This is a genomic window from Phytobacter cepae (genome assembly GCF_054165735.1).
The window spans coordinates 2,759,272-2,872,258 of the sequence record NZ_CM135107.1 but is presented as its reverse complement, the minus strand read 5'-3'; the positions used below and the strand labels follow the sequence as shown (position 1 = coordinate 2,872,258).

Here is a 112,987-nt window from a genome sequence, read left to right as displayed (position 1 = left end):
CACTTTACCTCCATTCTCTTCGGATATCAGCGCAATCAGCGGCGTGGGGCAGGCGTACTGCACCTGCTTTTGCGAACCTGAATACCAGACCCGCGCAATGGGCTGCACTTTCACCGGACGCTTGATTTTCAGACGCGTATGCTGCGGCAGTGCCGCAATATCCTGATACTCCTGTTCAAGGCGAGCTTGCCACTGCTCTCGGCTCCAGGGGGCGACGGCACGCGGTGATTTGCGGCTTTTATCGAGCAGCGCGAGTACCTCGTCACGAGTGAAGTTCTTGATGATATGTTTGTTGGCCCAGCCAAAACGCAATGTTGCCGGATCGCGGAGCGTGGTCAGCGTCCGATAGGCATTCAGCGTAATAAGCCCAGGCAGATGGCGATGGACCCATTCGAAACGGGCGGTTGGGGGAAGGCCAGAGTCGACGGTGACAATCCGCTCGAAGGTCATTTTCAGCGCATTGATTGTGCTGACTGCTGCTTCCAACCTGGCGCGGGCTTCAGCATCGACCTGATAACAGATAACGCCGGGCAAACGCACCGCGGCCTTGCTGCTGCGGTTTTCAGACTGCTGCTGAATAAACAGATGTGCGTAATGTTTATGCGCCAGTGCAGCGGCCTCGTTACCAATATGTTGTTTCACCTGGATAGCGGGCAGCGGGTCGTGCTCCGCACCCTTTTCCACATCCGGAAGTGAAAATACCCGGCCCGCCAGCAACCGGCACTGGGCGAGATCGGCATTAAAGGCCGCCAACGTTTGTTCTAGCTGGCGGAAGGTCGTATTAAGGCGTTCGATCAGGTCATAGCTTGCCATGGAACTGTCCATTTAGTTACAACATACTTAATATATACCATAGCGCCGCTCACCTGACCAGTGGAGCTATGCCGCTGCTCAGGGCAGATCAACCAAATGGTAAACTGGCCAGCGAAAACTAAACTGTGCGCCACCCAAAGCGCTTTCACCGCAGGTTACGTCACCGCCCATCGCCTGAGCAATAGAATGCACTATGGCCAGACCCAGGCCGCATCCCCCCGTGGCGCGATCCCGGCTGGGATCAAGGCGCACGAAGGGTTCGAAAACGCGCTGACGATCCTCAGATGCGATTCCCTGGCCATCATCTTCCACGCTAAGGATGGCCGTTGTGCCTTCGCGCGTCAGGTTGACCCTCACGGTGGTTTCGCAATAGCGCAGGGCGTTGTTGACCAGGTTATCGAGTACGCGTTCCATCAGACGCATGTCCAGTGCGCCATACTCCGCACTGTCATGATTAAGAAGCAGCGTACGGCCAGGGTTAACAATTCGAGCATCATCGATGTAACTCTGGATCCAGGCGGCAAAATCCGGGGTGGTCAGTTTCAGCTCGTTTTGCGGTCGGTCGAGACGGGCATAGGTCAGGAGTTCCTCAATCAGCGCTTCGAGCTGACCAATATCCCGGTTTAAGGCCGCGCGTTCGCTGTCGCTCAGGTTATCACTCATTTCGAGACGATAACGAAGCCTGACCAGCGGGGTACGGAGTTCATGCGCGATGCCGTCAATTAACTGTTTTTTGCTGGCAATCAGGGCATTGATGTTATCCGCCATTTGGTTAAAGGCGATGCCCAGCCGCTCAAAACTGGAGGTGCTGTCAAAATGGATACGCTCTTCCAGGTGCCCGTCACCGAAGCGTTGCGCCGCGGACTCCAGCCGAAGCATCTCCTGCCAGTGAGGTCGCATCCAGATGAACACCGGGAAGGCCAGCGAAATAGCAATAAATACCATCAGCGTGATATCAAGAATGCGCATTTCATGCATATAAAACAGGTAGGGGACCGGTCCTACGGCCAGCACATAATGGCTGCGGGGAATTCGCTGGATAAAGGTATATTCTGAATCCAGCGCGACAATATCCCCTTCACGCATCCGTTGATCGGCGGGGGGATCCAGCCTGTACTTACTCATCGGCTCAATTCGCAGATTGAACGAGAGATTCAAATCCAGATCTTTAAGCGTCTTGTTCCACTGATGAGGCGGGATCTCACGCAGTTCACTGCGCATCAGATAGAGCGAGCTTTTCATCAAATCGTCCAGCGACTGTCTGCCTGCCCGCTCGGCGGTGAACTTGTACACCAGCCCGACCAGCATGGTCATCACCAGGAAGCAGACAAACAGCAGAAGATAAAACTGGACGAAAAGTTTTTTCATAAAGGCACCCGCGAATAAAGCCGGACTCAGTTATCCCAGGCGTGTGGGGCGAAAAGATAGCCTTTATTGCGCACAGTTTTGATGCGATAGGGCTCAGTCGCGTTATCGAGCAATTTTTTACGCAGACGAGAGATAGCCACATCCACGCTGCGATCCATACCGTCATAGGTGACGCCACGCAGATTTTTGAGTAAGGCATCCCGATCCATGATTTGCCCGGCGTGGGTGGCAAGCTCCCACAACAGATCAAAATCAGCCGTTGAGAGTATCACCTGTTCGCCGCTCAGCGTTACCTGACGGTTTACCGGGTCGATAGCTAAGCTGCCGAAACGCAGTGCCTTGTGCTGTTTCAGGGCTGCCGTGGGCTCCTGTTGACTGACCTCGGCACGCTGACGTAAATGCAGACGTAAACGGGCGAGCAGGACGGCGGGAGGGGTGGTTTTAAGAATGTAATCGTTCGCGCCCATTTCAAGCGAGAGGATATGGTTCATGTCACTGTCGAGCGAGGTGAGCAGCACGATAGGACCCGTCCACTGCTGGCGTAAATCCCGGCACAGCGTCATGCCGTCTTTACCTGGCAGCATAATGTCCAACAGGACCAAATCTGGATTTTCGCGCGCAATCACCTCTTCGGCGCGATCGCCGCGCGGTTCAACAATGACATCCATATCGTGTTTGCCCAGATAAGCGGCAATCAACGCGCCCACTTCCGGGTCGTCTTCTACAAAAACGATCTTATTCATATGCCATCGTGATAAGTCGAAAAGGCAAACATACACTGCCTCGCAGCAACCTTCCATTAATCTTTTCTAAACGAGGAGGGTTCCGTTATGCTGTAGGTTATTGTTGTTACTGAATTATAGGGCAAAACATGGGGTTGGTGATTAAAGCGGCTATTGGCGCGCTGGTGGTGGTGCTGATTGGCATTCTGGCCAAAACAAAGAATTATTATATTGCCGGGCTGATTCCTTTATTCCCGACCTTTGCGCTGATTGCCCATTATATTGTCGCCACCGAGCGTGGCATCGAAGCACTGAGAGCGACTATCGTTTTCGGCATGTGGTCAATTATCCCCTATTTTATTTATCTGCTGTCGCTCTGGTATTTCACTGGCATTATGCGGGTCGGTCCGGCGCTGGGTGGGGCGGTGCTCTGCTGGTGCCTCAGCGCCTGGATACTGATTTTTTGCTGGAGCCGTTTTCACTAACGTAAGGGACGCCCGCCATCCACGGCAAAACTGCGCCCGGTGACGTAACAGCTTGTGAGCAGATAATCCACCAGCTCGATTATCTCTTTCTCACCCGCTACGATTTTCATCAACGATTTATTCAGCGCCTGCTGGCGATACTGCGCATCGTCGGTCTCGTTAAACAGAATCATTGCGGGGGCAATGGCGTTGACTTTGACCTCGGGTGCCAGTTTTTTTGCAAATGAGCGTGTCATATTATCCAGCGCCGCTTTACTGGCCGCATAGGCAATATGCTTATCGCTGCCCCGCTCAACAACATAGTCGGTGAAATGGATGATATCGCTGGCCGCATGGCCAGCGCCGCGCAATAAACCTTCCAGTGCATGGTTGAGCAGATACGGGGCGTGGACATGGATCTGCAGCATCCGTGTGAGCACATCACTGAGGGCGATATTCCGCGTTTCAGCCTGCCAGTCGCTGGCGTTATGAAGCACTGCCCTGAGGCCTGCGGTCTGAGATTTGACGGTTTCAGCAAATGAGAGAATGCCCTGGTCAGTACTGAAATCCGCCTGAATGCAAACGGCCCCTGCGCTTTCAAGCTGGTCAATTGCCGGATAACGGGTGCGGAAGCTAACGATAACGGCCTGCTGATGATGCAGGAAATGGTGGGCGAGGGCGAGGCCAATACGACGGCCTCCACCGGTAATCAAAATCGGGCGTTCAGGTTTTTTCCCCATCGGATATCTCCAGTGATGATGGGGAAACGTTGTTAACCCATCAACATCCACGTGGCCGGAACGGCGGCAATCAGCAACAAGCCAATCAGAACGCACTCCCGGCGTGAAAGCAGGCTATCAATGTTATGTGTACGGCGGGCATACATAAAGACCAGCAGGCCGGGCGCATACAGCACAACGGATAACAGCAAATGCATAGGACCGGATGCGTACAGTAGCCACAATCCGTAGATACAGGCACCGACAGCGACCGTTTTGTGCAACGTTTTTTGCGCAATTTTGAACAGAAATGCCCCTACCAGGAAATAAGGGACCAGAATCATTTCTGATGCAATAGTCAACAGCGTGTTGTAATCCGAACCTGTGAGCCAGATCAGCACCAGACAGACCTGAACGCTGATATTGGTCAGCCATAGCGACGCTGCCGGTGCGTTATTTTTATTTTGTCTGGCAAAGATGCGCGGAAACGCTTTATGAGTGGCCGCCAGCAACGGCACTTCTGCCGCCATAATCGTCCAGCTCAGGTAGGCCCCGCACACGGAAACGATAAGTCCGGCGGCAATGACCACATCGCCCCAGCTCCCCATCAGCTTGACCATCAGACCTGCCATCGACGGGTTACGCATGGCCGCCAGCTCAGGGCGGGAAATCACCCCGACAGAGAGCAAGGTAACCAGCAAATAGACAGAGAGCGCTGCCAGCACCGCCATGAGGGTGGCACGACCTACGTCTCGTTTATTGCGCGCACGTGCAGAGACGACAACGGCGCCTTCGACGCCAATAAACACCCACAGCGTTATTAGCATGGTGTTTTTAACCTGTTCCCATACCGGTACGCCCAATGCGAAACCAGAGAAATCGAGGCGGAAGGTGTCAAAGTGGAATGCCACTGCGGCGAGCACAATAAACAGGCCGAGCGGGACTAATTTAGCGAGCGTCGCAGCAAGATTGATGCTGGCCGCAGTCTGTACCCCACGCAAGATTAGGGCATGAACAATCCACAGCAAAACAGAGGCCCCGACGATGGACTGCCAGGTGTTACCGTCGCCAAACAGCCGTAATTCAGGCGTATCAGTAAAGAAACTCAGCGCGGAAAAGACAATAACCAGATAAGAGACGTTGGCGATCACTGCACACAGCCAGTATCCCCAGGCGGAACAAAAACCGATGAGTTCGCCAAATCCTTCACGTGCATAGGTGAAAATTCCGCCGTCAAGATCGGGGCGGACGCGGGTTAAGATCAGCATGGCAAAGGCGAGCAGGAGAATCCCGACACCGGTAATGGCCCAGCCAATCAAAAGTGCAGCAGGGCTTGCGACTTCGGCCATATTTTGTGGAAGGCTGAAGACGCCTGCGCCAAGCATTGAGCTAAGAACCAGCGCAGTCAAAGCGCTCAGGCCAAGTTTCTTTTCCATGGGTATCCTGTCAAAAAAGAACTCAATCCAGAATAATTATTTTGCATGAGCGCATAAAAATGGTGGATATCACTAAGGCGCGGGATTTTACGGAGAGTCGGAATAGCATGCAATGCAGGAGTGCATAAATTTGCAGAAAAAGTGAAAAAAGGCGGCATTTGCCGCCTTTCAAAGGAGGAGTTACTTGTAGAGATCGGCACTGATGGTGATGTTACTACCGTTCTCCTGCCACTGGCGGGTGATGTGGTAGTACTTGGCACCTTTCTTCGCTGCGCGTTTGGCAACCTGATAGGAAATCTCAGTCATGTTACCGTAGTTGCCGGTGAACTTGATGCTGTCAAAGGGCACCATTTGCGCAGCGGTAATTTTGTTCACTTCTTCGATTTTGGTGCCGTCAGGCAGGTTAACCGTATAACGGCCTGCTTTAGAGGTTTGGGTTTCGAAGAAACGTCCTACTTCGTAGCTCGGCGTGGCGCTGGTGGCAACGCCAGGAATTTCGACTTTTTTCGCCTCTTCACCGCCTTTCGCCAGTGCGGCACGGCCCGCCTCAGAATCGCGAGGAATCGCGTCCGGGCTCTGCAGTACACGTTTTTTCGCGTCGGCTTTATAGAGGTAAGCCGTAATCAACTGATTACCGCCCTGGTTGGCATCGACCTGACGAACAATATAGAAGGAAGAGGCGCCCTTGGCTTTAGCGGCTTTGGTGATCGCATCGTTCACTTCAGGCTGGCTACGGTAAAAACCCTGTACGGTTACGGTATCAAAAGGTTCCAGCTCGATAGCTTTATCTTTAGGTAACTCGGTCAAACCGTTTATCACACGGAATTTAACGGGATCGGCTTTAGGGGCATCTGCTTTATAGAGGTCGGCGCTGACGCGCTGATTGCCGCTATTGCCAAAGTCCGACATCTCTACAACGTAAAATGAAGCCGCGCCTACTTTATCTGCACGGTTCGACACAGCGTTGACGGCATCGCCAATGGAATTATAACGACCATTAACAACAATACGATCGTAGGGTTTTAACGCTGCCGCTTGCTCCGGCGTTAACTCGGTCGCGGCATGAGCTGACAGAGTAGTAACGGTAAGAAATGCTGACGCCAGGAGGGTAAACTTATGCTTCATAAAAATAATCCTTCGCCTTGCGCAAACCAGATGCTGGTGTGGTTGTTATCAAAAAACGTCGCTGATTATTGCATTTAAACAAGGCGGCTGTCTGCGTCATTTTTCACTGTGCGTGCTACCCGTAAGACGTTTTACGATAACGATTAATGATATGTTGAAAAAATACGCGCTTGACCAGCAAAAGTAATAAAGCATACGCATTTTTCAGGTTAATACATTGTTAAAAGCATGTTTCTTGTTGGAGATTAATCGTGTTTTGCCGCTCCGCTTGAGCGGAATATCGGCCTGTACTGACGAAATAAAGGGAAATAACTATGTCTTATAGCGTTCTTGCCCGGTTTTGACCGATAAAAAAAGAATTTCTGAATTCTCGCGCTAGATCACAAGCGTGAATTTCAGTAGGTTATAGAAAGTTTGTTACTGTTTTATTTTCCGGGGCGTCGTTGGTCGCTGAATATCGCGTTGTACGATCCCGGACATTACTGACAAACCATCTCTCACATTGATGGAAGGGAAAACTATGCGTATTGGTGTACCAAAAGAACGGTTGGCCAATGAAACCCGCGTTGCAGCGACGTCGAAAACGGTCGAGCAACTGCTTAAATTGGGTTTCACCGTCGCGATTGAAAGCGGCGCCGGTAAACTGGCCAGTTTCGATGACCTCGCATTTACCGAGGCAGGTGCGGCTATTGTGGACGCGAATGATGTCTGGCAGTCAGATATCATTCTCAAGGTTAACGCGCCGGGCGATGACGAAATCACACTGCTCAATCCTGGCACGACCTTAGTCAGTTTTATCTGGCCGGCGCAAAATGCCGAACTGATGGAAAAACTGGCGGCGCGCGACGTCACCGTAATGGCAATGGATTCGGTGCCGCGTATCTCCCGTGCACAATCGCTGGATGCCTTGAGCTCCATGGCCAACATTGCCGGTTATCGTGCAATTGTGGAAGCCGCCCATGAATTTGGTCGCTTCTTTACGGGGCAAATCACCGCCGCCGGAAAAGTCCCCCCTGCAAAAGTCATGGTGATTGGTGCGGGCGTTGCCGGGCTTGCTGCTATTGGTGCGGCTAACAGCCTGGGCGCGATTGTTCGCGCTTTCGATACCCGTCCTGAAGTGAAGGAACAGGTCCAGAGCATGGGCGCTGAATTCCTTGAGCTGGATTTCAAAGAAGAAGCCGGTAGCGGCGATGGTTACGCGAAGGTGATGTCAGAAGCCTTCATTAAAGCCGAAATGGCACTCTTTGCCGCACAGGCGAAAGAGGTCGACATCATCGTCACCACGGCGTTGATTCCAGGCAAACCGGCGCCAAAACTGATCACTCGTGAAATGGTTGACTCCATGAAGTCAGGCAGCGTGGTGGTGGATTTGGCGGCTCAAAATGGCGGTAACTGTGAATACACCATCGCTAATGAAGTGGTCACCACAGCGAACGGCGTGAAAATTATCGGTTACACCGATTTACCAGGGCGTCTGGCAGCGCAGTCTTCGCAGCTTTACGGTACTAACCTGGTGAACCTGCTAAAACTCCTCTGCAAAGAGAAAGACGGAAATGTGAGCGTCGATTTCGAGGATGTCGTTGTCCGTGGCGTAACCGTGATTCGTGAGGGTGAAGTGACCTGGCCGGCGCCTGCCATTCAGGTTTCCGCACAGCCTCAGGCGGCAGCCAAAGCAGCGCCGGTCGCAAAAGCAGAAACCAAACCGACTTCGCCGTGGGTGAAGTACGGCATCATGGCGTTGGTCATCGTGCTGTTCGGTTGGCTGGCAGATGTAGCGCCTAAAGAGTTTCTGGGGCACTTTACCGTGTTCGCCCTGGCCTGTGTTGTCGGGTATTACGTGGTCTGGAATGTGTCGCATGCGTTACATACGCCGTTGATGTCGGTGACTAACGCCATTTCCGGCATCATTGTAGTCGGTGCGCTTTTACAGATCGGTCACGGTGGGTGGGTCAGCTTCTTGAGTTTTATCGCAGTGCTGATCGCCAGTATTAATATTTTTGGTGGTTTCACCGTCACTCAGCGCATGCTGAAAATGTTCCGGAAGAACTAAGGGGTAGCAAATGTCTGGAGGATTAGTTACTGCTGCATACATTGTTGCTGCGATCCTGTTTATTTTCAGCCTGGCGGGCCTTTCAAAACATGAAACATCCCAGCAGGGTAACCGTTTCGGCGTAGCGGGGATGGCGATTGCGCTGATTGCCACCATCTTCGGCCCTGACACCGGTAATGTGGCCTGGATTTTGGTGGCAATGATTATTGGTGGCGCTATTGGCATTCGTCTGGCACGTAAAGTCGAAATGACGGAAATGCCGGAGTTGGTCGCTATTCTGCACAGCTTTGTCGGGCTGGCCGCGGTACTGGTAGGTTTTAACAGCTATCTGTACCACGAACCGGGCCTGGAACCCATTCTGGTCAATATTCATCTGACGGAAGTGTTCCTCGGCATCTTCATTGGTGCGGTCACCTTTACGGGTTCCGTTGTTGCCTTTGGTAAACTCTGCGGCAAAATTTCATCTAAACCGCTGATGTTGCCTAATCGCCACAAACTGAATCTGGCCGCGCTGGTTGTCTCTTTCCTGTTGCTGGTGGTGTTCGTCCGTACCGAAAGCGTTGGCTTGCAGGTTCTGGCGCTGTTGGTGATGACCGCGATTGCGCTGGTGTTCGGCTGGCATCTGGTGGCGTCCATTGGTGGTGCGGACATGCCGGTTGTGGTCTCTATGCTGAACTCCTACTCCGGTTGGGCGGCGGCGGCGGCGGGCTTCATGCTGAGCAATGACCTGCTGATTGTGACCGGTGCGCTGGTCGGCTCTTCAGGGGCGATTCTCTCTTACATCATGTGTAAGGCGATGAACCGTTCGTTCTTTAGCGTCATTGCCGGTGGTTTCGGTACCGATGGATCCTCTTCGGGCGCTTCTGAAGAGGTCGGTGAGCACCGCGAAATCAACGCAGAAGAGACAGCTGAAATGCTGAAAAACTCCCACTCGGTGATCATCACCCCAGGCTATGGCATGGCGGTGGCACAGGCGCAGTATCCGGTTGCTGAGATCACTGAGAAACTGCGTGCTCGTGGGATCAAAGTTCGCTTCGGTATTCACCCGGTTGCAGGGCGCTTGCCAGGCCACATGAACGTGCTATTGGCAGAAGCCAAGGTGCCGTATGACATCGTGCTGGAAATGGATGAGATCAACGATGATTTCTCTGATACCGATACGGTACTGGTTATTGGCGCGAACGATACGGTCAACCCGGCGGCGCAGGATGACCCGAGCAGCCCTATTGCCGGTATGCCTGTTCTTGAGGTCTGGAAAGCGCAGAACGTAATTGTGTTCAAGCGCTCTATGAACACCGGTTACGCAGGGGTTCAGAATCCGCTGTTCTTTAAAGAGAATACGCAGATGCTGTTTGGCGATGCCAAGGCAACGGTTGATGCGATTTTGAAAGCGTTGTAATCAGAGAATGATGATAAAAGCCGCCTGTAATGGGCGGTTTTTTTTGCCCGGAACAGTAGCGACTCGCCCTTCGGGTCGTTGCCTGCGGCAACGCTTTCTCGCTTTGCTCGAATCGAACCTTGGTCGAAGCTTCTCATCCTTCCCCGCATGGGCAGAATATAGGGTAAAGGAATTTGATTTTTGCTGAGGTACTGCAAAGAAGTGATGGTGGTGGGGGAAGGGTGACTCGTCGCGTAGCGACTCGCCCTTCGGGTCGTTGCCTGCGGCAACGCTTTCTCGCTTTGCTCGAATCGAACCTTGGTCGAAGCTTCTCATCCTTCCCCGCATGGGCAGAATATGGGGTAAACGAATTTGATTTTTGCTGAGGTAGTGCAAAGAAGTGATGGTGGTGGGGGAAGGATGACTCGTCGCGTAGCGACTCGCCCTTCGGGTCGTTGCCTGCGGCAACGCTTTCTCGCTTCGCTCGAATCGAACCTTGGTCGAAGCTTCTCATCCTTCCCCGCATGGGCAGAATATGAGGTAAAGGAATTTGATTTTTGCTGAGGTACTGCAAAGAAGTGATGGTGGTGGGGGAAGGATTCGAACCTTCGAAGTCGATGACGGCAGATTTACAGTCTGCTCCCTTTGGCCGCTCGGGAACCCCACCAGGGGTAATTCAAATTGTCTGAGGCAAGATGGTGGTGGGGGAAGGATTATTCGTCGCTTTGCTCCTCACCCTTCGGGCCGTTGCCTTTAGCAACGTTCTCGCTTTCGCTCGAGTCGAACCTTATTCGAAGGTTCTTACCCTTCCCAGTGAGTGCAAGCTTCTGCCTTACTCATTGGGTTTACTACATTGCTGTAGTGAATAATGGTGGTGGGGGAAGGATTCGAACCTTCGAAGTCGATGACGGCAGATTTACAGTCTGCTCCCTTTGGCCGCTCGGGAACCCCACCACGGGGTAATGCATGGTATTACTGGCCTGCTTCCGTATCAGGAAGCGGGGCGCATCATATCAAATGACGCGCCACTGTAAAGCATTCGTTTCGTAGAAATGAACCGTTTGCGTACTTTTCAGCCGTAACGTACTAAACCTAATCAATTCATTTCATTGGCGATTAAAGAATGATCGTTCTGTTACCGTAAACAAAGACGCGCTGCGCGAGTACCTGGTAAAGGGCACGACTTAAGACATTTTTTTCAACGTCACGTCCTGCACGCATCATATCTTCAGCCGTGTAAGTGTGATCAACGTGAATCACGTCCTGCATGATGATCGGACCTTCATCCAGATTATCATTCACATAGTGAGCCGTGGCGCCAATAATTTTTACGCCGCGCTCATAGGCCTGGTGGTAAGGGCGGGCACCAATAAAGGCAGGCAGGAAGGAGTGGTGAATGTTGATGATTTTGTTCGGGAAGCGAGACACGAAGCCAGGCGTCAGTACACGCATGTATTTGGCCAGGACTACATAGTCAGGCTGATGGGCCTCAATGGCTTGTGCCATCTGATTATCGTGCTCTTCGCGCGTTAAACCTTCATGGCTAACCAGCTCAAAGGGAATATCGAAACGCTCTACCAGGGTACGCAGCGTCTCATGGTTGCCGATGACGGCGGCGATGTCGATATCGAGGCCGCCATAGTTGGCCTTCATCAACAGGTCACCCAAACAATGAGCTTCTTTCGTTACCAGGATTACGACGCGGCGTTGGCCCGCAGGATTCAACTCGCGTACTGAACCTTCCGGTAACGCGCTATCGAGGTCGGCCAGTAATGTCGCATCATTAAAAATGCCCTCCAGCTCGGTACGCATGAAGAACCGCCCGGTGCGGTGATCCACAAACTCATTGTTCTGCACAATGTTCAGCTCGTGTTTGTAACAGATGTTGGTAATTCGCGCGATAAGACCTTTTTGGTCAGGGCAAATAGTGCGCAGTATTTTACGTTGTAATGAATGCATTGCCGGGTAAATCCTGTTGATTATGTTTGCTATGGGGTGACGCTGGGCTTACTGCCCGCAGCACTTCTTAAATTTCTTGTGCGATCCACACGGGCAGGGATCGTTGCGGCCAAACTCAGGCCGCTTGCCGTCAACATAGTACCATCGACCGTTCTTTTTTAAGAATCGGGAGCGTTCAATAATTGCACCTGATTTATTTTGCTCATTGAAACGCGCAACGAAACTGACGTAACCTTCATTCTCGTTTTTTCCAGGCGCTGTCTCGAAGAGGGTCAAACCCTGCCATTGCGTGTGTGCGAAACCTGATTCAATATCCGCGCGAAACGTAGCGGCCTCGCAGTCAGGATGCCAGGTATTAATCAGATAGTCTGCCTGCTTTAAGACAAAGGCTGTATAGCGAGAACGCATAAGATGTGATGGATCTGGCGCAACCTGTGTACCAGACAGATAAGGCTGACAACATAGGCTATACTCCACTGCGCTACCGCAGGGACAGAGTTGAGACACAATCGACTTCCTGAATAAAGAAAATGGCATCATAAGCCTGGGTAGCAATATGTTAACTGAGCTGTGGCGTTGTGGCTATGCCAGTCGCTCCGGGGGATAGAAATCCAGGTAATGAGAAGCATAAAAATTGGGCTGGCTTTAGGCGCAGGTTCTGCCAGAGGCTGGTCGCATATTGGTGTGATAAATGCGCTTCAACGTGCGGGTATAAAAATTGATATCGTGGCAGGGTGCTCCATTGGTTCACTGGTCGGCGCAGCGTATGCGTGTGGTAAATTACCAGAACTGGAGAAATGGGTTCGTTCGTTCAGCTACTGGGACGTGCTGAAGCTCATGGACGTATCCTGGCGACGCGGTGGTTTACTGCGTGGCGAGCGCGTTTTCAATCACTATCGACAAATACTTTCTGAATCCTCATTCACTGACTGTCAACTGAAATTTGGTGCGGTGGCAACTAACCTCAGTACCGGGCGCGAGCTCTGGTTTACGGAAGGGGATTTGCATCTCGCCATACGAGCCTCATGCAGCATGCCTGGCCTCATGGCCCCCGTAACACACAATGGCTACTGGTTGGTGGACGGTGCGGTCGTTAACCCGGTCCCTGTCTCTCTGACGCGTGCACTCGGTGCAGATATTGTTATTGCGGTTGATTTACAACATGATGCCCATCTTATGCAACAGGACCTGCTGTCTGTTAATCCGGCCGAAAATGAAGAGGATAGCGGTGAAAAGAACACTGCGCGTTTACAATGGCACGAACGTTTACGTGAACGCATCAGTACAATGACGACGCGTCGTACCGTTGTCGCACCGACAGCGATGGAAATCATGACAACGTCTATTCAGGTGCTTGAGAATCGTCTTAAACGTAATCGTATGGCTGGCGATCCTCCGGATATCCTCATCCAACCATTATGCCCGCAAATCTCAACGCTGGATTTTCATCGTGCAGAAGCAGCCATCAACGCCGGGCAATTGGCCGTTGAGAAAAAAATTGATGAGTTGTTACCACTCGTAAAGACGATGGTGTGAATATCCTCGTTTTATGTGACTTAAGTTTAATCTGACAGGCGATTATCGATAGAACATGCCACTATTTATTTATCGTTAGTCAGGGGAGAAAAGATGACGCAGCCGTTAGCAGGAAAACAGGTAATGATCGTAGAAGACGAGCCCGTCTTCCGTTCTCTGCTGGATTCCTGGCTTTCATCTCTGGGCGCGAATACGTTACTGGCAGAGGATGGGGTCGAGGCGCTGGAAATACTGAAAAGTGCTTCCCCGGATCTGATGATATGCGATATTGCGATGCCACGAATGAATGGTCTTAAGCTGGTTGAGCAAATGCGCAACCAGGGGCTCCAGTTGCCGATTTTGGTTATTTCCGCGACCGATAACATGGCGGATATTGCCAAGGCACTACGCCTTGGTGTGCAGGATGTATTGCTCAAACCGGTTAGAGATTTCAACCGCCTGAAAGAGACGGTCTTCGCCTGTATCTACCCCAACATGTTCAATTCTCGGGTTGAGGAAGAAGAACGCCTGTTTCAGGATTGGGACGCCCTTGTCGAAAATCCACAAGCCGCGGCCAAACTTCTACAAGAGTTACAACCACCGGTGCAGCAACAGATGTCAGGGTGCCGGGTAAATTATCGCCAGCTTGTTTCCGCTGACAAACCCGGGCTGGTTCTTGATATTGCCCCTATCTCTTCCAACGATCTGGCGTTTTATTGTCTGGATGTTACCCGTGCCGGAAATAATGGCGTTCTTGCCGCGTTATTACTTCGCGCATTGTTCAATGGACTGTTACAGGAACAATTGTCACATCAGCACCAGCGATTACCGGAAATGGGCAGCCTGCTTAAGCAGGTCAATCAGTTACTGCGCCAGGCCAATTTGCCCGGTCAGTTCCCCTTACTGGTTGGTTATTATCATAGCGAATTAAAAAACCTGATTTTAGTTTCGGCAGGACTTAATGCCACATTAAATACCAGTGAACACCAGATTCAGGTCAGTAGCGGTGTGCCATTAGGGACATTAGGCAATACTTATCTCAATCAATTAAGCCAGCATTGTGATGCATGGCAATGTCAGGTATGGGGTTCCGGCGGACGGTTACGCTTAATGTTGTCTGCGGAATGAGCAATCGAAACGTATTTTCCAGATACCTTTATCCCGGTGTTTCGGTGAGTGGTACTATCGCCACAGTTTTGCGTATTAGTCCTAATTAAACGCGACCGAGCCCTTTTCAGACCAGTGAGTCGTTGAGGTGCTGATATACTCAGTCGCGTGTAAATTCATGAACATGCTTAACGCGTGAACAGACCAGGAGATTTTCAATGGCTGCCTTAAATTCAAAAGTAACAAAAGCAGTTATCCCCGTCGCGGGATTGGGAACCAGGATGCTGCCAGCAACAAAAGCTATTCCGAAAGAAATGTTGCCGTTAGTTGATAAGCCATTAATTCAGTATGTCGTGAATGAGTGCATTGCAGCGGGTATTACCGAAATTGTGCTGGTTACCCACTCCTCAAAAAACTCCATCGAAAACCACTTCGATACCAGTTTTGAACTGGAAGCGATGCTTGAAAAACGTGTAAAACGTCAGCTTCTGGAAGAGGTTCAGTCAATCTGCCCTCCGCACGTAACCATTATGCAGGTACGCCAGGGGCTGGCTAAAGGCCTTGGCCATGCGGTTCTCTGCGCGCATCCGGTTGTGGGTAACGAGCCTGTCGCGGTTATCCTCCCGGACGTAATTCTGGACGAGTTTGAATCCGACCTCTCCCAGGACAACCTTGCCGAGATGATTAAGCGTTTTGATGAGACCGGAGCCAGCCAGATCATGGTTGAACCTGTCGCCGATGTGACGGCGTATGGTGTGGTTGACTGTAAAGGCGCGGAACTTAATCCTGGCGACAGCGTGCCAATGGTCGGTGTTGTTGAGAAGCCGAAGGCTGATGTTGCACCGTCTAACCTGGCCGTCGTAGGGCGTTATGTCTTAAGCGAAAATATCTGGCCACTGCTGGCAAAAACCCCTCCGGGAGCGGGTGATGAGATCCAGTTAACAGATGGTATTGATATGCTTATCGAGAAAGAGACCGTTGAAGCCTACCATATGAAAGGTAAGAGCCATGACTGCGGTAATAAACTCGGTTATATGCAGGCATTTGTAGAATACGGAATCCGCCATAATACGCTGGGCGAAGAATTCAAAACCTGGCTGGAAGGGCAGGTGGGCGTAACTAAAGCCTGAACGATGTAGTATCTGGAAAAGCCGGGTGTCAAACCCGGCTTTTTTATTGTCTTTATCCAGCCGGAACAATGTGATTCCACTCGCGGCGGATTTATCTTACTACGCCAATACGTACGGCCTTGCCAGTTTGAGCGAATTACATCACGCATGCATGATTATCATCAGGCATTGCAGATAATCACCGGGCTTAAGACAAAAAAAATCCCGCCAGAAGCGGGATTTTATAATGAATGCTATTACTCTTTGATCAGGAAGTCGTCCAGCTGTTTGCCGTTCTCATCCATGGCTTTTTTAATCACTGCCGGAGTACGGCCTTGGCCGGTCCAGGTTTTAGTTTCGCCATTCTCATCAACATAGCTATATTTAGCCGGGCGCGCAGCACGTTTTGCTTTAGTGCCGGTCTTAGCGGTAACCATGCTATTCAGCAATTCATTTGGGTCAATACCGTCAGCAATCAGCATTTCGCGGTATTGTTGCAGTTTACGGGTACGTTCTTCGATTTCAGCAGCTGCAGCGCTTTCTTCTTCACGACGTTCGTTAACGACAACTTCTAATTTTTCCAGCATTTCTTCGAGCGTTTCAAGGGTACATTCTCTTGCCTGTGCACGAAGAGTACGGATGTTGTTCAGAATTTTAAGTGCTTCGCTCATTTTTGTAATCTCAAACTTATATTGGGGTGGTTTGTTGGGCTAATAATAGAGCGTTAATTTGTCCAGTGCAATAGCTCGGAATGTAAGGAAATCAATTTTCCTCTTTATTTATCTCACTTCGAAAAAGCGCTAACTTAAATTTTTTGCCGGTTGTTGCACAAAACTTGCTTATACCAGCGGCATTAAGCCAGAGCCAGAAAGCGCATTTTATGGGTATCTTCAATGATTAATCTTATGCGAATTATTGTGGTGGTGGATAAATATCAACCTCGTTAATATGCCGCAAATAGCGGCTCTTGATATGTAAAACGTTAATAATTTCCGAAGCCTGGCGTAAAAATCTACGCCATAAAATAGCCTCACGTTACCCTTACTGACTTATTGAATGTTTCTTTGGCAGCAACAGGCGTGAGCAGGAAATAAGCCTCGCTTGTATTGCACGAAGCAACACGATCTGTTGTAACCCTCATGGCGTAAGGCCTTCGAAGTAGAAAGTTAAATTATGATACAATCCTTGCCAGGAATATCACACTTTGATTGAGGGTTGGCGGGCAATGGCGCAACTTTATTTCTATTACTCAGCAATGAATGCAGGGAAATCTACAGCGTTGCTGCAGTCTTCCTATAATTACCAGGAACGAGGCATGCGTACCCTCGTCTATACAGCAGAGATAGACGATCGATTTGGTGCGGGAAAGGTGAGCTCGCGAATCGGGTTATCTTCTCCGGCGAAGTTGTTTAATCAGGGTACTGACCTCAGAAAAGAGATTGGTGCTGAGCATTTGCGTGAGCCGATTCACTGCGTACTTATTGATGAAAGCCAGTTTCTGACACGTGAACAGGTTTACGCGCTCTCTGATGTCGTCGACGATCTCGATATTCCGGTCCTGTGTTATGGCCTGCGAACAGACTTCCGGGGAGAGCTTTTTACGGGCAGTCAGTATCTTCTCGCGCTGTCGGACAAATTGGTTGAGTTGAAAACAATCTGTTTTTGTGGACGTAAAGCAAGCATGGTTCTGCGCCTTGATCAGCAGGGACGTCCTTATAATGAAGGTGAACAGGTGGTCATCGGCGGTAATGAACGCTATGTTTCTGTCTGCCGTAAGCATTATAAAGAAGCCCTAACGGTAGGCTCATTGGCTGAAATCCAGGCTCGGGTGAGAGGGTGACGGTGCGGTGTTCGTAACCATTCAAAAGCAGTTTGCTTAGCAACAAAAAAACCCGCCATAAAGGCGGGTTTTATATTATCAATATACCTTAAACGGTTTTCTTCGCTTTTTTATCAGCTTTAACCACGTCGACTTTCACTTCTGCAACTTCACCTTCTTTGAACTCGCGTCCATAGAACGTATCCAGCAGGATTTGTTTCAGTTCAGAAATCAGCGGATAGCGTGGGTTAGCACCGGTACACTGGTCATCGAAAGCATCTTCAGAAAGTTTGTCGACATGTGCCAGGAAATCGGCTTCCTGCACGCCTGCCTCACGAATTGACTTAGGAATACCCAGCTCAGCTTTAATGCTGTCCAGCCACGCCAGCAGTTTCTCAATTTTCGCGGCAGTACGGTCACCAGGCGCTGTCAGCCCCAGATGGTCGGCAATCTCTGCATAGCGACGACGAGCCTGCGGACGGTCATACTGGCTGAATGCAGTCTGTTTAGTCGGGTTGTCATTCGCGTTATAGCGGATAACGTTACCAATCAGCAGGGCGTTAGCCAGACCGTGCGGAATGTGGAACTGAGAACCCAGTTTGTGGGCCATGGAGTGACACACACCCAGGAAGGCGTTAGCAAACGCGATACCGGCGATAGTAGCAGCACTGTGCACACGCTCACGAGCTACCGGGTTTTTAGAACCTTCATGGTAAGACGCTGGCAGGTTTTCTTTCAGCAGTTTCAGTGCCTGCAGAGCCTGACCGTCGGAGAACTCAGACGCCAGAACAGAGACATAAGCTTCCAGGGCGTGGGTTACCGCATCCAGGCCACCAAAGGCGCACAGGGATTTCGGCATATCCATGACCAGGTTAGCGTCGACAACTGCCATATCCGGGGTCAGCGCGTAGTCGGCCAACGGGTATTTCTGGCCCGTTGCATCGTCGGTCACCACGGCAAACGGTGTGACTTCTGAACCGGTACCGGAAGTGGTAGTGATTGCCACCATTTTGGCTTTCACACCCATTTTCGGGAACTTGTAGATACGTTTACGGATGTCCATAAAGCGCAGCGCCAGTTCCTCGAAGTGCGTTTCCGGGTGTTCGTACATCACCCACATAATTTTTGCTGCGTCCATCGGGGAACCGCCGCCCAGCGCGATGATCACGTCTGGTTTAAAGGAGTTGGCAAGCTCAGCACCTTTACGCACGACAGTCAGTGTCGGGTCCGCTTCGACTTCAAAGAAGACTTCAGTTTCAACGCCAGACGCTTTCAACACTGACGTAATTTGATCAGCATAACCATTGTTGAACAGGAAGCGGTCAGTCACGATCAGCGCGCGTTTGTGACCATCAGTAATCACTTCATCCAGCGCGATGGGCAGAGAGCCACGGCGGAAGTAGATAGATTTCGGAAGTTTATGCCACAACATGTTTTCAGCTCGCTTAGCAACGGTTTTCTTGTTGATCAGGTGCTTAGGACCAACGTTTTCAGAGATGGAGTTACCACCCCAGGAACCACAACCCAGAGTCAGGGAAGGTGCGAGTTTGAAGTTATAAAGGTCACCGATACCACCCTGCGACGCTGGGGTGTTAATCAGGATACGCGCGGTTTTCATCTCTGCGCCGAATTTCTGAACACGCGCTGGCTGGTTATCCTGGTCGGTATACAGACAGGAAGTGTGGCCGATACCGCCCATGGCAACCAGTTTTTCAGCTTTAACGACCGCGTCATCAAAATCTTTTGCACGATACATGGCGAGCGTCGGAGACAGTTTTTCGTGAGCAAACGGTTCGCTCTCATCTACGACGGTTACTTCGCCAATCAGAATCTTGGTAGAAGCAGGAACCGTAAAGCCTGCCAGTTCAGCGATTTTATACGCTGGCTGACCAACGATAGCGGCGTTCAGCGCGCCATTTTTCAGAATGATATCCTGAACAGCTTTCAGCTCTTTACCTTGTAACAGGTAGCCGCCATGGCTGGCGAAACGCTCGCGAACGGCGTCATAAACAGAATCAACAACGACGACAGACTGCTCGGATGCACAAATTACGCCGTTATCAAAGGTTTTTGACATCAGGACAGAGGCGACAGCACGTTTAATATCCGCTGTTTCATCAATCACTACCGGGGTATTACCAGCACCTACACCGATAGCGGGTTTACCGGAGCTATAAGCGGCTTTAACCATGCCTGGACCACCGGTCGCAAGGATCAGGTTGATGTCAGGGTGGTGCATCAGCGCGTTAGACAGCTCAACAGACGGTTGGTCAATCCAGCCAATCAAATCTTTAGGGGCACCTGCTGCGATGGCCGCTTGCAGAACGATATCTGCAGCTTTGTTGGTTGCATCTTTAGCACGCGGGTGTGGAGAGAAAATAATGGCATTGCGCGTTTTCAGACTGATCAGAGATTTGAAGATAGCCGTCGAGGTTGGGTTAGTTGTCGGAACAATACCGCAAATAATACCGATAGGTTCAGCGATGGTGATAGTACCAAAGGTGTCATCTTCGTCGAGGACGCCGCAGGTCTTCTCATCTTTGTAAGCGTTATAGATATATTCGGAAGCGAAGTGGTTTTTGATCACTTTATCTTCGACGATACCCATGCCGGATTCGGCAACGGCCATTTTGGCGAGAGGGATACGGGCATCGGCAGCAGCCAGGGCGGCGGCGCGGAAGATCTTGTCAACTTGTTCTTGAGTAAAGTTGGCATATTCACGCTGGGCTTTTTTAACGCGCTCTACGAGTGCGTTCAGTTCAGCGACATTAGTAACAGCCATAATGCTCTCCTGATAATGTTAAACTTTTCTAGTAAACCAGCTGATCGATACGACAGTATAGACAGGCTGGTTGCAGGTTGCGTAAATTACAGAAAAACAACAAGTTAACGCCTTTCCTGCCCCACTGATTTACTGGAAGAGTCTAAACAAAACATCGTTGATGCTGATGATTAGAGGACCCTGACGACGTAACCAAGAGTACTCACTTCTGAGTAGCGATTACGTGATCTAAATCAAGTTTCAGCGAAGCTGACACCTTTCAGCAGGCTGTTTTTGGGCATTTGTATCAAATGTTAATGATAAAAGGACGACGTCAGCTAAGATTATCATAATTAATACAAATGCATAACATACGCAAAAGTCTTGAGAGAAACGCTATTTATGGTGAGCTATGCTGGGATTAAGCGTATATTCAGCATGGTTTTTCTGTTGGAATTTTTGGCTAAAGGCCTTGCTATATTGCGGAGCACCATGTGATTCACACCGTTTTTGATTTTCCTACCTGGTCTAAATTCTTCATCGGTCTTTTTGCATTAGTTAATCCTATAGGGATCATCCCGGTTTTTATCAGCATGACCAGCTATCAAACGGCGGCTGCAAGAAATAAAACTAACCTGACAGCCAACCTCTCCGTGGCCATCATATTATGGACGTCGCTGTTTCTCGGTGATTCAATTCTGCAACTTTTCGGCATTTCAATTGACTCCTTCCGCATCGCTGGGGGCATCCTCGTGGTGACTATTGCCATGTCGATGATCAGCGGCAAGCTGGGTGAGGATAAGCAAAACAAGCAGGAAAAATCAGAATCGGCGATCAGAGAGAGTATCGGTGTAGTTCCCCTCGCACTCCCTCTCATGGCAGGGCCAGGGGCGATCAGTTCCACTATTGTCTGGGGAACGCGCTTCCACACAGCAGAATATTTAGCAGGGTTTACCGTCGCTATAGCTCTTTTTGCCGCCTGTTCGTGGGGTCTGTTTCGCATTGCTCCCTGGCTGGTTCGCCTTTTGGGTCAAACCGGCATCAACGTGATTACCCGAATCATGGGCTTGTTGCTGATGGCGTTGGGTATCGAATTTATTGTGGCTGGGGTCAAGGCCATTTTCCCTGGATTGTTACAGTGAAATAATTTCATCCGTAAATCATATCCATTCGCTGCGTTTCATCTGCCGCATTATTAGGAAATCGTATAAATATTGCCGAAAAAAAACGTAAATATAATAAATCGGACTGATATTAATAGGTTCTTAAATATCAATAGATTACATTTTGTTGCATGCCTTTCTGGCGATAAATTCATCCCTTTCTCATGTTATTTTCCTCACATGATACTCTGGGGGTTGCTGTCGCATAATCGAAATGATATTAGTAATTTCCGCGTCGAAACAGATAAATGTGCTAGATAATAATCAATTGTTGATTTTTTGTGTAAAAAACAACCAGCGCGATGCAGTCAACATGTTTTGCGTTGATAAATTCTTAATTTATTGATTTTTATGTTTATTTTAGGATTTTGACGAATGGGCGCGAGTGGATTCAGCCCAGACGGGAAGAAATAAAAGAGAATTAGTTAACAAATTTGCAAATTGTATTGGCGGCGAATAATCGCATTTGGTACTTTCCGGCCTTATATTTTGTGAAGAATAAACGCGGATGAGAATTATTTTCAAATGTAATTCTTGTCGCAAAGAACCTAAAAGTGCATCGCGACAGGGTGATGCATGCGATATCGACGAAAGGGTGCCGTTCGAGTGCCTCGTAATAAAGCGAAGTCGGTGATAGCAAGCAGTAAACGATGCCTGGCAGTTGCTCAAGCTCCTGCGCTGACTGGGTGCCCCGTAAGGGAACGAAACAGCTGGTATTAATGCCAGTAATTATAATGAGTGGAGTATCAACACAATGTCCATCATCACAAAAAAAAGTCTAATAGCGGCAGGCATTTTTACTGCGCTAATGGCGGGTAACGTAGCCATGGCGGCTGACGTACCGGCAGATGTAAAACTTGCTGACACGCAAACACTGGTCCGCAATAACGGTTCTGAAGTGCAGTCTCTGGACCCGCATAAAATCGAAGGGGTGCCTGAGTCCAACGTGAGTCGCGATCTTTTTGAAGGCTTGCTGATCTCTGACGTGCAAGGTCATCCAAGCGCGGGCGTGGCTGAAAAATGGGACAATAAAGATTTTAAAGTCTGGACATTCCATCTGCGCAAAGATGCGAAATGGTCCGACGGCAGCCCGGTAACGGCGCAAGATTTCGTTTATAGCTGGCAACGTCTGGCGGATCCGAAAACGGCTTCCCCTTATGCCAGTTATCTGCAGTATGGTCATATTGCCAATATCGATGAAATCATCGAAGGTAAAAAACCAGTGACCGACTTGGGCGTGAAAGCGATCGATGAAAATACTTTCGAAGTGACGCTCAGCGAACCAGTCCCTTATTTCTACAAACTGTTGGTACACCCATCCGTTTCCCCTGTTCCAAAAGCCGTTGTTGAAAAATTCGGTGACAAATGGACCCAGCCGGCAAATATCGTAACCAACGGCGCATACAAGCTGAAAAACTGGGTTGTTAACGAACGTATCGTGCTGGAACGTAATACCAATTATTGGGACAACGCGAAGACGGTCATCAATCAGGTGACTTATCTGCCAATCTCTTCTGAAGTCACAGACGTCAACCGCTACCGCAGCGGTGAAATCGACATGACCTATAACAACATGCCGATTGAACTGTTCCAGAAACTGAAAAAAGAGATCCCGACCGAAGTTCACGTCGATCCGTATCTCTGCACCTATTACTATGAAATCAACAACCAGAAAGCCCCGTTCACCGATGTACGTGTACGTACCGCGCTGAAACTGGCACTGGATCGTGACATCATCGTTAACAAAGTGAAAAATCAGGGCGATCTGCCGGCATACAGCTACACGCCGCCGTACACCGATGGTGCAAAACTGGTTGAGCCAGAGTGGTTCAAACTGTCTCAGGAAAAACGTAACGAAGAGGCGAAGAAACTGCTGGCTGAAGCCGGTTATACCGCCGACAAACCGTTAACGTTCAGCCTGCTTTACAACACATCCGATCTGCATAAAAAGCTGGCTATCGCCGTGGCTTCTATCTGGAAGAAAAATCTGGGTGTGAACGTGAAGCTGGAAAACCAGGAGTGGAAAACCTTCCTCGACAGCCGCCATCAGGGTACCTTCGATGTGGCACGTGCTGGCTGGTGTGCGGACTACAACGAGCCGACGTCCTTCCTGAACACCATGTTGTCTGACAGTTCAAACAACACCGCACATTATAAGAGTGCTGAGTTCGATAAATTGGTTGGCGACACGCTGAAAGCCACCAGCGATGAGCAACGCACTGAGCTTTACACCAAAGCAGAACAACAGCTCGATAAAGATTCTGCCATTGTTCCGGTCTATTACTACGTTAACGCTCGCCTGGTGAAACCTTGGGTCGGCGGTTATACCGGTAAAGATCCGATGGATAATATCTACGTTAAGAATCTTTATATTATCAAGCATTAATGGCAATGAGTGGGGCAGGGTATTCCTGCCCCACGGTGTCTTATTTCATCGCACTATAAAGGCACAGGCCAGAAGGTACGGGCAATGTTGAAATTTATCCTACGTCGCTGCTTAGAAGCGATTCCAACACTCTTTATTCTTATAACTATTTCCTTCTTTATGATGCGTCTTGCACCCGGTAGCCCCTTTACCGGCGAACGCACGCTGCCGCCGGAAGTGATGGCAAATATCGAAGCGAAATATCATCTTAACGACCCCATCCTGACGCAATACACCAGCTACCTGAAACAGCTGGCGCATGGCGATTTTGGTCCCTCGTTTAAATACAAAGATTACACGGTGAACGATCTGGTTGCGGCCAGCTTCCCGGTATCTGCAAAATTAGGGGCAGCGGCGTTTCTAATGGCGGTTATTTTTGGTGTCGGTGCCGGGGTTATTGCCGCGCTTAATCAAAATACCAAATGGGACTACTCCGTGATGGGGCTGGCAATGACGGGGGTGGTGATACCCAGCTTCGTGGTTGCGCCATTGTTGGTCATGATCTTCGCCATTACCCTTAAATGGTTACCCGCAGGCGGATGGAACGGCGGGGCGCCGAAATTCATTATTCTGCCCATGGTAGCGCTCTCTCTGGCTTACATCGCCAGCATTGCGCGTATTACTCGTGGCTCAATGATTGAAATTCTGCACTCGAACTTTATTCGTACCGCCCGGGCAAAAGGGTTACCGATGCGGCGGATTATTTTCCGTCATGCGCTGAAACCTGCGTTGTTACCGGTTCTCTCTTATATGGGCCCGGCCTTCGTTGGCATCATTACCGGCTCAATGGTCATCGAGACCATTTATGGTCTGCCAGGTATCGGGCAACTCTTTGTCAACGGCGCACTCAACCGTGATTACTCCCTGGTATTAAGTTTGACCATACTGGTAGGAGCACTCACTATTTTATTCAATGCGGTTGTTGATGTGCTGTATGCCGTTATCGATCCAAAAATTCGTTATTAACACTGGAGTTCGCCATGATGTTAAGTAAGAAAAACAGCGAGGCGCTGGAAAACTTCAGTGAAAAACTGGAAGTAGAAGGTCGTAGCCTCTGGCAGGATGCGCGGCGTCGCTTCATGCATAACCGCGCTGCGGTTGCGAGCCTGTTCGTGCTCTTGCTGATTGCCCTGTTCGTTACGCTCGCCCCAATGCTGTCGCAGTTCGCCTATTTCGACACGGACTGGGGAATGATGTCGAGTGCGCCGGATACCGAGTCTGGTCACTATTTTGGTACTGACTCATCCGGTCGCGATCTGTTGGTGCGCGTTGCCATCGGTGGTCGAATCTCGTTGATGGTGGGTATTGCTGCGGCGCTGGTTGCGGTTATTTTGGGGACGCTTTACGGATCGCTTTCAGGCTACCTCGGCGGCAAAATTGACTCCGTGATGATGCGTATCCTCGAGATCCTCAACTCCTTCCCGTTTATGTTCTTCGTCATCCTGTTAGTCACCTTCTTTGGGCAAAATATCCTGCTCATCTTTGTGGCGATCGGCATGGTCTCCTGGCTTGATATGGCGCGTATTGTTCGCGGCCAGACGTTGAGCCTGAAACGCAAAGAGTTCATTGAAGCCGCCCAGGTCGGTGGCGTCTCAACGGGTAACATCGTGATTCGTCATATCGTGCCAAACGTATTAGGCGTGGTGGTGGTCTATGCCTCGCTGCTGGTACCCAGCATGATCCTCTTCGAATCCTTCCTGAGCTTCCTGGGTCTTGGTACGCAAGAGCCATTGAGCAGTTGGGGCGCGCTGTTGAGTGACGGGGCGAACTCCATGGAAGTTTCTCCCTGGCTTCTGATGTTCCCGGCGGCATTCCTGGTGGTGACACTGTTCTGTTTCAACTTTATCGGCGATGGCCTGCGTGATGCCCTCGACCCGAAAGATCGTTAAGGAGTGCTGGTATGAGCATGCATGAAATCTCATCTGCGCCAAAGGCGCAGCAGCAATCGGACATTCTGTTGGATGTTAACGATCTGCGTGTGACCTTTACGACCCCTGACGGTGACGTCACGGCGGTGAATGACCTGAACTTCAACCTGCGCGCCGGCGAAACGCTGGGTATTGTGGGTGAGTCAGGTTCCGGTAAATCGCAAACCGCCTTTGCCTTAATGGGGCTGCTCGCTTCAAACGGTATTATTGGCGGTTCCGCGAAATTTAACGGGAAAGAGATCCTGAATCTGCCGGAAAAAGCGCTCAACAAACTGCGTGCCGAGCAGATTTCGATGATTTTCCAGGACCCCATGACCTCGCTCAATCCCTACATGCGGGTGGGCGAGCAGTTGATGGAAGTCCTGATGCTGCACAAAGGCATGAATAAAGCGGAAGCCTTTGAAGAGTCCGTCAGAATGCTGGATGCGGTTAAAATGCCCGAGGCCCGTAAACGTATGCGGATGTACCCGCATGAGTTTTCAGGCGGTATGCGCCAGCGTGTAATGATCGCGATGGCGCTGCTGTGCCGTCCAAAACTGCTGATTGCCGATGAACCCACGACGGCACTGGACGTAACGGTTCAGGCGCAAATCATGACGTTGCTGAACGAACTGAAAAGTGAGTTCAACACGGCGATCATCATGATTACCCACGATCTGGGGGTGGTCGCAGGCATCTGCGACAAGGTGCTGGTGATGTACGCCGGTCGTACCATGGAGTACGGTAAAGCGCGGGATGTGTTTTATCAACCCGCCCATCCTTACTCCATTGGGCTGCTTAACGCGGTGCCACGCCTGGATGCTGAAGGGGAGGCGCTGCTGACCATCCCTGGCAACCCGCCGAACCTGCTGCGGTTGCCAAAAGGGTGCCCGTTCCAGCCTCGCTGTCCGCACGCAATGGACATCTGTATGAATGCTCCCCCGTTGGCGGAGTTTGCCCCGGGCCGCCTGCGTGCCTGCTTTAAGCCGGTGGAGGAGTTGGTATGAGCACTGTAGCTGACGAAAGAAAAGTGCTGCTCGAAATTGCCGACCTGAAAGTGCATTTCGACATCAAAGACGGTAAGCAGTGGTTCTGGCAACCGTCCAAAACCCTTAAAGCCGTTGATGGCGTGACGCTGCGTCTGTATGAAGGGGAAACCCTTGGTGTGGTGGGTGAATCCGGTTGCGGTAAATCGACCTTTGCGCGCGCCATTATCGGCCTGGTCAAAGCGACGGACGGCAAAGTTGCCTGGCTGGGTAAAGACCTGCTGGGAATGAAACAGGACGAATGGCGGCAGGTACGCAGCGACATTCAGATGATTTTCCAGGATCCACTGGCGTCACTGAATCCGCGTATGACCATCGGTGAAATCATTGCCGAACCTCTGCGCACGTATCATCCTAAAATGTCGCGCCAGGATGTGCGCGATCGCGTTAAAGCGATGATGCTTAAGGTGGGCTTACTGCCGAACCTGATCAACCGCTATCCGCATGAATTTTCGGGCGGGCAGTGTCAGCGTATCGGTATTGCTCGCGCACTGATCCTTGAGCCTAAGCTGATAATCTGTGATGAACCGGTCTCAGCACTCGACGTGTCGATTCAGGCGCAGGTTGTCAACCTGCTGCAAAAACTGCAGCGGGAAATGGGATTGTCGTTAATCTTCATTGCCCACGATTTGGCGGTGGTTAAACACATTTCCGACAGGGTGCTGGTGATGTATCTGGGCCATGCGGTGGAGCTGGGCACCTATGATGAGGTGTATCACAACCCGCAGCATCCTTATACTAAAGCGCTGATGTCTGCGGTGCCCATCCCCGATCCGGATCTTGAGAAGAATAAGACAATTCAGTTACTGGAAGGCGAGTTACCTTCGCCGATTAATCCGCCGTCCGGTTGCGTGTTCCGCACTCGCTGCCCGATCGCCGGACCAGAATGTGCGAAGACGCGTCCGCTGCTGGAAGGCAGTTTCCGCCATGCGGTCTCCTGTCTCAAGGTCGACCCGCTCTAACCGGTGAAAACAAAAAAGGCTGACAATGTCAGCCTTTTTTATTATTCACGCCAGAGTATATGACAGAGCTTGTGATCTTTTTCCCGGCAGAGCAGTACGCGGGCAAAGATATCATTGATTTCGCCACCGTCGGTCTCGGCCAGTCCAATCACGACCTCAGCGAAGAAGTCCGGATTCAGGTCGAAATCCACATGCTCATGCCAGTCTTCACTGGGATCGAACAGTTCTGCGCCGCCACGCTCTTCGAATTGCAGGTTGAAGAGGATCACGTCTGCCGGGTCAAGATTATCAACCGCCAGTTCGAGAAAAATGTCGTAAGCCTGTTCCAGCGTCTCATCTTCGGTCAGGCGATTGTTCAGATCCATTTCCATAATAACTACCTGTGTAACGTCAATTGGGCACGTTTTACAGCAACGGGCTGAAGAAGTAAAACAGTCGTTCAGCGATTCGATGCCAGAACGGGCGTTTTACCCATAACCGGGCATCCAACAGACGAGAGCGTGAGATATAGTCGTCCTGCACTGCGGCCAGATCGCCGCCAAAACCCGCGTCATCAATCACCAGGGTGATTTCAAAATTAAGCCACAGGCTGCGCATATCCAGATTTACCGTTCCCACCAGACTGAGCTCTCCATCGACCAGCACACTCTTGGTGTGCAGAAGCCCGCCTTCGAACTGGTAAATCTTCACTCCCGCTGCCAGCAGTTCGGTGAAGAAGGCCCGGCTGGCCCAGCCCACCAGAACCGAATCGTTATGACGCGGCAAAATAATGCTGACATCCACCCCGCGCTGCGCGGCAGTGCAGATAGCATGCAACAAATCATCGCTCGGAACCAGATAGGGGGTGGTCATGATCAAATACTCACGCGAGGCATACACCGCAGTGAGCAAGGCCTGATGTATCAAATCTTCAGGAAAACCGGGGCCGGAAGCGATGGTGTGAATGGTATGCCCGCTCGCCTGTTCGAACGGCATAACATTGGCATCCGGCGGCGGCGGTAAGATGCGCTTACCTGTTTCGATCTCCCAGTCGCAGGAATAGACAACGCCCATTGCCGTTGCGACCGGGCCTTCCATTCGGGCCATTAAATCCACCCACTGACCGACGCCTGCATCCTGTTTAAAATAGCGCGGATCGACCATGTTCATGCTGCCGGTATAGGCGATGTAATTATCAATCAGCACCATTTTGCGATGTTGGCGCAGATCCATGCGGCGCAAGAAAACACGCATTAAATTTACTTTTAAGGCTTCCACCACCTCGATACCGGCATTGCGCATCATATCGGCCCAGGGGCTGCGGAAAAACGTCACGCTCCCGGCAGAGTCTAAAAGCAAACGACAGTGGACCCCACGGCGTGCGGCAGCCATCAAGGATTCAGCTACCTGGTCGGCCATACCACCGGGATGCCAGATATAAAACACCATCTCAATATTATGACGCGCAAGCTGGATGTCACGGATTAGCGCCTGCATCACATCATCAGAGGTTGTCAGCAACTGAAGCTGATTGCCTTTGACACCGGCAATACCCTGGCGATGCTCGCAGAGTTTGAAGAGAGAAGAGGCGACGCTGCTGTTTTCGGTCGCAAATATATGGCGATGTGATTTGAGATCCTTCAGCCACTTTGCCGTGGACGGCCACATTGCTCTGGCGCGCTCGGCCCGGCGTTTGCCCAAGTGAAGTTCACCAAACGACAGGTAGGCAATGATTCCGACCAGGGGGAGAATATAGATGATCAGTAGCCAGGCCATGGCAGAAGGAACCGCACGGCGTTTCATGAGAATACGTAACGTCACCCCCGCGATAAGCAGCCAGTAGCCTAAAATGACCAGCCAACTCACGACGGTGTAGAAGGTTGTCATAAAAAATCCTTTTCAAAATCGTCTATCACGAGTTTACGCATAAGGATGCATCTGGCAAATAAAAACGGTTCACAAAAGCGCTGGTAAGGCAGCGGCTTGGGTCTATAATGGCGCGTCAGTATTGGAAAAGAGTTGTCATAATGAAGCGTAGTAGAACCGAAGTGGGACGCTGGCGCATGGCTCGGCAGACCAGCCGCCGCAAGGCTCGCTGGCTGGAAGGGCAGTCGCGCCGCAATATGCGTATCCACTCGATAAGAAAGTGCATTCTTAATCGGCATCGTAACGCGTTAGTTTTTGATTTTTACGTGTTTTGATGACCCGGGCACCGTACGGGTGCCCACTGTTATACCGACACCGCTTCCCTGTTCAGTCATATAAGCATCACAGTGCTGCTTTAGGTTATACCCATTTTATCGCTGTAGAACGTCTGCACTTTCCCACTGGAATCTCATGAATAAAGAAGCGTTAATCTTTTTGGCCGTGGCGATTATTGCCGAAGTTATTGCGACCACCGCCTTGAAATCTTCCGACAGTTTCACCCGTTTACTGCCAAGTGTTATCAGTATTGCAGGATATTGTATCGCGTTCTGGTGTTTAACTATTCCCATGCGTTCTATTCCGACCGGCATCATTTATGCTATCTGGTCAGGTGCGGGTATTGTGCTTATCGGTGCGGTGGGGTGGTTGGTACACGGGCAGAAACTCGATGTTCCGGCCTTGCTCGGCATGGGCTTAATTATTGCCGGGGTGATAACCATCAATCTCTTTTCAAAAAGCGTTGCGCATTAACTTCCCTCGCATCGTTAAGGGCCAGACTTAAAGCATCTACTGGCCCTGTCCTCATGGCGAACGATTAAAAAACTTTCTTGAAGGGTTTGACGGTTACCTTCTGGTAAACACCTGCGGCAACGTAGGGGTCAGCCTCTGCCCACGCCTTTGCGGCTTCCAGCGATTCAAATTCGGCGATGACGGTTGAACCCGTAAATCCTGCAACGCCCGGATCGTTACTGTCAACCGCGGGCATAGGGCCGGCGGTGAGCAAACGGCCTTCGTCACGCAACAACTGCAAACGAGCAAGATGGGCAGGGCGAACGGATAAACGTTTCTCGAGGGAGTCGGCGATATCTTCAGCAAAAATAACATACAGCACGGTGATAGCTCCATTGGATCAGAAAACAGCTACGGTATGCGAATCATAGTCCAGCTGCAATGCAAACACAGGTCGCTCACGACAAACTGGATTTTAACGCACTGTTTTTAGCCGCTTAGGGATCGAAATCAATGATAGATGAGATGTCTAGTTGAATATGATTGCTATTTGCATTTAAAATCATGGTTTGTTTTTTCAACTGAAACGATTATGACTTCAATGACCCTTGATTTACCTCGCCGCGTTCCCTGGGCAGCGATACTGTCTGTCGGCATTCATGGTGCCGCCGTTGCAGGTCTGCTGTATATGTCGGTACATCAGGTTATTGAATTGCCAGCGCCTGCACAGCCTATCTCGGTCACCATGGTGTCACCGGCTGAACTTGAGCCGCCTCAGGTCGTACAGCCAGCGCCCGAACCCGAACCGGTGGTTGAGCCGGAACCTGAACCTGAGCTGGTGCCGGAACCGCCGAAAGAAGCGCCTGTGGTTATTCAAAAACCTGAACCGAAGCCAAAGCCGAAACCTAAACCGAAGCCTAAGCCCGAGAAAAAGGTCGAGCAGCCAAAGCGCGAAGTAAAACCGGTTGAGCCGCGGAGTACTGCTCCGGTGGAAAATAATGCTCCGGCTCGCCCACTGACCAATACGCAACCTACGGTTGCCAGCAAACCAACGCCGTCAGTGCCTGCGGGCCCACGTGCGCTGAGCCGTGCACAACCGACTTACCCAGCGCGTGCGCAAGCGTTACGCATTGAAGGGCGTGTGCGGGTGAAATTTGACGTTATGCCTGACGGACGTATCGATAATGTCCAAATCCTGTCAGCGCAACCGGCTAATATGTTTGAGCGCGAAGTGAAAGCGGCGATGCGTAGATGGCGCTACGAGGCCGGAAAGCCTGGCAACGGGATTATCGTCAACATTGTGTTCAACATGAAGGGCGGCGCTACCATGGAATAATAAAAAAGCCTCCAGTTGGATAACACCGATCGGTTAAGCAAAATGATCGGTTGAACGATCCGGCGGGTAGACGACAATAGCCTCATCAATTCTCTGATGGGGCTTTTTAATGCTTTCGACCTGGCTTGACGATACGCAGACCTGGGCTGAACCCGCTTCACTTTCCTGTTTCCAGCGTGCCATTCCCCTTGAGTGGATTTCTCAGGTACTTGAGTCCACGAATAAAGCCAGTATCCGTAAACGTAAGCTCCCTGCAGAACTCGTGGTCTGGCTGATTGTGGGCATGGGATTGTACCGCGACCGTTCCATCACGGATGTGGTGACAAAACTCGACCTCGTCCTGAGTTCGCAGGAGGGGGATACACTCGCCGCCAGTTCCATTGCCCAGGCCCGACAACGGCTCAGCGAAGAACCGCTTCGCGAACTCTTCACGCTGACGGCCGGGCACTGGACCCAACAGGAAGACAAGGATGACCTCTGGCACGGATTACGCCTGTTCGCCGTTGATGGCACGCTTTTCCGCACACCCGATACACCTGAACTTGCAGACCATTTTGAGTACATAAAGCATCGCCCGGACAGACACACTGAGTACCCGATGGTCAGGCTGTGCGCGCTGATGTCCCTGCGCAGTCGGTTGATCCACGATGTGAAATTTGGGCCGGCAAACACCGGTGAAGTCAGTTACGCGAAGCAGTTATCGCCTCAGGTGCAGAGCCTGACGCTGTTTGACCGCTGTTACTTGTCCGCAGAATTACTGATTAACTGGCAACACAGGCAACAGGACGCGCACTGGCTGGTTCCCCTGAAAGGCAATACAAAATACCGGATAGTTGAAACCTTCGGTGAGGGAGACCATCTGGTGGAGATGCAGGTCTCACCGCATGCGCGAAAACAGGACAGCTCGCTGCCTGAAAACTGGCAGGCCCGGCTAATAGAATGTGAGGGTGAATCAGGTGATTACAAAGGTTTTATTACCTCTCTGACAGAGCCGGAGCAGTATCCGGCAGAGGCGCTGCGTTATGTGTATCAGGAGCGATGGAGTATAGAAAACGGCTACGGAGAGCTGAAACAGTTCCAGCTGAGTACAGCGACTCTGCTGCGCAGTCAGAAGGTGAGCGGAATATATCAGGAAATCTGGGGCCTGCTGACAGGCTATAATCTGATACGGATGGAGATGAGTCAGATAGCCCGGGAAGCAAAAGTGGCGCCGCTGCGAATAAGCTTCGTGATGGCGATGAGGCTGATCCAGGATGAACTCATCTGGTGTTCACTGAGTAAACCCGGGACGATCCCGACGAAGCTGAAGAAAATGCGGGAGAATGTGAAGCAATTTATCCTGCCAGAAAAGAGAAAACGGCCCAAAAAGAGGACCGTTCGAATCTCTAAAACCCAGTATCCCGTTCGCTCAAAACATCTTAAGTGAACGGTGTTATCCAGTTGGAGGCTTTTTTTATGCCTGCAGAGGAAGCTGTCGCGGTTTCCCTTCATTATCCACGGCAACATAGATAAACAACGCTTCAGTAGCCTTGTAGCGTTGACCAATAGGTTCAGACGCCACTTTTTTAATCCACACCTCAACGTTAATGGTTATCGACGTATTGCCACGTTTCACACAACGGGCGTAACAGCAGACCACATCGCCCACCGCGACCGGGCGCAGAAAAGTCATCCCGTCAACGCGAACGGTCACCACGCGGCCATGGGCAATCTCTTTGGCCTGGATCGCGCCGCCCATATCCATCTGCGACATCAGCCAGCCGCCAAAAATATCGCCATTCGCATTGGTGTCAGCAGGCATGGCCAGCGTGCGCAGAACCAGTTCGCCCTGCGGCGCATCTTGGGTATTTGTCATTGTTATCTCAGTACTGAATCAGGGGTTTCTGGCGGGATGCTACTATGGATTTATTGCAGGCGACAACGAGATAACGCAGCGGGAAGAAAAAAAGCCAGGCGAACCTGGCTTCTGGCTGTCAGGACTTATCATCCTGCGGGATGTGGCGATAGATGTAGACGCCGCTGAGGACGGTAAAAAGCAGCGTCAGGGCTGTCAGGCCGAAGACTTTGAAGTTGACCCAGATGTTCTGGGGTAACCAGAAGGCAATATAGATATTTGCCAGTCCGCAAGCGATGAAAAACAGGGCCCAGGCCAGGTTAAGGCGTGACCATACCGATTCCGGTAACGTCAACTCTTTGCCCAGCATCCGCTGAATCAACGGCTTTTTCATCACCCACTGGCTGAACAGTAGCGCCCCGGCAAACAGTCCGTAAATGACGGTCACTTTCCATTTAATAAATTCATCGTTATGGAAGAAAATCGTCAGACCACCAAAAACGGCCACCAGTACAAAGGTGATAAGCGCCATCTTTTCGACTTTACGATAACGCACCCAGCTGTAAATCAGGACAACAGCGGTTGCAATAATCAGCGCCGTGGTCGCGGCGTAAATATCATAAAGCTTGTAAAAGACGAAAAAGACAACCAGCGGGAGAAAATCAAGAAACTGCTTCATTCTACGATTCCGTTACGGATTATTGCCTGCGAGAAAACCGCGCAGGCAGGAAAAGTTACTGACGAATCAGCATGTACAGGCGGAACAGATAAATGAGCAGTGCTACAGTTATCATGTTGCTCACCGTGTTGGCGATGATAGCGCCGACTTCAGGCGTCAGAAACGCCAGGTTATGTGCGAACATCATCAATATTATCTTCGCCAGCAGCCAGCCAATGACTGCCGGTGCGACCACCCGCATATTGGCCCAGCTCAGGCGCAGACTATTACGCATCGCCGTGAACACACCCACTCTGTCCTGTACCACCATGATGGGAGCCAGGGAAAAAAGAATCGCCACCATAATGCCCGGTACGATAACCAACATAATGCCGAATTGCGTCATAAACATCATCAGCATCAACAGGATGAACAGTGCCGGCAGAACAGGCGCACTGGCACCGATTGCCCGTAGTGCGCTGACTCTGTGTCCTGCTGAAATCAACTGAATCAAGGCCAGTGTGCCGCCCACCAATAACGTATTGCCGATCAGGGCTGAAAAGGTTGAGGCGGCAGAGGCCCGTAACAGCACCTGTTGCTGCTCAGGCGTCATGTTCTGCACAAGATCAAACAACCCCGTACTGCCCGCCAGGTTATCACCTTCGCTCATAATGGCGAGTTGCGCATCGCTGGGCATAAATACGCGACCCAGAAGTACAGTAACTAACGCACACAACAGTGTAATCAGCAAAATAGTAACAAACTGATTACGAAAAAAATTCCCCGTGTCACGGTAAACGGATTTCGCCGTGATAGACATGCACTCTCCTTGAGTTCTGCAATGTTAAATTCAGCGCAATTGTACCCTGGATGACCCGCCGGTGGCAGCATCAGCACACGTATGGAAAAGCATATCTTTGTAAAGCAGTGGTAATGAAAAACGATCGCAGTGGTTAATTTGCATATAATTTCGCCAGTAAATTGATGTAATTACAAGAATGCACCCGTGTAGGGAATTGGAGAAAATTAATGTAGATCAATAAAGGTTAAATTCGCGGATGGAATGTGATCTTAGTTGGATCACTTTATACCTAATAGTGGTTATATTCACGGCGCCTATAAAACCACATACATGGAGTGGATATGAAAAAAGTAGCCGTGGCAGCATTGATCCTGAGCAGTATTTCTACAGGCGCGTTGGCACATGACGCAGGAGAGTTTTTTATTCGGGCCGGTTCGGCGACGGTAAGACCGAATGAAGGGTCGGATAACGTGTTAGGCAGTCTGGGCGGTTTCAACGTCAGTAATAACACCCAACTTGGCTTGACCATGACCTATATGGCAACCGAAAACGTGGGCATTGAGTTGCTGGCGGCTTCGCCGTTTCGTCACAAAGTCGGCACGGGCCCGACAGGCACCATTGCCACCGTTCATCATCTTCCTCCTTCTCTTGTTGCGCAGTGGTATTTCGGCGATGCGGGCAGCAAATTCCGCCCGTATGTCGGCGCAGGGATCAATTACACGATGTTCTTCAATGAGAAATTTAACGACACCGGCAAAGACGCAGGGCTGTCGGACCTGAGTCTGAAAAATTCCTGGGGTGCAGCGGGTGTGGCAGGGCTGGATTACTTGATCAATCGTGACTGGCTGATTAATGCCTCGGTCTGGTATATGGACATTGATACCGACGTCAGATTCAAAGCGGGGGGCGTCCAGCAAAGCGTCAGCACAAGACTGGATCCATGGGTATTTATGTTTTCGGCGGGCTATCGCTTCTAATGCTTGTCGCCCAGGCTGGCCGCACTGCGGCCAGTTGTCGCACCGCTACACCAGTTTGCGTAATTCGGGATAACATCCCCAGTTAATGATCATGGCAGCCAACGCGCCCATAAGCCACGGAATGCGGGAATCGCCAAAAAACAGATGGCCGATGAAGATGCCTAGGGTGAAACAGGTAAATATCGTGGCGACGGTAAACCAGCCTCTGATTAATGCGGCCTTGCTGAACATACGGACATCCTTACCCTGGTTGATATCTCATTGAATGAATGCCTGAGACAGGTCACTGCTTTCCGGCACGCATTACCCTTACTTCCCGTGGCATTATTGGGCGAAATATAATCGATAGCAATGACAAGTTAGGGGTATCCCTGACGGGAAAAGGGGTTAACGAGGTGGAGACTAACTTGCCGCCAGACAAAGGCGTCTGACGGCAGATATCAGCGGGAAATTACTGACGCGTTGCCGCCTTCATTGCACGAACAAAGGTGCTCAGTTCTTCAAGCATTACGCCAGGCTTATCAAGATTATTTTCGATAATTTTAACAATCGCCGAGCCGGAAATTGCACCCGCAGCACCCGCGCCGATGGCTGCAGTGACTTGATCCGGCGCAGAAATACCAAACCCTTGCAACGGAGGCGCTGCGTGGTATTCCGTTAATTTTTCAATCAAATGGTGCAAAGGCAGCGCCGCACGATTTTCCGCACCGGTGACACCTGCGCGTGAGAGCAGATAGGTGTAGCCGCGACCGTAAGAGGCTATCTGACGTAAAAGCTCATCATCTGCGTTAGGGGGGCAGATAAAGATAGGCGCAACGTTATGACGCAATGCAGCCTGACGGAACGGGGCTGATTCCTCCACCGGCACGTCAGCAATCAGCACCGAATCGACGCCGGCTTTGGCGCACTGCGCGTAAAACTCGTCAACGCCACGGCTGAAGACCAAATTGGCGTACATCAATAGCCCAATCGGAATTGTTGGGTGTTTCTGACGAATCGCCGCCAGCATTTCAAAACACTGGCCTGGGGTGACGCCAGAAGCGAAAGCACGAAGCGCCGCGTTCTGGATAGTCGGGCCGTCAGCCAGCGGGTCAGAGAAAGGAATGCCAAGTTCCAGCGCATCCGCGCCTGCTGCAATCAGGGTATCAACTATCTTCAGCGACTGCTCAGGTGACGGATCGCCCAGGGTGACAAAGGGAACAAAGGCGCCTTCCTTGCGTTCATCTAACTGCTTAAAGAGTTGCTCATAGCGTTCCATCAGATTTCCCCTCGTGCTTTCAGAATGTCATGTACCGTGAAGATGTCTTTGTCTCCGCGACCAGAGAGATTGACCACCAGTAACTGCTCTTTCTCCGGATTCTCTTTGGCCATTTTCAGGGCATGGGCCAGGGCATGAGAGGATTCCAGCGCCGGGATAATCCCTTCGCTACGGCATAAGGCCTTGAAAGCGTCCAGGGCTTCGTCATCGGTAATGGAGACGTAATCCGCCCGTCCAATGCTGTTCAGATAGGCATGTTGCGGACCCACTGATGGGAAATCGAGCCCCGCAGAAAGCGAGTAGGACTCTTCAATTTGCCCTTCATCGGTCTGCATCATCGGTGATTTCATACCGAAATAGATACCAACACGGCCGTGCTTCAGTGGGGCACCATGCTCGCCGGTTTCAATGCCGTGTCCCGCTGGCTCAACGCCAATCAGGCCAACGCCAGTCTCATCGATAAAGTCAGCGAACATGCCGATAGCGTTTGAACCACCGCCCACGCAAGCGATAACCGCATCCGGCAAACGCCCCTCTTTTTCGAGGATCTGTGCTTTGGTCTCTTCGCCGATCATCCGCTGGAATTCACGCACGATGGTCGGGAAAGGGTGCGGACCAGCGGCGGTGCCTAACATGTAATGCGCCGTGTCGTAGCTGCCAGACCAGTCGCGCAGCGCTTCGTTACAGGCATCTTTCAACGTAGAAGAACCGCTATGTACCGGAATAACCTCCGCCCCCATCAGGCGCATACGGAAGACGTTCGGTGACTGGCGCTCAACGTCTTTTGCACCCATATAAATACGACATTTCAGGCCGAGCAGGGCACTGGCCAGCGCCGATGCCACACCGTGCTGACCCGCACCGGTCTCGGCAATAATTTCAGTTTTACCCATGCGTTTAGCCAGTAACGCCTGACCCAACACCTGGTTGGTTTTGTGCGCACCGCCGTGCAGCAGATCTTCGCGCTTGAGATAAAGGGTCGTTTTGGTGCCAGCCGTGAGGTTCTGGCATTTCGTTAAAGCGGTCGGGCGACCGGCATAGTTTTTCAACAGGTCGGTAAACTGGGCCTGAAACTCAGGATCTTTTTGTGCGCTGACAAAGGCCTCTTCAAGCTGGCGCAATGCAGGCATCAGGATCTGCGGCACATACATACCGCCAAACTCACCAAAATAGGGATTTAATAAAGTCGTCATCGTTTGTTTCCTTAATAGGCTCGCAGAGTACGGAATACCGAGGCCAGCTTAGTGGCATCTTTTTTTCCCGGTTCAGACTCTACGCCTGAATTGAAATCGAGGCCGGAACATCCGGCTTTGGCCGCGTCGACGCAGTTATCGGCGCCAAGACCGCCAGCCAGCAGAACGTTATCCAACGCCTGGCCCGCCAGTAGCGACCAGTCAAAACGCTGACCCGTCCCCCCCTGACCGTTATCAAATACGTATTTGTCGACGTGCTGTAAGTCACGCGCTGGCAATGTCTCTTTCACGCTCAGCGCCTTCCAGATTTTTACATCGTCTGGCAATTGGCGACGTAACGCATCGATGTAATCCTGGTCTTCGCTGCCATGCAGTTGTACCGCAGCCAGACTCAGTTGTTTGACGATATCGACGACGTTATCAACCGGGCTATCGCGGAATACACCCACATACTGTAACGGGGCGGCGGCGATAACGGTTTTAGCCTGCGCCACCTCAACGGCACGTGGCGAGGCGGGCACAAAAATCAACCCGCCGTAGATAGCCCCGGCGTCATGCGCGGCCTGCGCATCCTGCGGGCGAGTTAAACCACAGACTTTATTTTCGCCCAGTAACACGCGCTTCACGGCAGCATCAAGGTCACCGTGCGACATCATCGCTGAGCCAATTAAAAACCCGTTAGCGAAATGGCTAAGTTCACGCACCTGCGCGTAGGTGTTTATGCCGGATTCACTGATCACGGTAACGCCAGCCCCCAGGCGTGGGGCCAACTGGCGTGTACGATTCAAATCGATAGATAAATCGCGCAGATCACGATTGTTAATGCCGACGACTCTGGCGTTCAGCGCGATGGCGCGTTCCAGCTCTTCTTCGTTACTGACTTCAGTCAATACGCCCATATTCAGGCTATGCGCCACGGCAGAAAGCTGACGATACTGTTCGTCATCAAGAACGGACAGCATCAGCAGACAGGCATCGGCCTGGTAAAAACGGGCCAGGTAAATCTGGTAAGGGTCAATAATAAAATCCTTACACAGAATCGGCTGGTGGGCGATACCGCTCACGATGGGCAGGAAATCGAAGCTGCCCTGAAAGTATTTTTCATCGGTCAGAACGGAGATCGCCGAGGCATGATGCTTATAGACTTCCGCAATCCTCGCCGGGTCAAAATCATCACGAATCACGCCTTTTGATGGGGAGGCTTTTTTACATTCAAGAATAAATGCAGTGTGAGTTCCCTGCAGAGCATCGTAAAAACGGCGTTGAGTGGGCACCACGTCGTTCTGAAAACTGGCCAGCGGTTGTTGCTCCTTACGGGCGGCTACCCAAATCGCCTTATCTGCGACGATTTTCGCTAAAACGGTCTGCATTTTTTATCCTCTTGCCGCAAGTTGGGCGACTTTGTCATACGCGGTACCGCTATGGAGTACATCCAGTACCTTCTGCGCGTTGGCCTGCAAATCTTCTTCACCGTGTAAACGCATCAACATGGCAACGTTTGCCGCGACGGCGGCCTCATGGGCGGCGTCACCTTTACCTTGTAATAAGCGGGTCAGAATGTCACGGTTTTCTTCCGGCGTGCCACCGGCCAGCGCCTCCTGATGATAGGGTGTTAACCCAAAGTCAGTGGCGGTCAGTTGATAGCTTTTAATTTCACCTTCGCGCAGTTCGGCTACCACGGTTGGCGCATGCAGGGAAACTTCGTCCATTCCTCCGCTGTGCACGACGGCAGCGCGCTGATAACCCAGTACCCGCAGCGTCTCGGCAATGGGCAGCACCAGTTCAGGGCTGTATACCCCAATCAAGGCCAGAGGGGGATGCGCCGGGTTAATCAACGGGCCAAGCACATTAAACAGCGTACGGGTCTTCAACTGCTGGCGCACCGGCATGGCGTGGCGGAATCCGGTGTGATACTTCGGGGCAAACAGGAAGCAGACACCCAGTTCATCAAGCGCATTACGCGACTTGTCGGCATTCATGTCCAGATTGATACCAAACGCCGCCAGCAGATCGGACGACCCGGAACGGCTGGATACGCTGCGATTACCGTGTTTTGCCACTTTCAGGCCACAGGCTGCGGCAACGAATGCACTGGCCGTAGAAATGTTGATGCTGTTGCTGCCGTCGCCACCGGTGCCCACGATATCGGCAAACGCGTAATCCGGACGCGGGAAGGGGGCCGCATTTTCCAGCAGAGCCGTTGCCGCGCCAGCGATTTCGTTCGGGTGTTCTCCTCGCACTTTCATGCTGACCAGCGCCGCCGCTAACTGCTCCGGCTTGAGCTCTCCGCGTACCACCGCTGAAAACAGCTGGTGGCTCTCCTGCTGGCTCAGGGTCTGCGCCTGATACAGTTTCTCCAGAATCGGTTGCAGCGTGTTGGTCTGCTCCAGTTTCTGCAACGCCCATGCCAGCGTCTGTTCTAACAGACGCGCGCCCTGAGCGGTCAGAATGGATTCCGGATGGAACTGGAATCCGCAGACGCGATCCGCGTCGTGACGAACCGCCATCACCATGCCGTTGAAATGGGCATTAATGGTCAGTCCAGCCGGAATGTTACTGCCCACCAGCGAGTGGTAGCGCGCGACCGGTAAGGGGTTGGGCAGCCCGGCAAACATCGCCTGATTATCGTGCTCAATGCTGGAGGCTTTTCCATGCAGAATTTCCCCCGCCTGGCCAACATAACCGCCATACGCTTCAACAATCGCCTGATGCCCGAGGCAAATACCAATAATCGGCAGTTTGCCACGCATACGGGTCAGTAGTTCCGGCATGCAACCGGCTTCCGAGGGGGCCCCTGGCCCCGGCGACAGCATCAGGACCGGGTTTTTCATCGTGCCCAGGCGGTCAATCAAGGTTTGTGCAGGAACATGGTTGCGGTAAATCACCACATTGTGCCCGCTCGCACGCAGTTGATCGGCGAGGTTGTAAGTAAAGGAATCGATGTTATCGAGCAGCAGAATGTCGGCCATCAGAATGTCTCCTCGGCGTGATGCGCTTTAGCAATGGCGCGCAAAACAGCGCGGGCTTTATTACGGGTTTCATCGGCTTCAGACTGCGGGACGGAATCAAGTACCACACCGGCACCGGCCTGGACGGTAGCAATACCGTCCTCAACCCAGGCGGAACGAATGACGATACAGGTATCCAGATCGCCATGGGCGGTGAAGTAGCCCACCGCACCGCCATAGCTCCCACGACGTGAACCTTCGGCGTCGGCAATTAACTGCATGGCGCGTACTTTTGGCGCGCCGCTCAGGGTGCCCATATTCATACAGGCGCGATAGGCGTGCAGCACATCCAGGTCGTGGCGTAATTCACCCACCACGCGGGAGACGAGGTGCATGACGAAGGAGTAGCGGTCGACTTTTGTCAGGTCGGCAACGTAACGGCTGCCCGGGGTGCAGATGCGCGCCAGGTCATTACGGGCTAAATCCACCAGCATCAGGTGTTCAGACAGCTCTTTATGGTCGGTTCGCATGTCCAGTTCAATGCGGCTATCCAGGTCGCGATCCAGAGTGCCGTCGGCATGGCGCCCACGAGGACGGGTACCGGCAATAGGGTAGATCTCAATCTGACGTGAAGCGGCATCGTACTTCAGCGAGCTTTCCGGCGAGGCACCGAACAGGGCAAAATCGGCATCCTGCATAAAGAACATGTACGGGCTGGGGTTACTCTTTTTCAGCACTTCATATGCTGCCAGTGGAGAAGGGCACGGCAGGGTGAAGCGGCGGGACGGCACCACCTGGAAAATCTCACCTGCACGAATGGCTTTCTGCATCTGACGCACCACCGCACCGTATTCTTCATCGCTCTGATTACATGCAACACGCATGTTGGCAATGTTCTCGACAGGCAACGGCACCGGCGGCTCATTCAATTGCTGGCGCAACGTTTCAACACGCCGGGCAAGGCGCGCTTTCTCTTCCGGGTTCTCTGAGAAGACGCTGACCTGAATGCGGGTTTGCTGTTTCTGATGATCGATAACCAGTAAGCTTTCCGCCAGGTAGAAGCAGTAGTCCGGGCAGCGTCTGTCATGATTCAGCGCCGGTAAATCTTCGAAACCTGCTACCAGGTCATAGGCAAACAAACCGCCAAAGAACATGGCCTCGCGTTCATCTTCCGGCACATTGACCAGACCCTGGAGCAGACGGAAGGCATCAAAAACAGAAAGGGAACACAGGCGCGCATCTTCGTCTAACAGCGCACTCACTGGCGGGAAACGCAGCTCGCGGCCCGTTGGCTTGATGGTATTTTCCACACCGGCAGGGAGCGCAGCATCCAGCAGAGGCAGCAGTGACGCGCCATTGGCGCTCATTGCCTCGATGGTGACAGTGTCACCAAGCGCGGTGATGCGCAGCGCACTATCTACCAGCAGCAGGCTTTTGAGATCGTTTTTACTGTCGATGTCAGCCGATTCCAGCAGCAAGGTGGCGGGACGAGCGCCGCACAGTTGATGAAATAAGGCGGTCGGGTTCTCCCGATACAGGGCGTTGCTGGTCAGTAATTCGAGTGTCGGTTTGTGCGTTTGCATCATCGCTCTCATTTTTTTGTGTTCCATAAAAAAGCCCGCTCAAATGGCGGGCCAGGTATCGGTGTGCTGAATACGCACTGAGACACAGCCCGGATCAGGGAGTGCGCCACCAGCGGTTGTTGAGCAGAAAAGGCGTATTCATTAGCGATACCTCGTTGAGTGAACTTGCGTACTAGTTAACTGGTTCGTGAAGGGAATGTCAACCCTGATTTCAGAAAATCATCATGTAACGTTATGATAGCGTGAAAATTCAGATTCACCCTGTACTGGAGCCGTTTTTGAGCGACACGAATTACGCTATTATTCACGACCTGCACAGCCACACGCTCGCTTCGGATGGCCTGTTAAGCCCTGAGGCTTTGGTACACCGCGCCGTTGAAATGCGCGTTGGCACCCTGGCCATTACCGATCATGACACCACGGACGGCATTCCCGCAGCACAGGCAGAAATTGCCCGCGCCGGTTTGAACCTGCGTTTAATACCTGGCGTTGAGATTTCGACCGTTTGGGAGAATCACGAAATTCACATCGTGGGTCTGAACGTCGATATTACCCACCCGGTACTGCGCGAATTTCTTGCACAGCAGCATGAACTCCGCCAGTTACGCGCGCAGCTCATCGCTGAGCGCCTGGAAAAAGCGCACATCCCCGGTGCCTGGGAAGGCGCGCAACGCCTGGCTAAAGGCGCGGCGATAACTCGCGGCCACTACGCTCGCTTTCTGGTGGAAAGGGGCAAAGCCAACTCGGTGGCGGATGTCTTTAAAAAATATCTGGCACGTGGGAAAACCGGCTACGTTCCTCCGCAGTGGTGTACAATAGAACATGCTATTGAAGTTATTCATCATTCTGGCGGGACGGCGGTCCTGGCACATCCGGGCCGCTATGATTTATCCGCGAAATGGTTGAAAAGATTGCTGGCGCATTTTGCCCAAAGCGGCGGTGAGGCGATGGAAGTCGCCCAATGCCAGCAAGCTCCTAACGAACGTAAGCAGCTTGGCGAGTACGCCCGACAGTTCGGTCTTTTGGGTTCACAAGGGTCAGATTTTCACCAACCCTGCCCGTGGATTGAACTGGGACGCAAGCTCTGGCTTCCAGCGGAAGTGGAGGGCGTCTGGCTTAAATGGGAGCAGCCGCAACACGCTACAGAGAGGGAAGTATGAGTCAGTTTTTTTATATTCATCCGGATAACCCCCAGCCACGGTTGATTAACCAGGCGGTGGAGATTGTTCGTAAAGGTGGGGTCATCGTTTACCCGACCGACTCCGGCTATGCGCTGGGATGTAAAATTGAAGATAAAGGGGCGATGGAGCGTATTTGTCGCATCCGCCAGTTACCGGATGGGCACAATTTCACCCTGATGTGCCGCGACCTGTCCGAACTGTCTACCTATGCGTTTGTCGACAACGTGGCTTTCCGCCTGATCAAAAATAACACGCCGGGAAATTACACCTTTATTCTCAAAGGTACTAAGGAAGTCCCGCGTCGGTTATTACAAGATAAACGTAAGACGATCGGTCTGCGCGTGCCGTCGAACCCGATTGCGGTGGATTTACTTGAAGCACTGGGAGAGCCGATGTTGTCGACCTCGCTCATGCTGCCTGGCAGTGAATTTACCGAATCCGACCCGGACGAAATTAAAGATCGCCTGGAGAAAGTTGTCGAATTGATTATTCACGGCGGCTACCTCGGGCAGCAACCGACCACGGTAGTGGATCTGACAGACGATTCACCGGTGGTGATTCGTGAAGGCGTCGGCGACGTTAAGCCTTTCTTATAATCCTGCGAGTCGGTATACTACGCGGCCATTTCACAGGCGCTGCCGCGACCTGATGACCTTATTCGACGCCTGTGAAGGCGACACCCGAGGAAAGCTCTATGAGCGAGAAGTTACAGAAAGTGCTGGCGCGAGCTGGCCACGGCTCCCGCCGTGAAATCGAAACTATTATTGAAGCGGGCCGCGTGAGTGTTGACGGCAAAATTGCCACGCTTGGCGACCGCGTTGAAGTGACCCCGGCCCTGAAAATTCGTATCGACGGCCATCTTATTTCCGTGAAGGAATCCGTTGAGCAGATCTGCCGCGTGCTGGCGTACTACAAACCGGAAGGTGAACTCTGCACTCGCAACGATCCGGAAGGTCGCCCGACCGTGTTCGATCGTCTGCCAAAACTGCGCGGTGCGCGCTGGATTGCCGTTGGGCGTCTGGACGTGAACACCTGTGGCCTGTTGCTGTTCACCACCGACGGTGAGCTGGCTAACCGCCTGATGCACCCAAGCCGTGAAGTTGAGCGCGAATACGCGGTGCGCGTGTTTGGTCAGATTGATGAAGCGAAACTGCGCGATTTGGGTCGTGGCGTTCAGCTCGAAGATGGCCCGGCGGCGTTTAAAACCATCAAGTTCAGCGGTGGGGAAGGGATTAACCAGTGGTATAACGTCACCCTGACCGAAGGGCGTAACCGTGAGGTTCGTCGTCTGTGGGAAGCCGTTGGCGTGCAGGTAAGTCGCCTGATTCGCGTGCGCTACGGTGATATTCCACTGCCAAAAGGCCTGCCTCGTGGCGGCTACACTGAGCTGGATCTGGCACAAACCAACTATCTGCGTGAGCTGGTTGGACTGACGCCGGAAACCGCGTCGAAAGTGGCGGTTGAAAAAGATCGCCGCCGCATGAAGGCGAACCAGATTCGCCGTGCGGTGAAACGCCACACTCAGGTCACCAGTAGCCGTCAGGCACCTGGTGGTCGCCGTTCAAGCAGTCGCAATAACGGCAACGGACAATAAAAAAAGGGCGCAAGCCCTTTTTTTGTCTCTGACATCCGGTGAGATTCAGTAATCAATACCGATCTGCGCTTTAATACCCGCCTCAAACGCGTGTTTCACCGGGCGCAACTCGCTGACCGTATCGGCCAGTTCCAGAATATCCCGGTGGCAACCACGGCCGGTAATAATCACGGTTTGCGTTGACGGGCGATTTTCCAGAGCTTCAATTACCGACTCCAGCGGCAGATAATCGTACGCCACCATATAAGTCAGCTCATCCAGCAGTACCATATCCAGTGACGGATCGGCCAACATGCGCTTCGCGTGTTCCCAGACCGCCAGACAGGCTGCGGTGTCGCTCTCCTTATTTTGCGTTTCCCAGGTGAAACCGGTTGCCATCACCTGGAATTCAACCCCTAACGGTTCCAGCAGATTACGCTCACCGTTTGGCCATGTTCCTTTGATGAACTGTATAACGCCGACTTTTTTATTGTGTCCGACTGCGCGGGTGGCGGTACCAAACGCAGCAGTGGTTTTCCCCTTACCGTTGCCGGTAAAAACAATAATAATGCCGCGTTCATCCTGGGCGGCGGCGACGCGTGCATCCACCCTGTCTTTGACCCGTTGCTGGCGCTGTTGGTAACGTTCTTCACTCATTGCGATATCCCCGGTTTTCGCCCTGGTTGGGCGTCAAAGGTCATGCCTGTTTTACGGCGGCTGTCATCACCCATCAGCCACAAATATAACGGCATGATATCAGCCGGTGTTTTCAGTTTCTGCGGGTCTTCCGATGGAAACGCGTTTGCACGCATCCCCGTGCGCGTACCGCCAGGATTAATGCAATTGACCCGCAGCCGGTTTTGATACTCTTCCGCGAGAACCTGCATCATGCCTTCGGTAGCAAACTTTGAGGCTGCATAAGCACCCCAGTTTGCTCGTCCCTGACGGCCGACGCTGGATGAGGTAAAGACCAGTGAACCGCTTTCTGCCTTCAGTAATAAAGGAAGGAGGGCCTGGGTAAGATAAAAAGTGGCATTGACGTTCACCTGCATAACGGCATCCCAGACGTCAGGTTTTTGCGCGTCCATGGGACAAACGTCGCCTAGCATTCCTGCGTTGTGCAACACGCCGTCCAGGCGGGGATACTGGGCAGCAAGGCGCTCAGCAAGGGTATGGCAATCCTGCGGCGTACAGGTTGCAAGGTCGAGAAGATGCACGGCGGCTGACTGGCCACCCTCCCTGACAATCTGGTCTGCGACCAGGCGAAGTTTTTGCTCATTACGTCCAATCAAAATGAGACGGGCACCGTGACCGGCGTAGGTCAGCGCGGCCTCTTTACCGATGCCGTCACTGGCACCGGTGACCAGAATAATGTGGTTGCGTAGCAGGTCGCGTTGTGGCTGGTAATGCACAAGGACTCCTTGGTCTGCGCGGGGTTGGCTGATGTTGGGTTTATGCCTTAAACCGCCGCGTATTTCAATCAGTCTGGCGGAGGGTCCTTGCCAGAACAAAGTAAATGTTTTGAAAATATGCAGTTATCTGCGCTTAAGAAGGATCTGCAATGCAAGACGCGCTGAAAAGCCTCATGTACACTGGGAACGAACGTTAAGTGGCTGAACCAAGGTGGAAGCGTGGAATTACTGTCTGAATATGGTTTATTTTTGGCCAAAATTGCGACCATTGTCGTCGCGATAGCCGTTATTGCTATTCTCATTGTCAATCTGACACAGCGTAAACGTCAGCGGGGTGAATTACGCGTTACCCGGCTGAGCGAACAATATAAAGAAATGCAGGAAGAGATGTCTGTTGCGTTACTCGACGAGCAGCAGCAAAAACTCTGGCATAAAGCACAAAAGAAAAAAACCAGGCTTGAGGCAAAAGAAGCCAAAGCCCGGGCAAAACGCGGCGAGGTCACTCCCCTTACCAAACCTCGTGTCTTTGTGCTCGATTTCAAAGGCAGCATGGATGCCCATGAAGTGGGCGGATTGCGTGAAGAGATTACCGCCGTACTGACGCTCGCGAAAGCGGAGGACAGGGTGGTCGTGCGGCTGGAAAGTCCGGGCGGCGTCGTGCATGGTTATGGCCTGGCGGCCTCGCAACTGCAGCGTCTGCGTGACAGACAAATCCCGCTGACCGTTGCCGTAGACAAAGTAGCCGCCAGCGGCGGCTATATGATGGCCTGCGTTGCAGACACCATCGTGGCTGCACCGTTCGCCATTATTGGTTCAATCGGGGTGGTGGCGCAGATCCCGAACTTCAATCGTTTCCTGAAAAGCAAAGAGATTGATGTTGAACTGCATACTGCCGGGCAGTACAAGCGCACGTTAACCCTGCTTGGTGAAAACACCGAAGAAGGCCGGCAGAAATTCCGTGAGAGCCTGAATGAAACCCACGATTTGTTCAAAGGGTTTGTTCATCAGATGCGTCCGCAGCTTGATATTGAACAGGTCGCGACGGGTGAGCACTGGTACGGTACCCAGGCGCTGGAGAAAGGGCTAGTGGATGAGGTGGGTACCAGTGATGAACTGCTGCTGGCCCTATTCGAAAAGCATGAAGTGATTGGTCTGCGCTATCAACAGCGCAAAAAACTGCTGGACAGATTTACCGGCAGTGCGACAGAGAGTGTCGATAAGCTATTGATGCGCTGGTGGCAGCGCGGGCAAAAACCGCAGCTATAAACAAAAACGCGAGGTGAGAGCCTCGCGTTTTTTCTTAATCGATGAGCCGATACTTTTCAGACAGCTCATGGGCCAGATACTTGAACATGTTAAAGACAGCGGTGCTCTTTCCTGTTGGCAGCCCCTGCTCATCAAGATAATACTCGCCGCTAAAAACCAGAATTCCGTTGCGCTGTGTGACGCCCGTTGCCTCAATGCCCGACAGGGTATCTTCATGATCGCGAATCATTTGATTAGCCAGTTTCAGTAAAGACTGACGATCGATAGGTTGCGCTGAGTCTTGCATTTCGCTCCTCCTGAAAAATTTAACAAGTTTACGCCCCACACCGCGTGTGGGCAAATTTTCCCTGTCTGGGCAAGGAGTTTGAGGCAACGGTGAGGGTGGCGTGATTTGAAAATGCGTGCTAATAAAGTTGCTTAACAAATTTTATCAGGTACAGTGTGACGCTTTCGTCAATCTGGCAACAGAATTGCTTGACATTCGACCGCGAAATTGTCGTGCTGTATCGCAGGTTAGATAAAAAGCCTGCCGACTCAATCACCTGATAGCGATATGTTTTGCTTATGGTTGTAAAAACGGTTGATATCCATTGTCGCCGCCACTATATATTTGGCTCGTCGCCAGTGGAAGGTGAAGCAACGTGCGACGAATTCCTGGAAGAATTTTATTAGGTAAAGGTGAATATGGGTAAAGCTCTCGTCATCGTTGAGTCCCCGGCAAAAGCCAAAACGATCAATAAGTATCTGGGTAATGACTTCGTGGTGAAATCCAGCGTCGGTCATATCCGTGATTTGCCGACCAGTGGCTCAGCACCTAAAAAGAGCGCGGACTCAACCTCCGCCAAACCGGCTAAAAAGCCCAAAAAAGATGAGCGCGGTGCGCTTGTTAACCGCATGGGCATCGACCCATGGCACGGTTGGGATGCCCATTACGAAGTGCTCCCTGGCAAAGAGAAAGTGGTCTCTGAGCTGAAATCCTTAGCTGAAAAAGCTGACCATATCTATCTCGCAACCGACCTTGACCGCGAAGGGGAAGCCATCGCATGGCACCTGCGGGAAGTGATCGGCGGTGATGAATCACGCTACAGCCGCGTGGTGTTTAACGAAATTACCAAAAACGCCATTCGTCAGGCCTTTGAAAAGCCGGGCGAATTGAACATCGATCGTGTTAACGCTCAACAGGCGCGCCGTTTTATGGACCGCGTTGTGGGCTACATGGTCTCGCCACTGCTGTGGAAAAAAATTGCTCGCGGTCTTTCCGCCGGCCGCGTGCAGTCCGTTGCCGTGCGTCTGGTGGTGGAACGTGAACGTGAAATTAAAGCGTTTGTACCGGAAGAGTACTGGGAAGTCGATGCCAGTGCTACCACGCCGGGTGGCGATACGCTGCCGCTTGCGGTGACGCACGAAGGGGATAAACCCTTCCGTCCGGTTAATCGCGAGCAGACCATGGCGGCGGTCAGCCTGCTGGAAAAAGCGCGTTTCACGGTTGTGGATCGTGAAGATAAGCCAACCAGCAGCAAACCCGGTGCGCCTTTCATTACGTCCACACTGCAGCAGGCGGCAAGTACCCGTCTTGGCTTCGGCGTGAAGAAAACCATGATGATGGCTCAGCGACTGTACGAAGCGGGTTACATCACCTACATGCGTACCGACTCTACCAACCTGAGTCAGGACGCAGTCAGCATGGTGCGCGAGTACATCGGCGACAAATTCGGTAAAAAATACCTGCCGGAGAAGGCCAACCAGTACGCCAGCAAAGAGAACTCTCAGGAAGCGCACGAAGCGATTCGTCCTTCCGACGTGGCTGTTGAAGCTGACACGCTGAAAGATATGGAAACGGATGCGCAGAAACTGTACCAGCTTATCTGGCGTCAGTTTGTTGCCTGCCAGATGACCCCGGCACAGTATGACTCCACGACGATTACGGTGGGTGCTGGCGACTATCGTCTGAAAGCGCGTGGCCGTATTTTGCGCTTCGACGGCTGGACCAAAGTCATGCCAGCGCTGCGTAAAGGCGATGAAGATCGTACGTTACCGGCGGTCAATACCGGAGACGTGCTTTCGCTTATCGAGCTCACCCCGGCTCAGCACTTTACCAAACCGCCTGCGCGTTTTAGCGAAGCGTCACTGGTTAAAGAGCTGGAAAAACGTGGAATCGGGCGGCCGTCTACCTACGCGTCTATTATCTCGACCATTCAGGACCGCGGTTATGTGCGCGTTGAAAACCGTCGTTTCTATGCGGAAAAAATGGGTGAAATCGTCACCGACCGTTTGGAAGACAATTTCCGCGAGTTGATGAACTACGACTTTACCGCCCAGATGGAAGATCGCCTCGACCAGGTGGCCAACCATGAAGCGGAATGGAAAAAGGTGCTCGATAGCTTCTTTGGTGATTTTTCCCGCCAGCTCGACCAGGCGGAAAAAGATCCGGAAGAAGGCGGTATGCGTCCGAATCAGATGGTGCTGACCAGCATCGATTGCCCGACCTGTGGTCGCAAGATGGGTATTCGAACTGCCAGCACTGGCGTATTCCTGGGTTGCTCGGGTTATGCACTGTCGCCAAAAGAGCGCTGCAAAACCACCATTAACCTGGTGCCGGAAAATGAAGTGCTGAACGTCCTTGAAGGTGACGATGCCGAAACCAACGCCCTGCGTGCAAAACGCCGTTGTGGTAAGTGTGGTACGGCGATGGACAGCTATCTCATCGATCCTAAGCGTAAACTGCACGTCTGCGGTAATAACCCGACCTGTGATGGCTATGAAATCGAAGAGGGTGAGTTCCGCATCAAAGGGTACGATGGCCCTATCGTTGAATGTGAGAAATGTGGCTCTGAGATGCACCTGAGAATGGGGCGTTTTGGTAAGTACATGGCTTGTACCAACGACGACTGCAAGAACACACGCAAGATTCTGCGTAATGGGGAAGTGGCTCCGCCGAAAGAAGACCCGGTACCGTTGCCGGAACTGCCATGCGAGAAATCGGATGCGTATTTCGTCTTGCGTGACGGTGCTGCAGGGGTTTTCCTGGCGGCGAATACCTTCCCGAAATCGCGTGAAACGCGTGCGCCACTGGTGGAAGAGTTATATCGCTTCCGCGATCGTTTGCCAGAAAAGCTGCGCTATCTGGCCGATGCGCCACAGCAGGATGCAGACGGCAATAAAACCACTGTCCGCTTTAGCCGTAAAACCAAGCAGCAATATGTTGCTTCGGAAAAAGAGGGCAAAGCGACGGGCTGGTCGGCCTTCTTTATTGATGGCAAATGGACTGAAGCAAAAAAATAACGCCTGAAATTAACAGGTTAAATAAAGGGTCGGCTTGCCGGCCCTTTTTTATTTCGGTGTTATTATTTTTTATTCAAATCTATACATAGAAGATATAAATGTTATAGTGGTTATAGTAAAACCACTTTTTATTATGAAATCGTCTTAAGCGATTGTCTGTTTGCGCGAATTCGGATGGTCTTTCATGAAACTACAGCAACTCCGTTATATTGTTGAGGTGGTCAATCACAACCTCAATGTCTCCTCCACCGCCGAGGGCCTGTATACCTCGCAGCCGGGCATCAGTAAACAAGTGCGCATGCTGGAGGACGAGCTGGGTATTCAGATCTTCGCTCGCAGCGGCAAGCATTTGACGCAAGTTACCCCTGCCGGGCAGGAAATTATTCGTATCGCCCGCGAAGTGTTGTCCAAAGTGGATGCCATTAAATCCGTTGCTGGTGAGCATACCTGGCCGGATAAAGGCTCCCTCTACGTTGCCACCACCCACACCCAGGCGCGTTATGCACTGCCTAATGTGATCAAAGGCTTTATTGAGCGTTACCCGCGCGTCTCTTTGCATATGCATCAGGGCTCGCCGACGCAAATTGCCGAGGCCGTTTCCAAGGGAAATGCCGATTTCGCGATTGCCACTGAAGCCCTGCATCTGTATGACGATCTGGTGATGCTGCCATGCTATCACTGGAACCGCTCGATAGTCGTCACCCCGGATCATCCGCTGGCATCAAAGCAGTCAGTATCGATTGAAGAGTTAGCCCAGTACCCGCTGGTGACCTACACCTTTGGCTTCACCGGCCGTTCAGAACTCGATACCGCCTTTAACCGCGCCGGCCTTTCGCCACGCATCGTCTTTACCGCGACCGATGCCGACGTCATCAAAACCTACGTACGTCTGGGTCTGGGCGTTGGGGTGATAGCGAGCATGGCGGTTGACCCTGTCTCCGATCCTGACCTGGTTAAACTCGACGCGCAGGGTGTTTTCAGCCACAGCACAACCAAGATCGGTTTTCGTCGCAGCACGTTCCTGCGCAGTTATATGTATGATTTCATTCAGCGCTTTGCGCCTCACTTAACCCGCGATGTGGTTGATGCTGCGGTGGCCCTGCGCTCGAATGAAGATATTGAAGCGATGTTCAAAGATATTAAGCTTCCCGAGAAATAATCGCTTTTGGGGTATCTGTCCTCTGGAACAGATACCCATTACCCTTCCTTAAGTACAATTATCATTATCATTCACTTATTCCCATTCATACTTTCCCGCGATTGACTCCTCTGCAAAATGCATAATCAACCTAAAATTTGCGACAAACATAGAAACTAAAATGTCGCTTCGCAAATTTCATACTTCAATAATTTATTTCAGGTCAAAAGATTAAATTTTTCGTTAAAAAGAGTACGTAAATTCACTGGCTTTTCGGCTAAAGTTTCTTTAGGATTTGTCTCATCTCATGATTAATTGTACCTATTGTTGGTGCCGAAATGATAAGTGATGTCGATTGTACGAGGTTAGCAATGCCATCAGGAAGTGAAGAACCGCAAAGGGATCCGGCATTAAAGCGTAAGGCCTGGCTGGCGGTGTTTCTGGGCTCAGCCCTTTTCTGGGTTGTGGTGGCTTTCGTAATCTGGAAATTCTGGGGTTAAAATGGCGGTAACAGCTCAGACAGGCTCCGTTAAGCCACTGTGTCAGCGACATGACAAACCGCAAAACGCAAAACCACAATCAGAAAGCCCGGTTCCGGCGTCCTGGAAACTTACGCCGCAGCAGAAAGCGTTTATTGATAGCTTCGCAGAAGACGACGCATCGAAACAATAAATCATTATGAGAATAACCAGGAGAAACGCTCGGGTTATTCAGCTCTGTACTTATGTACTGTTAAATAAATACACCACAGCAAATAATGAGCTGCGTTATTACGCGGCGATGATGAATACTTTTTTGGTGTGAAATGATGAATAATCGCTGCTCTGTCAAATACTGGTCGTGGATGAGTGTCTTTTCTGTCTCCGTGTTGCTCTGGGGGCAACTTATCTGGGTCCTGTTACGCTAAATTTGAAAACCTCGCTGCGGCGGGGTTTTTTGTTTCTGTCTTCCGCCATCCTGCCACCCTCACGCGGTTTTGCCTCTTTTAGCGATTCGGGTTGTTATCAAAACGTTACGACATGTTTGTGTTATCTTTAATACAGACCCTGATAACAATCAGGGTTTCGCAATCCCTGAAATTAAGGAGGAGCTTATGTCGTTTACCCTACGCGAAGCCAGTAAGGACACGTTGCAGGCAGAGAATAAAACGTATCACTACTACAGCTTGCCACTGGCCGCAAAGGAACTTGGGGATATTGCGCGTCTACCCAAGTCACTTAAAGTTTTACTGGAAAACCTCCTGCGCTGGCAGGATGAAGAGTCAGTGACCGAAGAGGACATCCGGGCATTGGCCGGTTGGCTGAAATCCGCCCATGCGGACCGGGAAATTGCCTACCGTCCTGCGCGAGTCTTGATGCAAGACTTTACCGGTGTTCCTGCCGTGGTCGACCTTGCCGCCATGCGTGAGGCGGTAAAACGCCTCGGGGGTGACACCGCTAAAGTCAATCCTCTCTCTCCTGTCGACCTGGTCATTGACCACTCCGTTACCGTCGATCACTTTGGCGATGACGACGCGTTTGAAGAAAACGTGCGTCTGGAGATGGAACGTAATCATGAGCGCTACCTTTTCCTGAAATGGGGTCAGCAAGCGTTCAGTCGTTTTAGCGTGGTTCCACCTGGCACCGGCATCTGTCACCAGGTGAATCTGGAGTACCTGGGCAAAGCGGTGTGGAGCGAACTGCAGGATAAAGAGTGGGTAGCCTATCCGGACACGTTGGTCGGCACGGACTCGCACACCACCATGATTAACGGCCTTGGCGTACTGGGCTGGGGGGTAGGGGGGATCGAAGCGGAAGCCGCAATGTTGGGTCAACCGGTATCGATGCTCATCCCGGATGTCGTCGGTTTCAAGTTGAGCGGGAAATTACAGGAAGGGATCACTGCAACCGACCTGGTTTTAACCGTCACGCAGATGCTGCGTAAGCATGGGGTGGTGGGCAAATTTGTTGAGTTCTATGGCGACGGGCTGGATTCGCTGCCGCTTGCCGACAGGGCCACCATTGCAAACATGGCGCCGGAATACGGGGCAACCTGTGGATTTTTCCCCATCGACGGCGTCACGCTTGAGTATATGCGTCTTAGCGGGCGCAGCGAAGAGCAGGTCGCGTTAGTTGAAGCCTACGCGAAAGCGCAGGGCATGTGGCGTAATGCGGGCGATGAGCCGGTCTTCACCAGCACCCTTGAACTCAACATGAATGATGTAGAAGCGAGTCTTGCCGGGCCAAAACGTCCCCAGGACCGTGTCGCATTAGGTGAAGTCCCCCGCGCATTTGCTGCCAGTTCAGAACTTGAACTTAACACTGCCCAAAAGGATCGCAAGCCCGTTGAGTACACCTATAAAGGCCAAAAACACCAGCTACCTGATGGCGCAGTCGTTATTTCTGCCATTACTTCCTGTACCAATACATCAAACCCCAGTGTGTTAATGGCTGCGGGCCTGCTGGCGAAAAATGCGGTAAAAGCCGGTCTTAAACGTCAGCCCTGGGTGAAAGCGTCCCTCGCGCCTGGCTCGAAAGTCGTATCGGATTATCTTGCGCAGGCACGTTTAACACCGTATCTCGATGAGCTGGGCTTCAACCTGGTGGGCTACGGTTGTACGACCTGTATCGGTAACTCCGGTCCGCTCCCTGAACCTATAGAGCAGGCTATCAAACAAGGCGATTTGACCGTCGGCGCAGTGCTTTCCGGCAACCGTAACTTTGAAGGCCGTATCCATCCTCTGGTGAAAACCAATTGGCTTGCTTCACCGCCGCTGGTGGTGGCGTATGCCCTGGCCGGGAATATGAACATCAATCTGGCGACGGATCCACTGGGTCATGACCGTAAAGGCGATCCTGTGTATCTGAAAGATATCTGGCCTTCAAGCCGGGATATCGCCCGTGCGGTTGAGCAGGTTTCGACCGAGATGTTCCGCAAAGAATACGCGGAAGTGTTCGAAGGAACGGAGGAGTGGAAATCTATTCAGGTTGACCGCTCGGACACTTACGGTTGGCAGGATGACTCCACCTACATTCGTCTCTCGCCGTTCTTTGACGACATGATGGCGACGCCGAAGCCGGTGGAGGATATCCATGGTGCACGTATTCTCGCCATGCTCGGGGATTCTGTCACCACTGACCATATCTCGCCTGCGGGGAGTATTAAAGCCGACAGTCCGGCCGGTCGCTATCTGCAAAGCCATGGCGTGGAACGCGGTGATTTCAACTCCTACGGTTCACGTCGCGGTAATCATGAAGTGATGATGCGCGGAACCTTCGCCAACATCCGTATCCGCAATGAGATGGTGCCTGGTGTAGAAGGGGGCATGACGCGTCAGCTGCCAGGAGACGATGTGGTGTCGATTTATGATGCCGCCATGCGCTACCAGCAGCAGGGTACGCCACTCGCGGTCATTGCTGGCAAAGAGTACGGGTCGGGCTCCAGTCGTGACTGGGCGGCGAAAGGGCCGCGCCTGTTGGGTGTTCGGGTGGTTATCGCCGAGTCGTTTGAACGTATCCACCGCTCGAATCTGATTGGGATGGGGATCCTCCCCCTGGAATTCCCACAGGGTGTGACGCGGAAAACCTTAGGTTTAAGCGGAGAGGAGAAGCTGGACATTGCCAACCTCAATCAGCTTAAACCCGGCGCGACCATTCCGGTGACGCTGACGCGCGCAGACGGCACGCAGGAGGTCGTCGATTGCCGTTGCCGTATTGATACCTCAACGGAACTGACCTACTTCCAGAACGACGGTATCCTGCATTATGTAATTCGTAATATGTTGCATTAAGACCGTACTGGCCGTGGGAAATTACTCACGGCCAGCTTCGTCTTATTCGCTCAGTAAATGGCCCATCTTCGCCGCTTTGGTATCGAGGTAGTGCGCATTTTTCGGATTACGTCCAACAATTAATGGAACGCGCTCAATGATGTTGATGCCTGCTTCGGTCAGAATTTCAACTTTCTTGGGGTTATTGGTCAGCAGGCGCACCTCATCTACCCCAAGCAGTTTGAACATATCGGCACACAAGGTGAAGTCGCGCTCATCGGCGGCAAAGCCGAGCTGGTGATTCGCTTCGACGGTGTCATAACCCTGATCCTGCAGCGCATAAGCACGAATTTTGTTCAGTAAGCCGATATTTCGACCTTCCTGACGATGATAAAGCAGCACCCCGCGACCTTCTTCCGCAATATGGGTCAATGCCGCTTCGAGCTGGAATCCGCAATCACAGCGCAGACTAAAGAGCGCATCGCCCGTCAGACATTCAGAATGGACACGCGCCAGTACCGGCGTCTGCCCGGAAATATCCCCAAAAACCAGCGCAACGTGATCCTGCCCGGTTGCCAGTTCTTCAAAACCCACCATCAGGAAATCGCCCCACGGGGTCGGCAGTTTGGCTTCTGCCACGCGTTTAAGCTGCATGTGATTCTCCAGATTATATTGGCCGTTATTGGCAGCCTTATGTATTCCGCTATTTTGCCACAATGCGCTTTACATCACTAACCACCTGCTGACACATCGCTGATTAAACGCACAAATACGGCAGTTTAAACAGAAATGTTATTTTTCGGTTATTATTGTGGCTCGAACGAAAGGAGAGATCATGCGGGCGATTGCAAAACGTACCACGGCGGGTGCGGGAATATTAATGATCATGCCCATCGTGGTATGGGTTTCTGGTTGGCGCTGGCAGCCAGGCGCGAACACTGAATTCTTACGCGCCGCATACTGGATAACTGAAACGGTGACGCAGCCCTGGGGCATCATCACGCATGTTGCCCTGTTTGGCTGGTTCCTGTGGTGTCTGCGTTTTCGCCTGAAGGCGGCACTGGTGCTATTTGTGATTCTCGGTTGCGCTATTTTGGCCGGGCAGGGGGTCAAATCCTGGGTGAAAGATCGCGTGCAGGAGCCCCGTCCTTTTGTGCTGTGGCTGGAAAAGGCACACGATGTGAAAGCGGACGATTTTTATAGCCTCAAACGCAAGGATCGCGGCCACCTGGTGAAAGAACAACTCACCGATCAACAGAACGTTCCGCATTTTCTACGTAAACATTGGCAAAAAGAGACCGGTTTTGCGTTTCCCTCCGGCCACACCATGTTTGCAGCCAGTTGGGCACTGTTAGGCGTGGGATTATTGTGGCCCCGCCGACGCACATGGACAATCGCTCTGTTGCTGGCCTGGGCGACAGGGGTAATGGGTAGTCGTCTTGTGCTGGGCATGCACTGGCCACGCGATTTGGTGGTCGCCACGCTCATCTCCGCAATACTGGTCATTATTGCAACCTGGCTTGCGGAAAAGCTATGTGGACCTCTTACTCCGCCAACCGCAGAGAAACATGAAATAGCAGAAAGGGAGCAGGAGAGTTGAAATCTGTCATAATGCCCCTAAATCACTATGATGCATCACGCATTTCCGTTTCGCACCAGGCGCTAAAATGGTAGTTTATAAGGCTGGATGCAGTCGGTTGAATATAATTTACTCGCTCACAACCACATAACGGGAAGTAATGTGAAATATTTACTCATTTTCTTACTGGTCCTGGCGATTTTTGTCGTTTCCGTCACGCTGGGTGCCCAAAACGATCAACAGGTGACGTTCAACTATCTGCTCGCTCAGGGTGAATATCGGATCTCCACATTACTGGCAGTGCTCTTCGCAGCAGGCTTTGCCATTGGCTGGCTGATTTGTGGGCTGTTCTGGCTGCGCGTACGCGTCTCGCTGGCGCGTGCGGAGCGCAAGATTAAGCGTCTTGAGCAGAAGCTTGCCCCGGCTGCCGATGTCCAGGTACATACCGGTACCGCTGTGGTGAAGGAATAACCGTCTATGTTGGAGCTGTTGTTTCTGCTGCTACCCGTTGCCGCGGCCTATGGCTGGTACATGGGGCGCAGAAATGCTCAACAAAACAAGCAAGATGAGGCCAACCGGCTTTCACGTGATTACGTGGCCGGGGTAAACCTGCTGCTCAGTAACCAACAGGATAAAGCCGTCGACCTGTTCCTTGAGATGTTAAAAGAGGATACCGGCACCGTTGAAGCGCATCTGACACTCGGCAACCTCTTCCGCTCCAGAGGGGAGGTCGACAGAGCGATTCGTATCCATCAAACCTTGATGGAGAGCGCTTCCCTTTCCTATGACCAGCGTCTTCTCGCCGTACAGCAACTGGGCCGTGACTACATGGCAGCAGGGATGTATGACCGCGCGGAGGATATGTTCAACCAGTTGGTGGACGAAACCGATTTTCGTATCGGCGCCTTGCAACAGCTGTTGCAAATTTATCAGGCCACCAGTGAATGGCAAAAAGCCATTGATGTGGCGGAAAAGCTCGTCAAACTTGGCAAAGACAAACAGCGCGGTGAAATTGCCCATTTTTACTGTGAGCTGGCATTGCAGCAAATGGGCAATGATGAGCTTGATCGCGCCATGGCGTTGCTGAAAAAAGGCGCTGCCGCAGACAGAGACAGTCCGCGCGTGTCGATTATGATGGGACGCGTGCATATGGCCAAAGGGGAGTATGCCAAAGCGGAAGAGTGCCTGTTACGGGTAATTGACCAGGACAAAGAACTGGTCAGCGAAACGCTGGAAATGCTTCAGGTGTGCTATCAACATCTCGGCAAACATGACGAATGGGCGGCATTCCTCCAGCGTTGTGTGGAGGAGAATACCGGGGCTACGGCCGATTTGATGCTGGCCGAAATCATGGAGCAACGCGAAGGCCAGGACTCTGCGCAGGGCTATGTAACGCGTCAGCTACAGCGGCATCCAACGATGCGTGTGTTTCATAAGCTGATGGATTATCACCTTAATGAAGCGGAAGAAGGGCGCGCAAAAGAGAGCCTGATGGTGCTGCGTGAAATGGTCGGGGAGCAGATCCGTAGCAAGCCTCGCTACCGCTGCCATAAATGCGGATTTACCGCCTATACCATGTACTGGCATTGCCCGTCGTGTCGCGCATGGTCCACCGTTAAGCCCATCCGAGGTTTAGACGGCCAGTGATTTTTTAAAAACACTCATTTTAGTTACAACATACTGTCTGTTGTTCAAGGTTTTCCCCCACCTCCCTGCGCGCATCGTTAAGCAGGGTGTAATGGAACCTGTCATTTCGGTCTCCTCGCAGGTAGAATGCACGCCGTTTATTCATTGCGCCTGAGCGGGTGCCCTTATCTCAGAAGGTCTCACCATGACGACTACAGCTCCATCTGTTTCCCGCGCTAAAACGACCTCTCCGGTTGTTGTTGCCCTTGATTACGATAACCGCGACAACGCTCTCGCTTTTGTTGACCGCATCGATCCGCGCGATTGCCGCCTGAAAGTGGGCAAAGAGATGTTCACGCTTTTTGGCCCCAATCTGGTGCGCGACCTGCAACAACGCGGGTTTGATGTTTTCCTCGACCTGAAATTTCATGATATTCCTAATACCGCGGCCCATGCGGTAAAAGCGGCCGCCGATCTCGGGGTCTGGATGGTCAATGTGCACGCCTCCGGTGGCGCACGCATGATGACCGCGGCTAAAGAAGCCCTGGTGCCGTTTGGTAAAGATGCCCCCTTGCTGATTGCGGTCACCGTGTTAACCAGTATGGAAGCCAGCGATCTCGCCGGGCTGGGCATTACGGCCTCGCCGGCAGAGCATGCCGAGCGTCTGGCCTCATTAACCCAACAATGTGGCCTTGATGGCGTTGTGTGTTCAGCGCAAGAAGCAGTGCGCTTTAAAGATGCATTCGGCAAGTCATTCAAACTGGTGACCCCTGGCATCCGCCCGGCAGGCAGCGCGGCAGGCGATCAGCGTCGTATCATGACGCCCGAACAGGCGCTGGCGGCCGGTGTCGACTATATGGTTATCGGCCGTCCTGTCACCCAGTCCACCGAGCCGGCGCAGACTTTACGTGACATTAACGCCTCACTGGTGCGGAGCGCATAATGAGCGACAATAACAGCCGACTGGTTTACTCCACTGAATCCGGTCGCATCGCAGAAGAAAAAAAACCGACTGAACGTCCGAAAGGGGATGGCGTGGTGCGTATCCAGCGTCAGACCAGTGGTCGTAAAGGGAAAGGTGTTTGCCTGATAACCGGCATTGATGCTGATGATGCGACCCTTACGGCACTTGCCGCAGAGTTGAAAAAGAAGTGTGGCTGCGGTGGTGCGCTGAAAGAGGGTGTGATCGAAATTCAGGGTGACAAACGTGATTTACTGAAAACCTTGCTGGAAGCAAAAGGGATGAAGGTAAAACTGGCAGGCGGATAAACGCTGCGTTTGGGCAATAAAAAAAGGGCGACGTATATAACGTTACCCTTTTTTATTCATTGCTCAGACCTGTAACAAAAAAATTGTTATAAAAGTGTAGATGCCGTTCTGAATGAATTACTTACCAACCTGGTGACCAACAATACCACCAACGGCTGCACCACCTAATGTACCCAGCGTGCTACCGTCTGTTAAGACAGCACCGCCCAGTGCACCAGCGCCAGCGCCGATCGCCGTATTTCGATCACGTTTAGACCAGTGTCCGCACGCGCTCAGAGACATAGCGAGAGTAATTGCCAGCATAGCTGTAGCGACTTTTTTACTTGATAACATCATCATACTTTCTCCTGAATGAGTGATTCACGGAAAAGTGTTCTCTTTGAGTATAGCCGTTGTGGCGCCACCGAAAGACTTTCCGTCAAACCTTTGTTGCGCAGGTGTTGCTAATATCACGTGTGTGACTGTCACTTCCTGTTATATCGCTACAAATAATTTTACGTTTGAACCCACGAAGCGGCAGGGTAAAAAGTCTTAATTAAAAGGTCGGAATAATCTCAGATATGAAAGGGATAGCCCGCCGGGGCGAGCGTTGTCACTTAAGCAGAAACGGGGCACTCAACGAGATTGACCACCAGACCTGATTGTTGCAGTTGTGTATGCGCTTCGGCAGGCAGACGCGCATCGGTAATCACGCGATTGAAAGGGTTACCAGCACCGAGCGTATAGGGATGCACCGCACCGAATTTTGAGCTGTCGGTCAACACAATTGCCTCACAGCCCTTTTCCAGCACCGCGTTCACCACATCCGTGCGCATCATGTCACGCCCGGTAAATCCGGTTTCCTGCTGCCAGCCGTCAATACCAATGAAGGCCTTGCTGAAGTGCACTTGCTGGACGAACTGCCGGGTCAGCGGACCGACCATACTCTCGCTCTTCTTCTGAAAAATCCCGCCCAGAAGAATCACCTCACAAAGCGCATCCTTCAGCAGATGGGCGATATAGCTGCTGACGGTGATAATGGTTATATCCCGTTGTTCGCCGAGGCGGCGTGCGAGCAGGGCATTACAACTGCCGTTTTCGATAAAGACCGTTTCGCCTTCGCTGACCAGGGATGCGGCAAAATCAGCCAGTTCACGCTTCACGGTGTAGTTGTTCATCATTCGCGTTTCGACATCATCGCTGTCCAGTGGGACGGCATAACCATGTGTACGTCGCAGATAACTCTCTTTTTCGAGCGTATTGAGATCCTGGCGGATGGTGACTTCGGACACGCCGGTCATTTTTGCCAGATCTGAAACGCTCATCCGTCCTTTATCAATGACCGTCTGAAGAATACGTTGTTGTCGGGAATTCATAGGCACAACTTATAGCGTTAGTAGAATCAGGATTGAGGTCAGTCATATCAGTGAACCGCTACGAACACGCGATGATGAAAGAAGCGTAATTATACTTCCCAGGGAGTTTTAGGCGCTCCTGGAATGCCTTCCTGCCCGGCGCTTTCAACTTGCTGTAATTCCGCCTTGAGGATCTCCAGGTTACGAATGGCGGATGAGTAGTCACCGGCAACCAGAATATCCAGCACGGTATCGATCCGCCCGGTCAGCTGCTTTACGTCAATGTCGGCCATAGCTTCACCTTTATGTTTGAAAATTAACAAAATGAATGATGCAGAAAACAGTGTAAAAAGAGAAGCGGAAAAACGAAATCTCAAAATATTCTAAGCACCCATTATATATTCGCTAACTTACATTCTGCCCGGTTTGCGACTGGATTAGTCTTGCATTGCGCACTACGCGCTTTTATTTCCGGAGGATCCAGTCTATGACAGTTATCAACCAGGCTACGTGCAAAATTTTTACCGACACTGAACGTTTTACGCAACTTTCCTGCTATTACGAAGAAGAGCGCCGCACTGTATGGATGATGTTGCGAGCGCAGCCCCGACCCTGTTTTAGCCACGTGTTAATTGAAGAGATCATGAATGCCTCCTGGCTCGTTCGTCAGGCAGGATTCGCGGTCGATTTCTGGGTTACGGGTTCACTGGTCCCCGGAATGTACAATACCGGCGGGGATTTAGGTTTTTTCGTTGAGTGCATCCAGAATGGACGACGTGAAGCCCTGCGCGCCTATGCACGTGCGTGCGTGGATTGCGTTCATGCCGCCTCACGCGGGTTTGATACCGGCGCCATTTCCCTGGCGATGGTCGAGGGAAGCGCGCTCGGTGGTGGATTTGAAGCGGCGCTGGCGCATCATTTTGTTCTGGCACAACGCGATGCCCGTCTCGGCTTCCCTGAAATAGCGTTTAATCTCTTTCCTGGCATGGGTGGTTATTCGCTGGTGGCCCGTCGCTCGGGAATGAAACTGGCTGAAGAACTTATCTATAAAGGTGAGTCGCATACGGCCGAATGGTATGAGCAACATGGGCTGGTGGATCAACTGTTTGAGCCAGGCCAGGGTTATCTGGCGGTTCGCACGTTCATTGATACGTTGCAGCCCAGGCTCAACGGCATACGCGCTATGTTGCGTGCACGCCAGCGTGTTATGCAACTGCCGCGCAGTGAATTAATGGACATCACCGAAGATTGGGTGGATGCCGCATTCTGTCTTGAGCCTAAAGACATTGCCTATATGGAACGTCTGGTTCAGTTACAGAACCGGCATGCCGCGACCAGTATGAGCAAAGCCAGTTGATTTATTTGCGTGACAGATAGCGTTTATACCATCGCTCGAAAACGGCAGCGGGCATGGGCTTAGCAAAAAGAAATCCTTGTCGTTCATTGACGCCGTTCTTGGTGAGAAAGGCGTCTTCTTTCGCGCTTTCAACCCCTTCGGCAATCACCTGTAAATTTAGCGCCTGTGCGACCGCAACAATCGCACGCACCAGCGACTGCGATACCGACTGTTTATGGATGTCTTTGACGAATGACTGGTCGAGTTTGATGGCGTCAATCGGGAAACGGGCCAGTTGCGAAAGTGAAGAGTAGCCGGTGCCAAAATCATCAAGGTGCACTTGTGAACCCAGTTTGCTGAACTGTTGGATGACGGACAACGCTAAATCTTCGTTCTCAATCAGGCAGCTTTCCGTTAATTCAACATCAATCGGGCAGTATTCAAAATTGAGATCGCTTAAGGCCTGCTTAAGGTCGCTGAAAATAGTCTGGTCGGCTAACTGGCGGGCTGAGACGTTGACCGCCACACGCAGATTGATGCCTTTGTCGCGCCACTTCGCCACCTGTCTGACCACATCCAGCATGACCCAACGCCCGAGTGGGACGATAAGACCGGATTCTTCCGCATAAGCAATAAAATCAAGGGGAGGAATTAAGCCTCGCTCGGGGGATTGCCAGCGCACCAGCGCTTCCAGGCTACGTACTTCGCCGCGCCAGGTCACTTTAGGCTGATAGTGAATCACCAGTTGGTCCTTTTCGAGTGCCTTGCGCAGGTTGGTATCCAGCCACAAATATTCGAAGACGCGCTGATTCATTTCCGGCGTGAAGACACAAAACTTACCACGGCCATTCTCTTTAGCGATATACATGGCGGTATCGGCATTACGAATAAGGCTTTCGCGATCGTTTCCATGCTGAGGGGCAAGGGAGATCCCCAGCGAACAGCCAGAGTAGACCTCAATCAGGCCGATGCGGAATGGTTGACGCAGGCGCGTAATAATCCGCGAGGCCATCGCCTCTAACGCGCTCTGAGACGAATTCGTCGCCAGGACGAGAAACTCATCACCGCCCAGTCTTGCCAGCACCTGACCTTCATCCAGACAGCTTAAAATGGCCAGTGCCACCGCCTGCAAAAGCTGATCGCCAAACATATGACCATAGGCATCATTCACCTTTTTAAAATTATCCAGATCAAGGTAGACGATACCTATTTGCGTATCGCCACGATTCTCAATGGCATTGCTGATTAATTCGTGAATAGCATTGCGATTGGGAAGACCGGTAATCGTGTCGGTATTAGCTAAAACACGCAGACGTTCCTGCGCCCGTCTTTCTTCCGTAATATCGGTACCCGAACAAATGAGAAAAATTTCATTTTTCCCACTGCCGCTATGTACGAATTTATTGCGAAACAAAAAAAGGCGTTGCCCTTTTCGGGTTTTAATCCAGCGCTCAACTTCATAAGACGCGCCGTTGCGAAAGAATTCAGAGATATTCTGCCGCGATGCTGCGGCCTCTTGCTGACTCATAAAAAGTGTGAAGACATTTTGTCCGATGACTTCATGCTCTTTCAGCCCCGTATATTCTTCACATAAACGGTTAAAGCGTTGAATTCTGCCATTACGATCAACAATAACGATGACCGAGTTCGCTTCGGAAACCACCTGTTCAGCAAAAGAGAGCCCTTGCACCAGATCGCGGGCAACAGAAGTGGTATCGTTCCAGGCAGAGGCAGTGCCTGCCCATTCCTGTTTATTGATTTTTCGCCCGACGAGATGCACGGGGACATCATCACCAAACAAAGACAGATGCATCGTCAGGCTTGAGGTAATCACCGTCAGCTGGCGCAGTAGTGACGCTTGATCATCACTGAGCGTAACCACCTGACTGACATCCGAATCTTCATCAGGGGCAAAGTGCAGGGCGTTACTGTCTGCACTCAGGCGCCAGAAGGGGCTGTAAGAGCCCAAATAACGAAACAGTAAGTTCTGTTCCTGCGAGTCTTTCATGCTATCTCCCAACCCACCAAAAAGCGCAACGGATACGTATCAAGGACGGAACAATCATCAGTACATAAGGGGGAACCAGGGGAAAACGTATTTTTGCTTACTGTCTGATAATAAAACGACTTCTGTTTAAAAATATAGCGGGTGCGTAAAATTTGCATAGCAAATCACTGACGTCGCGCGCAGTTATTTTTAAGTGTGGCGGGTTTACACAATTTGTGGGGGAATAAAAGAGGAAATGCTCGTGGAATCGCATCCATAAATTACGCCCCCCCAGAATCCAGGGGGGCGAATCAGATAATAATCAAACGGCAGGACGAGCAATAACGCTACGTGTTTCCATTCGCACTTCGGCAATGGTCACATCAATAACGTCAGTCACTTTATAAACGGCTTCACCTTTGATCTGTACGGTGCCTGTTTCCTGACTGCACACCAGTTCATCACGCACGGCATGAATGAAAGGAGCGGGAATAAACGCCACGGCGCCATTATCAACCAAACGCACACGCATTCCACCACGACTAATGTCGATGATTTCCGCGGCGAAGCGGGCATCTGTACCGGCTTTATCCTGCAGATAACGTGCGTACAGCCAGTCACCGACATCACGCTCCGCCATACGGTTCAGACGACGACGCTCGGTCATCTGCACCGTGGTATCCGCCTGCGGACGCGCAATGGATTCACCCTTGATGATGGCTTTCAACAACCGATGGTTGATCATGTCGCCATACTTACGAATCGGCGAGGTCCAGGTGGCATAGGCTTCGAGGCCAAGGCCAAAGTGCGGGCCGGGATCAATGCTGATTTCTGCGAACGACTGGAAACGACGAATACGACTATCGAGGAAACCAGAAGGCTGCGCATCCAGCTCACGGCGAAGCTTGCAGAAGCCTGCCAGAGTCAGCACCTCTTCGGCATCAACATGCATGCCATGGGTTTTCAACAACGCAGCCAGCTGTTCGCTGCTGGCGGGGTCGAAGCCCATATGAACGTTGTAAACACCGAAACCGAGTGTGTCACGCAGAACACGTGCCGCGCAGATGTTTGCCGCGATCATTGACTCTTCGACGATACGGTTAGCAATGCGGCGGGGTTCCGCCACAATATCCAGCACTTCGCCTTTTTCGCCGAGAATGAAGCGGTAATCAGGGCGGTCTTTAAACACCAGTGCGTGAGTTTGACGCCACTGCGCGCGAGCCAGACAAACACGCTGCAGCAGGCGAATCTGTTGAGCGATGGCATCGCTCGGCGGCTGCCAGGCGCCGTTATTTTCCAGCCAGTCAGACACATCGTCGTAAGCCAGTTTGGCTTTCGATGTGATGGTTGCGGCAAAGAAGGTGATGTCGTCTTCAATGCTGCCTTCGTTGTCGATGGTCATGCGGCAGGCCAGGACCGGGCGGACTTCGTTCGCCCGCAGGGAACAGAGATCATCAGACAACTCACGCGGCAACATCGGAATGTTGAAGCCTGGGAGATAGTTGGTGAAGGCCCGAATTTTAGCATGGTTGTCGATGTCGCTGCCTTCAGCAATCCAGGCTGTCGGGTCCGCGATAGCGACGGTCAGTTGCAGTTTGCCGTCGGCACGCTCTTCAACATAAAGCGCATCATCCATATCTTCGGTGCTGGCACTGTCGATGGTCACAAAATCCAGTGCGGTAAGATCGGTGCGTTGCAGACCTTCATCTAACAACTGCGTGGCGACGCCATTCGGTGCTTCTTTTTCAAGGTTGTGACGCGCCAGGGTCACCCACCAGGGAACAAAATGATCGTCGCCGAAGGTAATGAATTGGGTCAGTTCTGCGTAGAACGTCCGATCGCCCTTCAGCGGATGACGACGCATTTCAGCCACGGCCCAGTCACCCTCTTTAAAATCATGGGTAACACTACGGTCTGCGCGGCAAGGAATGACGTCTTTAATCAGCGGATGATCGGGAACGATAGTAAGGCGGTCATCTTTACGCTGAATTCTGCCGACGAAACGCGACAGGAAGGGTTCAACCAGCTCTTCCGGCTCTGCGGATTCCCGGTCTTTTTCAGTATGAATAACGGCGATAATACGATCGCCATGCATCACTTTTTTCATTTGCGGCGGTGGAATGAAATAGCTTTTTTGCCCATCGACTTCGAGGAAACCAAAGCCTTTTTCCGTGGCTTTCACGACACCTTCCGCACGAGGTGTTTGGGAATGAAGTTGCTGTTTTAGCTGCGCGAGCAGCGGGTTATCCTGAAACATAGTTTTCTATTTTCGTGGCTGAAAGAGCGGCTGACAGTTTTACGCGAATCCGGGGGTGGCAGCAAGCGCTCTTTGGGCAAAATACCCTGCGAACGCTATGCTTTTAGCCACCGGCTTTGAGAAACCGTCAGGCCACATCCCCCAGCGCAATTTTAAGGCGATTAAGCCAACCACATAAGGCACACCAGGCCACCAGACCGATCGCCCCAGGCGCGGCAAAGCCCAGTGCCAGAAGAGACGAAAATTGCGTGGTGCTAAAGCGATCGGGCGCACAAGTCAGGACCTGCACAATCTCCGCCAGGGTTCCTTCTTTAGCTCGGGTTTGCCCAAGTCTTTTTAGCACGCGCTCGCCATTACGCACGGCTTCGGCCAGTTCATCGGAGCCGATCCACTGCTGCCAGCTTTCATTGAAGCAGTGCACACTGCCATTAATTCTCGCACTATAAAGCGCAATCAGCCCGGCCACCTCGTCATCGAGGATTTCTGCGCGCGCGCCGCTGTAGATTTCTCCCAAGGCATCAAGCACGGGAGACTCGTGAGCCAGCACCGGCGCGAGCAGACGAAATGCTTTAAGGGGTTGCCAGGCGGCAAGCGACTCAAGCTGGCGCGTGCTGGCAATACGCTGGTCGACGCCCTCAATCCCGGCAGTCCACTGGCCTTGAGGTTCGGAAAATTTAGGCGCTGCGGCTTCTTGCTGCATTCCCATGCCGGGGATCAGGCGTACCGGCTGCCCGTTCATCGCCTGGAAACCTGCCACCGTACGCGCCTGGAATCCGACATAGCCAATGATTTGTGACATCAGGATGATGTCGTATTCGGTCAGACCAACATCCTCAAGCTGCTGGCGAGCGCGTGCGTCAATCACGTCCGGCGAAGCGGCAAGCTGGCGGGCATATTGGGTAATCTGCGCCAGGCGTCGATTGCTCTCACGCGAGGAATCGGGGCCGGGTAGCGGGGCGAGTCGGGCTGCATAGTGATTGCACAGCCGCTGAACGCCATACACCTGAGCCACGGTGAGCGCCGTGCTCAGCCTGTCATAGTTACTCAGGGTACGCAGGCGATTGACCGTGACCCGTTGGGGAAAAAGCAAGCCATAGAGTTTTCTTGCCGGCAGTAGCCAGCGACGACACGCCTCAATCACATCGGCCGGTAATGAAAGATCGAGCAGAAAGTGATCCTCTACGCGTGCGGCTTCCGGCACGAGAGGTAACGTCTGATGCTGACGTGCGCTCGACTGCGTTTCATGATACCAGTGGCTTTTGCCGGAAAAACGGCGTTGTTCCATGGTCGTTCCTTGTCTGAAAGTGGCGATCCGGACACGTCGTTACACAGATACGCCGGATCTTTTTCGCTGCTTTATCCTGGCGTAAGCGGGGAGGGGGATGAAAGATTGTTAGGTGATAATAAATATCAGAAAGGCATATACCCGTCATATTTTGAGCGGAGGATGCATGCGCTTGCCGCCGCGATGCAATCTTAGGATTGAGGGTAAAGAAATGCCCCCCAGGATTGGGGGGCATGGAAGATTATTTCAATTCCAGTTCGTTCATTGCGGCGATGCTGAAACCGCCGTCAACGTGGACCACTTCACCGGAAATACCTGCGGACAGGTCAGAACACAGGAAGGCTGCGGAGTTACCCACATCTTCAATGGTGACGGTACGACGAATCGGGGTAACCGCTTCGCAGTGTGCCAGCATTTTACGGAAGTCTTTGATGCCGGAAGCCGCCAGAGTACGGATGGGACCTGCAGAAATACCGTTAACGCGAATCCCTTCAGGACCCATTGCGTTCGCCATGTAGCGGACGTTAGCTTCCAGTGAAGCTTTAGCCAGACCCATCACGTTGTAGTTCGGGATAGCGCGCTCAGCACCCAGGTAAGACAGGGTCAGCAGGGCAGAACCCGGATTCAGCATGGCACGGCAGGATTTAGCCAGCGCAACAAAGCTGTAAGAGCTGATGTCGTGAGCGATTTTGAAGCCGTCACGGGTGACTGCATTCACATAGTCGCCGTCCAGCTGGTCGCCCGGTGCGAAGCCGATGGAGTGAACAAAGCCATCAAATTTCGGCCAGACTCTAACCAGTTCGCTGAACAGGTTTTCGATGCTGTCATCTTCCGCAACGTCACATGGCAGCACGATGCTGGAACCCAGTTGAGCGGCAAACTCTTCGACACGGCCTTTCAGTTTGTCGTTCTGATAGGTGAACGCCAGCTCAGCGCCTTCGCGGTGCATTGCTTGCGCGATACCGTAGGCGATGGAAAGTTTGCTGGCAACGCCCGTTACCAGAATGCGCTTACCGGTAAGAAAACCCATAGCTTTTAATCCTTATAGTCATTGCTTTTATTTACTTTAACAATCAAGAGGTTACGATTGCCATTTCAACATAAATCAAAACGAAACCGAATTATCCCAGCAGCCGCTGCCACTGTCACGTTTTTTCCGTGAGAGTACGGTGCTACCTCAGCGAATGCAGAAAGAGTCAGTAACCGTTCGATACAGCAAAAGTATATCACCAGAGTATCATTCCGGGTCATCCAACCAGCGGGAAATGGGATGCGGCGTACAGTTAATCAAACGATACATTATCAGTCTTAACACGACCTAATTTTAAGGAAAGGATCATAAATGCGCACAGGGATAAGTGCTATAGATTGAGAAGATCTAATATCTTTTCTTGGTGAATTATTGTCGTATGTTAATCGCCATATGAATTGAGCTAAGGAGAGCGCGATGTGGCGATACGGTATTATTTTTTTTCTGATTAGTACTAACGCATGGGCAACAGCAATTAATTGCTCAAAAACAACCAGGAATATCTATAACTTTACATTACCCTCAACCGTATCATTGGATCATGTTACGGCTGGCTTATCAGGCAATACGGCTGAATACAGAAAATTATACACCTGGGATTATTCGCAAGGGGCCACGGCATCGATAAACTGTTCATCATCGCCTACGGGTAGAAGCCTTAGGATTGTTCAATATGTTACATCAAACCATGGCGACCCGGTTTATTATAATAGTGAATGGATTTTTCCAACCAATGTAAATGGGATTGGTCTGTCTTTTTTGGAACGAAGATATAACAATCAAACTATAGGTGACATGGATAAACCACTATGGGAGGATAATAACTATAAGGTAACAAACTATATGCAAAATTCTTCATTGGGAACGCGCATTACGTTATGGAAAATCCCCGGCATGGTAGGGGCGGCGGATAATGGCTTATTCAAAATCGAAGGTTTCAAAGTTATTCATGCTCTGCAACTAGTGAACTCAAGCGATAGTTTTTCCAGCCTTCCGTCAGATCAATCCAGTTATCCAATGCCACGCAGCTATACGATAAACGCCGCAACTATCAGTGGGTCTATCACCTTTGTCCCCGGCACCTGCAACTTCATTAATAAAACCGTGCAAATGGGTTCCCATGCCCGTTCGGTTATCGGCAACAGTTCTCCCTGGGTGAATGCCAGCTTCACCCTCAACTGCCCGGAAGCATGGGGATATGGCATGACCGCAACGATGTCAAAGGATACTAACAATACCATTAAAAGCCGCAGCGCCAATACCGCCACAAAAGGCATCATCGTCACCGTGATCCCCCGTTACGACATTATTGACAGCGCGCGTGGTGTTATCGGTTTGAAACCCGGGGGCGCCGAAGGCTACGGTATTCAACTGGCGTGGGGGGGCGCCTCCTCACTGCCTGCGGGCGATCCAGCGAGGCCGGTATTATTCGGCCAGTCGCAGGTGGTGTCGGATGAGAACTTTGGCACCAGCGGAAACACTTACACACGAGAAATCAACATGGCGGCCCGATACCTGCGCACAACGGGTACGGTAAAAGGTGGCAAAGCCGATTCCGCTATCGAAATCCTCGCCAGTTATAACTGAGCCTTAAACGAGGCGGCAGAATGGACTGTAGCTTCGTTAACTGACTCAGATCGCGTTGAACTAAATTATTTGTAATCTGAATTCGTTACAAATTATTATTTGTGTTAATAATGGTTATTATTAGATCTCTCTATAAATCATCGCAATTTTCACAATAGAATATCATTCCAGGTTGACCTGATATACTATAACCCCTAATGCATTTAAATACTCTCGCTGCGCAAGAGAGCCAAATACCTGGCTGTGAATATTTTCACTAGTCAATGGAGCTCTATTTCTTAAAGGAGTGATTGTTAATTCCCTATAATTGAAATTTATTGTTTGAGTTAACAACGCGCGAGCTCGTCGCACTTTTCGGGAAAATAATATTTTTTCTTAGATAATCTATCGTATATTTTTTAAGGGGTGAGGAAGTCAAGGAGTGAACGATGAAACAGTGGAAAATCTTTATAACGCCCATCTCTTTTCTTTTTTGTATTAATCTGTATGCAGGTGAACTGGATGTCACGGTGGCTAATCCGCCGGAAAATGCGTATTTTATAGCAAATATAAAAAATAAAATTACACTGGGTAATACTATCCCAATGTGTTCAATGATAGGGGGTACAGGTAATTTTTTACTGAAAGTAAACTCAGTCAATTCCAATGGGCGCAACGGTGTATATTATCTTGCAATTCAGAATAGCGAAGTAACGGCGCAGGAAGTGTGTGCAGGTGAATATACAAATTATAAGATTTATAAAACGAATGTCGATGGCATAGGCGTGTCCTACAATGATGCTGACGGTCCCTCAGAATCTTATGGGAAACCGATCGCACTTTGGCCTCAACTCACCCGGAAATTCAGTCGCTCGGGTTCGGCGATGGGGGTTGGTATGCATGTGGATATGCGGTTATGGCGTTATTCCTCCACCGCTAATACTCTCCCTTTTGGCGTGTATGATGTGACAGGATTGACGGTAATTCAGGGGATCGGGCCAGCATCCGGTGATACGTTAAATGAATGCAACACTGAAAAACTTGTCGCATCGGATACCACAATCTGCCTTACCGACAGACGAACCCCCAAAGTCGTTGCTTCGCTCTACTCCAGCACCTGCGAATTCGTCAATGCCTCAAAAACAGTCCAAATGGGCACACACAATATGCATTCCAGTACCGCACAGGGGACAGGCACCCCGTGGGTGGATGCCAGTTTCCAGCTCCGCTGTTCTAATGCCTGGGGGTACGGAGCGGACACCACCGACCTGAACAACCTTACAAAAAATAACACCGTCAAGGTGACGGTTCACCCGCTGGACGGGTTCAGTAATGCAAACCAAGGCATCATCAAGCTCGATGGATCAGGAGCGCAGGGGGTAGGCGTGCAACTTGCCTGGGGCGATTACAGCACTCAGGGCACCACACCAGGCAACCCGGTCAAACTGGACACCCCGACGGATGCGAATACCCTGAGCAGTAATTTTGCCGCCGGTCCTTATGCCATCGGCGGTAATGCCGTTTCGGGTGACGGTTCGATTAAAATGGCAGCCAGGTTCATCCGCACCTCCGGCACCTTTTCGCCCGGCCCGGCAAAAGCCAAAGTTGAGATTCTGGCGAATTACCAGTAATGCCTTGAAGGTAGTTACCAACGCAGCAGGTCGATAACTACCGCTTACCCTCTCAGCGATCCTGCCGCCAGGCATCTGCGGTCAATGCTTCACCAAAATGGCCGGCAATCAGGCGCTTTGTTAAATCATGTAGCGGGGAGGCCAGAACGCTCGCGGTGCTGCCGCGCTCGACCACTTCGCCCTGATGCATCACCAGAACCTGGTCGCTGATGTGTTTCATCATGCCAATATGCTGGGTCACATAAATATAAGCGATACCCTGTTTTTCCTGTAATTCCAGCATCAGGTTAATCAGTTGCGAGCGCATCGACATATCCAGCGAGGCCAGCGCTTCGTCAGCAATAATGACTTTGGGCCGCAGAATCAACGCCCTCGCCAGCCCCAGACGCTGTTTCTGCCCTGGGGCAAACATGTAAGGGTAATAGCTGGCATGATCCGGCAACAACCCGACCATCCGCAGCGTCTCGTAGATGCGCTTTTGCCGCGCCTCCGGCTCAAGATCGGTATTCAGCCGCAGGGGAAAGTCGAGAATCTGGGAGATACGCTGACGCGGGTTTAGCGACGTTGACGGGTCCTGGAAAATCATGCGAATACGCTGGCTGCGAAACGAATAGTCGCCATAGTTCAGGGGATGATCGTCAATCAGCAATTCACCGGTTGTCGGCTCCGTCATTCCCGCTAACATTTTTGCCAGCGTCGATTTACCGGAACCGTTCTCACCAATAATCGCCAACGTCTGTTTTTCCCGCAGGGTAAAGCTTAGCGGCTTCACCGCTTCCACGGTCTGCTGGCGGAACCAACCGGTGCGGTAGCGAAAGGTCTTACTCAGGTTACGTACTTCGAGCAGGGTTTCGACCATCTCACTCTCTCTCCATATTCAGCGGGAAATGACAGGCATACAGATGGTTTTTGGCACCCGACAGCAGCGGCCTTTCAATACATTTGCGCTGCGCATAAGGGCAGCGCGGCCCGAGGCGACAGCCAATCGGCAGTTGCTCAAGCAGGGGGATCGCCCCCGGCATAGTATTTAACCGACTTTTATGCGGCATGGCGCTGCCAAAGTCAGGGATCGCGCGGATCAGCGCCTGGGTGTAAGGGTGATGCGGCGTGGTCACTAGCTCCTCACTCGGCGCGGTTTCCACCGTCTGACCGCAGTACATGACGTTAATGCGGTCAGCCCATTTGCTCAGCATCTGCAGATCGTGGCTGATGAGCAAAATAGTGGTGTTGTTATTTTGATTGAGCCGGGTGAGCAGGCGGAAAATCTGCGCCTGGGTAGTGGGCTCCATCGCATTGGTCGGTTCATCAGCGATGAGCAAACGCGGCTGGTTCGCCAGCGCGATGGCAATCATCACCTTCTGGCACTCGCCGTCGGTGAGCTCATAAGGAAAGCTGCGCATTGCGTCTTTGTGATCTTTAATTCCCACGCGGTGCAGAAGCTCAATCGCGCGGCGTTTACGCCAGCCGAAACGCTGGAAAAAAGTGCCTTTCCAGGTCCAGCCCGGAATATTTTGCATCAGCTGCTTGCCTATGCGCTCAGACGGATCGAGACAGGACTGCGGCTCCTGGAAAATCATCGACACGTTATGACCCAGCAGTTTACGTCGCTCACGGGCCGAGAGGCGCATCAGGTCAATATCGTCAAAGCGCATACGATCGGCGGTCACGCGCCAGTTTTCTTTGCTGACGCCGCAGATGGCCTTCGCGATCAAACTCTTGCCTGAGCCAGACTCACCCACCAGCCCGCGAATTTCACCTTCCGCCAGCGTCAGACTGACCCGGTCAACGGCTTTGACCCACTCTTCACCGGTTTTCACTTCGATGGTGAGATTACGTATATCCAGCAGCGGCATTATTCCACCCCCGCATTAATGGCGCGGCGAATGCCATCGCCCAACAGATTCACTAATAACACACTCAACATAATGGACGCGCCGGGTAGCATTACAGTCCAGGGGGCAACATAGATCAGTTCAAGGGCATCGCCCAGCATCGCCCCCCATTCGGGTGAGGGGAGTTGTGCGCCCAGGTCGAGAAAGCCGAGGGCGGCGATATCGAGAATGGCAACCGACAGTGAGCGGGTCATCTCCGTAACCAGCCCGGACGTCATATTAGGCAGCACCGCAAACCACAATATATTCAGCGTGGAGGCGCCATCAAGTCGGGCGGCAATCACGTACTCTTTTTCCAGTTCGTCATGCACCATGCTGTATACCGAACGTACCATACGCGGCAAGATTGCCAGCCAGACGGCGAACATCGCATGGGACAAATGCGGTCCGGCGAAGGCAACCACAATAATGGCCAGCAGCAACGACGGAATCGACAGCAAGGTATCCAGAATGTGGTTAAGCACGGCAGAACGCAGGCCATGCGTGGCACCGGCAATCACCCCGAGCAACAAGCCGAAAACGGCGGCGGCAAGCGTCACTAAAAATGCGCCGCCCACGGTGGGTGCGGCACCGCTCAGCAGGCGACTTAACACATCACGCCCCAGATCGTCGGTACCGAGGAAAAAAGAGACTTCACCATAGCGTGACCAGGATGGCGGCAGCAACTGGTAACCGAGGAACTGCTGATCGAGACCATAAGGGGCAAACCAGCCGCCAAACAGGCATAAAATCACCAGACCTGCGCAGCCATACAATCCCACCATGGCGGGTGTATCGCTGTAGAATTTGCGCCAGACGGTGCGCAATGCGCCTGGGGGACGCTTCTCGCTGTAGACGCTATCGTAAGGCATACCATTCCTTATGTTTCAATGGGTTCGCCAGTGCGCCCAAAATATCAGACAGGACGTTTACGATAATCACCAGCGAACCAATAACCATCACGCCTGCCGAAATAGCCGCGTAATCCTGCTGGCGGATAGCGTTAATCATCCAGCGGCCGAGCCCGGGCCAGCTAAAGACCATCTCAGTGATCATCGCCAGCGTCAGCATGGTGGAGAATTGCAGGCCGAGACGCGGGATCACCGGCGGCAGAGCGTTGTGCAGTACATGACGGCGCAAAATAGTCAGGCGCGACATGCCCCGCGTCGCGGCGGCCTTAATGTAGTTGTGATCAAACACATCAATGGTGCTGATACGCATTAATCGAATGACTTCGGTGGTGGGAGCCACGGCCAGCGTCAGCACCGGCAATACCATATGGCGGACGGCGCTCATGATCATCTCGTCCCGCCACGGCGAATCGGAAAGCCAGGCATCAATGATGGCAAACCCCGTAACGGTCTTCACTTCATACAGCAGATCGAAACGCCCCGAAACCGGTAACCAACCCAGGGTCAACGAGAAGAACAGGGTCAGTAGTAGCGCGAGCCAGAAAACAGGAATTGAAAAGCCTAACAGCGCAAGGGCACTGATGAATTTGTCCTGCCATTTATTGCGCATGATGCCCGCCAGCATGCCGACCGGAATACCAATCAACAACGCGAAGCCAAACGCGAGAATGCAGAGTTCCATAGTGGCTGGAAAAACGTCTTTAAGCTGCTCGGAAATCAGCTGCCCGTTAATGCTGGATACGCCAAAGTCCCAGTGCAACACGCCGGTGAACCAGAATACCCAGGCATTCCACAGTGACGCGCCCTGTAGCGGTGCGTGAGGGGTGAAATAGCTGAGACTGAAGCCGACAAAGGTCAGCAGAAACAGCGTCATAACGAGCAGCAAAAGACGGCGCAAGGTAAAGATAATCATGGTTTTTTGACCTCTTCTTTTTCACGCGTAACCCCGGCAAACGAGGCGCTACCGAAGGGGCTGAGCACCAGTCCTTTTATATCATAGCGGTAAGCCTGCAATCGCAGTGAAGAGGCCAGCGGTAAAACCGGTAATTCTTGCGCCAGGATCTTTTGTGCTTCATCGTAGGCATCAATACGGGCTGAGAGCTGTTGTGAGAGAAGGGCTTTTCTTAACACCCCATCAAACTCACGATCGCACCAGTGCGCAAAATTGGTCTGGGAGTCGATGGCCGCACAACTCAGCAACGGGCGGAAGAAGCTGTCCGGATCGTTACTGTCCGTCGCCCAGCCGGAAAGCGTCAGGTCATGATTCATGTCCATCAGCCGGGCCTCCTGGAAACGCCCCTCTACCGGCACGATGACCACATTCACGCCCACCTGCGCCATATCTGCCTGGATCAGTTCCGCCGTTTTTAGCGGGCTGGGGTTCCATGCCTGCGAGGTGGTGGGAACCCACAGCTGCAACGTCAGGTTTTCCAGTCCTAACGCTTTTAAGCGTTCCCGGGACTTCACCGGATCGTACTCGGTAATTTTTGCTTCGCTGTCATAGGCCCATGAGGCACGCGGCAGTATCGATGCGGCGGTCTCAGCGGTGCCGTAGTAAATCGACTGCATCAGACGCTGGTTGTTTATCGCCAGCGCCAGCGCATGTCTTACCTCAGGATTGTTCAGCGGTGGCTTATCGGTGTTAAACGCAAGATAAGCGATGTTCATACCCGGTCGCAGCGTGAGTCGCAGGCGCGGGTCGTCGCGCAGAATGGTTAACTGGCTGGCGGCGGGCCAGGCCAGCACATCACATTCGCCGGTCAGCAGCTTAGACAGGCGCCCCGTACCGCCGGAGCCCAAATCCACCACCACCTGGGGCATCAGCGGCGTGCCGCGCCAGAAACGCGCATGACGTTGCAGGCGAACGTACTGCCCGGCGCGATACTCTGCAAGCTGGAAAGGGCCTGTGCCTACAGGCTGGCGATCGAGCAGTTCCTGATGATCGTTTTTGGCTAACATATTGGCATACTCAGCCGACATCACGGACGCATAGTGTGTGGCTAAGTGCCAGAGAAAAGAGGCGTCCGGCTGGCGCAGGCGAAACTCAACGGTGCGGTTATCAAGCTTGCGCACGCTTTGCACCGAGTCAGCAAATTGCAAACTGTCGAAATAGGGAAACGCACTGCCATTGACGTTATGCCACGGGTTATCTCTGTCGAAAATACGCTGGAAGGTGAAAACCACATCATCGGCGTTCAGCGTGCGGCGTGGGGTAAACCAGGGGGTGGTCTGGAAGTTAACCCCTTCACGCAGGTGAAAACGGTAGGTGGCGCCGTTATCGAGGACTTCCCAGCTGTCGGCTAATTCTGGCACCAGACGATAGGTATAAGGATCGACATCCAGCAAGCGGTCATATAACTGCGCCGCCAGCGTATCCACAATCAGTCCGCTGCCCGCTTTCTGCGGGTTGAAAGTGCTGACCTGCCCGTTCACGCAGTAAACGAAACCGCTGTCACGAATATCGGCCGTCGCCGGGAGGGGTGATGCCGCGTGAGCGACACCGGAAAACAGATTCGCGGTTAACAGCAGGAAAGGGATAACCAGGCGCATGATTTATTCAACGATTTTAGATTCATGTGCAAAGTGTATCGCACTTGCCTGGGCCGCGTAAAAAAGTCTGATCGTGACTGCTGCTATTGTCGGCGTTTTCAGCTTATTTGGTGCTTTTTCAGCAGCGCCCGGAACTGATGATAGGTTAAACCCAACAGCTCTGCGGCGCGTTTTTGGTTGAATTTAGCCTGCTGCAGGCTGTCGACCAGTAAGGCATTTTCCTGTTGGAGCTGGAACGCTCGCAGATCGAGCGGCAGACCAGGCAAACCTGGCGTGGTAGTAGTCATTACAGCGGAGGGCGTGGTGTCGCGCTTAAAGGGATCGATGATAATTTCATCCAGCGGCGTTTCGCTGGTGCCGTGGCGATAAACCGAACGCTCAACGACGTTCTTCAGCTCACGAATATTGCCTGGCCAGCGGTAATTCAGCAGCACCTCCTGCGCACGGTCCGTGAAGCCTGGGAAAAGCGGGAGCTTAAGTTCCCGGCACATCTGAATGGCAAAATGGTCCGCCAGCAGCATGATATCGCTCTGACGCTGGCGTAGGGGGGGAAGCTGCACCACATCAAATGCAAGTCGGTCGAGCAGGTCGGCGCGAAACGTGCCCTTATCGACCATCTCCGGTAAATCCGCATTGGTGGCGCACACCAGCCGCACATTTACCTGAAGGGGCTGGCTGCCGCCTACACGTTCAAGTTCGCCATATTCAATGACACGCAGGAGCTTTTCCTGAACCAGCATGGGCGCGGTCGCCAGCTCATCAAGAAACAACGTGCCGCCGTCAGCGCGTTCGAAACGCCCGGGATGGCGCTTTTGCGCACCGGTAAAGGCACCGGCCTCATGACCAAAAAGCTCAGTGTCGAGTAAGTTTTCATTCAGGGCGGCGCAATTAAGCGAAATAAACGGCCCCTGCCAGCGCGAGGAGAGGTAGTGCAGTCGGTTGGCGATAAGCTCTTTACCGGTACCGCGTTCGCCAATGACCAGCACCGGTTTGTCGAGGGGGGCCAGGCGTGAAACCTGCTCCAGCACTTCCAGGAAGGTGTTGGCTTCGCCGAGCAGGTTGTCTTTGTGTTCAATCATGATGAATTTCACTATTTGTTAGTGTTATTCACCACTGTAGTCTAAAAAACCGGAACGGTAAAATGTTCTCTTTTATTTAAAATCAATAACTTAAAAAGTTGGCACGAAGATTGTAATAGCCAAGGAGCAGGGCACTGCCCGATTACAGAAATCAAGAGGAACCGATTATGGGTATTTTTTCTCGTTTTGCCGACATCGTGAACGCTAACATCAACTCACTGCTGGAAAAAGCAGAAGACCCGCAGAAGCTGGTGCGTCTGATGATTCAGGAAATGGAAGACACGCTGGTGGAAGTCCGTTCCACCTCCGCTCGTGCGCTGGCGGAGAAAAAACAGCTGACCCGCCGCATTGAGCAGGCGAATGCGCAGCAGGTTGAGTGGCAGGAAAAGGCCGAGCTCGCGCTGCGTAAAGATAAAGACGATCTGGCGCGTGCCGCGCTGATTGAGAAACAAAAAGTCGTCTCCATTATCGAGACCCTGGAGCAGGAAGTCACGCTGGTAGACGAAACGCTGGTTCGCATGAAAAAAGAGATTGGCGAGCTGGAGAATAAACTCAGTGAAACCCGTGCCCGTCAGCAGGCATTAACGCTGCGTCATCAGGCGGCAAACTCGTCTCGCGATGTTCGCCGTCAGCTGGACAGCGGCAAAATTGATGAAGCGATGGCGCGTTTTGAATCCTTTGAGCGCCGTATCGATCAGATGGAAGCCGAAGCGGAAAGCCACGGTTTTGGCAAACAGAAAACGCTGGACCAGCAGTTTTCTGAGCTGAAAGCCGATGATGAAATCAGCGAGCAACTGGCCCAACTGAAAGCCAGAATGAAACAGGATAACCAGTAACGTTATTTGTGCGGCATCGGGAGATGCCGCCCCATTATTACCTGTAAGGAGTATACATGAGCGCGCTTTTTCTGGCTATTCCCCTGACGCTATTCGTTCTGTTTGTTTTACCGGTCTGGCTGTGGCTGCACTACAACAATCGTTCCGCACATGGTGAGCTTTCGCAGAGCGAACAGCAACGGCTGGTGCAAATGACCGATGATGCACGACGCATGCGCGAACGCATTCAGGCGCTGGAAGATATTCTCGATGCGGAGCATCCCAACTGGAGAGATCGCTGATGGCAGGTTTAAATTTGAATAAGAAACTTTGGCGTATTCCACAGCAGGGCATGGTCAAAGGTGTGTGTGCCGGTGTGGCCCATTACCTGGACGTGCCGGTCAAACTGATTCGCCTGATAACCGTTTTGGCCATGCTGTTTGGCCTCTTTTTCCCGGTTCTGGTGGCCTATATCATCATGACCTTTGTCCTGGATCCCATGCCGGATCACCTGGATGAAGAGGCTCTTACCCCCTCCAACAGCGAATTACTGGATAGGGTGGACGCAGAGTTAAGTGCAGGCGAGCAACGGCTACGTCAAATGGAACGTTATGTCACCTCCGACACGTTCTCACTGCGCAGTCGCTTCCGACAGCTTTAATCGAGGTAAATGACCATGGCGAAATGGCAACTGGCAACACAAAAAATCAAACCGGGCGTGAAACTCGCCGGAAAACTGGCTCTGCTGGCAGCGCTGCGTTTTGGCCCGGCGGGTGTGGCAGGTTGGGCGGTGAAATCCGTCGCCCGTCGTCCGGTAAAAATGCTGCTGGCCTTCGCTCTGGAACCCTTACTGAACCGGGCAGCCGGCAAAGTGGCCAAACGCTTTAACAAATAAAGATTGGCGTGCGGATTTGTGGATGATTAAACATAAAGCGGCTGCTGAGGACGAGTATAATCGCGCCAGGACTTCACTCACTAAGGAAAGACGAGATGTTAAAGCTGACGCTTATTGCGATAACCTTTGCAGCCAGTGCGCAGGCTTGCGCCGCAGAAAAATGGATCGATGTGCGGATCCCAGAACAGTATCATCAGGAACATATCAAAGGTGCGGTTAACCTTCCCCTGAAGGATATTGACGCGAATAATGTTGCTTCACTGTCCCGTGACGATACGCTTTATCTTTATTGCAATTCGGGCCGCCAGGCAACGCTGGCTCAGGAAAAATTACAGCAATTGGGATATCAGCATGTCATCAATAAAGGTGGTATGAATCAACTTAATATGCCTACTGTTAAATCGCACTAACCTCCTTTACATGGCGCCTGACGCTCAGGCGCCATGGTTGATAATGCCTCGCAGCACCCACATCTACATGACTTATCGTTAAACTTTTCACCTTTCACGGCGGCACGGAATGGCGATTGAACGTTGGAAAAATGAACTGAGCGCACTGGTTAACCGGGGCATGGACCGACATCTGCGACTGGCGGTGACGGGACTGAGCCGCAGCGGAAAGACAGCATTTATCACCTCGATGGTAAATCAATTACTCAATGTACACGCTGGTGCGCGTTTACCGTTGATCAGCGCAGTCCGCGAAGAGCGATTGCTGGGCGTAAAGCGCGTCCCGCAGCGAGACTTTGGCATCCCCCGTTTCACCTACGATGAAGGGCTGGCACAGCTGTACGGTACGCCGCCGGTCTGGCCAACCCCCACGCGAGGGGTGAGTGAAATTCGCCTCGCCTTGCGCTTCCGTTCGCAAGATTCTCTGCTTCGCCACTTTAAAGATACCTCCACCCTGTTTCTGGAAATTGTCGACTATCCGGGAGAGTGGCTGCTGGATTTACCGATGCTGGGGCAGGATTACCTGAGCTGGTCGCGGCAGATGACCGGGCTGCTACAGGGGCAACGCGGCGAATGGTCTGCCAAATGGCGAAAACTGACGGAGGGGCTCGATCCCCTGGCGCCTGCGGATGAAAACAGGCTGGCGGACATTGCCGCGAGTTGGACGGATTATCTTCATCAGTGCAAACGCGAGGGACTGCACTTCATCCAGCCGGGTCGGTTTGTGTTGCCAGGCGACATGGCAGGTGCACCCGCGCTGCAGTTTTTCCCCTGGCCAGACGTTGATGAAAGCGGGGAAACGCGCCTGGCGCAAGCCGGAAAGCAAACTAACGCAGGCATGCTGCGCGAGCGCTTTAACTATTACTGCGAAAACGTGGTTAAAGACTTTTACAAGAATCACTTCCTGCGTTTTGACCGCCAGATTGTGCTGGTGGATTGTCTGCAACCGCTAAACAGCGGCCCGCAGGCCTTCAATGACATGCGACTCGCGCTGACCCAGTTGATGCAAAGCTTTCATTACGGGCAGCGGACGTTGTTCCGTCGGTTATTCTCCCCGGTCATTGATAAATTACTGTTTGCAGCCACCAAAGCCGACCACGTCACCATCGATCAGCATGGCAACATGGTCGCGCTGCTCCAGCAGTTGATCCAGGACGCCTGGCAAAATGCCGCTTTTGAAGGGATCAGCATGGACTGCGTGGGCCTGGCGTCAGTGCAGGCCACGCAGAGCGGCCTGATTGATGTCAACGGTGAAAAGATCCCGGCGTTACGTGGTCACCGCCTCAGTGATGGCGAGCCGCTGACCTTTTATCCAGGGGAAGTGCCTGCAAGGCTGCCAGGGCAGGCGTTCTGGGATAAACAGGGCTTTCAGTTTGAGTCATTCCGTCCGCAAACGCTGGACGTGGATAAACCGTTACCGCATATCCGGCTGGATGCCGCGCTGGAATTTTTGTTGGGAGATAAATTGCGATGACCGAACCGCTAAAACCACGTATTGATTTTGCCGGACCGCTGGAGGCCGAGAGTGAGGCGCGGTTCAAGGCCGCGCAGACGTTCAATACCGAACAGGCCGATAATTTTTCCCCTGTTGCGCTCGAAGCGCTGCCTGAAGACGGGCAGGCCGAGGCCGTTGTGGAGTCGGCACTGCGGCCGAAACGCAGTCTGTGGCGCAAAATGGTGATGACCGGGATGGCGCTGTTTGGCGCCAGCGTCATCGGGCAGGGTGTGCAATGGGCAATGCATGCCTGGCAAACCCAGGACTGGGTGGCGATGGGGGGATGCGCCGCCGGAGCGTTGATTATCGGCGCAGGGGTGGGGTCCGTCGCCACTGAATGGCGTCGCTTGTGGCGTTTACGTCAGCGCGCTCAGGCGCGGGATGAAGCCCGGGATCTGCTTCATAGTCACGGCACGGGCAAAGGGCGAGCCTTTTGTGAACATCTGGCAAGCCAGGCGGGTATCGATCATGCTCACCCCGCCTTACAACGCTGGTACGCCGCGATTCATGAAACGCAAAACGATCGTGAAGTGGTCTCGCTCTACGCGAAAATCGTGCAGCCGGTGCTGGACACTCAGGCGCGGCGCGAGATCAGCCGTTCCGCTGCGGAATCGACGCTGATGATTGCCGTCAGCCCGCTGGCGCTGGTGGACATGGCATTTATTGCCTGGCGCAACTTACGGCTGATCAACCGAATTGCTGCGCTCTACGGTATCGAACTGGGTTACTACAGTCGCCTGCGGCTGTTCCGTCTGGTGCTGCTTAATATCGCGTTCGCCGGGGCCAGTGAAATGGTGCGCGAGGTGGGGATGGACTGGATGTCGCAGGATCTCGCCGCACGTCTGTCAGCCCGTGCGGCACAAGGCATTGGCGCGGGGTTGCTCACGGCACGCCTTGGCATCAAAGCGATGGAGCTTTGCCGCCCGCTTCCCTGGATGGAAGACGACAAACCCCGTCTGGGTGATTTCCGCCGCGAACTGATTACCCAGCTCAAACAGACGCTACAGAAGAGTAAATCGTCTTCGTAAGCGCCTCGTTAAACGGGCCTGCGCGCTTAACTTTACGGCACAGCGCCCGTTTTTTCCGCTAACTGTCAATATTTGTTGACAGACATCTTCCTGCCAGGCCGGAACTGACATATCATCGCGACATTAGTGGTCAATGAAGGGTGATGTTTCCATGCGTCTTGAAGTTTTTTGTGAAGACCGACTGGGTCTGACTCGCGAACTGTTGGATTTACTGGTGTTGCGCAGTATCGACTTACGTGGAATCGAGATCGATCCCATCGGCCGTATCTACCTGAATTTTGCCGCTCTGGCCTTTGATGCATTCAGCAGTTTAATGGCTGAAATTCGCCGCATCCCCGGTGTGACGGATGTCCGGACGGTCTTATGGATGCCTTCTGAGCGCGAACATCGCGCCATGAGCGCGGTACTGGAAGCCTTGCCAGAGCCGGTGCTCTCGCTGGACATGAAAAGCAAGATTGAGCTCGCGAACCCGGCCAGTTGCCAGCTTTTTAGCCAGGACCAGGACAAGCTACGTAATTACAACGCAGCACAGCTTATCTCAGGCTTTAACTTCACCCGCTGGCTGGAGAGTAATCCGCACATTTCCCACAGTGAGCATGTGGCGATCAACGGGCAGAATTTCCTGATGGAAATCACGCCGGTGCATCTGGAGGGGGAAACCGGTGAGGCCGTGTTAACCGGGGCCGTGGTGATGTTGCGTTCAACGGCACGCATGGGACGCCAGTTACAAAATCTCTCCCAGCAGGATCTCAGCGCATTTAGCCAGATCGTGGCGGTCAGTCCCAAAATGCGTCAGGTGCTGGAACAGGCCCGCAAACTGGCAAACTTAACAGCGCCGCTGTTGATTGTGGGCGATACCGGAACGGGCAAAGATTTGTTGGCGCATGCCTGCCATCTCGCCAGTCCGCGCGCGGCAAAACCTTATCTGGCGCTGAACTGCGCCTCGATCCCGGAGGACGCCGTCGAAAGCGAGCTGTTTGGACACGCACCCGAAGGTAAAAAGGGCTTCTTCGAACAGGCCAACGGCGGGTCGGTGTTACTTGACGAGATCGGTGAAATGTCGCCCCGCATGCAGGTAAAACTGCTGCGCTTCCTGAATGATGGCACCTTCCGTCGGGTCGGTGAAGATCACGAAGTGCACGTTGATGTGCGGGTGATTTGTGCCACCCAACGTAATCTCGTTGACCTGGTGCAAAAAGGGCTGTTCCGCGAAGATCTCTATTATCGTCTCAATGTATTAACCCTGAATTTGCCGCCGCTGCGTGACCGCCCTCAGGACATCATGCCGCTGACCGAACTGTTCGTGGCCCGTTTTGCCGACGAACAAGGCGTGCCGCGTCCGAAACTGGCGCATGAACTCAATCAGGTGCTGAGCCGCTACAACTGGCCGGGCAACGTACGTCAGCTTAAGAATGCCGTGTATCGTGCTCTGACCCAGCTTGAAGGGTATGAACTGCGCGCGCAGGACATCATCCTACCTGATTACGATGCGGCGACCCTGGCGGTGGGAGAAGATGCGATGGAAGGCTCGCTGGATGAAATTACCAGCCGCTTTGAGCGTTCGGTCTTGATTCAGCTTTACGGCAGTTTTCCGAGCACCCGTAAACTCGCCAAGCGATTGGGCGTGTCCCATACGGCAATTGCCAATAAGCTGCGTGAGTACGGTCTGAGCCAGAAGAAGGGCGAGGAATAAGCGAAGTGTGCCCGGCAAAGGAGTACCGGGCAACGGCGAAGGATTACGCCTTCAGGACTTCCAGCGCAGACGCGTAGTCCGGCTCGTTAGTGATTTCATTAACCAGCTGGCTGAAAATCACGTTGTCATTCTCGTCAATCACTACCACGGCACGTGCGGCCAGGCCTTTCAGCGCGCCTTCAGCAATGCCTACGCCGTAGTCGGCCAGGAATTCCGGGTTACGCAGAGTGGACAGCGTGATCACATTGCTCAGGCCTTCCGCACCGCAGAAGCGAGACTGAGCGAACGGCAGGTCTGCAGAAATGCACAACACCACGGTATCATTGATTTCAGTGGCCAGTTCGTTGAACTTACGAACTGAGGCTGCGCATACGCCAGTATCAATGCTCGGGAAAATATTCAGTACTTTACGCTTGCCTGCAAACTGGCTTAACGCCACATCAGACAGATCTTTAGCAACAAGAGAAAACGCAGCGGCTTTACTGCCCTGAGCGGGGATCTGACCGGCAACGGTAACGGGATTACCCTGGAAATGGACAAGTTGTGACATATATATCTTCCTGTTTACATATAGTTAACTTCGGCGCTAGTTTATGCCGAAAGCGAGCAGCACGGCAAACCTAATTTCGCCACTATACTCGTAAGGATAACGCCAGAGGAGTAAGGGATGAGAAGTGTAAAGGTGTACGAAGAGACCTGGCCGCTACATTCGCCGTTTGTGATTTCACGAGGCAGCCGCAACGAAGCGCGGGTGGTGGTGGTTGAACTGGAAGAGGATGGCGTAAAGGCAGTGGGGGAGTGCACCCCTTATCCGCGTTACGGCGAAAGTGAAGCCTCCGTCATTGCCCAAATCATGGCCCACCTTACCCGGCTCGAAAATCGACTGAGCCGGGATGAATTGCAAACCCTGATGCCGGCAGGAGCTGCCCGCAACGCCGTGGATTGTGCGCTCTGGGATCTGGAAGCGCGTCGCCAGAATAAGAGCCTGACCGAGTATGCGGGGAGCATCCTGCCATCGGTGGTGATAACAGCGCAGACCGTGGTCATCGGGACGCCGGAACAGATGGCGGCCAGTGCTGCCGCTTTAGTGGAAAAAGGGGCAACGTTACTGAAGATTAAGCTCGACGATCATCTTATCAGTGAACGGCTGGTGGCGATTCGAACGGCGGCCCCTGATGCGACCCTGATTGTTGACGCAAACGAGGCCTGGCATAGTGAAGGTCTGGCAGCGCGCTGCCAGTTACTGGCGGATTTGGGCGTATCGATGCTCGAACAGCCACTGCCGGTGGCGGAAGACGAGGCGCTAAGCAACTTCATTCACCCGCTGCCCATCTGTGCCGATGAAAGTTGCCATACCCGGGCTGACCTCCCAGGCCTGGTAGGGCGCTATGAGATGGTCAACATCAAGCTTGATAAAACCGGCGGGCTGACGGAAGCGCTGGCGCTGGCAGAGGAAGCCAGCGCGCTGGGGTTTGGTTTGATGCTCGGCTGTATGATCTGCACCTCCCGGGCGATCGGCGCGGCGTTACCTTTGGCAGGACACGTCCGTTTTGCCGATCTGGATGGCCCCACCTGGCTTGCGGTGGATGTCGAGCCGGCGCTGCAGTTCACCCCCGGTCAGCTTCATCTCTCCACATCATGATGTAAAAGCGCAGTCATCGCGGCAAGATACTTCTCGCTGGCTTCATCAGAAGAGACCGGCGGGAACTCCAGCGTGATGCAGTGCAGGTGCATGTCGGCGCACCAACTGCCGAACGAACCTGGCGTTTCGTAGCCCACACTGGTCACCAACGGTAGGGTAAATCGTGCAGAGAGCCACTCACCAAACGCGCTGTGCTGAGGGTCTTCCACACACCCCAGCGGATCGTGCAATGACACCACCCAGGCCGGGCGAATCCGATGAATCAATGTGCAAAGCGCCTGCGTTTCGGTTTCTGAACCTGCCCGCTCGCCGGTTGACAGCACCACATCACGCTCCGCTGCCGCACTGTTCCAGCGGTAGACCGTTTCACCTGCTTTCCAGTTCGCTGCCGGGAAATTGCGGTTGAGATCGACACCGCTGGCATTGGCTCTCAGACCCAACTGGCAGCCGTCCGGATTCACCGCCAGCACCACATGGTGTCGTCGAAGTTCGGGTTTCAGCGTTCGTAGCGCGCAGGAGAGCGTCACCACCGACGAGTTTTCATCGCCATGCGTGCCAGCAATAATCAACCCACTGGCGTGGGAGGCCTGTACTGCCGGGAACCAGAGAAGCGGTGCGCCCAACAGCGAATGTCCGTAGATTTCGCTTCCGGAAGGGAAAGCACCGCGTTCCTGGCGAGGTCGTGAGACAGGCATAGTTGTCCTTTGTTAGGGTTAATCTACATTCAGTGTCGGGCATTTTATTCAAGCCAGCAAATCTCCTGGCCGCCAGGAAACTCGATTCTCATCAACATTCCGGCGACAGGAATTTGCATTCCCCCGTGTTAAAACAAATAATTACCTCATCTTTTGCCTGGCTTCAAAATTAATAGGGGATCACATGAAGCATCCTGTGACGCGGATCGGTTGTGCGCTTTATTTGTGCGGTTTTACTTCACTGGCCTGGGCGGCGGATGTGCCCAACGGGGCAGTACTTGCCGAGAAGCAGGAATTGGTTCGTCATATTAAAGATGAACCCGCCACGCTTGATCCGGCAAAAGCCGTGGGCTTACCTGAGATTCAGGTGATCCGCGATCTGTACGAAGGGCTGGTGAACCAGAACGAAAAAGGGGAGATCGTACCGGGCGTGGCCACAAAATGGCAAAGCAATGACAACCGTGTCTGGACCTTCACGTTGCGCAGTGATGCCAAATGGTCGGACGGCACTCCCGTCACCGCGCAAGATTTTGTTTACAGCTGGCAGCGCCTGGTTGATCCCAAAACCACATCTCCCTTTGCTTCTTTTGCTGCGCTGGCGGGCATAACCCAGGCGCAGGCCATTATTGATGGTAAAGCGTCGCCGGATAAACTGGGTGTGACGGCGGTGGATGCCACAACCCTGCGCGTGCAACTGGATAAACCGCTCCCGTGGTTCGCTAATATGGCGGCGAGCTTTGCGTTTTACCCGGTGCAAAAAGCCAACGTTGAAAGTGGCCAGGACTGGACGCGGCCCGGCAACCTGGTCGGCAACGGCGCTTACGTGTTGAGCAGTCGCGTCGTCAATGAGAAGTTGGTGTTCACGCCGAATACCCACTATTGGGATAATGCCAAAACCGTGATTCAGAAAGTGACCTTTGTGCCCATCAATCAGGAAACGGCCGCCACCAACCGTTACCTTGCTGGCGATATTGATATCACCGAATCTTTCCCCAAAAGCCTGTACCAAAAGCTATTGAAAGATATTCCTGATCAGGTCTTCACGCCGCCGCAACTTGGCACCTATTACTACGCCCTTAACACGCAAAAAGGCCCCACCGCCGATGCACGCGTCCGCCTGGCGCTGAGCATGACGGTGGATCGTCGCATCATGGCAGAAAAAGTACTGGGAACGGGGGAAAAACCCGCCTGGCGCTTTACCCCGGACGTGACCGCCGGCTTTAAACCTGAGCCCTCTATACTTGAGCACCAGAGCCAGGATGAATTGAACGCCCAGGCGAAAACATTACTGCAGGCTGCGGGATACGGGCCACAGCGTCCGCTGAAGTTGACCCTGCTTTATAACACCTCGGAAACGCATCAGAAGATTGCCATCGCGGTCGCATCGATGTGGAAAAAGAATCTCGGCATTGATGTGAAGCTACAAAACCAGGAGTGGAAAACCTACATCGACAGCCGAAATACCGGCAATTTTGATGTCATTCGCGCCTCCTGGGTCGGGGATTACAATGAGCCCTCCACCTTCCTTTCACTGCTGACTTCCGGCCATAGCGGCAACATCACGCGCTTTAATGACCCAGGCTATGATAAGGCCATCAGCCAGGCGGCGCAGGAAACGCAGGCTACTGCACGCAATGCCGATTATAACGCGGCAGAGAAGATCATTGCGGAGAAAGCCCCCCTTATCCCCATCTATCAGTACACTAACGGGCGTCTTATCAAACCGTGGCTGAAGGGTTATCCCATCAATAACCCGGAAGACGTGGCCTACACGCGAACAATGTATCTGCTGAAACACTAAGGCGAAATGAAGGCATCTGCCTGATGTTTCGATTAGTATGTGTTTTTGCAGGTCATAGGGAGAAGAAACAATGTTAGAAGAATATTTTGGTGCCGCCGCGACGGATGAACAAAAGAAACGGCTGCTCGCGGTGCAGGCTGCGTTAGAGATTTCGAAAGCGTCAGTTTCAGCGTCCACGGCCAATTCGGGCATTCGTAGTCAAATGGACCTGCGTAACGTCTCTCAGGAAGTGGCGGCTTTAGCTGATGCCATTCAGGATGCGTTGGAAGACTACGAGTAAACACGCGAACGAGATTACGCGGCAAAAAAAGCCCGCTTCAGTGAAGCGGGCAAGTCAAACTGGAAGCAATGTGAGCAATGTCGTACTGAATACCTGACTGTTTCAGTCAACTATTCAGTAATGAGAAAGATAATCTTTATCATCTTATCGATCAACCCCTTTTTTTGTGTGTTCTGCACAACCTTGATCCAGGTAAACAAAAACCATTCTCATACTTCAATTCGCGCACGGAAACCTCTTGCATTATCTCAATCTGCTTTGCCATTCTCCGCTTCATTTAATTGTATGATTTATATTGATTTTTATTGCGATGTTGAGCTGGTAAGCGCAACGGCAGGAAGCGGTTAACCTGGTTAAGGTCAAAAAACGAGCAGCGGAATGTGTTATAGTGGTTATTCCTTAACCACTCACGAGGATGCTATGCATAACGAACTCGATCCTACCCAACTGGCCATTGAATACCTGCGTCGTGACAAAAGCACACTGACGCCTGCGCAATATTTAAAAAAATTGAAACTGCTCAGGCTGGAATTTGCTGACTTGCTCACGCTCTCACACAATGAGCTGAAGGAGGAAATCGATTTTGCCTGGCGGTTGGGCATTCACTGATCCCAGCACGCAAAGCGACGCGCCCACAGACGGGCGCTTATTTTTTCAGGCGGCGAGTACCTTATTCCGTCCATCATTTTTAGCCCGATAAAGCGCCTCATCCACACGCTTAAACAGTACATCAAGGCTTTCTTCCACCTGGTGGTGGGCCACGCCAATGCTTACGGTGAAAGCGGGAAGGCCGGGGACTGTCAGCGTTTCCAGGGTCAGGCGTATATTCTCAGCCAGCATCATCGCGGCATCCTCTGACGTCAGGGGCAGCAGCAGTAAAAACTCCTCACCTCCCCAGCGAAAGACAAAATCCCCACTACGCGCCTGTTGCTCAAGCGTGCGGGAGAGTTGAATAAGCACCTCATCACCTTTCTGATGACCAAAGGCATCATTGATCCGTTTAAAATGGTCAGCATCTATCAGTAATAAACTGAAATCCCTCGCCGACGGCGAGATGTGCTCCATCAAATGGTAAAACTGACGACGATTAAGCAGGCCGGTTAATGCGTCACGGTGTGCGGCATATTCGAGCTCCTGTTCAAGCCTTTTTTGCTCGGTGATGTCGTGGATGATGCACAACATCAGGCGCTCATTGTAAATTTCAACCGGGCCGGCATAGGTCTGAACATGACGTGTCGAGCCATCCGCAAGACGATGAACAAAATTGAGCGGCTTATGCCCGCCAGGCAGACGTGCAATTTCGGCCATCACCGGCAAGATGCCTTTGCCGAGGGTGTTAATTTCCCAGGTATGCCGCTGACACATTGCTTCATAGCTATAGCCATAGAAGCGCAGCGCAGCCTGGTTGGCATCAACAATCAGGCCATCGCGGGCCGGGTCGATGAGCAGAATCGGGGCGGAGTTGGTATAGAAAAAGCGCGCATAAAAGCCATGTTTACGCGGATGATAGGGGGCAGAGCGGCTGGCTTTCAGGCCAGACGTTGTGCCGTCAGGCAGACCCTCGAACACAATCACTTCACCGAAGCCATCAAGCAGGCGAAGTCGTGCCTTACAACTCAGGGTCGTGGCCTCACCGTGAGAGATGACGGTCCAGACTTCAATGATTTCGTCGTGGTTCTGTAGACCGGGGACGTATGCTGCGAGATGCTGCTGGGCCCAGGCTGAATACTTCCCCGTTCGCATTTCGTGCAACGCGCGTCCTGCGGCCAGTTGCTGCGCCGGGATGTTGGCAAAAAGTACCTCTTCGCTGCCTGGAGAAACGATCCAAATCGGCGTGGTCAGCAAATTAAGCGCATCAAGGTTATTCATCAGCATAGGCTTTTCCCCCTGGCGTGCGCATGGCGTTCGGTATTAAGGGTAAGTGATGAATTAATCACTATTTATCACTCACCCGATAATACCGTTTTCGGCATGTTCGTCATGTAGCTTGAGGAAATTCTGGAGACAAATGCAGCATTTTTTTGCGTTACAGCAGAAGCCGTAAAAGGTTACTGCCCAACTGACACATCGGTCAGATAGACGGGCGGCATAGACGCAAGCGGCTCCATTGCCGGATGCCAAATCTCCCAGCCATTTCGCCCCTTCTGCTTAACGTTATACATCGCGGCATCGGCTTTAAATTTTAAATCCTGCGCACAGACACCATGAGAAGGAAAAAAGCTTATGCCTACGCTCAGGGAAACTTTGATGACATGACCCAGTTCATAGAAAGGAATCTGCACTGACTCAACCAGATGTTCAGCGAGTAAGGCAATATCCTCCCCCTCGCTTTCAGGCACCAACAGAATGAATTCATCCCCACCCAGACGGGCCAGTGTCATTTTTGCATGAAGACAAGCCTGCAACCGTGTGGCTACCGATTTTAATAAAAGGTCGCCCACATGATGCCCCCAGACGTCGTTCACTTCTTTAAAGCGATCCAGATCCATAAACAGTAAGGCAAACCGCGAGTGGGTCGTCATGGCATCGGACAGGCATTTATCGAGGCGGTTATCAAACTGAAGCCGATTGGGCAGGTCGGTAAGAGGATCGAACCAGGCCTGTTTTTCCAGCTGCAAATTGAGCGCGTGCAAGCTTTCGTTCAGACGCGATGTGCGTATCTGCGAATCAATCAGCGAGATGAAGAGCATGATCCCAAGCACAATCAGCGTCGAGGTTGAAACCCAAATCGATAAACCCGTTTCGCTTACGCTTGAATGCATGGCGGAAGGCGCACTGCCGCGCACGACGATGCCCATACCCTCATGGCTGTCGCTGAATTGTACGGCGCTCATCGCCAGATAGTGCATCGCGCAAATGGTGACCCCCATCACCAGGGCCGCGAGCACATGATTGATAAAGGCATGGTGACGGACAAGCTTGCGTCCAAAAGCGAGCCAGAGGGCAAGGCCAGAGGCAAAAAATGCAATAACAACCGAGGAGATAAGACGTGGAGTATTCCAGAACAGGGTAATGTGATCGGTTAAAGCCATCATGCCAAGGGAGTGCATGGTGACAACCCCGCCGCTCAGTAACACCGTGGCGAGTGCCAGCCGCTGGAAAGACAGCGTCTCTTTACTCACCGCGACGTTCAGGGCAAGGGTGGCGGCAATGAGTGCGACCCAGAATGAGGCAATGGTCAAAACAATGTTGTAATGCATCACAACGGGCATTTTCATCGACAACATGCCAACGAAGTGCATCGACCAGATCCCCATGCCTAATGTGGCCCCGCCACCTATTCGCCAGAAAAGGGCCCTGCCAAAACTGGAGGCGCTAATTTTAGTGGCACTGTCCAACGCGACGAACGCGGCAATAAAGGCCACGACAAAAGAAATACTGATGAGAATCGGGTCCCACGATACATAAAGCATTATGCTTTCCACGTCAGCGTTGAAGACAAAGAGAGAAAGTGTTCATTATATTAGCAATGAAAGTAAAATCTTTGTCGGTAGTAGAGTTTAATTAGTTTAATAATGTCATTTAATTCAACTATCTCAAAATGGTTATCGGTGAGAGCTGGGGAAGCTTTAATTTAATGCATCATTGTAGCATCGCTTAAATAAATATTAGAATATGTAGTTGGGTTAATTTGTATACGATTTACTTAATCTTTATATGATATATTTTTAAATCGGTAAGGTTTTTTCACGGTTTAAAAAACTCATTTTATGTATTAGTCGGCCATTTAATTTAATCAAATGCTTACTTAAGTTAAACTATAAGGTGGTTACTCTGAACATCTGTGGTGCTTAATTTGAGGGTGTAAAAGTGCATTTCGAATGCTATAAGAATATTACCCCCTGAAGTTGTATCGTCGGTGTCGCTATGCTTAAAAATATTAGTGTAAGAACTTTTATTATATTATTCCTGTCGTGCTCTTTTTTAATCGCCGATGCCCTAGTGATCGTTGTCGCAAAAAACATGGTGTTAACCGTAACCTTGACGTTCTTTTTACTCGCAACGCTTGGATTACTTTGGCTCTATATGACCTGGTATTTAGTGACGCCGATTAATACGGTTAAAAAGAGCATTGAAGAAGTCACCGCAGGCAATCTCTCCATTACCATCCCGGTTTTCGGTAACAACTGCGCAGGACGACTTATCCCCGGCATCAATGGCCTGTCTAGCAGCATCGCCACGCTGGTGGGCGAAATTCGTTCTTCGTCTCAAACTGCTCTGGATCTTTCTGATGAGCTGGCATCCCGTAGCGGTGAACTGTCCGTTAAAACTGAAGAGCAGTCCGCGGCGCTGGTGCAGACGGCGGCGAGCATGGAGCAGATGGCCAGCAGTACGAAAAACAATGCGGAGAACACCCGTCTAGCCAGTACGCGTGCAAGTGATGCCAGTACCAGCGCACGTAAAGGAGGAAATCTGATGGGGCAGGTGGCGCAGAACATGCAATCAATCACCGATTGCGCCAATCAGATGACGGAAATCATCGCCATTATTGACGGTATCGCATTCCAGACCAATATCCTGGCGCTGAACGCGGCCGTTGAAGCCGCGCGTGCCGGCGATCACGGAAAAGGATTCTCGGTCGTTGCCGGAGAAGTGCGCAGCCTGGCTCACCGCAGTGCGGAAGCGGCAAAAAATATCAAATCCCTGATTGCTGTCACGACGGATAACGTGACGCAGGGCGCGACCGTCGTGTCTGAAGCCGAGAAAAACATGCAGGAGATTGTCTCCGGTGCGAGTGTGGTAAGTAAACTCATGGATGAAATTGCGGTGTCGACCCAGGAACAGGAGAAGGGCATTTCGCAGATAACCCTTGCTCTGTCCGAACTGGAAAAAGTCACCCAAAGTAACGTCAGTATGGTTGATGAACTGGCGGGCTCATCAGATATTCTCAAAAATCAGGTGATCGAGCTGCAACAGCGAACCAGCAAATTCCGCCTTGCCGGGCAGTCTGAGGTAAAACCTGCCGTCTCTCGTTCGCCAATGCACAGCAGTCAGGAAAAGCGCCATTCTCGTGTCGTGAGACCCGTGCTGCGTAATCAGGAAAACTACTGGCACTCCTTCTGATGCTTTATGAGAGACCCGTAAACTGGCCCGCACTGCGGGCCTTTTTTACATTTGTTAACGAATTCAGCAAGATGGTTGATTAACGCGCCCGGAGAGCTAGACTGACAGCAACGCTTGAGTTGATTGTGGAGTCTGTGTGGAAGCGATTAAAGGGTCAGATATCAATATCCCCGACGCGGTGTATGCGTGGCAATTGGATGGAAAAGGGGGCGTTAAGCCACTTGAGACTGAAGACGTTGTGGATGCCCAGCACCCCTGCTGGTTACATCTGAACTATACGAGCCCGGAAAGCGCACATTGGCTGGAAACCACGCCTTTGTTGCCGAATGCGGTACGCAATGCCCTGGCCGGAGAAAGCCTGCGCCCTCGCGTCACGCGGATGGGTGAGGGGACCTTAATTACGCTGCGTTGCATCAACGGCAGTACCGATGAGCGCCCGGACCAGTTGGTGGCAGTTCGCTTGTATATGGATGAACGACTCATCATTTCCACCCGGCAGCGTAAAGTGCTGGCGTTGGATGATATTGTCTCTGACTTGCAGGAGGGTACCGGCCCAACCGACTGTGGCGGCTGGCTGGTGGATGTGTGCGACGCGCTCACCGATCATGCCAGTGAGTTTATAGAAGAACTGCACGATAAAATTATTGATCTCGAGGATAACCTGCTGGATCAGGAAATCCCCCCGCGCGGCTTTCTGGCTTTACTGCGTAAGCAACTGATTGTGATGCGGCGTTATATGGCTCCGCAACGGGATGTCTTTGCCCGTCTGGCCAGCGAACGTCTTCCCTGGATGAGTGATGACCAGCGTCGACGGATGCAGGATATTGCCGACAGGTTAGGCCGCGGTCTCGACGAGATTGATTCCTGTATCGCCCGCACGGCCGTTATGACCGATGAGATAACCCAGGTGATGCAGGAGTCACTTTCACGCAGAACCTACACGATGTCTTTGATGGCAATGGTCTTTTTGCCCAGTACCTTTCTGACAGGCCTTTTTGGCGTGAATCTCGGCGGCATCCCCGGGGGGGAATACCGGTTTGGTTTCTCGGTCTTCTGCATAATGTTGGTGGTTTTGATCGGGGGTGTTGCCTGGTGGTTGCATCGTAGTAAATGGCTGTAAAATTTCATTTTTTTAACAATAAATGAACATAAAATCGCGGTTTAAATTGAGCCATATCAATATACGTCCTGCCTGGAACAGGCAATATTCATCTCGCAGGTGAATGCAACGTCAAGCGATGGGCGTTGCGCTCCATATTGTCTTACTTCCTTTTTTGAATTACTGCATAGCACAATTGATTCGTACGACGCCGACTTAGAATAGTCGGCTTTTTTTTGCCTCTTATTTAGCCCGGACTACCCTTAAAGGACGGCTACCCATTACCGGAGGCAACTATGTGGATGCATACCCGACTGACGATGAGCGACCCGGTCCCCACCGATCCTGTTCCGATTCCCGACCCTATTCCCCGGCCACAACCGCTACCCGATCCGCCTGACCCGGACCCACGTCCGATTATTGATCCACCGCCGCATCGCTAAAAAAAAGCCCTCGTATTCGAGGGCTTTCACCTATTTGATTTCCAGAATGTCCAGTCGACTGGCGCTAAAGTCGCCGTCGTCTTCATCCGGCTGCCAGCCTGCTGGTCGGAGAGGTAGCTCTTCACGGTCAAATGCGAGATCGCCGCCGTCCACGACTTCCGCGCCATGCTTAATGCCTTTGAAGTCAAACAGGCTGGTATCGCTTAAGTGCGACGGCACCACGTTTTGCATAGCGCTGAACATGGTCTCGATGCGGCCTGGATAACGCTTATCCCAGTCACGCAGCATGTCGCCAATGACCTGACGCTGGAGGTTAGGCTGCGAGCCACACAGGTTACACGGAATAATTGGATAACCTTTGGCCTCGGCAAAGCGCTCAATGTCTTTTTCACGGCAGTAGGCCAGCGGACGAATGACAATGTGCTTCCCGTCATCGCTCATCAGCTTTGGTGGCATGCCTTTCATTTTCCCGCCGTAGAACATGTTCAGGAACAGGGTCTGCAGAATATCATCGCGGTGGTGGCCGAGGGCAATTTTGGTTGCGCCCAGTTCGCTTGCCGTACGGTAAAGAATGCCGCGACGCAGACGGGAACACAGCGAGCAGGTGGTTTTGCCCTCCGGGATTTTATCTTTAACGATGCCGTAGGTATTCTCCTCGACAATCTTATACTCCACCCCGATAGATTCCAGATAGGCAGGGAGAATGTGCTCCGGGAAACCAGGCTGTTTCTGATCAAGGTTGACCGCGACCAGGCTGAAGTTGATCGGCGCGCTCTGCTGCAGGTTGCGCAAAATATCCAGCATGGTAAAGCTGTCTTTGCCACCCGAGAGGCAAACCATGATGCGGTCGCCTTCTTCAATCATCGAAAAGTCGGCAATGGCCTCGCCGACGTTACGGCGCAGACGCTTCTGAAGTTTATTCAGGTTATACTGTTCTTTTTTAGTAGTTTCTTGATTTTGCGACATTTATTCTTTACTCAATAATCAAATAGGGCACGTTTGGAGCCAGGCGCGCTGACGGTTCGATCTCCCGAACTTCACTTTCATTCACGCATCCCTTTGCCCCTCTGATTAGCAATATAAGACGGGTTAGCGCTTGCGGACAAAACCGACATGCGAAAGTGTGCCGTGTATGGTACGGATTGCGGCGACGAATGCCAGCACGTTTTACGGCAGACCGTCATTGCGCGCCCAAAAGCCGACATAGTGGCGCGTTTACAGCGCTAAGAAAAACGTGTTCCCATGAATATTGAAGCATGGCGAAATGAGAGGTGTCTCACCGTCCCGTTTGCTTTAATGACATTGTTACAGGCGGGACGATATGAAATGTCAGCGTTACCAGAGGAATGGCGTTGTGACATGTGGACGGGTAAATAAACCGACGGGCCGGTGCCCTAATTAAGCCACCCTGGCCTTCAGCCCGGGTTCGCATAGCCACCGACGACAAACCAGGTCAGAAATGCGACGGCAACGATAAAGACTAAAATCGGGAAGGCAATGCCAATTCTCATGCGATCTGGGTTCCTGGCGGGTTGAAAATACACGGATACTCCTTTTATACGAATTATTCACAAACCGCCAGCAACTTATTGTCCATCGCTCACTAAGACTCTCGCCCGTGTGGCGTTCGTGATTATCCCCGCTGTGACACAGACAGTGTCTCTTCCAGTTCACGCTTTGTCATGCGTACACAGTAAGCAGGCATGCCGCGTTCAAAACGCCATCCTTCCGCCAACGCACCGGCGTCCACGACATCAAAGCCAAATGCGTCGTAAAGGGTGGTTGCTATCCGCTTACCTTCGATATCATCTCCCGCGAGCGGCAGGGCGCGTCGGTTAGCAACGCCTTGCGGGAGCCCATCACTCTCCAGTTGGGTCATCGGGATGGCATTAAATGCTTTGGTCACTCTGACAGTTCCCAGCGTCTGTGCCACGAGTTCACTGGTGGTGGTCTGCCGTGTATCAAGAATCTCAATGTGGCCGTCTCGGTCCGGGTAGTAATTGACGGCATCCAGCAGTGGTTTACCCTGAAGTTCGGCCTTTGGTAGCGCGTCAATCGCGGTCAAGGGGACCGCGATCACCACAAGCTCGCCAAAACGCGCGGCCTCCAGGGCCGTACCGGTTTCACAACCCAACATAGGTTTAAGGCTAAACAGGGTGTTTGGGCTTCGTGAGTTGCTGAGCATAACCTCATGTCCTGCGCCGATGGCCAATTTCGCAATAGCGCGCCCAACAAAACCCGCCCCCAGGATTCCAATTTTCATCTTTGACACCTCAATAATTAACAGCCGGACTCCACTTTAATTCTCCCCTTCAGGAAGATAAATCGTATGATTGTGGAATGAAAAACAACGGTGGGTTGTGAATAGTGGATAAGCTCTCTGGCATGAAAGTTTTCGTTAAGGCAGCAGAATTGGGCTCGTTTGCCGCTGTGGCGGACGCGCTAGCGATGTCGCCACAAATGGTCGCTAAACATATTGCTGCGCTGGAGTCCCGTTTGGGCACGTCGCTGATTAATCGTACTACCCGCAGACAAAATCTCACCGATATTGGCCGCAGCTATTATGAACGCTGTCGGGCAATCCTGGCCGAAGTCGACGAGGCGGATGCGATTGTCACGAACATGAAGGCGACACCTTCAGGGATCATTCGTGTTAATGCCCCGGTGACGTTTGGCTCTCACACGCTGTCGCCTTTTATCACCCGTTATCTGGGGCACTACCCGGAGGTTCAGGTGGATTTGACGCTAAGCGATCGTATTGTCGATCCCATTGAAGAAGATTTTGAGGTCATCATCCGTATTGGTGAACTGGCGGATAGCGGCATGGTAGCCTGGCCCCTCGCCCCGTATCGACTCATTGCCTGTGCATCGCCTACCTATATTGAACGTTATGGCATGCCGGAACGTGCCGCTGACCTTCATCAACATGCCTGTCTGGTTTATGGGCACTGGTCTGCATCTATCTCTTGTCGGTGGCTGTTTTATAAAAACGGTAAAAAAGAAGAAGTCAGACCAGAAGGTCGCTTTCGTTCAAATGACTGGAAGGCGCTTATGCAGGCCGCCATCGAAGGTTACGGTGTCACGTTAGGTCCGACGGATGTGCTTAATCACGAGATTGAAAAAGGCACGCTGGTCCGTGTCCTGCCGGATTACGAAGGGCCATCAAGACCGATGCATGTCATGGTGCCGACGGCAAAAAAACAGACGGTTAAAATACAGTGTTTTATTCATGCCCTAAGAAAAGCGTTTGGGCCAGAGTCAGTCAGGGAAAGTGGCATCGCCGCTACGTGAGTACATAACATAACGGCTTAGTGTCAGGCGTGTCAGGCTCTGCGATTAGTCAGCACCAGGCTAAATTTCTTCCACTCCTGGCTGTCGCGTTTGCGTTGCAGGCTCCAGTGAATCTGCATCGTGCGGCGGTTTCTGCTTTGCTTCATGCGGTTGTCTCACATAGTAAGGGGGGCGGGCAGAAAGGTTATATAGTCTGCCTGCCAGCAGTGTCGCGCAGAAGTTTTACCTTTTTATAGCAGTAGGATGACAGAAAGAAGATGAGGGAGACTGCGCTCAGGCCACTTTCTTTGCGAGGTATTTGCCTTTTACCACACCGTCGTAATAGCGGCCTTTTGACACCACGGTCAGAAACACGGTGAAAATGCGTGGCGGTACGTTGTGGTATTGCCAGGTGCTTTTATCATGAAAACGGATTTCCAGCACACGGGTGCTTTCCTCATAGCCGACAGAGGCAATACGTGATGATTTTACAGGATGGTGTCGCATGATGAGTGTCCTTTACAGCCCGGCGCGAGGAATAATTATCATCCACTAAGAAAGTGGGTGCTGGCAAGCGTTACAGGCATAAAAAAGCCTGCAAAGATGCAGGCTTTTATCAATGTATCTTATTATTCTGCCGAACTTTTTTCCGCTTTTCCGGCCATCTGTGCGAGGAAGTCGTACCGTTTTTGCAGATCGGCGGCGGCATCTTTCCATAACTGCTCAGCCACCTCCGGCTGCTGTGCATTCAGCCGACGGAAGCGCTGTTCATTTAGCAGTGTATCAGCCAGCGCATCGGACGGCGGGCGAGAGTCCAGCGCCAGCGGCAGTTTCCCTTCCTCTTCCCGGCGCGGATCGTAGCGATACAGCGGCCAGAAGCCGGTTGCTGTTAATTGGCGCATCTGATCGTGGCTTAATGCCAGGTCGTAACCATGCTCTTCACACGGGCTGTAGGCGATGATCAGCGATGGTCCAGGGTAGGCCTCCGCTTCCTGGATCGCTTTCACCGTCTGGTTGAGCTGGGCGCCCAGCGAAATCTGCGCCACATAAACATGACCGTACATCATCATGCTCACGCCAAGATCCTTCCGCGCTTTGCGCTTGCCATGTTCACCAAACTTAGTGACGGCGCCGAGCGGCGTAGCTTTTGACGCCTGTCCACCGGTATTGGAATAACACTGGGTGTCGAGCACCAGAATATTGACGTTTTCGGTCAGACTGAGCACATGGTCAAGCCCACCGAAGCCAATATCATAGGCCCAGCCGTCACCGCCAATAAGCCAGATGGATTTCTCCACCAGCGCATCAGCGTCGGTGAGCAGCTCTTTCGCCTCTTCCACGCCTGCCAGATGCTGGCGCAGAGCGGCAACCTGTTCGCGGCGCACATCCGGCGTGGCCTCCGCGTGCAGTGCTTCATTGAGCGGGGTCGGGATGCGGTCAGCGAACTGTGATAACAGGCGCATCACGCGTTTACGATGCTGATCGACGGTCAAACGGAAGCCGAGACCGAATTCAGCGTTATCTTCAAACAGCGAATTCGCCCATGCCGGACCGCGACCGTTGATATCGGTGGTGTAGGGCGTTGACGGCAGGTTGCCGCCGTAAATCGACGAACACCCGGTCGCATTGGCGATTAACATGCGGTCGCCATACAGCTGGGTCAACAGCTTGATGTACGGTGTTTCACCGCAGCCAGAGCAGGCACCGGAATACTCAAACAACGGGCTGATAAGCTGAGAGGTACGGATGTCGATACGCTCCAGGGCGTTGCGGTCGATTTCCGGAAGGTTCAGGAAGAAGTCGTAATTCACTTTCTCTTCTTCGACATGCTCAAGGCGTGACATCATATTGATCGCTTTAATGTCCGGGTTCTGCCGGTCTTTCGCCGGGCAGACCTCCACGCACAGATTGCATCCGGTGCAATCCTCCGGCGCGACCTGAAGGACGTATTTCTGGCCACGCATATCACGGGCTTTCACATCCAGCGAATGCAGGCTGGCGGGGGCGGCTGCCATGGCCTCCGGTTGAACGACCTTCGCGCGGATCGCCGAGTGCGGACAGGCTGCCACGCAGTGGTTGCATTGCGTGCAAAGCGCTTCTTTCCAGATAGGGATCGCTTCGGCAATATTGCGTTTCTCCCAGCGCGTAGTGCCGACAGGCCAGGTGCCATCCGGCGGCAGGGCAGAAACCGGTAGAGCATCGCCGAGGCCAGCCAGCATCGCGGCGGTCACGGTCTTCACGAAATCCGGCGCGGCGTCAGACACCACCGGAGGACGTTGTGCGCTGGCGGCATTTACCGGCTGCAGCGGCACTTCAAAGAGTGACTCACGGGCCATTGCCAGCGCCTGCCAGTTACGTTCGACCAGCTCCTGCCCTTTACTGCTGTAGCTTTTTGCAATCGCGCCCTGAAGCGCTGGCAGGGCGCTGTCACCCGGCAGGATATGGGTCAGATGGAAGAATGCCATCTGCATAACGGTATTAATGCGCGCGCCCAGCGCGCATTCACGGGCGATTTTCGCGGCATTAATCACGTAGAAGTGGGCGTGTTTCTGATTCAGCGCCGCCTGCACCTCCTGCGGCAGACGATCCCAGACTTCGTCCGCGCTGTAGGGGGTGTTAAGGAGGAAAATACCGCCGGGCTTCAGCCTTTCTGCCATCTCGTATTTGTCGATGAACTGCAGCTGATGACAGCCGACAAAATCGGCCTGCGAAACCAGATAAGCCGAGTTAATCGGATGCTCACTGACGCGCAGGTGTGAAACGGTCAGCCCGCCGGCCTTTTTCGAATCGTAGACAAAATAACCCTGCGCATACCACGGCGTCGAGTTACCGATGATCTTGATGTTGTTCTTGGTCGCCGACACGCTGCCGTCGCTGCCCAATCCGTAAAACAGGGCTTCAAGTTTGGCACGAGACGGCAGGGTATTTTCCGGCAGCGGCAACGACAGGTTAGTCACGTCGTCGTAAATGCCGACGGTGAAGCGTGGCTTCGGTTTCACAGCACGCAATTCGTTGAAGACCGCCAGGACGCATTCCGGGCCAAACTCTTTGGACGAAAGGCCATAACGACCACCAATGACGCGGGGCAGCGTTTCACGTTCGCCCTGGTTAAAGGCTTCTGCCAGCGCGGTCATCACGTCAAGATAGAGCGGCTCGGCCAGCGCGCCGGGCTCTTTAGTTCGGTCAAGCACGGCCACGGTTTTGGCGGTTTCAGGCAGCACCGACAGCAGATGGTGCGCGCTGAAAGGACGGAACAGCCGCACTTTAAGCACGCCCACTTTCTCACCGCGCGTCAGCAGTTCATCAACCACCTCTTCACAAGTGCCAATCGCTGAGCCCATCAGCACAATCACCCGATCGGCCTGCGGGTGTCCATAATACTCAAAGGGTTTGTACCGACGGCCCGTGACGCTGGCAAAGTCATCCATCGCCTGCTCAACGTGGTCATACACCGCGTTGTACCAGGGGTTAGTGGCTTCACGAGACTGAAAGTAGGTGTCCGGGTTGGCTGACGTACCCCGAATCACCGGATGCTCCGGGTTCAGCGCGCGGGCGCGGTGGGCGTCAATCTCTGCCTGCGGCAGCAGCGTGCGGATTGTGTCGTCCGACAGCGGGGCAATCTTGTTGATTTCGTGCGAGGTGCGGAAACCATCAAAGAAATGAATAAAGGGCACCCGACTCTTGAGGGTTGCGATGTGGGAGATAAGGGCAAAATCCTGCGCTTCCTGCACGCTTCCGGCACCGAGCATGGCACAACCGGTCTGGCGGATAGCCATCACGTCCGAGTGGTCGCCAAAAATAGATAACGCGTGGGTGGCGACGGTACGTGCGGCCACATGCAGGACAAACGGCGTCAACTGACCGGCCAGTTTGTACAGCGTCGGGATCATCAGCAGCAGACCCTGCGACGACGTGAACGAGGTTGAGAGGGCGCCGGTTTGCAACGCGCCATGGACGGCAGCAATAGCGCCGGCTTCGGACTGCATCTCGACGACGCGAGGCGAGTCACCCCAGACGTTTAACAGCCCGTTGCCAGCCCAGGCGTCAGCCTGCTCAGCCATCGTGGAACTCGGCGTAATGGGGTAAATGGCGATAACTTCACTGGCACGGAACGCAACGGATGCGACTGCACCATTACCGTCAGTAGTAATCATAATGTACTCTCATTGCTCAACGAAAAATTCGCGTGGACGCTGTTTGCCCGGTGGATGCGGGTTTGACGCAACCGCAACCGCAACCGCTTTCTCGTTTTAAGTCGGGCAAATCAGCAGGGTTCATAATCACCACTGCACCGTACAGGGCGTGGCAGCATTACTTTTCAGTATAGACAGCCCGTGCTCAGCGGTTTTTGATCTCATGGTAGTCGCTGGTATTTATCCGTCTGGTAAATGTATTTCGCGCGCCTTCGAAATCACCTAAGTGGTATCCCTGTACCATACCGCAGAAAGAATGACGGCATTTTTCCGTATGTAGCACTCGCTGATGGTTTGCGCTTTCGTTAAGTAATTGTCTGAAACTACGCCAAAAATAGTCCTAAAAGATGCCATTGTCGGTTTTCTCACCGTTACGGTTGTTATAGTTGAGCGGCCATAACTAAAACGGAAGGGACAATGCCATTAAAAACATTTCAGGCGTATGCCGAACATATGAAAAAAGTCGTTGAAGATGAGCGGGATGAATGTGTGGTTGAAAAGAAAATGGTGCTGACCGCGGCGGCGGCCATCGAAGAGTTGGTAAACGTCGTCCTCGAACAGGAAACGGCGCTCATCGAAGACAAAGCTATCATCGAAGAGCTTCAGCAGGATATCGCTGAAAATAAACAGCGCTAAAAGGTGATTGTGGCTGCCGGAAGGCAGCTTTTTCATTTCTGCTTTCTCCCTCCTGCCATCAAGCGACAGCAGCAACCTGGACTGGTCGTTGCGCCTTTGCGGTAAAAATCGCATCAAAATGTTGCTAAAGCGCATAAAGGTGCGTCGAGGCTCTCGACGTAGCGAAAAGCGCTGCCTATGATGCATAGGTTTTGCTAAATCAAGGGGGATAAGAGATGCGTTCAGCGTTTTGGGTGGGATGTGCCGCGTTATTACTTTCAGCATGCAGCAACGAGCCGGTTCAACAAGCTACCGCCGCGCATGTGGCACCCGGCTTAAAGGCAGCGATGTCCAGCGGGGGGGAAGCCAACTGTGCAATGATCGGGGGAGCGTTATCTATTGCGCGCCAGCTAGATGGCACGGCCGTGGGGATGTGCGCGTTGCCCAACGGCAAACGGTGCAGTGAACAGTCGCTTGCCGCCGGAACCTGCGGAAGTTACTGAGTCTCTGCCGCCAGTTTATAAATCAATGTCTGGTCTGCTGTTGTCAGCGTAAGCTGGCTGTCAGTGAGGTCTACCTGCGCGCCTGAATTAAGCAGCGTGCCGATTGTGCTATCCAGCGTATTGCGCTGCGCCTCCGCACACATCATGCGCGTCATCGCCATGTTCTTCACGGTCAGCTTACCTTCAGAGAGTTTGCCCTGACCGCTGAAGCTATTACACATGTGGCCGGAGACCTTCATCTCATTATCAAAACGAATATCTGCCGGATGTTCACCTGGCGGCACCGCCTGCCCATTGACGGTTTCCAGCACAAAACGGTGTCCGGTCAGTTGCTCAGCTTTCACCGAAACATTATTTGCGCCGCTGCGTACACAGCCTGTCAGCAGCACGCTTAAGGCCACCAGGGTAATGATTTTCTTCATTTCGTCCTCAAAGACTTTTCTATTTTAACGGCGCGATTTTAACAGGCGGAGCGGGGATGTCATCGGGGATTTTCTGAAACGGCCCCCCTCAGACGAGGGAGGCCGACAGATTAAAACAGGGCGTTGGGACAGCTTTCGCCGCGCTCCAGCTGGCGCAGGTTCTCAAGTGTGGTCTCAGAAATACTGATTAGCGCCTCTGCGGTCAGGAAGGCCTGGTGACCGGTAAACAGCACATTGTGACAAGCTGACAGACGACGGAAGATATCATCCTGGATAACGTCGTTGGATTTGTCTTCGAAAAACAGGTCACGTTCATTCTCGTAGACGTCCATGCCCAGCGCACCGATTTTCTGATGTTTCAGCGCGTCAATGGCGGCCTGAGAGTCGACCAGCCCACCGCGACTGGTGTTAATGATCATCACGCCGTCTTTCATCTGTTCAAACGCGGTCTGGTTCAACAGATGATAGTTTTCCGGCGTCAGCGGGCAGTGCAGGGAGATAACATCTGACTCCGAAAACAGGGTCGTGAGATCGACATACTCCACGCCCAGCTCCAGCGCTGCGGCACTCGGGTAGGGATCAAATGCCAACAGGCGCATGCCAAAGCCTTTCAGAATGCGCAGGGCAGCCACGCCAATTTTACCGGTGCCAATCACCCCGGCGGTTTTACCGTACATCGTAAAACCGGTAAGTCCTTCCAGGGAGAAGTTCGCGTCACGCGTACGCTGATAGGCACGGTGAATTCGGCGGTTAAGGGCCATCATCATGCCGATAGCATGTTCGGCAACGGCTTCCGGGGAGTAGGCGGGGACACGCACCACCTGCAGGCCCAGCTCTTTTGCGGCGTCGAGATCCACGTTGTTAAAGCCTGCACAGCGCAGGGCGATAAATTTAACGCCATGTTTTTTCAGCTCTTCGAGCACCGGGCGGCTACCATCGTCATTGACGAAAATGCATACGCCTTCGCAGCCGTTAGCCGTTTTTGCTGTCTTTTCGGTGAGCAGAAAGTCGAAAAATTCAAGCTCGAAGCCAAACTTCTCATTCACGTGCTGCAAATACTTTTTATCGTATTGCTTTGTGCTGTATACCGCGAGTTTCATAAGACTTTCTCCATCAGATTTATATCCACATTAGCATGATTCAAATTATCATGTAAATTATAAAAATTATTTTATAAACAGAGACATATACTTCATTCTAAAGCATCTACGCTTAAAGCGGGCAGTAACTTTTTTTGCCAGGCTAAACATGCAACAATAACGGACAGAATCGGCTTAATCATATGCAAAATCAGGATATTAACTGCCCATGAAGGGTAAATATAAAGCCGCACTCGCGCTAATACTGCTTTTTATACTGCTGCCACTGACGCTGCTCATGACCCTGGCATATTGGGTTCCGACGCTGGCGGGTATCTGGTTGCCGGTGGGGACCCGTATCGCGTTCGAGGAGCCCCCGCGTGTTACCCGCCATGCCCTGCTGATCCCGGATCTGCACTATCTGATTGACGACTGTCCGCTGGCCTTAATCAAGGGTGCCGCACTGACGCATCCCAGCCGTTGGAAGCTGGATATTAACTCGTTGGATATCAACCCCACCTGCCTGAACAAACTGCCGGAAAAGGAATCTTCCCCCGCCGCACCAAAGACGCTGGCCGAATGGCAATCCATGCTGCCCAAAACCTGGGTCACCATCTCCCGTTTTACCGTTTCGCCCTGGCAGGAGTGGCAAGGTGAAATTTCACTCGCACTCTCTAAAGCGCATCAGGAACTGCGTTATCACGGTGAGCGAGTCTCTCTCAGTGCAAAACTGCGCGGCCAGTTACTGACGATTGAGCAGATGCAACTGACGCTATTTGAAAACCGACCGCCCATAATGCTGGGGGGCGAATTCACCTTACCCAGAGTACCCGAGGGCGTACCGGTAAACGGGCATGCGCAAACCACCTTAACGCTGCCAGGCAATCCTGAGGTGGTCGACGCCGACATCGACTGGCGCGACAACGAAGGGCAACTGATTGTGATGGCGCGGGACAATCCGGACCCCATCCTCGACCTGCCCTGGCAGGCGACGCCTGAGCGATTAACCATCAGTGATGGACGCTGGAACTGGCCTTATCAGGGGTTTCCGCTGAGCGGGCGCGTTGGCATACGCATTGATGATTGGCAAAAAGGGCTGCAAAACGCAGTGATAACCGGGCGGCTGAACGTATTAACGCAGGGCCAAGCTGGCAAGGGTAACGCCGTGCTGAACATCGGCCCTGGCCGACTCAACCTGGCGGATACGCCTATGCCACTGCAACTGACCGGCGAGGCCAAGCAGGGCGAGATGACCTTCTATGCCGTTCTGCCAGCGGTACTCACCGGGGACTTAAGCGATCCGCAACTCGCCTTTACACCCGGCGCGCTGCTGCGTTCACGGGGGCGCGTCATTGATGACCTTAACATTGATGAGATCCGCTGGCCGTTGGCCGGGGTGAAAGTGACCCAGCGCGGCGTTGACGGCCGATTACAGGCGATATTACGCGCCCATGAAAACAGCATGGGGGACTTCACCCTGCATCTCGACGGTCGGGCGCAGGACTTTGTACCGGACAAGGGCGTGTGGCAATGGCGCTACTGGGGCGACGGTAACTTTACGCCTATGAATGCGCGCTGGGATGTGGCCGGGCGAGGGGAATGGCGTGACAGGACCATCGAACTCAATGAACTCTCGACAGGCTTTGACCAGTTGCAATACGGCACGATGCATGTCAGTACGCCACGTTTGGTACTCAATGAGCCCGTACGCTGGTTACGTGACGATGACCATCCTTTCTTCGGCGGCGCACTCACCCTGGACGCTGGGCAGACCACCTTTAGCGGCGGCAGCGTGCTTCCGCCGTCGACCCTTGCGTTTAGCGTGCAGGGAAGCGAACCGACGGTGTTCCAGTTTAAAGGCGATCTTCACGCCGAAAAAATTGGCCCGGTTCGGGTAAACGGGCGTTGGGATGGGGAACGTTTACGCGGGCAGGCATGGTGGCCGCGGCAGTCGCTGACCGTGTTTCAGCCGCTGGTGCCTCCCGAGTTGAAAATGAACCTGCTGGGCGGGGATATGTATGCGCAGGTGGCCTTTTCGGCAGCGGCCGGACAGGGTTTTGAGGCGGGCGGACATGGCGTGTTGCGTGGCGGAAGCCTCTGGATGCCGGACAACCAACTCTCCGGCGTCGATTTTGTGCTGCCGTTCCGCTACCACGAAGGTATCTGGCAGCTTGGTACCCGCAGACCGGTTTCTTTGCGTATTGGCGAGGTCGTCAACCAGGTGACGGCAAAAAATATTGCTGCGGATCTGCAAGGGAGTTACCCCTGGAGCGAGGAGAATCTGCTTCAGTTGAGCGATGTCAGCATTGATGTGCTCGGAGGCAAAGTGACCCTGAGCCAGCTACGTCTGCCGCAGCACGATCCGGCGCTGCTGCGGTTACAGAACATCTCGTCAAGTGAACTCATCAGCGCCATCAACCCCAAACAGTTTGCGATGTCCGGGCCTTTTGATGGCGCACTGCCGCTCTGGCTGGACGACAATAATGACTGGATTATCAAAGATGGCTGGCTGCACAATCCCGGCCCCATGACCCTGCGCGTAGATAAAGATACCGTCGATGCGCTGGTAAAAGACAATGTGGCGGCAGGTTCAGCCATCAACTGGCTACGCTATATGGAAATTTCACGCTCATGGACAACACTGAATCTGGACAAAAAGGGCGTACTGAAAATGCAGGCGGCGATAAAAGGCACCAGTGTTGTTGAAGGCAAGAGCAATGCTGTCAACCTGAACTATTCCCATGAAGAGAATGTCTTTGCATTGTGGCGTAGCCTGCGGTTTGGCGACAACCTTCAGTCGCTGCTAAAACAGAACGTCACATTGCCCAGGGCGCCCTGTGCAAATGGAAAAGTGTGTGAGGAAAAACAATGAAAATTCTGCCAGGGATAGTGATGACCATGACGCTGGCGGCCTGCACGCCGCGTATCGAAGTGGCGGCACCGAAAGAGCCGATCACCATCAATATGAATGTGAAGATTGAACACGATATTAATATTAAAGCAGATAAAGACGTAGAGACGCTGCTGGAAAGGCAGAATCACTAAGTCGTCTTGCGCGATTACAGTGCTCACCCGTTCAACAGGAAATCAGACCATGACCTCAATCGTTACCCCGGAACGTGTCAATGCGCAGTGCCATTGCGGTGCGGTGGCCTTTACCGTGCAACTGAGCGATGGCTTTAACACCCGTCGTCGCTGTAACTGCTCTTTTTGCCGCATGCGTGGCGTGGTCACGGTCTCTGCTCCACTCTCCGGTATCACCGTGGTGCGTGGGCAGGATAAACTCACCGAGTACCGTTTTAATACCGGTGCGGCGGCGCACTATTTCTGCTCTGTTTGTGGGATCTACACCTTCCATCAGCGGCGTTCTAACCCGGATCAATATGGCGTTAACGTGGCCTGCATTGAAAATGTCTCGCCTTTTGATTTCCCCTGCGTCGAGGTGACCGATGGCGTTAATCATCCTAAAGACGGGGCGAGTCTGGGTGTGGTGGGGTATTTGCGTTACGAGGACGTGAAAGCGGGCAAAAACTAAATTCCCCTCCCGCCGAGGCGGAAGGGGGAGAAAACTTAGGCAGCGACCAGACTGTCGATAGCGGCTTTTGCGTCGGTAGTTGCCTGAGTAGCGACTTCCGGGCCGTAAGCGATACCTTCTGCAAACACGAAGTTTACGTCGGTGATGCCGATAAAGCCCAGGAACAGTTTCAGGTACGGCGCAACCAGGTCGCTCGGGGTATCTTTATGAATGCCACCGCGGCTGGAGACGATAACAACACGTTTACCGGTGACCAGACCTTCCGGGCCTTTCTCGGTATAACGGAAGGTCACGCCAGCGCGAGCCACCAGGTCGAAGTAGTTTTTCAACTGCGTCGGGATGTTGAAGTTGTACATCGGGGCATTGATGACGATGACGTCATGGGCATTCAGTTCGGCGATGAGTTCGTCGGACAGAGACAGCGCTTCCTGCTGACGCGGGGTCAACGGCGCGTCAGACGGACGCAGTGCACCGACCAGTTCGCCATCCAGTACCGGGATGGGGTTAGCAGCCAGGTCGCGAACGGTAATTTCATCAGCTACGTGTTTTGCTTTCCACTGATCGACAAAATAGTCAGCCAACTGACCAGACTGCGAGTACCCTGCCAGAATACTGGATTTAAGCACTAATACTTTGCTCATGGGTGTATCCTTATTATTTGAAATGGGGGCGTGCCCCCTGTTGTTAGGTGACACTCTATTCACAAAACTGCTGCGTGAATAGCGCAATATATCGAATCCTATGTTCGAATTTCTTGAACAAGAAATGAAATTACGCGTTGTGGTATTCTACGCCCATTCCCATAAAGAGACGTTTTCCGGCAGTGCTCTGCCCGTTAAGATTATGACAGAACAACAGAAATTGACCCTCGCCGATCTTCACCGTCAGCTTGATGCGCTTATGCAACGTGACAGGCAGCGCTTTGCTCGCCGTCTGCAGGGCGTGAAGAAGGTTAAAAATCCTGAATCACAAAGGGCTGTCCTGGAGACGATGCACCGGGAGATGGCCGAAGCGGCACAGAAAGTTCTGCTGCGTGAGGCGTCTCGTCCGGCCATAACCTACCCTGAGAATCTACCGGTTAGCCAGAAGAAGCAGGACATTCTCCAGGCCGTTCGCGACAACCAGGTGGTGATCGTCGCCGGCGAGACCGGTTCCGGTAAAACCACCCAGTTGCCGAAAATATGTATGGAACTGGGGCGCGGAGTGAAAGGGCTGATTGGCCACACCCAGCCACGCCGACTGGCGGCGCGTACCGTGGCGAACCGTATTGCCGAAGAGCTGCAAACGGAACCGGGCGGCTGCATCGGCTATAAAGTGCGATTCAGCGACCACGTCAGCGACAACACCCTGGTTAAGTTGATGACCGACGGTATCCTGCTGGCGGAAATCCAGCAGGACCGACTGTTGATGCAGTACGACACCATCATCATCGATGAAGCGCACGAACGCAGCCTGAACATCGATTTTCTGCTCGGCTACCTGAAAGAACTGCTGCCGCGCCGCCCGGATCTCAAAATCATCATCACCTCAGCGACTATCGATCCGCAACGCTTCTCACGTCATTTTGATAATGCGCCGATTATCGAAGTCTCAGGTCGGACCTACCCGGTTGAAGTCCGTTATCGTCCGATAGTGGAAGAGGCGGATGACACCGATCGCGACCAGTTGCAGGCGATTTTTGATGCGGTAGATGAACTGGGCCGTGAAGCGCCGGGTGACATCCTGATTTTCATGAGCGGCGAGCGTGAAATCCGCGACACCGCCGATGCGCTCAACAAGCTTAATTTGCGCCATACCGAGGTGCTGCCGCTGTATGCGCGCCTCTCCAACAGCGAGCAGAACCGCGTGTTTCAGTCCCACAGCGGGCGGCGCATCGTGTTGGCCACCAACGTCGCAGAAACCTCCCTGACCGTGCCGGGTATTAAATACGTCATTGATCCTGGGACTGCGCGCATCAGTCGCTACAGCTACCGCACCAAAGTGCAGCGC

Annotated in this window: 109 protein-coding genes, 2 tRNA genes, 4 other RNA genes, 2 pseudogenes and 1 other annotated feature (2 of these 118 running past the window's edge); of the genes and pseudogenes, 58 read left to right on the top strand and 59 right to left on the bottom strand. The window is 52.5% G+C overall.

What is annotated here, in order from left to right; all coding sequences use genetic code 11:
• The 3 genes from tus to rstA form a co-directional block, all read right to left on the bottom strand.
• Window positions 1-813, bottom strand: partial view of a DNA replication terminus site-binding protein gene (gene tus / locus ACUY4Q_RS13365; RefSeq protein WP_458043244.1) — the 5' portion only. Its footprint begins 117 nt before the window's first position; only the first 813 of its 930 coding nucleotides appear in the window; it begins with the start codon at window positions 811-813; its stop codon lies off the left edge, out of view.
• Between the two features lie 78 nt (window positions 814-891).
• Window positions 892-2,181, bottom strand: coding sequence for a two-component system sensor histidine kinase RstB (rstB, locus tag ACUY4Q_RS13360; RefSeq protein ID WP_458043243.1), 1,290 nt, complete (start codon window positions 2,179-2,181; stop codon window positions 892-894).
• Window positions 2,182-2,207: 26 nt separating this feature from the next.
• Entirely contained in the window at window positions 2,208-2,924 is a 717-nt protein-coding gene (gene rstA, locus ACUY4Q_RS13355; RefSeq protein ID WP_458043242.1) for a two-component system response regulator RstA, read from the bottom strand.
• Between the two features lie 128 nt (window positions 2,925-3,052).
• Here rstA and ACUY4Q_RS13350 point away from each other — a divergent pair, with 128 nt between their 5' ends.
• Window positions 3,053-3,388, top strand: a complete 336-nt coding sequence (locus tag ACUY4Q_RS13350) for a GlpM family protein (protein ID WP_458043241.1) — start codon at window positions 3,053-3,055, stop codon at window positions 3,386-3,388.
• On the opposite strand, the gene folM is transcribed toward ACUY4Q_RS13350, so the two are convergent.
• The 3 genes from folM to ydgH all read right to left on the bottom strand — a co-directional run bounded on the left by folM (window position 3,385) and on the right by ydgH (window position 6,647).
• The gene (gene folM / locus ACUY4Q_RS13345) at window positions 3,385-4,107 is read right to left on the bottom strand and encodes a dihydromonapterin reductase (protein ID WP_458043240.1); all 723 of its coding nucleotides are present in this window, start codon (window positions 4,105-4,107) and stop codon (window positions 3,385-3,387) included. The two genes, ACUY4Q_RS13350 and folM, sit on opposite strands and share 4 nt — an antisense overlap.
• Before the next feature lie 32 nt (window positions 4,108-4,139).
• The gene (locus ACUY4Q_RS13340) at window positions 4,140-5,522 is read right to left on the bottom strand and encodes an amino acid permease (RefSeq protein WP_458043239.1); all 1,383 of its coding nucleotides are present in this window, start codon (window positions 5,520-5,522) and stop codon (window positions 4,140-4,142) included.
• Between the two features lie 180 nt (window positions 5,523-5,702).
• On the bottom strand, window positions 5,703-6,647 hold the full coding sequence (ydgH, locus tag ACUY4Q_RS13335) for a DUF1471 family protein YdgH (protein ID WP_458043238.1): 945 nt from the start codon (window positions 6,645-6,647) through the stop codon (window positions 5,703-5,705).
• Window positions 6,648-7,167: 520 nt separating this feature from the next.
• On the opposite strand from ydgH, the gene pntA reads away from it, so the two are divergent.
• Window positions 7,168-8,697, top strand: coding sequence for a Re/Si-specific NAD(P)(+) transhydrogenase subunit alpha (pntA, locus tag ACUY4Q_RS13330; RefSeq protein ID WP_458043237.1), 1,530 nt, complete (start codon window positions 7,168-7,170; stop codon window positions 8,695-8,697).
• 10 nt (window positions 8,698-8,707) lie between these two features.
• Window positions 8,708-10,096, top strand: coding sequence for a Re/Si-specific NAD(P)(+) transhydrogenase subunit beta (gene pntB, locus ACUY4Q_RS13325; protein ID WP_458043236.1), 1,389 nt, complete (start codon window positions 8,708-8,710; stop codon window positions 10,094-10,096).
• Window positions 10,097-10,136: 40 nt separating this feature from the next.
• Here pntB and ACUY4Q_RS13320 read toward each other — a convergent pair.
• The 8 genes from ACUY4Q_RS13320 to ACUY4Q_RS13285 all read right to left on the bottom strand — a co-directional run bounded on the left by ACUY4Q_RS13320 (window position 10,137) and on the right by ACUY4Q_RS13285 (window position 12,541).
• Window positions 10,137-10,254, bottom strand: a non-coding RNA gene (locus ACUY4Q_RS13320) — RtT sRNA.
• Between the two features lie 47 nt (window positions 10,255-10,301).
• Window positions 10,302-10,432: non-coding RNA, RtT sRNA (locus ACUY4Q_RS13315), on the bottom strand.
• 47 nt (window positions 10,433-10,479) lie between these two features.
• Window positions 10,480-10,610, bottom strand: a non-coding RNA gene (locus tag ACUY4Q_RS13310) — RtT sRNA.
• Window positions 10,611-10,657: 47 nt separating this feature from the next.
• A tRNA-Tyr gene (locus tag ACUY4Q_RS13305) sits at window positions 10,658-10,742 on the bottom strand.
• Window positions 10,743-10,771: 29 nt separating this feature from the next.
• Window positions 10,772-10,901: non-coding RNA, RtT sRNA (locus tag ACUY4Q_RS13300), on the bottom strand.
• A 43-nt stretch (window positions 10,902-10,944) separates the two neighbouring features.
• Window positions 10,945-11,029, bottom strand: a tRNA-Tyr gene (locus ACUY4Q_RS13295).
• Window positions 11,030-11,191: 162 nt separating this feature from the next.
• A complete protein-coding gene (gene purU, locus ACUY4Q_RS13290; RefSeq protein WP_458043235.1) occupies window positions 11,192-12,034 on the bottom strand; it encodes a formyltetrahydrofolate deformylase in 843 nt (280 codons plus the stop codon).
• Between the two features lie 48 nt (window positions 12,035-12,082).
• Complete coding sequence (locus ACUY4Q_RS13285; protein WP_458043234.1) at window positions 12,083-12,541, bottom strand: YchJ family protein; 459 nt, start codon at window positions 12,539-12,541, stop codon at window positions 12,083-12,085.
• A gap of 111 nt (window positions 12,542-12,652) precedes the next feature.
• On the opposite strand from ACUY4Q_RS13285, the gene rssA reads away from it, so the two are divergent.
• The 3 genes from rssA (at window position 12,653) to galU (ending at window position 15,786) form a co-directional block, all read left to right on the top strand.
• The gene (gene rssA, locus ACUY4Q_RS13280; RefSeq protein WP_458043233.1) at window positions 12,653-13,570 is read left to right on the top strand and encodes a patatin-like phospholipase RssA; all 918 of its coding nucleotides are present in this window, start codon (window positions 12,653-12,655) and stop codon (window positions 13,568-13,570) included.
• Window positions 13,571-13,663: 93 nt separating this feature from the next.
• Window positions 13,664-14,677, top strand: coding sequence for a two-component system response regulator RssB (rssB, locus tag ACUY4Q_RS13275; protein WP_458043232.1), 1,014 nt, complete (start codon window positions 13,664-13,666; stop codon window positions 14,675-14,677).
• A gap of 197 nt (window positions 14,678-14,874) precedes the next feature.
• Window positions 14,875-15,786 carry a UTP--glucose-1-phosphate uridylyltransferase GalU gene (gene galU / locus ACUY4Q_RS13270; RefSeq protein WP_458043231.1) on the top strand — a complete coding sequence of 304 codons (912 nt, stop codon included), beginning with the start codon at window positions 14,875-14,877 and terminating at the stop codon, window positions 15,784-15,786.
• A gap of 236 nt (window positions 15,787-16,022) precedes the next feature.
• Here galU and hns read toward each other — a convergent pair whose 3' ends face one another.
• On the bottom strand, window positions 16,023-16,436 hold the full coding sequence (gene hns / locus ACUY4Q_RS13265; protein ID WP_458043230.1) for a histone-like nucleoid-structuring protein H-NS: 414 nt from the start codon (window positions 16,434-16,436) through the stop codon (window positions 16,023-16,025).
• Between the two features lie 554 nt (window positions 16,437-16,990).
• Between hns and tdk the strand changes: the two genes are divergently transcribed.
• Window positions 16,991-17,605, top strand: a complete 615-nt coding sequence (gene tdk, locus ACUY4Q_RS13260) for a thymidine kinase (RefSeq protein WP_458043229.1) — start codon at window positions 16,991-16,993, stop codon at window positions 17,603-17,605.
• A gap of 88 nt (window positions 17,606-17,693) precedes the next feature.
• On the opposite strand, the gene adhE is transcribed toward tdk, so the two are convergent.
• The gene (gene adhE, locus ACUY4Q_RS13255; RefSeq protein WP_458043228.1) at window positions 17,694-20,366 is read right to left on the bottom strand and encodes a bifunctional acetaldehyde-CoA/alcohol dehydrogenase; all 2,673 of its coding nucleotides are present in this window, start codon (window positions 20,364-20,366) and stop codon (window positions 17,694-17,696) included.
• A gap of 473 nt (window positions 20,367-20,839) precedes the next feature.
• Here adhE and ACUY4Q_RS13250 point away from each other — a divergent pair, with 473 nt between their 5' ends.
• The 6 genes from ACUY4Q_RS13250 (at window position 20,840) to oppF (ending at window position 27,848) form a co-directional block, all read left to right on the top strand.
• Complete coding sequence (locus ACUY4Q_RS13250; protein ID WP_458043227.1) at window positions 20,840-21,487, top strand: YchE family NAAT transporter; 648 nt, start codon at window positions 20,840-20,842, stop codon at window positions 21,485-21,487.
• Between the two features lie 775 nt (window positions 21,488-22,262).
• Complete coding sequence (oppA, locus tag ACUY4Q_RS13245) at window positions 22,263-23,894, top strand: oligopeptide ABC transporter substrate-binding protein OppA (protein ID WP_458043226.1); 1,632 nt, start codon at window positions 22,263-22,265, stop codon at window positions 23,892-23,894.
• A gap of 84 nt (window positions 23,895-23,978) precedes the next feature.
• Window positions 23,979-24,899: an oligopeptide ABC transporter permease OppB gene (gene oppB / locus ACUY4Q_RS13240; protein ID WP_458043225.1), complete on the top strand. Its 921-nt coding sequence runs from the start codon at window positions 23,979-23,981 to the stop codon at window positions 24,897-24,899.
• 14 nt (window positions 24,900-24,913) lie between these two features.
• A complete protein-coding gene (gene oppC, locus ACUY4Q_RS13235; RefSeq protein ID WP_458043224.1) occupies window positions 24,914-25,822 on the top strand; it encodes an oligopeptide ABC transporter permease OppC in 909 nt (302 codons plus the stop codon).
• Window positions 25,823-25,833: 11 nt separating this feature from the next.
• On the top strand, window positions 25,834-26,847 hold the full coding sequence (locus ACUY4Q_RS13230) for an ABC transporter ATP-binding protein (RefSeq protein WP_458043223.1): 1,014 nt from the start codon (window positions 25,834-25,836) through the stop codon (window positions 26,845-26,847).
• On the top strand, window positions 26,844-27,848 hold the full coding sequence (gene oppF / locus ACUY4Q_RS13225; protein WP_458043222.1) for a murein tripeptide/oligopeptide ABC transporter ATP-binding protein OppF: 1,005 nt from the start codon (window positions 26,844-26,846) through the stop codon (window positions 27,846-27,848). Before ACUY4Q_RS13230 ends, oppF begins: the two co-directional genes overlap by 4 nt.
• A gap of 41 nt (window positions 27,849-27,889) precedes the next feature.
• On the opposite strand, the gene ACUY4Q_RS13220 is transcribed toward oppF, so the two are convergent.
• Window positions 27,890-28,219, bottom strand: a complete 330-nt coding sequence (locus tag ACUY4Q_RS13220; protein WP_458043221.1) for an HI1450 family dsDNA-mimic protein — start codon at window positions 28,217-28,219, stop codon at window positions 27,890-27,892.
• A 34-nt stretch (window positions 28,220-28,253) separates the two neighbouring features.
• Window positions 28,254-29,714 carry a cardiolipin synthase gene (cls, locus tag ACUY4Q_RS13215; protein ID WP_458043220.1) on the bottom strand — a complete coding sequence of 487 codons (1,461 nt, stop codon included), beginning with the start codon at window positions 29,712-29,714 and terminating at the stop codon, window positions 28,254-28,256.
• A gap of 140 nt (window positions 29,715-29,854) precedes the next feature.
• On the opposite strand from cls, the gene ACUY4Q_RS13210 reads away from it, so the two are divergent.
• Both ACUY4Q_RS13210 and ACUY4Q_RS13205 read left to right on the top strand, forming a co-directional pair.
• Window positions 29,855-30,028 carry a YciY family protein gene (locus ACUY4Q_RS13210; protein ID WP_437430500.1) on the top strand — a complete coding sequence of 58 codons (174 nt, stop codon included), beginning with the start codon at window positions 29,855-29,857 and terminating at the stop codon, window positions 30,026-30,028.
• Between the two features lie 136 nt (window positions 30,029-30,164).
• Window positions 30,165-30,503 carry an SMR family transporter gene (locus tag ACUY4Q_RS13205; protein ID WP_458043219.1) on the top strand — a complete coding sequence of 113 codons (339 nt, stop codon included), beginning with the start codon at window positions 30,165-30,167 and terminating at the stop codon, window positions 30,501-30,503.
• A 64-nt stretch (window positions 30,504-30,567) separates the two neighbouring features.
• Here ACUY4Q_RS13205 and ACUY4Q_RS13200 read toward each other — a convergent pair whose 3' ends face one another.
• Window positions 30,568-30,864, bottom strand: a complete 297-nt coding sequence (locus ACUY4Q_RS13200) for a YciI family protein (RefSeq protein ID WP_458043218.1) — start codon at window positions 30,862-30,864, stop codon at window positions 30,568-30,570.
• Between the two features lie 219 nt (window positions 30,865-31,083).
• Here ACUY4Q_RS13200 and tonB point away from each other — a divergent pair, with 219 nt between their 5' ends.
• Together tonB and ACUY4Q_RS13190 are read left to right on the top strand one after the other, a co-directional pair.
• The gene (gene tonB / locus ACUY4Q_RS13195) at window positions 31,084-31,818 is read left to right on the top strand and encodes a TonB system transport protein TonB (RefSeq protein WP_458047339.1); all 735 of its coding nucleotides are present in this window, start codon (window positions 31,084-31,086) and stop codon (window positions 31,816-31,818) included.
• A 109-nt stretch (window positions 31,819-31,927) separates the two neighbouring features.
• Window positions 31,928-33,244, top strand: a complete 1,317-nt coding sequence (locus tag ACUY4Q_RS13190) for an IS4 family transposase (protein WP_458043217.1) — start codon at window positions 31,928-31,930, stop codon at window positions 33,242-33,244.
• Window positions 33,245-33,271: 27 nt separating this feature from the next.
• Here the strand turns inward: ACUY4Q_RS13190 and yciA are convergent, their stop codons facing one another.
• From yciA to ACUY4Q_RS13170, 4 genes and pseudogenes are all read right to left on the bottom strand, one after another.
• Window positions 33,272-33,673 carry an acyl-CoA thioester hydrolase YciA gene (gene yciA / locus ACUY4Q_RS13185; protein ID WP_458043216.1) on the bottom strand — a complete coding sequence of 134 codons (402 nt, stop codon included), beginning with the start codon at window positions 33,671-33,673 and terminating at the stop codon, window positions 33,272-33,274.
• 118 nt (window positions 33,674-33,791) lie between these two features.
• Complete coding sequence (locus tag ACUY4Q_RS13180; RefSeq protein WP_458043215.1) at window positions 33,792-34,331, bottom strand: septation protein A; 540 nt, start codon at window positions 34,329-34,331, stop codon at window positions 33,792-33,794.
• Window positions 34,332-34,386: 55 nt separating this feature from the next.
• Window positions 34,387-35,130: a YciC family protein gene (locus ACUY4Q_RS13175; RefSeq protein ID WP_458043214.1), complete on the bottom strand. Its 744-nt coding sequence runs from the start codon at window positions 35,128-35,130 to the stop codon at window positions 34,387-34,389.
• Between the two features lie 30 nt (window positions 35,131-35,160).
• A pseudogene (locus ACUY4Q_RS13170) lies at window positions 35,161-35,253 on the bottom strand (YkgJ family cysteine cluster protein); the annotation flags it as partial.
• 200 nt (window positions 35,254-35,453) lie between these two features.
• Here ACUY4Q_RS13170 and ompW point away from each other — a divergent pair.
• Complete coding sequence (ompW, locus tag ACUY4Q_RS13165; protein WP_458043213.1) at window positions 35,454-36,089, top strand: outer membrane protein OmpW; 636 nt, start codon at window positions 35,454-35,456, stop codon at window positions 36,087-36,089.
• 45 nt (window positions 36,090-36,134) lie between these two features.
• Here the strand turns inward: ompW and ACUY4Q_RS13160 are convergent, their stop codons facing one another.
• From ACUY4Q_RS13160 to ACUY4Q_RS13135, 6 genes are all read right to left on the bottom strand, one after another.
• Window positions 36,135-36,320 (bottom strand): hypothetical protein, encoded by a 186-nt coding sequence (locus ACUY4Q_RS13160; RefSeq protein ID WP_458043212.1) that lies wholly within the window; start codon window positions 36,318-36,320, stop codon window positions 36,135-36,137.
• A 220-nt stretch (window positions 36,321-36,540) separates the two neighbouring features.
• Window positions 36,541-37,347, bottom strand: a complete 807-nt coding sequence (gene trpA, locus ACUY4Q_RS13155) for a tryptophan synthase subunit alpha (protein WP_458043211.1) — start codon at window positions 37,345-37,347, stop codon at window positions 36,541-36,543.
• On the bottom strand, window positions 37,347-38,540 hold the full coding sequence (gene trpB, locus ACUY4Q_RS13150) for a tryptophan synthase subunit beta (protein WP_458043210.1): 1,194 nt from the start codon (window positions 38,538-38,540) through the stop codon (window positions 37,347-37,349). The genes trpA and trpB overlap by 1 nt, the downstream gene beginning before the upstream one ends.
• Before the next feature lie 11 nt (window positions 38,541-38,551).
• A complete protein-coding gene (gene trpCF / locus ACUY4Q_RS13145; protein ID WP_458043209.1) occupies window positions 38,552-39,910 on the bottom strand; it encodes a bifunctional indole-3-glycerol-phosphate synthase TrpC/phosphoribosylanthranilate isomerase TrpF in 1,359 nt (452 codons plus the stop codon).
• A gap of 3 nt (window positions 39,911-39,913) precedes the next feature.
• Window positions 39,914-41,509 carry a bifunctional anthranilate synthase glutamate amidotransferase component TrpG/anthranilate phosphoribosyltransferase TrpD gene (trpD, locus tag ACUY4Q_RS13140; protein WP_458043208.1) on the bottom strand — a complete coding sequence of 532 codons (1,596 nt, stop codon included), beginning with the start codon at window positions 41,507-41,509 and terminating at the stop codon, window positions 39,914-39,916.
• Entirely contained in the window at window positions 41,509-43,071 is a 1,563-nt protein-coding gene (locus ACUY4Q_RS13135) for an anthranilate synthase component 1 (protein ID WP_458047338.1), read from the bottom strand. The genes trpD and ACUY4Q_RS13135 overlap by 1 nt, the downstream gene beginning before the upstream one ends.
• A 25-nt stretch (window positions 43,072-43,096) precedes the next feature.
• Window positions 43,097-43,189: a sequence feature (Trp leader region), on the bottom strand.
• A gap of 160 nt (window positions 43,190-43,349) precedes the next feature.
• Between ACUY4Q_RS13135 and rnm the strand changes: the two genes are divergently transcribed.
• From rnm to rluB, 3 genes are all read left to right on the top strand, one after another.
• Window positions 43,350-44,231 carry an RNase RNM gene (gene rnm, locus ACUY4Q_RS13130; RefSeq protein ID WP_458043207.1) on the top strand — a complete coding sequence of 294 codons (882 nt, stop codon included), beginning with the start codon at window positions 43,350-43,352 and terminating at the stop codon, window positions 44,229-44,231.
• Complete coding sequence (locus ACUY4Q_RS13125) at window positions 44,228-44,848, top strand: L-threonylcarbamoyladenylate synthase (RefSeq protein WP_458043206.1); 621 nt, start codon at window positions 44,228-44,230, stop codon at window positions 44,846-44,848. The genes rnm and ACUY4Q_RS13125 overlap by 4 nt, the downstream gene beginning before the upstream one ends.
• Window positions 44,849-44,946: 98 nt before the next feature.
• Window positions 44,947-45,846, top strand: coding sequence for a 23S rRNA pseudouridine(2605) synthase RluB (gene rluB, locus ACUY4Q_RS13120; RefSeq protein ID WP_458043205.1), 900 nt, complete (start codon window positions 44,947-44,949; stop codon window positions 45,844-45,846).
• Window positions 45,847-45,891: 45 nt separating this feature from the next.
• Here rluB and cobO read toward each other — a convergent pair whose 3' ends face one another.
• Together cobO and ACUY4Q_RS13110 are read right to left on the bottom strand one after the other, a co-directional pair.
• The gene (gene cobO / locus ACUY4Q_RS13115) at window positions 45,892-46,482 is read right to left on the bottom strand and encodes a cob(I)yrinic acid a,c-diamide adenosyltransferase (protein ID WP_458043204.1); all 591 of its coding nucleotides are present in this window, start codon (window positions 46,480-46,482) and stop codon (window positions 45,892-45,894) included.
• The gene (locus ACUY4Q_RS13110; RefSeq protein ID WP_458043203.1) at window positions 46,479-47,237 is read right to left on the bottom strand and encodes a YciK family oxidoreductase; all 759 of its coding nucleotides are present in this window, start codon (window positions 47,235-47,237) and stop codon (window positions 46,479-46,481) included. Before ACUY4Q_RS13110 ends, cobO begins: the two co-directional genes overlap by 4 nt.
• A gap of 219 nt (window positions 47,238-47,456) precedes the next feature.
• On the opposite strand from ACUY4Q_RS13110, the gene sohB reads away from it, so the two are divergent.
• Window positions 47,457-48,503, top strand: a complete 1,047-nt coding sequence (gene sohB / locus ACUY4Q_RS13105) for a protease SohB (protein ID WP_458043202.1) — start codon at window positions 47,457-47,459, stop codon at window positions 48,501-48,503.
• 34 nt (window positions 48,504-48,537) lie between these two features.
• Here sohB and ACUY4Q_RS13100 read toward each other — a convergent pair whose 3' ends face one another.
• The gene (locus tag ACUY4Q_RS13100) at window positions 48,538-48,789 is read right to left on the bottom strand and encodes a YciN family protein (protein ID WP_458043201.1); all 252 of its coding nucleotides are present in this window, start codon (window positions 48,787-48,789) and stop codon (window positions 48,538-48,540) included.
• Between the two features lie 398 nt (window positions 48,790-49,187).
• On the opposite strand from ACUY4Q_RS13100, the gene topA reads away from it, so the two are divergent.
• The 6 genes from topA (at window position 49,188) to acnA (ending at window position 56,692) form a co-directional block, all read left to right on the top strand.
• Window positions 49,188-51,785: a type I DNA topoisomerase gene (gene topA / locus ACUY4Q_RS13095; RefSeq protein ID WP_458043200.1), complete on the top strand. Its 2,598-nt coding sequence runs from the start codon at window positions 49,188-49,190 to the stop codon at window positions 51,783-51,785.
• A 184-nt stretch (window positions 51,786-51,969) separates the two neighbouring features.
• Window positions 51,970-52,944 (top strand): HTH-type transcriptional regulator CysB, encoded by a 975-nt coding sequence (cysB, locus tag ACUY4Q_RS13090; RefSeq protein WP_458043199.1) that lies wholly within the window; start codon window positions 51,970-51,972, stop codon window positions 52,942-52,944.
• Between the two features lie 317 nt (window positions 52,945-53,261).
• Window positions 53,262-53,423 carry a YmiA family putative membrane protein gene (locus tag ACUY4Q_RS13085; RefSeq protein WP_458043198.1) on the top strand — a complete coding sequence of 54 codons (162 nt, stop codon included), beginning with the start codon at window positions 53,262-53,264 and terminating at the stop codon, window positions 53,421-53,423.
• Between the two features lies 1 nt (window position 53,424).
• Window positions 53,425-53,595 carry a YciX family protein gene (locus ACUY4Q_RS13080; protein ID WP_458043197.1) on the top strand — a complete coding sequence of 57 codons (171 nt, stop codon included), beginning with the start codon at window positions 53,425-53,427 and terminating at the stop codon, window positions 53,593-53,595.
• Between the two features lie 136 nt (window positions 53,596-53,731).
• Complete coding sequence (ymiC, locus tag ACUY4Q_RS13075; protein WP_458047337.1) at window positions 53,732-53,830, top strand: small membrane protein YmiC; 99 nt, start codon at window positions 53,732-53,734, stop codon at window positions 53,828-53,830.
• Window positions 53,831-54,016: 186 nt separating this feature from the next.
• On the top strand, window positions 54,017-56,692 hold the full coding sequence (acnA, locus tag ACUY4Q_RS13070) for an aconitate hydratase AcnA (RefSeq protein ID WP_458043196.1): 2,676 nt from the start codon (window positions 54,017-54,019) through the stop codon (window positions 56,690-56,692).
• Window positions 56,693-56,734: 42 nt separating this feature from the next.
• Here acnA and ribA read toward each other — a convergent pair whose 3' ends face one another.
• A complete protein-coding gene (gene ribA / locus ACUY4Q_RS13065; protein ID WP_458043195.1) occupies window positions 56,735-57,325 on the bottom strand; it encodes a GTP cyclohydrolase II in 591 nt (196 codons plus the stop codon).
• A gap of 181 nt (window positions 57,326-57,506) precedes the next feature.
• Between ribA and pgpB the strand changes: the two genes are divergently transcribed.
• The 5 genes from pgpB (at window position 57,507) to yciH (ending at window position 61,145) form a co-directional block, all read left to right on the top strand.
• A complete protein-coding gene (pgpB, locus tag ACUY4Q_RS13060; protein WP_458043194.1) occupies window positions 57,507-58,271 on the top strand; it encodes a phosphatidylglycerophosphatase B in 765 nt (254 codons plus the stop codon).
• A gap of 141 nt (window positions 58,272-58,412) precedes the next feature.
• Entirely contained in the window at window positions 58,413-58,721 is a 309-nt protein-coding gene (locus ACUY4Q_RS13055) for a LapA family protein (protein ID WP_458043193.1), read from the top strand.
• A gap of 6 nt (window positions 58,722-58,727) precedes the next feature.
• Window positions 58,728-59,897, top strand: a complete 1,170-nt coding sequence (gene lapB, locus ACUY4Q_RS13050) for a lipopolysaccharide assembly protein LapB (protein ID WP_458043192.1) — start codon at window positions 58,728-58,730, stop codon at window positions 59,895-59,897.
• A 184-nt stretch (window positions 59,898-60,081) separates the two neighbouring features.
• Window positions 60,082-60,819 carry an orotidine-5'-phosphate decarboxylase gene (gene pyrF, locus ACUY4Q_RS13045; protein WP_458043191.1) on the top strand — a complete coding sequence of 246 codons (738 nt, stop codon included), beginning with the start codon at window positions 60,082-60,084 and terminating at the stop codon, window positions 60,817-60,819.
• Window positions 60,819-61,145: a stress response translation initiation inhibitor YciH gene (yciH, locus tag ACUY4Q_RS13040; protein ID WP_458043190.1), complete on the top strand. Its 327-nt coding sequence runs from the start codon at window positions 60,819-60,821 to the stop codon at window positions 61,143-61,145. The genes pyrF and yciH overlap by 1 nt, the downstream gene beginning before the upstream one ends.
• A gap of 117 nt (window positions 61,146-61,262) precedes the next feature.
• On the opposite strand, the gene osmB is transcribed toward yciH, so the two are convergent.
• The 3 genes from osmB to yciZ all read right to left on the bottom strand — a co-directional run bounded on the left by osmB (window position 61,263) and on the right by yciZ (window position 62,772).
• A complete protein-coding gene (osmB, locus tag ACUY4Q_RS13035) occupies window positions 61,263-61,481 on the bottom strand; it encodes an osmotically-inducible lipoprotein OsmB (RefSeq protein ID WP_437430559.1) in 219 nt (72 codons plus the stop codon).
• Window positions 61,482-61,741: 260 nt separating this feature from the next.
• On the bottom strand, window positions 61,742-62,500 hold the full coding sequence (gene yciT, locus ACUY4Q_RS13030; RefSeq protein ID WP_458043189.1) for a DNA-binding transcriptional regulator YciT: 759 nt from the start codon (window positions 62,498-62,500) through the stop codon (window positions 61,742-61,744).
• 89 nt (window positions 62,501-62,589) lie between these two features.
• Window positions 62,590-62,772, bottom strand: coding sequence for a protein YciZ/DeoL (gene yciZ / locus ACUY4Q_RS13025; RefSeq protein ID WP_458043188.1), 183 nt, complete (start codon window positions 62,770-62,772; stop codon window positions 62,590-62,592).
• A gap of 194 nt (window positions 62,773-62,966) precedes the next feature.
• Between yciZ and ACUY4Q_RS13020 the strand changes: the two genes are divergently transcribed.
• The gene (locus tag ACUY4Q_RS13020) at window positions 62,967-63,836 is read left to right on the top strand and encodes a crotonase/enoyl-CoA hydratase family protein (protein WP_458043187.1); all 870 of its coding nucleotides are present in this window, start codon (window positions 62,967-62,969) and stop codon (window positions 63,834-63,836) included.
• Window position 63,837: 1 nt separating this feature from the next.
• On the opposite strand, the gene pdeR is transcribed toward ACUY4Q_RS13020, so the two are convergent.
• From pdeR to fabI, 4 genes are all read right to left on the bottom strand, one after another.
• Window positions 63,838-65,823 carry a cyclic di-GMP phosphodiesterase gene (gene pdeR, locus ACUY4Q_RS13015; protein WP_458043186.1) on the bottom strand — a complete coding sequence of 662 codons (1,986 nt, stop codon included), beginning with the start codon at window positions 65,821-65,823 and terminating at the stop codon, window positions 63,838-63,840.
• A gap of 301 nt (window positions 65,824-66,124) precedes the next feature.
• Window positions 66,125-68,059 carry an exoribonuclease II gene (locus tag ACUY4Q_RS13010; RefSeq protein WP_458043185.1) on the bottom strand — a complete coding sequence of 645 codons (1,935 nt, stop codon included), beginning with the start codon at window positions 68,057-68,059 and terminating at the stop codon, window positions 66,125-66,127.
• A 127-nt stretch (window positions 68,060-68,186) separates the two neighbouring features.
• Window positions 68,187-69,344, bottom strand: coding sequence for a carboxymuconolactone decarboxylase family protein (locus ACUY4Q_RS13005; protein WP_458043184.1), 1,158 nt, complete (start codon window positions 69,342-69,344; stop codon window positions 68,187-68,189).
• A 241-nt stretch (window positions 69,345-69,585) separates the two neighbouring features.
• Window positions 69,586-70,374, bottom strand: coding sequence for an enoyl-ACP reductase FabI (fabI, locus tag ACUY4Q_RS13000; RefSeq protein ID WP_458043183.1), 789 nt, complete (start codon window positions 70,372-70,374; stop codon window positions 69,586-69,588).
• An 843-nt stretch (window positions 70,375-71,217) separates the two neighbouring features.
• Here fabI and ACUY4Q_RS12995 point away from each other — a divergent pair.
• A complete protein-coding gene (locus ACUY4Q_RS12995) occupies window positions 71,218-71,961 on the top strand; it encodes a fimbrial protein (RefSeq protein ID WP_458043182.1) in 744 nt (247 codons plus the stop codon).
• 428 nt (window positions 71,962-72,389) lie between these two features.
• On the top strand, window positions 72,390-73,571 hold the full coding sequence (locus ACUY4Q_RS12990; RefSeq protein ID WP_458043181.1) for a fimbrial protein: 1,182 nt from the start codon (window positions 72,390-72,392) through the stop codon (window positions 73,569-73,571).
• 52 nt (window positions 73,572-73,623) lie between these two features.
• Here the strand turns inward: ACUY4Q_RS12990 and sapF are convergent, their stop codons facing one another.
• The 6 genes from sapF to pspF form a co-directional block, all read right to left on the bottom strand.
• A complete protein-coding gene (gene sapF / locus ACUY4Q_RS12985; RefSeq protein WP_458043180.1) occupies window positions 73,624-74,430 on the bottom strand; it encodes a putrescine export ABC transporter ATP-binding protein SapF in 807 nt (268 codons plus the stop codon).
• A 1-nt stretch (window position 74,431) separates the two neighbouring features.
• Window positions 74,432-75,424 (bottom strand): putrescine export ABC transporter ATP-binding protein SapD, encoded by a 993-nt coding sequence (gene sapD / locus ACUY4Q_RS12980; RefSeq protein WP_458043179.1) that lies wholly within the window; start codon window positions 75,422-75,424, stop codon window positions 74,432-74,434.
• Entirely contained in the window at window positions 75,424-76,314 is an 891-nt protein-coding gene (sapC, locus tag ACUY4Q_RS12975) for a putrescine export ABC transporter permease SapC (RefSeq protein ID WP_458043178.1), read from the bottom strand. The genes sapD and sapC overlap by 1 nt, the downstream gene beginning before the upstream one ends.
• The gene (gene sapB / locus ACUY4Q_RS12970; RefSeq protein WP_458043177.1) at window positions 76,301-77,266 is read right to left on the bottom strand and encodes a putrescine export ABC transporter permease SapB; all 966 of its coding nucleotides are present in this window, start codon (window positions 77,264-77,266) and stop codon (window positions 76,301-76,303) included. The genes sapC and sapB overlap by 14 nt, the downstream gene beginning before the upstream one ends.
• Window positions 77,263-78,903: an ABC transporter substrate-binding protein SapA gene (sapA, locus tag ACUY4Q_RS12965; RefSeq protein WP_458043176.1), complete on the bottom strand. Its 1,641-nt coding sequence runs from the start codon at window positions 78,901-78,903 to the stop codon at window positions 77,263-77,265. Before sapA ends, sapB begins: the two co-directional genes overlap by 4 nt.
• Window positions 78,904-79,001: 98 nt before the next feature.
• Window positions 79,002-79,982, bottom strand: a complete 981-nt coding sequence (pspF, locus tag ACUY4Q_RS12960) for a phage shock protein operon transcriptional activator (protein ID WP_458043175.1) — start codon at window positions 79,980-79,982, stop codon at window positions 79,002-79,004.
• A gap of 167 nt (window positions 79,983-80,149) precedes the next feature.
• Between pspF and pspA the strand changes: the two genes are divergently transcribed.
• From pspA to tyrR, 8 genes are all read left to right on the top strand, one after another.
• Window positions 80,150-80,818, top strand: coding sequence for a phage shock protein PspA (gene pspA / locus ACUY4Q_RS12955; protein WP_458043174.1), 669 nt, complete (start codon window positions 80,150-80,152; stop codon window positions 80,816-80,818).
• 56 nt (window positions 80,819-80,874) lie between these two features.
• Window positions 80,875-81,099, top strand: a complete 225-nt coding sequence (gene pspB, locus ACUY4Q_RS12950) for an envelope stress response membrane protein PspB (protein ID WP_458043173.1) — start codon at window positions 80,875-80,877, stop codon at window positions 81,097-81,099.
• Window positions 81,099-81,458, top strand: a complete 360-nt coding sequence (gene pspC / locus ACUY4Q_RS12945; RefSeq protein ID WP_458043172.1) for an envelope stress response membrane protein PspC — start codon at window positions 81,099-81,101, stop codon at window positions 81,456-81,458. Before pspB ends, pspC begins: the two co-directional genes overlap by 1 nt.
• Window positions 81,459-81,473: 15 nt before the next feature.
• On the top strand, window positions 81,474-81,692 hold the full coding sequence (pspD, locus tag ACUY4Q_RS12940) for a phage shock protein PspD (protein WP_458043171.1): 219 nt from the start codon (window positions 81,474-81,476) through the stop codon (window positions 81,690-81,692).
• 95 nt (window positions 81,693-81,787) lie between these two features.
• On the top strand, window positions 81,788-82,102 hold the full coding sequence (gene pspE / locus ACUY4Q_RS12935) for a thiosulfate sulfurtransferase PspE (protein WP_458043170.1): 315 nt from the start codon (window positions 81,788-81,790) through the stop codon (window positions 82,100-82,102).
• A 115-nt stretch (window positions 82,103-82,217) separates the two neighbouring features.
• On the top strand, window positions 82,218-83,615 hold the full coding sequence (locus ACUY4Q_RS12930; protein WP_458047336.1) for a YcjX family GTP-binding protein: 1,398 nt from the start codon (window positions 82,218-82,220) through the stop codon (window positions 83,613-83,615).
• Complete coding sequence (locus ACUY4Q_RS12925; protein WP_458043169.1) at window positions 83,612-84,664, top strand: TIGR01620 family protein; 1,053 nt, start codon at window positions 83,612-83,614, stop codon at window positions 84,662-84,664. The genes ACUY4Q_RS12930 and ACUY4Q_RS12925 overlap by 4 nt, the downstream gene beginning before the upstream one ends.
• A gap of 151 nt (window positions 84,665-84,815) precedes the next feature.
• The gene (gene tyrR / locus ACUY4Q_RS12920) at window positions 84,816-86,357 is read left to right on the top strand and encodes a transcriptional regulator TyrR (RefSeq protein WP_458043168.1); all 1,542 of its coding nucleotides are present in this window, start codon (window positions 84,816-84,818) and stop codon (window positions 86,355-86,357) included.
• A 43-nt stretch (window positions 86,358-86,400) separates the two neighbouring features.
• On the opposite strand, the gene tpx is transcribed toward tyrR, so the two are convergent.
• On the bottom strand, window positions 86,401-86,907 hold the full coding sequence (tpx, locus tag ACUY4Q_RS12915) for a thiol peroxidase (RefSeq protein ID WP_458043167.1): 507 nt from the start codon (window positions 86,905-86,907) through the stop codon (window positions 86,401-86,403).
• 117 nt (window positions 86,908-87,024) lie between these two features.
• Here tpx and ycjG point away from each other — a divergent pair, with 117 nt between their 5' ends.
• A complete protein-coding gene (gene ycjG, locus ACUY4Q_RS12910) occupies window positions 87,025-87,999 on the top strand; it encodes an L-Ala-D/L-Glu epimerase (protein ID WP_458043166.1) in 975 nt (324 codons plus the stop codon).
• Here the strand turns inward: ycjG and mpaA are convergent.
• Window positions 87,981-88,694, bottom strand: coding sequence for a murein tripeptide amidase MpaA (gene mpaA, locus ACUY4Q_RS12905; protein ID WP_458043165.1), 714 nt, complete (start codon window positions 88,692-88,694; stop codon window positions 87,981-87,983). The two genes, ycjG and mpaA, sit on opposite strands and share 19 nt — an antisense overlap.
• Before the next feature lie 184 nt (window positions 88,695-88,878).
• Between mpaA and ACUY4Q_RS12900 the strand changes: the two genes are divergently transcribed.
• From ACUY4Q_RS12900 to ACUY4Q_RS12890, 3 genes are all read left to right on the top strand, one after another.
• Window positions 88,879-90,495 (top strand): peptide ABC transporter substrate-binding protein, encoded by a 1,617-nt coding sequence (locus ACUY4Q_RS12900; protein WP_458043164.1) that lies wholly within the window; start codon window positions 88,879-88,881, stop codon window positions 90,493-90,495.
• 70 nt (window positions 90,496-90,565) lie between these two features.
• Window positions 90,566-90,775: a hypothetical protein gene (locus ACUY4Q_RS12895; RefSeq protein ID WP_458043163.1), complete on the top strand. Its 210-nt coding sequence runs from the start codon at window positions 90,566-90,568 to the stop codon at window positions 90,773-90,775.
• A 420-nt stretch (window positions 90,776-91,195) separates the two neighbouring features.
• Window positions 91,196-91,384 carry a YdiH family protein gene (locus ACUY4Q_RS12890; protein WP_458043162.1) on the top strand — a complete coding sequence of 63 codons (189 nt, stop codon included), beginning with the start codon at window positions 91,196-91,198 and terminating at the stop codon, window positions 91,382-91,384.
• A gap of 45 nt (window positions 91,385-91,429) precedes the next feature.
• On the opposite strand, the gene ACUY4Q_RS12885 is transcribed toward ACUY4Q_RS12890, so the two are convergent.
• Both ACUY4Q_RS12885 and ACUY4Q_RS12880 read right to left on the bottom strand, forming a co-directional pair.
• Window positions 91,430-92,650: a GGDEF domain-containing protein gene (locus ACUY4Q_RS12885; protein WP_458043161.1), complete on the bottom strand. Its 1,221-nt coding sequence runs from the start codon at window positions 92,648-92,650 to the stop codon at window positions 91,430-91,432.
• Between the two features lie 173 nt (window positions 92,651-92,823).
• Window positions 92,824-94,188 carry a diguanylate cyclase domain-containing protein gene (locus tag ACUY4Q_RS12880; RefSeq protein WP_458043160.1) on the bottom strand — a complete coding sequence of 455 codons (1,365 nt, stop codon included), beginning with the start codon at window positions 94,186-94,188 and terminating at the stop codon, window positions 92,824-92,826.
• A 454-nt stretch (window positions 94,189-94,642) separates the two neighbouring features.
• On the opposite strand from ACUY4Q_RS12880, the gene ACUY4Q_RS12875 reads away from it, so the two are divergent.
• From ACUY4Q_RS12875 to ynaL, 3 genes are all read left to right on the top strand, one after another.
• A complete protein-coding gene (locus ACUY4Q_RS12875; RefSeq protein ID WP_458043159.1) occupies window positions 94,643-95,839 on the top strand; it encodes a methyl-accepting chemotaxis protein in 1,197 nt (398 codons plus the stop codon).
• Window positions 95,840-95,975: 136 nt separating this feature from the next.
• Window positions 95,976-96,959 carry a zinc transporter ZntB gene (gene zntB, locus ACUY4Q_RS12870; protein ID WP_458043158.1) on the top strand — a complete coding sequence of 328 codons (984 nt, stop codon included), beginning with the start codon at window positions 95,976-95,978 and terminating at the stop codon, window positions 96,957-96,959.
• A gap of 275 nt (window positions 96,960-97,234) precedes the next feature.
• Window positions 97,235-97,381 (top strand): proline-rich small protein YnaL, encoded by a 147-nt coding sequence (gene ynaL, locus ACUY4Q_RS12865; protein WP_458043157.1) that lies wholly within the window; start codon window positions 97,235-97,237, stop codon window positions 97,379-97,381.
• Window positions 97,382-97,411: 30 nt separating this feature from the next.
• Here ynaL and ttcA read toward each other — a convergent pair whose 3' ends face one another.
• The 4 genes and pseudogenes from ttcA to ACUY4Q_RS12845 all read right to left on the bottom strand — a co-directional run bounded on the left by ttcA (window position 97,412) and on the right by ACUY4Q_RS12845 (window position 99,644).
• Window positions 97,412-98,347, bottom strand: coding sequence for a tRNA 2-thiocytidine(32) synthetase TtcA (ttcA, locus tag ACUY4Q_RS12860; protein WP_458043156.1), 936 nt, complete (start codon window positions 98,345-98,347; stop codon window positions 97,412-97,414).
• Between the two features lie 95 nt (window positions 98,348-98,442).
• Window positions 98,443-98,558, bottom strand: a pseudogene (locus ACUY4Q_RS12855) (hypothetical protein); the annotation flags it as partial.
• A gap of 238 nt (window positions 98,559-98,796) precedes the next feature.
• Window positions 98,797-98,892, bottom strand: coding sequence for a YoaK family small membrane protein (locus tag ACUY4Q_RS12850; protein WP_458043155.1), 96 nt, complete (start codon window positions 98,890-98,892; stop codon window positions 98,797-98,799).
• Between the two features lie 122 nt (window positions 98,893-99,014).
• Window positions 99,015-99,644, bottom strand: coding sequence for an NADPH-dependent F420 reductase (locus tag ACUY4Q_RS12845; protein WP_458043154.1), 630 nt, complete (start codon window positions 99,642-99,644; stop codon window positions 99,015-99,017).
• A 104-nt stretch (window positions 99,645-99,748) separates the two neighbouring features.
• Between ACUY4Q_RS12845 and ACUY4Q_RS12840 the strand changes: the two genes are divergently transcribed.
• A complete protein-coding gene (locus ACUY4Q_RS12840) occupies window positions 99,749-100,672 on the top strand; it encodes a LysR substrate-binding domain-containing protein (RefSeq protein WP_458043153.1) in 924 nt (307 codons plus the stop codon).
• A 273-nt stretch (window positions 100,673-100,945) separates the two neighbouring features.
• Here the strand turns inward: ACUY4Q_RS12840 and ACUY4Q_RS12835 are convergent, their stop codons facing one another.
• Both ACUY4Q_RS12835 and nifJ read right to left on the bottom strand, forming a co-directional pair.
• Window positions 100,946-101,158, bottom strand: a complete 213-nt coding sequence (locus tag ACUY4Q_RS12835) for a KTSC domain-containing protein (RefSeq protein WP_458043152.1) — start codon at window positions 101,156-101,158, stop codon at window positions 100,946-100,948.
• A gap of 122 nt (window positions 101,159-101,280) precedes the next feature.
• Window positions 101,281-104,805, bottom strand: a complete 3,525-nt coding sequence (gene nifJ / locus ACUY4Q_RS12830) for a pyruvate:ferredoxin (flavodoxin) oxidoreductase (protein WP_458043151.1) — start codon at window positions 104,803-104,805, stop codon at window positions 101,281-101,283.
• Between the two features lie 456 nt (window positions 104,806-105,261).
• Here nifJ and ACUY4Q_RS12825 point away from each other — a divergent pair, with 456 nt between their 5' ends.
• Together ACUY4Q_RS12825 and ACUY4Q_RS12820 are read left to right on the top strand one after the other, a co-directional pair.
• Window positions 105,262-105,480, top strand: coding sequence for a hypothetical protein (locus tag ACUY4Q_RS12825; protein WP_458043150.1), 219 nt, complete (start codon window positions 105,262-105,264; stop codon window positions 105,478-105,480).
• A gap of 215 nt (window positions 105,481-105,695) precedes the next feature.
• Window positions 105,696-105,962 (top strand): putative hemolysin, encoded by a 267-nt coding sequence (locus ACUY4Q_RS12820; RefSeq protein ID WP_458043149.1) that lies wholly within the window; start codon window positions 105,696-105,698, stop codon window positions 105,960-105,962.
• Here ACUY4Q_RS12820 and hslJ read toward each other — a convergent pair.
• Both hslJ and ACUY4Q_RS12810 read right to left on the bottom strand, forming a co-directional pair.
• Window positions 105,956-106,384, bottom strand: a complete 429-nt coding sequence (gene hslJ / locus ACUY4Q_RS12815) for a heat shock protein HslJ (RefSeq protein ID WP_458043148.1) — start codon at window positions 106,382-106,384, stop codon at window positions 105,956-105,958. The genes ACUY4Q_RS12820 and hslJ overlap by 7 nt on opposite strands.
• Window positions 106,385-106,494: 110 nt before the next feature.
• Window positions 106,495-107,484 (bottom strand): 2-hydroxyacid dehydrogenase, encoded by a 990-nt coding sequence (locus ACUY4Q_RS12810; RefSeq protein ID WP_458043147.1) that lies wholly within the window; start codon window positions 107,482-107,484, stop codon window positions 106,495-106,497.
• Window positions 107,485-107,692: 208 nt separating this feature from the next.
• On the opposite strand from ACUY4Q_RS12810, the gene ACUY4Q_RS12805 reads away from it, so the two are divergent.
• The 3 genes from ACUY4Q_RS12805 to ACUY4Q_RS12795 are packed head-to-tail and all read left to right on the top strand — an operon-like array spanning window position 107,693 to window position 110,998.
• The gene (locus tag ACUY4Q_RS12805) at window positions 107,693-110,335 is read left to right on the top strand and encodes a YdbH family protein (RefSeq protein WP_458043146.1); all 2,643 of its coding nucleotides are present in this window, start codon (window positions 107,693-107,695) and stop codon (window positions 110,333-110,335) included.
• Complete coding sequence (locus tag ACUY4Q_RS12800) at window positions 110,332-110,508, top strand: YnbE family lipoprotein (protein ID WP_458043145.1); 177 nt, start codon at window positions 110,332-110,334, stop codon at window positions 110,506-110,508. The genes ACUY4Q_RS12805 and ACUY4Q_RS12800 overlap by 4 nt, the downstream gene beginning before the upstream one ends.
• 49 nt (window positions 110,509-110,557) lie before the next feature.
• Entirely contained in the window at window positions 110,558-110,998 is a 441-nt protein-coding gene (locus ACUY4Q_RS12795; protein ID WP_458043144.1) for a GFA family protein, read from the top strand.
• Window positions 110,999-111,033: 35 nt separating this feature from the next.
• Here the strand turns inward: ACUY4Q_RS12795 and azoR are convergent, their stop codons facing one another.
• Window positions 111,034-111,639, bottom strand: coding sequence for an FMN-dependent NADH-azoreductase (azoR, locus tag ACUY4Q_RS12790; protein WP_458043143.1), 606 nt, complete (start codon window positions 111,637-111,639; stop codon window positions 111,034-111,036).
• Window positions 111,640-111,841: 202 nt separating this feature from the next.
• Here azoR and hrpA point away from each other — a divergent pair, with 202 nt between their 5' ends.
• On the top strand, window positions 111,842-112,987 hold the beginning of the coding sequence (gene hrpA / locus ACUY4Q_RS12785; protein ID WP_458047335.1) for an ATP-dependent RNA helicase HrpA. 2,757 nt of this gene lie beyond the right edge of the window; the window shows 1,146 of its 3,903 coding nt (coding positions 1-1,146); the start codon lies at window positions 111,842-111,844; its stop codon lies off the right edge, out of view.

Excerpts from the sequence above, each read along its gene's own strand:
- rstB (WP_458043243.1), bottom strand. The coding sequence starts at position 2,181 with ATGAAAAAACTTTTCGTCCAGTTTTATCTTCTGCTGTTTGTCTGCTTC.
- rstA (WP_458043242.1), bottom strand. The coding sequence starts at position 2,924 with ATGAATAAGATCGTTTTTGTAGAAGACGACCCGGAAGTGGGCGCGTTG.
- ACUY4Q_RS13350 (WP_458043241.1), top strand. The coding sequence starts at position 3,053 with ATGGGGTTGGTGATTAAAGCGGCTATTGGCGCGCTGGTGGTGGTGCTG.
- folM (WP_458043240.1), bottom strand. The coding sequence starts at position 4,107 with ATGGGGAAAAAACCTGAACGCCCGATTTTGATTACCGGTGGAGGCCGT.
- ACUY4Q_RS13340 (WP_458043239.1), bottom strand. The coding sequence starts at position 5,522 with ATGGAAAAGAAACTTGGCCTGAGCGCTTTGACTGCGCTGGTTCTTAGC.
- ydgH (WP_458043238.1), bottom strand. The coding sequence starts at position 6,647 with ATGAAGCATAAGTTTACCCTCCTGGCGTCAGCATTTCTTACCGTTACT.
- pntA (WP_458043237.1), top strand. The coding sequence starts at position 7,168 with ATGCGTATTGGTGTACCAAAAGAACGGTTGGCCAATGAAACCCGCGTT.
- pntB (WP_458043236.1), top strand. The coding sequence starts at position 8,708 with ATGTCTGGAGGATTAGTTACTGCTGCATACATTGTTGCTGCGATCCTG.
- purU (WP_458043235.1), bottom strand. The coding sequence starts at position 12,034 with ATGCATTCATTACAACGTAAAATACTGCGCACTATTTGCCCTGACCAA.
- rssA (WP_458043233.1), top strand. The coding sequence starts at position 12,653 with ATGAGAAGCATAAAAATTGGGCTGGCTTTAGGCGCAGGTTCTGCCAGA.
- rssB (WP_458043232.1), top strand. The coding sequence starts at position 13,664 with ATGACGCAGCCGTTAGCAGGAAAACAGGTAATGATCGTAGAAGACGAG.
- galU (WP_458043231.1), top strand. The coding sequence starts at position 14,875 with ATGGCTGCCTTAAATTCAAAAGTAACAAAAGCAGTTATCCCCGTCGCG.
- hns (WP_458043230.1), bottom strand. The coding sequence starts at position 16,436 with ATGAGCGAAGCACTTAAAATTCTGAACAACATCCGTACTCTTCGTGCA.
- tdk (WP_458043229.1), top strand. The coding sequence starts at position 16,991 with ATGGCGCAACTTTATTTCTATTACTCAGCAATGAATGCAGGGAAATCT.
- adhE (WP_458043228.1), bottom strand. The coding sequence starts at position 20,366 with ATGGCTGTTACTAATGTCGCTGAACTGAACGCACTCGTAGAGCGCGTT.
- oppA (WP_458043226.1), top strand. The coding sequence starts at position 22,263 with ATGTCCATCATCACAAAAAAAAGTCTAATAGCGGCAGGCATTTTTACT.
- oppB (WP_458043225.1), top strand. The coding sequence starts at position 23,979 with ATGTTGAAATTTATCCTACGTCGCTGCTTAGAAGCGATTCCAACACTC.
- oppC (WP_458043224.1), top strand. The coding sequence starts at position 24,914 with ATGATGTTAAGTAAGAAAAACAGCGAGGCGCTGGAAAACTTCAGTGAA.
- ACUY4Q_RS13230 (WP_458043223.1), top strand. The coding sequence starts at position 25,834 with ATGAGCATGCATGAAATCTCATCTGCGCCAAAGGCGCAGCAGCAATCG.
- oppF (WP_458043222.1), top strand. The coding sequence starts at position 26,844 with ATGAGCACTGTAGCTGACGAAAGAAAAGTGCTGCTCGAAATTGCCGAC.
- ACUY4Q_RS13220 (WP_458043221.1), bottom strand. The coding sequence starts at position 28,219 with ATGGAAATGGATCTGAACAATCGCCTGACCGAAGATGAGACGCTGGAA.
- cls (WP_458043220.1), bottom strand. The coding sequence starts at position 29,714 with ATGACAACCTTCTACACCGTCGTGAGTTGGCTGGTCATTTTAGGCTAC.
- ACUY4Q_RS13210 (WP_437430500.1), top strand. The coding sequence starts at position 29,855 with ATGAAGCGTAGTAGAACCGAAGTGGGACGCTGGCGCATGGCTCGGCAG.
- ACUY4Q_RS13205 (WP_458043219.1), top strand. The coding sequence starts at position 30,165 with ATGAATAAAGAAGCGTTAATCTTTTTGGCCGTGGCGATTATTGCCGAA.
- tonB (WP_458047339.1), top strand. The coding sequence starts at position 31,084 with ATGACCCTTGATTTACCTCGCCGCGTTCCCTGGGCAGCGATACTGTCT.
- ACUY4Q_RS13190 (WP_458043217.1), top strand. The coding sequence starts at position 31,928 with ATGCTTTCGACCTGGCTTGACGATACGCAGACCTGGGCTGAACCCGCT.
- yciA (WP_458043216.1), bottom strand. The coding sequence starts at position 33,673 with ATGACAAATACCCAAGATGCGCCGCAGGGCGAACTGGTTCTGCGCACG.
- ACUY4Q_RS13180 (WP_458043215.1), bottom strand. The coding sequence starts at position 34,331 with ATGAAGCAGTTTCTTGATTTTCTCCCGCTGGTTGTCTTTTTCGTCTTT.
- ACUY4Q_RS13175 (WP_458043214.1), bottom strand. The coding sequence starts at position 35,130 with ATGTCTATCACGGCGAAATCCGTTTACCGTGACACGGGGAATTTTTTT.
- ompW (WP_458043213.1), top strand. The coding sequence starts at position 35,454 with ATGAAAAAAGTAGCCGTGGCAGCATTGATCCTGAGCAGTATTTCTACA.
- ACUY4Q_RS13160 (WP_458043212.1), bottom strand. The coding sequence starts at position 36,320 with ATGTTCAGCAAGGCCGCATTAATCAGAGGCTGGTTTACCGTCGCCACG.
- trpA (WP_458043211.1), bottom strand. The coding sequence starts at position 37,347 with ATGGAACGCTATGAGCAACTCTTTAAGCAGTTAGATGAACGCAAGGAA.
- trpB (WP_458043210.1), bottom strand. The coding sequence starts at position 38,540 with ATGACGACTTTATTAAATCCCTATTTTGGTGAGTTTGGCGGTATGTAT.
- trpCF (WP_458043209.1), bottom strand. The coding sequence starts at position 39,910 with ATGCAGACCGTTTTAGCGAAAATCGTCGCAGATAAGGCGATTTGGGTA.
- trpD (WP_458043208.1), bottom strand. The coding sequence starts at position 41,509 with ATGGCCGACATTCTGCTGCTCGATAACATCGATTCCTTTACTTACAAC.
- ACUY4Q_RS13135 (WP_458047338.1), bottom strand. The coding sequence starts at position 43,071 with ATGCAAACGCACAAACCGACACTCGAATTACTGACCAGCAACGCCCTG.
- ACUY4Q_RS13125 (WP_458043206.1), top strand. The coding sequence starts at position 44,228 with ATGAGTCAGTTTTTTTATATTCATCCGGATAACCCCCAGCCACGGTTG.
- rluB (WP_458043205.1), top strand. The coding sequence starts at position 44,947 with ATGAGCGAGAAGTTACAGAAAGTGCTGGCGCGAGCTGGCCACGGCTCC.
- cobO (WP_458043204.1), bottom strand. The coding sequence starts at position 46,482 with ATGAGTGAAGAACGTTACCAACAGCGCCAGCAACGGGTCAAAGACAGG.
- ACUY4Q_RS13100 (WP_458043201.1), bottom strand. The coding sequence starts at position 48,789 with ATGCAAGACTCAGCGCAACCTATCGATCGTCAGTCTTTACTGAAACTG.
- topA (WP_458043200.1), top strand. The coding sequence starts at position 49,188 with ATGGGTAAAGCTCTCGTCATCGTTGAGTCCCCGGCAAAAGCCAAAACG.
- cysB (WP_458043199.1), top strand. The coding sequence starts at position 51,970 with ATGAAACTACAGCAACTCCGTTATATTGTTGAGGTGGTCAATCACAAC.
- ACUY4Q_RS13085 (WP_458043198.1), top strand. The coding sequence starts at position 53,262 with ATGATAAGTGATGTCGATTGTACGAGGTTAGCAATGCCATCAGGAAGT.
- ACUY4Q_RS13080 (WP_458043197.1), top strand. The coding sequence starts at position 53,425 with ATGGCGGTAACAGCTCAGACAGGCTCCGTTAAGCCACTGTGTCAGCGA.
- ymiC (WP_458047337.1), top strand. The coding sequence starts at position 53,732 with ATGAATAATCGCTGCTCTGTCAAATACTGGTCGTGGATGAGTGTCTTT.
- acnA (WP_458043196.1), top strand. The coding sequence starts at position 54,017 with ATGTCGTTTACCCTACGCGAAGCCAGTAAGGACACGTTGCAGGCAGAG.
- ribA (WP_458043195.1), bottom strand. The coding sequence starts at position 57,325 with ATGCAGCTTAAACGCGTGGCAGAAGCCAAACTGCCGACCCCGTGGGGC.
- pgpB (WP_458043194.1), top strand. The coding sequence starts at position 57,507 with ATGCGGGCGATTGCAAAACGTACCACGGCGGGTGCGGGAATATTAATG.
- lapB (WP_458043192.1), top strand. The coding sequence starts at position 58,728 with ATGTTGGAGCTGTTGTTTCTGCTGCTACCCGTTGCCGCGGCCTATGGC.
- pyrF (WP_458043191.1), top strand. The coding sequence starts at position 60,082 with ATGACGACTACAGCTCCATCTGTTTCCCGCGCTAAAACGACCTCTCCG.
- yciH (WP_458043190.1), top strand. The coding sequence starts at position 60,819 with ATGAGCGACAATAACAGCCGACTGGTTTACTCCACTGAATCCGGTCGC.
- osmB (WP_437430559.1), bottom strand. The coding sequence starts at position 61,481 with ATGATGTTATCAAGTAAAAAAGTCGCTACAGCTATGCTGGCAATTACT.
- yciT (WP_458043189.1), bottom strand. The coding sequence starts at position 62,500 with ATGAATTCCCGACAACAACGTATTCTTCAGACGGTCATTGATAAAGGA.
- yciZ (WP_458043188.1), bottom strand. The coding sequence starts at position 62,772 with ATGGCCGACATTGACGTAAAGCAGCTGACCGGGCGGATCGATACCGTG.
- ACUY4Q_RS13020 (WP_458043187.1), top strand. The coding sequence starts at position 62,967 with ATGACAGTTATCAACCAGGCTACGTGCAAAATTTTTACCGACACTGAA.
- pdeR (WP_458043186.1), bottom strand. The coding sequence starts at position 65,823 with ATGAAAGACTCGCAGGAACAGAACTTACTGTTTCGTTATTTGGGCTCT.
- ACUY4Q_RS13010 (WP_458043185.1), bottom strand. The coding sequence starts at position 68,059 with ATGTTTCAGGATAACCCGCTGCTCGCGCAGCTAAAACAGCAACTTCAT.
- ACUY4Q_RS13005 (WP_458043184.1), bottom strand. The coding sequence starts at position 69,344 with ATGGAACAACGCCGTTTTTCCGGCAAAAGCCACTGGTATCATGAAACG.
- fabI (WP_458043183.1), bottom strand. The coding sequence starts at position 70,374 with ATGGGTTTTCTTACCGGTAAGCGCATTCTGGTAACGGGCGTTGCCAGC.
- ACUY4Q_RS12995 (WP_458043182.1), top strand. The coding sequence starts at position 71,218 with ATGCAAAATTCTTCATTGGGAACGCGCATTACGTTATGGAAAATCCCC.
- ACUY4Q_RS12990 (WP_458043181.1), top strand. The coding sequence starts at position 72,390 with ATGAAACAGTGGAAAATCTTTATAACGCCCATCTCTTTTCTTTTTTGT.
- sapF (WP_458043180.1), bottom strand. The coding sequence starts at position 74,430 with ATGGTCGAAACCCTGCTCGAAGTACGTAACCTGAGTAAGACCTTTCGC.
- sapD (WP_458043179.1), bottom strand. The coding sequence starts at position 75,424 with ATGCCGCTGCTGGATATACGTAATCTCACCATCGAAGTGAAAACCGGT.
- sapC (WP_458043178.1), bottom strand. The coding sequence starts at position 76,314 with ATGCCTTACGATAGCGTCTACAGCGAGAAGCGTCCCCCAGGCGCATTG.
- sapB (WP_458043177.1), bottom strand. The coding sequence starts at position 77,266 with ATGATTATCTTTACCTTGCGCCGTCTTTTGCTGCTCGTTATGACGCTG.
- sapA (WP_458043176.1), bottom strand. The coding sequence starts at position 78,903 with ATGCGCCTGGTTATCCCTTTCCTGCTGTTAACCGCGAATCTGTTTTCC.
- pspF (WP_458043175.1), bottom strand. The coding sequence starts at position 79,982 with ATGATTGAACACAAAGACAACCTGCTCGGCGAAGCCAACACCTTCCTG.
- pspA (WP_458043174.1), top strand. The coding sequence starts at position 80,150 with ATGGGTATTTTTTCTCGTTTTGCCGACATCGTGAACGCTAACATCAAC.
- pspB (WP_458043173.1), top strand. The coding sequence starts at position 80,875 with ATGAGCGCGCTTTTTCTGGCTATTCCCCTGACGCTATTCGTTCTGTTT.
- pspC (WP_458043172.1), top strand. The coding sequence starts at position 81,099 with ATGGCAGGTTTAAATTTGAATAAGAAACTTTGGCGTATTCCACAGCAG.
- pspD (WP_458043171.1), top strand. The coding sequence starts at position 81,474 with ATGGCGAAATGGCAACTGGCAACACAAAAAATCAAACCGGGCGTGAAA.
- pspE (WP_458043170.1), top strand. The coding sequence starts at position 81,788 with ATGTTAAAGCTGACGCTTATTGCGATAACCTTTGCAGCCAGTGCGCAG.
- ACUY4Q_RS12925 (WP_458043169.1), top strand. The coding sequence starts at position 83,612 with ATGACCGAACCGCTAAAACCACGTATTGATTTTGCCGGACCGCTGGAG.
- tyrR (WP_458043168.1), top strand. The coding sequence starts at position 84,816 with ATGCGTCTTGAAGTTTTTTGTGAAGACCGACTGGGTCTGACTCGCGAA.
- tpx (WP_458043167.1), bottom strand. The coding sequence starts at position 86,907 with ATGTCACAACTTGTCCATTTCCAGGGTAATCCCGTTACCGTTGCCGGT.
- ycjG (WP_458043166.1), top strand. The coding sequence starts at position 87,025 with ATGAGAAGTGTAAAGGTGTACGAAGAGACCTGGCCGCTACATTCGCCG.
- mpaA (WP_458043165.1), bottom strand. The coding sequence starts at position 88,694 with ATGCCTGTCTCACGACCTCGCCAGGAACGCGGTGCTTTCCCTTCCGGA.
- ACUY4Q_RS12900 (WP_458043164.1), top strand. The coding sequence starts at position 88,879 with ATGAAGCATCCTGTGACGCGGATCGGTTGTGCGCTTTATTTGTGCGGT.
- ACUY4Q_RS12895 (WP_458043163.1), top strand. The coding sequence starts at position 90,566 with ATGTTAGAAGAATATTTTGGTGCCGCCGCGACGGATGAACAAAAGAAA.
- ACUY4Q_RS12890 (WP_458043162.1), top strand. The coding sequence starts at position 91,196 with ATGCATAACGAACTCGATCCTACCCAACTGGCCATTGAATACCTGCGT.
- ACUY4Q_RS12885 (WP_458043161.1), bottom strand. The coding sequence starts at position 92,650 with ATGCTGATGAATAACCTTGATGCGCTTAATTTGCTGACCACGCCGATT.
- ACUY4Q_RS12880 (WP_458043160.1), bottom strand. The coding sequence starts at position 94,188 with ATGCTTTATGTATCGTGGGACCCGATTCTCATCAGTATTTCTTTTGTC.
- ACUY4Q_RS12875 (WP_458043159.1), top strand. The coding sequence starts at position 94,643 with ATGCTTAAAAATATTAGTGTAAGAACTTTTATTATATTATTCCTGTCG.
- ynaL (WP_458043157.1), top strand. The coding sequence starts at position 97,235 with ATGTGGATGCATACCCGACTGACGATGAGCGACCCGGTCCCCACCGAT.
- ttcA (WP_458043156.1), bottom strand. The coding sequence starts at position 98,347 with ATGTCGCAAAATCAAGAAACTACTAAAAAAGAACAGTATAACCTGAAT.
- ACUY4Q_RS12850 (WP_458043155.1), bottom strand. The coding sequence starts at position 98,892 with ATGAGAATTGGCATTGCCTTCCCGATTTTAGTCTTTATCGTTGCCGTC.
- ACUY4Q_RS12845 (WP_458043154.1), bottom strand. The coding sequence starts at position 99,644 with ATGAAAATTGGAATCCTGGGGGCGGGTTTTGTTGGGCGCGCTATTGCG.
- ACUY4Q_RS12835 (WP_458043152.1), bottom strand. The coding sequence starts at position 101,158 with ATGCGACACCATCCTGTAAAATCATCACGTATTGCCTCTGTCGGCTAT.
- nifJ (WP_458043151.1), bottom strand. The coding sequence starts at position 104,805 with ATGATTACTACTGACGGTAATGGTGCAGTCGCATCCGTTGCGTTCCGT.
- ACUY4Q_RS12825 (WP_458043150.1), top strand. The coding sequence starts at position 105,262 with ATGCCATTAAAAACATTTCAGGCGTATGCCGAACATATGAAAAAAGTC.
- ACUY4Q_RS12820 (WP_458043149.1), top strand. The coding sequence starts at position 105,696 with ATGCGTTCAGCGTTTTGGGTGGGATGTGCCGCGTTATTACTTTCAGCA.
- hslJ (WP_458043148.1), bottom strand. The coding sequence starts at position 106,384 with ATGAAGAAAATCATTACCCTGGTGGCCTTAAGCGTGCTGCTGACAGGC.
- ACUY4Q_RS12810 (WP_458043147.1), bottom strand. The coding sequence starts at position 107,484 with ATGAAACTCGCGGTATACAGCACAAAGCAATACGATAAAAAGTATTTG.
- ACUY4Q_RS12805 (WP_458043146.1), top strand. The coding sequence starts at position 107,693 with ATGAAGGGTAAATATAAAGCCGCACTCGCGCTAATACTGCTTTTTATA.
- ACUY4Q_RS12800 (WP_458043145.1), top strand. The coding sequence starts at position 110,332 with ATGAAAATTCTGCCAGGGATAGTGATGACCATGACGCTGGCGGCCTGC.
- ACUY4Q_RS12795 (WP_458043144.1), top strand. The coding sequence starts at position 110,558 with ATGACCTCAATCGTTACCCCGGAACGTGTCAATGCGCAGTGCCATTGC.
- azoR (WP_458043143.1), bottom strand. The coding sequence starts at position 111,639 with ATGAGCAAAGTATTAGTGCTTAAATCCAGTATTCTGGCAGGGTACTCG.